At 59.2% G+C, this 110,978-nt stretch carries 121 protein-coding genes, 2 tRNA genes and 1 pseudogene (2 of these 124 running past the window's edge); 71 read left to right on the forward strand and 53 right to left on the reverse strand.

All coding sequences use genetic code 11. The features are described 5' to 3' along the window. The 4 genes from fdxA to HU718_RS06800 all read right to left on the reverse strand — a co-directional run. On the reverse strand, positions 1 to 87 hold the beginning of the coding sequence (gene fdxA / locus HU718_RS06785) for a ferredoxin FdxA (RefSeq protein WP_007908827.1). 237 nt of this gene lie to the left of the window's left edge; the window shows 87 of its 324 coding nt (coding positions 1-87); the start codon lies at positions 85 to 87; the stop codon falls past the left edge of the window. Positions 88 to 250: 163 nt separating this feature from the next. After that, positions 251 to 2,821 (reverse strand): DNA mismatch repair protein MutS, encoded by a 2,571-nt coding sequence (gene mutS, locus HU718_RS06790; protein WP_186612502.1) that lies wholly within the window; start codon positions 2,819 to 2,821, stop codon positions 251 to 253. 498 nt (positions 2,822 to 3,319) lie between these two features. After that, on the reverse strand, positions 3,320 to 3,832 hold the full coding sequence (locus HU718_RS06795) for a phytanoyl-CoA dioxygenase family protein (protein ID WP_186612504.1): 513 nt from the start codon (positions 3,830 to 3,832) through the stop codon (positions 3,320 to 3,322). A 295-nt stretch (positions 3,833 to 4,127) separates the two neighbouring features. After that, positions 4,128 to 5,249 (reverse strand): glycosyltransferase family 2 protein, encoded by a 1,122-nt coding sequence (locus tag HU718_RS06800; protein WP_224795084.1) that lies wholly within the window; start codon positions 5,247 to 5,249, stop codon positions 4,128 to 4,130. Between the two features lie 229 nt (positions 5,250 to 5,478). Between HU718_RS06800 and HU718_RS06805 the strand changes: the two genes are divergently transcribed. The 48 genes from HU718_RS06805 to recX all read left to right on the forward strand — a co-directional run bounded on the left by HU718_RS06805 (position 5,479) and on the right by recX (position 43,376). Beyond that, entirely contained in the window at positions 5,479 to 6,018 is a 540-nt protein-coding gene (locus HU718_RS06805; RefSeq protein ID WP_186612506.1) for a hypothetical protein, read from the forward strand. A 181-nt stretch (positions 6,019 to 6,199) separates the two neighbouring features. Further along, positions 6,200 to 6,934: an XRE family transcriptional regulator gene (locus HU718_RS06810; protein WP_064393160.1), complete on the forward strand. Its 735-nt coding sequence runs from the start codon at positions 6,200 to 6,202 to the stop codon at positions 6,932 to 6,934. Positions 6,935 to 7,446: 512 nt separating this feature from the next. Beyond that, positions 7,447 to 7,848 carry a tail fiber assembly protein gene (locus HU718_RS06815; RefSeq protein WP_150706090.1) on the forward strand — a complete coding sequence of 134 codons (402 nt, stop codon included), beginning with the start codon at positions 7,447 to 7,449 and terminating at the stop codon, positions 7,846 to 7,848. 102 nt (positions 7,849 to 7,950) lie between these two features. Next, complete coding sequence (locus HU718_RS06820) at positions 7,951 to 8,526, forward strand: DUF642 domain-containing protein (protein ID WP_102902623.1); 576 nt, start codon at positions 7,951 to 7,953, stop codon at positions 8,524 to 8,526. A gap of 110 nt (positions 8,527 to 8,636) precedes the next feature. Then, positions 8,637 to 8,975, forward strand: a complete 339-nt coding sequence (locus tag HU718_RS06825; RefSeq protein WP_102902624.1) for a phage holin family protein — start codon at positions 8,637 to 8,639, stop codon at positions 8,973 to 8,975. A 70-nt stretch (positions 8,976 to 9,045) separates the two neighbouring features. After that, positions 9,046 to 9,567 carry a hypothetical protein gene (locus tag HU718_RS06830; protein ID WP_150729649.1) on the forward strand — a complete coding sequence of 174 codons (522 nt, stop codon included), beginning with the start codon at positions 9,046 to 9,048 and terminating at the stop codon, positions 9,565 to 9,567. Positions 9,568 to 9,570: 3 nt separating this feature from the next. Next, positions 9,571 to 10,179 carry a phage baseplate assembly protein V gene (locus HU718_RS06835; RefSeq protein WP_095119273.1) on the forward strand — a complete coding sequence of 203 codons (609 nt, stop codon included), beginning with the start codon at positions 9,571 to 9,573 and terminating at the stop codon, positions 10,177 to 10,179. A 14-nt stretch (positions 10,180 to 10,193) separates the two neighbouring features. Continuing rightward, entirely contained in the window at positions 10,194 to 10,526 is a 333-nt protein-coding gene (locus tag HU718_RS06840) for a phage baseplate protein (protein WP_095188860.1), read from the forward strand. Then, the gene (locus HU718_RS06845; RefSeq protein ID WP_186612508.1) at positions 10,523 to 11,518 is read left to right on the forward strand and encodes a baseplate J/gp47 family protein; all 996 of its coding nucleotides are present in this window, start codon (positions 10,523 to 10,525) and stop codon (positions 11,516 to 11,518) included. The genes HU718_RS06840 and HU718_RS06845 overlap by 4 nt, the downstream gene beginning before the upstream one ends. Next, the gene (locus HU718_RS06850) at positions 11,515 to 12,150 is read left to right on the forward strand and encodes a phage tail protein I (protein ID WP_110720153.1); all 636 of its coding nucleotides are present in this window, start codon (positions 11,515 to 11,517) and stop codon (positions 12,148 to 12,150) included. Before HU718_RS06845 ends, HU718_RS06850 begins: the two co-directional genes overlap by 4 nt. Continuing rightward, complete coding sequence (locus HU718_RS06855; protein WP_186612511.1) at positions 12,151 to 14,601, forward strand: phage tail-collar fiber domain-containing protein; 2,451 nt, start codon at positions 12,151 to 12,153, stop codon at positions 14,599 to 14,601. Between the two features lie 26 nt (positions 14,602 to 14,627). Then, positions 14,628 to 15,167, forward strand: coding sequence for a DUF4376 domain-containing protein (locus HU718_RS06860; RefSeq protein WP_186612513.1), 540 nt, complete (start codon positions 14,628 to 14,630; stop codon positions 15,165 to 15,167). An 85-nt stretch (positions 15,168 to 15,252) separates the two neighbouring features. Then, the gene (locus HU718_RS06865; RefSeq protein WP_095119268.1) at positions 15,253 to 15,675 is read left to right on the forward strand and encodes a phage tail protein; all 423 of its coding nucleotides are present in this window, start codon (positions 15,253 to 15,255) and stop codon (positions 15,673 to 15,675) included. Between the two features lie 84 nt (positions 15,676 to 15,759). Beyond that, complete coding sequence (locus HU718_RS06870) at positions 15,760 to 15,945, forward strand: hypothetical protein (RefSeq protein ID WP_007908808.1); 186 nt, start codon at positions 15,760 to 15,762, stop codon at positions 15,943 to 15,945. Positions 15,946 to 15,947: 2 nt separating this feature from the next. Further along, a complete protein-coding gene (locus HU718_RS06875; protein ID WP_186612515.1) occupies positions 15,948 to 17,114 on the forward strand; it encodes a phage tail sheath protein in 1,167 nt (388 codons plus the stop codon). Then, positions 17,114 to 17,620 (forward strand): phage major tail tube protein, encoded by a 507-nt coding sequence (locus HU718_RS06880; RefSeq protein WP_186612517.1) that lies wholly within the window; start codon positions 17,114 to 17,116, stop codon positions 17,618 to 17,620. The genes HU718_RS06875 and HU718_RS06880 overlap by 1 nt, the downstream gene beginning before the upstream one ends. A 169-nt stretch (positions 17,621 to 17,789) precedes the next feature. After that, positions 17,790 to 18,371 (forward strand): phage tail assembly protein, encoded by a 582-nt coding sequence (locus HU718_RS06885; protein ID WP_186612519.1) that lies wholly within the window; start codon positions 17,790 to 17,792, stop codon positions 18,369 to 18,371. 129 nt (positions 18,372 to 18,500) lie between these two features. After that, complete coding sequence (locus tag HU718_RS06890) at positions 18,501 to 20,726, forward strand: phage tail tape measure protein (protein ID WP_186612521.1); 2,226 nt, start codon at positions 18,501 to 18,503, stop codon at positions 20,724 to 20,726. After that, positions 20,726 to 21,109, forward strand: coding sequence for a phage tail protein (locus HU718_RS06895; protein WP_102902635.1), 384 nt, complete (start codon positions 20,726 to 20,728; stop codon positions 21,107 to 21,109). Before HU718_RS06890 ends, HU718_RS06895 begins: the two co-directional genes overlap by 1 nt. After that, a complete protein-coding gene (locus tag HU718_RS06900) occupies positions 21,102 to 21,314 on the forward strand; it encodes a tail protein X (RefSeq protein WP_150706098.1) in 213 nt (70 codons plus the stop codon). The genes HU718_RS06895 and HU718_RS06900 overlap by 8 nt, the downstream gene beginning before the upstream one ends. 9 nt (positions 21,315 to 21,323) lie before the next feature. Beyond that, complete coding sequence (locus HU718_RS06905) at positions 21,324 to 22,355, forward strand: phage late control D family protein (RefSeq protein ID WP_186612523.1); 1,032 nt, start codon at positions 21,324 to 21,326, stop codon at positions 22,353 to 22,355. 142 nt (positions 22,356 to 22,497) lie between these two features. Then, positions 22,498 to 23,082 carry a phage tail terminator protein gene (locus tag HU718_RS06910; protein ID WP_186612525.1) on the forward strand — a complete coding sequence of 195 codons (585 nt, stop codon included), beginning with the start codon at positions 22,498 to 22,500 and terminating at the stop codon, positions 23,080 to 23,082. Beyond that, positions 23,079 to 23,258, forward strand: coding sequence for a DUF2635 domain-containing protein (locus HU718_RS06915; protein ID WP_007908782.1), 180 nt, complete (start codon positions 23,079 to 23,081; stop codon positions 23,256 to 23,258). The genes HU718_RS06910 and HU718_RS06915 overlap by 4 nt, the downstream gene beginning before the upstream one ends. Beyond that, positions 23,258 to 24,754 carry a phage tail sheath subtilisin-like domain-containing protein gene (locus HU718_RS06920; protein ID WP_150706101.1) on the forward strand — a complete coding sequence of 499 codons (1,497 nt, stop codon included), beginning with the start codon at positions 23,258 to 23,260 and terminating at the stop codon, positions 24,752 to 24,754. Before HU718_RS06915 ends, HU718_RS06920 begins: the two co-directional genes overlap by 1 nt. A gap of 67 nt (positions 24,755 to 24,821) precedes the next feature. Beyond that, entirely contained in the window at positions 24,822 to 25,169 is a 348-nt protein-coding gene (locus tag HU718_RS06925) for a phage tail tube protein (protein WP_186612527.1), read from the forward strand. Continuing rightward, positions 25,166 to 25,462, forward strand: a complete 297-nt coding sequence (locus HU718_RS06930) for a phage tail assembly protein (protein WP_007908778.1) — start codon at positions 25,166 to 25,168, stop codon at positions 25,460 to 25,462. Before HU718_RS06925 ends, HU718_RS06930 begins: the two co-directional genes overlap by 4 nt. A gap of 130 nt (positions 25,463 to 25,592) precedes the next feature. Next, positions 25,593 to 27,368 carry a phage tail tape measure protein gene (locus HU718_RS06935; protein WP_186612529.1) on the forward strand — a complete coding sequence of 592 codons (1,776 nt, stop codon included), beginning with the start codon at positions 25,593 to 25,595 and terminating at the stop codon, positions 27,366 to 27,368. Next, the gene (locus HU718_RS06940) at positions 27,355 to 28,590 is read left to right on the forward strand and encodes a DNA circularization protein (RefSeq protein WP_186612531.1); all 1,236 of its coding nucleotides are present in this window, start codon (positions 27,355 to 27,357) and stop codon (positions 28,588 to 28,590) included. Before HU718_RS06935 ends, HU718_RS06940 begins: the two co-directional genes overlap by 14 nt. Before the next feature lie 3 nt (positions 28,591 to 28,593). Continuing rightward, positions 28,594 to 29,637, forward strand: coding sequence for a phage baseplate assembly protein (locus HU718_RS06945; protein ID WP_150706104.1), 1,044 nt, complete (start codon positions 28,594 to 28,596; stop codon positions 29,635 to 29,637). 140 nt (positions 29,638 to 29,777) lie between these two features. Further along, entirely contained in the window at positions 29,778 to 30,287 is a 510-nt protein-coding gene (locus tag HU718_RS06950; RefSeq protein ID WP_110720163.1) for a phage baseplate assembly protein V, read from the forward strand. After that, positions 30,287 to 30,685 carry a phage GP46 family protein gene (locus HU718_RS06955; RefSeq protein WP_186612533.1) on the forward strand — a complete coding sequence of 133 codons (399 nt, stop codon included), beginning with the start codon at positions 30,287 to 30,289 and terminating at the stop codon, positions 30,683 to 30,685. The genes HU718_RS06950 and HU718_RS06955 overlap by 1 nt, the downstream gene beginning before the upstream one ends. Beyond that, on the forward strand, positions 30,675 to 31,721 hold the full coding sequence (locus HU718_RS06960; protein ID WP_186612535.1) for a baseplate J/gp47 family protein: 1,047 nt from the start codon (positions 30,675 to 30,677) through the stop codon (positions 31,719 to 31,721). The genes HU718_RS06955 and HU718_RS06960 overlap by 11 nt, the downstream gene beginning before the upstream one ends. Continuing rightward, a complete protein-coding gene (locus HU718_RS06965; RefSeq protein ID WP_110720166.1) occupies positions 31,709 to 32,308 on the forward strand; it encodes a YmfQ family protein in 600 nt (199 codons plus the stop codon). Before HU718_RS06960 ends, HU718_RS06965 begins: the two co-directional genes overlap by 13 nt. Before the next feature lie 13 nt (positions 32,309 to 32,321). Next, positions 32,322 to 33,473 (forward strand): phage tail protein, encoded by a 1,152-nt coding sequence (locus tag HU718_RS06970; RefSeq protein ID WP_186612537.1) that lies wholly within the window; start codon positions 32,322 to 32,324, stop codon positions 33,471 to 33,473. Next, positions 33,470 to 33,985, forward strand: coding sequence for a phage tail protein (locus tag HU718_RS06975; RefSeq protein ID WP_150706107.1), 516 nt, complete (start codon positions 33,470 to 33,472; stop codon positions 33,983 to 33,985). The genes HU718_RS06970 and HU718_RS06975 overlap by 4 nt, the downstream gene beginning before the upstream one ends. A 138-nt stretch (positions 33,986 to 34,123) precedes the next feature. Then, positions 34,124 to 35,161 (forward strand): phage tail protein, encoded by a 1,038-nt coding sequence (locus HU718_RS06980; protein WP_186612540.1) that lies wholly within the window; start codon positions 34,124 to 34,126, stop codon positions 35,159 to 35,161. 45 nt (positions 35,162 to 35,206) lie between these two features. Continuing rightward, the gene (locus HU718_RS06985; protein ID WP_150706109.1) at positions 35,207 to 35,791 is read left to right on the forward strand and encodes a tail fiber assembly protein; all 585 of its coding nucleotides are present in this window, start codon (positions 35,207 to 35,209) and stop codon (positions 35,789 to 35,791) included. A gap of 81 nt (positions 35,792 to 35,872) precedes the next feature. Continuing rightward, entirely contained in the window at positions 35,873 to 36,799 is a 927-nt protein-coding gene (locus tag HU718_RS06990) for a glycine-rich domain-containing protein (RefSeq protein WP_150811844.1), read from the forward strand. Continuing rightward, a complete protein-coding gene (locus HU718_RS06995) occupies positions 36,799 to 37,266 on the forward strand; it encodes a phage tail assembly chaperone (RefSeq protein WP_150706111.1) in 468 nt (155 codons plus the stop codon). Before HU718_RS06990 ends, HU718_RS06995 begins: the two co-directional genes overlap by 1 nt. Positions 37,267 to 37,296: 30 nt before the next feature. Further along, positions 37,297 to 38,223, forward strand: a complete 927-nt coding sequence (locus HU718_RS07000) for a gp53-like domain-containing protein (RefSeq protein WP_186612542.1) — start codon at positions 37,297 to 37,299, stop codon at positions 38,221 to 38,223. A gap of 2 nt (positions 38,224 to 38,225) precedes the next feature. Further along, positions 38,226 to 38,666: a phage tail assembly chaperone gene (locus HU718_RS07005; RefSeq protein ID WP_186612544.1), complete on the forward strand. Its 441-nt coding sequence runs from the start codon at positions 38,226 to 38,228 to the stop codon at positions 38,664 to 38,666. 9 nt (positions 38,667 to 38,675) lie between these two features. After that, the gene (locus tag HU718_RS07010) at positions 38,676 to 39,836 is read left to right on the forward strand and encodes a glycine-rich domain-containing protein (protein ID WP_150706113.1); all 1,161 of its coding nucleotides are present in this window, start codon (positions 38,676 to 38,678) and stop codon (positions 39,834 to 39,836) included. After that, positions 39,836 to 40,090, forward strand: coding sequence for a hypothetical protein (locus HU718_RS07015; protein ID WP_077571366.1), 255 nt, complete (start codon positions 39,836 to 39,838; stop codon positions 40,088 to 40,090). Before HU718_RS07010 ends, HU718_RS07015 begins: the two co-directional genes overlap by 1 nt. Positions 40,091 to 40,126: 36 nt before the next feature. Continuing rightward, complete coding sequence (locus tag HU718_RS07020; protein ID WP_095119243.1) at positions 40,127 to 40,693, forward strand: glycoside hydrolase family 19 protein; 567 nt, start codon at positions 40,127 to 40,129, stop codon at positions 40,691 to 40,693. Beyond that, a complete protein-coding gene (locus tag HU718_RS07025; RefSeq protein ID WP_186612545.1) occupies positions 40,672 to 41,190 on the forward strand; it encodes a lysis system i-spanin subunit Rz in 519 nt (172 codons plus the stop codon). The genes HU718_RS07020 and HU718_RS07025 overlap by 22 nt, the downstream gene beginning before the upstream one ends. 67 nt (positions 41,191 to 41,257) lie before the next feature. Continuing rightward, the gene (locus HU718_RS07030; RefSeq protein ID WP_150706116.1) at positions 41,258 to 41,758 is read left to right on the forward strand and encodes a CinA family protein; all 501 of its coding nucleotides are present in this window, start codon (positions 41,258 to 41,260) and stop codon (positions 41,756 to 41,758) included. An 83-nt stretch (positions 41,759 to 41,841) separates the two neighbouring features. Beyond that, on the forward strand, positions 41,842 to 42,897 hold the full coding sequence (recA, locus tag HU718_RS07035; RefSeq protein WP_007908746.1) for a recombinase RecA: 1,056 nt from the start codon (positions 41,842 to 41,844) through the stop codon (positions 42,895 to 42,897). A gap of 8 nt (positions 42,898 to 42,905) precedes the next feature. Further along, a complete protein-coding gene (recX, locus tag HU718_RS07040; protein WP_150706117.1) occupies positions 42,906 to 43,376 on the forward strand; it encodes a recombination regulator RecX in 471 nt (156 codons plus the stop codon). A gap of 55 nt (positions 43,377 to 43,431) precedes the next feature. Here recX and HU718_RS07045 read toward each other — a convergent pair whose 3' ends face one another. Continuing rightward, positions 43,432 to 44,550, reverse strand: a complete 1,119-nt coding sequence (locus tag HU718_RS07045) for an LOG family protein (RefSeq protein ID WP_150706118.1) — start codon at positions 44,548 to 44,550, stop codon at positions 43,432 to 43,434. Between the two features lie 338 nt (positions 44,551 to 44,888). Between HU718_RS07045 and HU718_RS07050 the strand changes: the two genes are divergently transcribed. Further along, positions 44,889 to 45,083: a hypothetical protein gene (locus tag HU718_RS07050; RefSeq protein WP_150706119.1), complete on the forward strand. Its 195-nt coding sequence runs from the start codon at positions 44,889 to 44,891 to the stop codon at positions 45,081 to 45,083. Here HU718_RS07050 and HU718_RS07055 read toward each other — a convergent pair whose 3' ends face one another. Further along, positions 45,084 to 45,509: a PA3611 family quorum-sensing-regulated virulence factor gene (locus HU718_RS07055; protein WP_016985722.1), complete on the reverse strand. Its 426-nt coding sequence runs from the start codon at positions 45,507 to 45,509 to the stop codon at positions 45,084 to 45,086. Between the two features lie 189 nt (positions 45,510 to 45,698). On the opposite strand from HU718_RS07055, the gene HU718_RS07060 reads away from it, so the two are divergent. Beyond that, entirely contained in the window at positions 45,699 to 46,445 is a 747-nt protein-coding gene (locus tag HU718_RS07060) for a tRNA-uridine aminocarboxypropyltransferase (RefSeq protein ID WP_186612548.1), read from the forward strand. A 72-nt stretch (positions 46,446 to 46,517) separates the two neighbouring features. Here the strand turns inward: HU718_RS07060 and HU718_RS07065 are convergent, their stop codons facing one another. Beyond that, a complete protein-coding gene (locus HU718_RS07065) occupies positions 46,518 to 46,676 on the reverse strand; it encodes a hypothetical protein (protein ID WP_176470048.1) in 159 nt (52 codons plus the stop codon). Here HU718_RS07065 and erdR point away from each other — a divergent pair. Both erdR and HU718_RS07075 read left to right on the forward strand, forming a co-directional pair. After that, positions 46,669 to 47,319 carry a response regulator transcription factor ErdR gene (gene erdR, locus HU718_RS07070; RefSeq protein WP_016985724.1) on the forward strand — a complete coding sequence of 217 codons (651 nt, stop codon included), beginning with the start codon at positions 46,669 to 46,671 and terminating at the stop codon, positions 47,317 to 47,319. The two genes, HU718_RS07065 and erdR, sit on opposite strands and share 8 nt — an antisense overlap. 74 nt (positions 47,320 to 47,393) lie before the next feature. Next, on the forward strand, positions 47,394 to 47,756 hold the full coding sequence (locus tag HU718_RS07075; RefSeq protein WP_042557932.1) for a diacylglycerol kinase: 363 nt from the start codon (positions 47,394 to 47,396) through the stop codon (positions 47,754 to 47,756). Here HU718_RS07075 and HU718_RS07080 read toward each other — a convergent pair. After that, entirely contained in the window at positions 47,753 to 48,679 is a 927-nt protein-coding gene (locus tag HU718_RS07080) for a LysR family transcriptional regulator (protein ID WP_186612550.1), read from the reverse strand. The two genes, HU718_RS07075 and HU718_RS07080, sit on opposite strands and share 4 nt — an antisense overlap. Before the next feature lie 133 nt (positions 48,680 to 48,812). On the opposite strand from HU718_RS07080, the gene fpr reads away from it, so the two are divergent. Continuing rightward, positions 48,813 to 49,592, forward strand: coding sequence for a ferredoxin-NADP reductase (fpr, locus tag HU718_RS07085; protein ID WP_007908723.1), 780 nt, complete (start codon positions 48,813 to 48,815; stop codon positions 49,590 to 49,592). A 171-nt stretch (positions 49,593 to 49,763) separates the two neighbouring features. Here the strand turns inward: fpr and tsaA are convergent, their stop codons facing one another. From tsaA to rimO, 6 genes are all read right to left on the reverse strand, one after another. After that, entirely contained in the window at positions 49,764 to 50,462 is a 699-nt protein-coding gene (gene tsaA / locus HU718_RS07090; protein ID WP_186612552.1) for a tRNA (N6-threonylcarbamoyladenosine(37)-N6)-methyltransferase TrmO, read from the reverse strand. Positions 50,463 to 50,631: 169 nt separating this feature from the next. Continuing rightward, positions 50,632 to 51,402 (reverse strand): SDR family oxidoreductase, encoded by a 771-nt coding sequence (locus HU718_RS07095; protein WP_186612554.1) that lies wholly within the window; start codon positions 51,400 to 51,402, stop codon positions 50,632 to 50,634. Between the two features lie 189 nt (positions 51,403 to 51,591). Continuing rightward, positions 51,592 to 52,059, reverse strand: coding sequence for a YehS family protein (locus HU718_RS07100; RefSeq protein ID WP_034154940.1), 468 nt, complete (start codon positions 52,057 to 52,059; stop codon positions 51,592 to 51,594). 72 nt (positions 52,060 to 52,131) lie between these two features. Next, positions 52,132 to 52,842, reverse strand: a complete 711-nt coding sequence (locus HU718_RS29970) for an rRNA pseudouridine synthase (RefSeq protein WP_095119232.1) — start codon at positions 52,840 to 52,842, stop codon at positions 52,132 to 52,134. A 191-nt stretch (positions 52,843 to 53,033) separates the two neighbouring features. Beyond that, positions 53,034 to 53,507 (reverse strand): GNAT family N-acetyltransferase, encoded by a 474-nt coding sequence (locus HU718_RS07110; RefSeq protein ID WP_186612556.1) that lies wholly within the window; start codon positions 53,505 to 53,507, stop codon positions 53,034 to 53,036. Between the two features lie 552 nt (positions 53,508 to 54,059). Beyond that, positions 54,060 to 55,397 (reverse strand): 30S ribosomal protein S12 methylthiotransferase RimO, encoded by a 1,338-nt coding sequence (gene rimO / locus HU718_RS07115; RefSeq protein ID WP_095112452.1) that lies wholly within the window; start codon positions 55,395 to 55,397, stop codon positions 54,060 to 54,062. 349 nt (positions 55,398 to 55,746) lie between these two features. On the opposite strand from rimO, the gene HU718_RS07120 reads away from it, so the two are divergent. Next, on the forward strand, positions 55,747 to 57,588 hold the full coding sequence (locus HU718_RS07120) for a potassium transporter Kup (RefSeq protein ID WP_437180877.1): 1,842 nt from the start codon (positions 55,747 to 55,749) through the stop codon (positions 57,586 to 57,588). 161 nt (positions 57,589 to 57,749) lie between these two features. On the opposite strand, the gene HU718_RS07125 is transcribed toward HU718_RS07120, so the two are convergent. The 5 genes from HU718_RS07125 to HU718_RS07145 all read right to left on the reverse strand — a co-directional run bounded on the left by HU718_RS07125 (position 57,750) and on the right by HU718_RS07145 (position 63,350). After that, entirely contained in the window at positions 57,750 to 58,076 is a 327-nt protein-coding gene (locus tag HU718_RS07125) for a DUF3077 domain-containing protein (protein WP_186612560.1), read from the reverse strand. A gap of 685 nt (positions 58,077 to 58,761) precedes the next feature. Next, positions 58,762 to 60,057, reverse strand: coding sequence for a virulence factor family protein (locus HU718_RS07130; RefSeq protein WP_095113867.1), 1,296 nt, complete (start codon positions 60,055 to 60,057; stop codon positions 58,762 to 58,764). Beyond that, positions 60,057 to 62,696 (reverse strand): bifunctional lysylphosphatidylglycerol flippase/synthetase MprF, encoded by a 2,640-nt coding sequence (gene mprF / locus HU718_RS07135; RefSeq protein ID WP_186612562.1) that lies wholly within the window; start codon positions 62,694 to 62,696, stop codon positions 60,057 to 60,059. Before mprF ends, HU718_RS07130 begins: the two co-directional genes overlap by 1 nt. Positions 62,697 to 62,975: 279 nt before the next feature. Further along, positions 62,976 to 63,052, reverse strand: a tRNA-Met gene (locus HU718_RS07140). Positions 63,053 to 63,273: 221 nt separating this feature from the next. Next, a tRNA-Met gene (locus HU718_RS07145) sits at positions 63,274 to 63,350 on the reverse strand. 279 nt (positions 63,351 to 63,629) lie between these two features. Between HU718_RS07145 and dinB the strand changes: the two genes are divergently transcribed. After that, positions 63,630 to 64,691 (forward strand): DNA polymerase IV, encoded by a 1,062-nt coding sequence (gene dinB / locus HU718_RS07150; protein ID WP_016985277.1) that lies wholly within the window; start codon positions 63,630 to 63,632, stop codon positions 64,689 to 64,691. A gap of 109 nt (positions 64,692 to 64,800) precedes the next feature. Here the strand turns inward: dinB and HU718_RS07155 are convergent, their stop codons facing one another. The 4 genes from HU718_RS07155 to HU718_RS07170 form a co-directional block, all read right to left on the reverse strand. Beyond that, on the reverse strand, positions 64,801 to 65,754 hold the full coding sequence (locus HU718_RS07155; RefSeq protein ID WP_077571384.1) for a hypothetical protein: 954 nt from the start codon (positions 65,752 to 65,754) through the stop codon (positions 64,801 to 64,803). A gap of 17 nt (positions 65,755 to 65,771) precedes the next feature. Beyond that, on the reverse strand, positions 65,772 to 67,487 hold the full coding sequence (locus HU718_RS07160; protein WP_007918631.1) for a proline--tRNA ligase: 1,716 nt from the start codon (positions 67,485 to 67,487) through the stop codon (positions 65,772 to 65,774). Positions 67,488 to 67,616: 129 nt separating this feature from the next. Then, positions 67,617 to 69,176 carry an AmpG family muropeptide MFS transporter gene (locus tag HU718_RS07165; protein ID WP_186612564.1) on the reverse strand — a complete coding sequence of 520 codons (1,560 nt, stop codon included), beginning with the start codon at positions 69,174 to 69,176 and terminating at the stop codon, positions 67,617 to 67,619. A 43-nt stretch (positions 69,177 to 69,219) separates the two neighbouring features. Continuing rightward, entirely contained in the window at positions 69,220 to 69,600 is a 381-nt protein-coding gene (locus HU718_RS07170; RefSeq protein WP_401045952.1) for an MGMT family protein, read from the reverse strand. A gap of 136 nt (positions 69,601 to 69,736) precedes the next feature. Here HU718_RS07170 and HU718_RS07175 point away from each other — a divergent pair, with 136 nt between their 5' ends. Beyond that, on the forward strand, positions 69,737 to 70,744 hold the full coding sequence (locus HU718_RS07175; protein WP_095119223.1) for a DUF481 domain-containing protein: 1,008 nt from the start codon (positions 69,737 to 69,739) through the stop codon (positions 70,742 to 70,744). A gap of 163 nt (positions 70,745 to 70,907) precedes the next feature. Here HU718_RS07175 and HU718_RS07180 read toward each other — a convergent pair whose 3' ends face one another. Beyond that, the gene (locus HU718_RS07180) at positions 70,908 to 71,117 is read right to left on the reverse strand and encodes a cold-shock protein (RefSeq protein ID WP_002554837.1); all 210 of its coding nucleotides are present in this window, start codon (positions 71,115 to 71,117) and stop codon (positions 70,908 to 70,910) included. Between the two features lie 355 nt (positions 71,118 to 71,472). Between HU718_RS07180 and dcd the strand changes: the two genes are divergently transcribed. Then, positions 71,473 to 72,039, forward strand: a complete 567-nt coding sequence (gene dcd / locus HU718_RS07185) for a dCTP deaminase (protein ID WP_007918616.1) — start codon at positions 71,473 to 71,475, stop codon at positions 72,037 to 72,039. Positions 72,040 to 72,145: 106 nt separating this feature from the next. After that, positions 72,146 to 72,355, forward strand: a complete 210-nt coding sequence (locus HU718_RS07190) for a hypothetical protein (RefSeq protein ID WP_095119221.1) — start codon at positions 72,146 to 72,148, stop codon at positions 72,353 to 72,355. Positions 72,356 to 72,401: 46 nt separating this feature from the next. Here HU718_RS07190 and pdeM read toward each other — a convergent pair whose 3' ends face one another. The 11 genes from pdeM to HU718_RS07245 all read right to left on the reverse strand — a co-directional run bounded on the left by pdeM (position 72,402) and on the right by HU718_RS07245 (position 86,691). Further along, positions 72,402 to 73,058, reverse strand: coding sequence for a ligase-associated DNA damage response endonuclease PdeM (gene pdeM / locus HU718_RS07195; protein ID WP_186612566.1), 657 nt, complete (start codon positions 73,056 to 73,058; stop codon positions 72,402 to 72,404). Continuing rightward, positions 73,055 to 75,544: a ligase-associated DNA damage response DEXH box helicase gene (locus tag HU718_RS07200; RefSeq protein ID WP_186612568.1), complete on the reverse strand. Its 2,490-nt coding sequence runs from the start codon at positions 75,542 to 75,544 to the stop codon at positions 73,055 to 73,057. Before HU718_RS07200 ends, pdeM begins: the two co-directional genes overlap by 4 nt. 193 nt (positions 75,545 to 75,737) lie before the next feature. Next, the gene (locus HU718_RS07205) at positions 75,738 to 76,502 is read right to left on the reverse strand and encodes an ABC transporter ATP-binding protein (RefSeq protein ID WP_150706131.1); all 765 of its coding nucleotides are present in this window, start codon (positions 76,500 to 76,502) and stop codon (positions 75,738 to 75,740) included. Between the two features lie 13 nt (positions 76,503 to 76,515). Next, a complete protein-coding gene (locus HU718_RS07210; protein WP_150729624.1) occupies positions 76,516 to 77,634 on the reverse strand; it encodes a succinylglutamate desuccinylase/aspartoacylase family protein in 1,119 nt (372 codons plus the stop codon). 13 nt (positions 77,635 to 77,647) lie between these two features. Continuing rightward, positions 77,648 to 78,358 (reverse strand): ABC transporter permease, encoded by a 711-nt coding sequence (locus HU718_RS07215; protein ID WP_016986412.1) that lies wholly within the window; start codon positions 78,356 to 78,358, stop codon positions 77,648 to 77,650. Further along, positions 78,355 to 79,083, reverse strand: coding sequence for an ABC transporter permease (locus HU718_RS07220; RefSeq protein ID WP_150729622.1), 729 nt, complete (start codon positions 79,081 to 79,083; stop codon positions 78,355 to 78,357). Before HU718_RS07220 ends, HU718_RS07215 begins: the two co-directional genes overlap by 4 nt. A 56-nt stretch (positions 79,084 to 79,139) precedes the next feature. After that, complete coding sequence (locus HU718_RS07225; protein ID WP_007918608.1) at positions 79,140 to 79,922, reverse strand: transporter substrate-binding domain-containing protein; 783 nt, start codon at positions 79,920 to 79,922, stop codon at positions 79,140 to 79,142. A 351-nt stretch (positions 79,923 to 80,273) separates the two neighbouring features. Then, positions 80,274 to 81,962 (reverse strand): ATP-dependent DNA ligase, encoded by a 1,689-nt coding sequence (locus HU718_RS07230; protein ID WP_186612570.1) that lies wholly within the window; start codon positions 81,960 to 81,962, stop codon positions 80,274 to 80,276. Beyond that, on the reverse strand, positions 81,959 to 82,993 hold the full coding sequence (locus HU718_RS07235; RefSeq protein WP_186612572.1) for a ligase-associated DNA damage response exonuclease: 1,035 nt from the start codon (positions 82,991 to 82,993) through the stop codon (positions 81,959 to 81,961). Before HU718_RS07235 ends, HU718_RS07230 begins: the two co-directional genes overlap by 4 nt. Positions 82,994 to 83,404: 411 nt before the next feature. After that, positions 83,405 to 85,855: a penicillin acylase family protein gene (locus HU718_RS07240; RefSeq protein WP_186612574.1), complete on the reverse strand. Its 2,451-nt coding sequence runs from the start codon at positions 85,853 to 85,855 to the stop codon at positions 83,405 to 83,407. A 191-nt stretch (positions 85,856 to 86,046) separates the two neighbouring features. Next, the gene (locus HU718_RS07245; protein ID WP_186612576.1) at positions 86,047 to 86,691 is read right to left on the reverse strand and encodes a glutathione binding-like protein; all 645 of its coding nucleotides are present in this window, start codon (positions 86,689 to 86,691) and stop codon (positions 86,047 to 86,049) included. 154 nt (positions 86,692 to 86,845) lie between these two features. Between HU718_RS07245 and HU718_RS07250 the strand changes: the two genes are divergently transcribed. Then, entirely contained in the window at positions 86,846 to 87,403 is a 558-nt protein-coding gene (locus HU718_RS07250) for a cysteine hydrolase family protein (protein WP_186612774.1), read from the forward strand. Between the two features lie 271 nt (positions 87,404 to 87,674). Here HU718_RS07250 and HU718_RS07255 read toward each other — a convergent pair whose 3' ends face one another. The 4 genes from HU718_RS07255 to HU718_RS07270 are packed head-to-tail and all read right to left on the reverse strand — an operon-like array spanning position 87,675 to position 89,390. Further along, a complete protein-coding gene (locus tag HU718_RS07255; protein WP_003198420.1) occupies positions 87,675 to 87,878 on the reverse strand; it encodes an SEC-C metal-binding domain-containing protein in 204 nt (67 codons plus the stop codon). Further along, a complete protein-coding gene (locus tag HU718_RS07260) occupies positions 87,875 to 88,369 on the reverse strand; it encodes an LEA/WHy family protein (RefSeq protein WP_186612578.1) in 495 nt (164 codons plus the stop codon). Before HU718_RS07260 ends, HU718_RS07255 begins: the two co-directional genes overlap by 4 nt. A gap of 42 nt (positions 88,370 to 88,411) precedes the next feature. Further along, a complete protein-coding gene (locus tag HU718_RS07265) occupies positions 88,412 to 88,888 on the reverse strand; it encodes a YchJ family protein (protein ID WP_186612580.1) in 477 nt (158 codons plus the stop codon). Positions 88,889 to 88,892: 4 nt separating this feature from the next. Further along, positions 88,893 to 89,390, reverse strand: coding sequence for a DUF6231 family protein (locus tag HU718_RS07270; protein WP_095119210.1), 498 nt, complete (start codon positions 89,388 to 89,390; stop codon positions 88,893 to 88,895). 199 nt (positions 89,391 to 89,589) lie between these two features. Here HU718_RS07270 and HU718_RS07275 point away from each other — a divergent pair, with 199 nt between their 5' ends. The 4 genes from HU718_RS07275 (at position 89,590) to HU718_RS07290 (ending at position 92,294) form a co-directional block, all read left to right on the forward strand. Then, complete coding sequence (locus HU718_RS07275; protein ID WP_102902677.1) at positions 89,590 to 90,285, forward strand: PA1041 family peptidoglycan-binding anchor lipoprotein; 696 nt, start codon at positions 89,590 to 89,592, stop codon at positions 90,283 to 90,285. Between the two features lie 91 nt (positions 90,286 to 90,376). Beyond that, complete coding sequence (locus tag HU718_RS07280; RefSeq protein WP_141129689.1) at positions 90,377 to 91,099, forward strand: PA1041 family peptidoglycan-binding anchor lipoprotein; 723 nt, start codon at positions 90,377 to 90,379, stop codon at positions 91,097 to 91,099. A 162-nt stretch (positions 91,100 to 91,261) separates the two neighbouring features. After that, a complete protein-coding gene (locus HU718_RS07285; protein ID WP_053117797.1) occupies positions 91,262 to 91,543 on the forward strand; it encodes a DUF1145 domain-containing protein in 282 nt (93 codons plus the stop codon). Then, positions 91,536 to 92,294, forward strand: coding sequence for a hypothetical protein (locus tag HU718_RS07290; protein WP_095119206.1), 759 nt, complete (start codon positions 91,536 to 91,538; stop codon positions 92,292 to 92,294). Before HU718_RS07285 ends, HU718_RS07290 begins: the two co-directional genes overlap by 8 nt. Before the next feature lie 193 nt (positions 92,295 to 92,487). On the opposite strand, the gene HU718_RS07295 is transcribed toward HU718_RS07290, so the two are convergent. Beyond that, positions 92,488 to 92,952 carry a CopD family protein gene (locus HU718_RS07295; protein ID WP_110720195.1) on the reverse strand — a complete coding sequence of 155 codons (465 nt, stop codon included), beginning with the start codon at positions 92,950 to 92,952 and terminating at the stop codon, positions 92,488 to 92,490. Positions 92,953 to 93,051: 99 nt separating this feature from the next. Here HU718_RS07295 and dinG point away from each other — a divergent pair, with 99 nt between their 5' ends. The 5 genes from dinG to pdxH all read left to right on the forward strand — a co-directional run bounded on the left by dinG (position 93,052) and on the right by pdxH (position 101,001). After that, positions 93,052 to 95,196: an ATP-dependent DNA helicase DinG gene (dinG, locus tag HU718_RS07300; protein ID WP_102902682.1), complete on the forward strand. Its 2,145-nt coding sequence runs from the start codon at positions 93,052 to 93,054 to the stop codon at positions 95,194 to 95,196. Positions 95,197 to 95,291: 95 nt separating this feature from the next. Beyond that, on the forward strand, positions 95,292 to 97,772 hold the full coding sequence (locus tag HU718_RS07305) for a beta-galactosidase (protein WP_186612582.1): 2,481 nt from the start codon (positions 95,292 to 95,294) through the stop codon (positions 97,770 to 97,772). Between the two features lie 191 nt (positions 97,773 to 97,963). Next, positions 97,964 to 99,109, forward strand: coding sequence for a serine hydrolase domain-containing protein (locus HU718_RS07310; RefSeq protein WP_186612584.1), 1,146 nt, complete (start codon positions 97,964 to 97,966; stop codon positions 99,107 to 99,109). A gap of 113 nt (positions 99,110 to 99,222) precedes the next feature. Further along, entirely contained in the window at positions 99,223 to 100,329 is a 1,107-nt protein-coding gene (locus HU718_RS07315) for an OmpA family protein (protein WP_150706142.1), read from the forward strand. A gap of 24 nt (positions 100,330 to 100,353) precedes the next feature. Beyond that, positions 100,354 to 101,001, forward strand: coding sequence for a pyridoxamine 5'-phosphate oxidase (gene pdxH / locus HU718_RS07320; protein ID WP_016986574.1), 648 nt, complete (start codon positions 100,354 to 100,356; stop codon positions 100,999 to 101,001). A 5-nt stretch (positions 101,002 to 101,006) separates the two neighbouring features. Here pdxH and HU718_RS07325 read toward each other — a convergent pair whose 3' ends face one another. Further along, entirely contained in the window at positions 101,007 to 101,243 is a 237-nt protein-coding gene (locus HU718_RS07325) for a hypothetical protein (protein ID WP_095119201.1), read from the reverse strand. A 182-nt stretch (positions 101,244 to 101,425) separates the two neighbouring features. Between HU718_RS07325 and HU718_RS07330 the strand changes: the two genes are divergently transcribed. Next, a complete protein-coding gene (locus HU718_RS07330; RefSeq protein ID WP_008086349.1) occupies positions 101,426 to 101,890 on the forward strand; it encodes an outer membrane lipoprotein in 465 nt (154 codons plus the stop codon). Positions 101,891 to 101,953: 63 nt separating this feature from the next. Here the strand turns inward: HU718_RS07330 and HU718_RS07335 are convergent, their stop codons facing one another. Genes HU718_RS07335 through HU718_RS07355 form a run of 5 tightly spaced genes read right to left on the reverse strand, consistent with a single transcriptional unit; the run spans position 101,954 to position 103,323 of the window. Next, positions 101,954 to 102,187, reverse strand: coding sequence for a DUF7683 domain-containing protein (locus tag HU718_RS07335; RefSeq protein ID WP_150706144.1), 234 nt, complete (start codon positions 102,185 to 102,187; stop codon positions 101,954 to 101,956). Positions 102,188 to 102,196: 9 nt separating this feature from the next. After that, positions 102,197 to 102,451, reverse strand: coding sequence for a colicin E3-like toxin immunity protein (locus tag HU718_RS07340; protein WP_102902731.1), 255 nt, complete (start codon positions 102,449 to 102,451; stop codon positions 102,197 to 102,199). Between the two features lie 8 nt (positions 102,452 to 102,459). Beyond that, positions 102,460 to 102,759 (reverse strand): colicin E3/pyocin S6 family cytotoxin, encoded by a 300-nt coding sequence (locus HU718_RS07345; protein WP_437180878.1) that lies wholly within the window; start codon positions 102,757 to 102,759, stop codon positions 102,460 to 102,462. Beyond that, positions 102,753 to 103,007, reverse strand: a complete 255-nt coding sequence (locus HU718_RS07350; RefSeq protein ID WP_150706145.1) for a colicin E3-like toxin immunity protein — start codon at positions 103,005 to 103,007, stop codon at positions 102,753 to 102,755. Before HU718_RS07350 ends, HU718_RS07345 begins: the two co-directional genes overlap by 7 nt. A gap of 7 nt (positions 103,008 to 103,014) precedes the next feature. Next, positions 103,015 to 103,323 (reverse strand): colicin E3/pyocin S6 family cytotoxin, encoded by a 309-nt coding sequence (locus HU718_RS07355; protein WP_437180873.1) that lies wholly within the window; start codon positions 103,321 to 103,323, stop codon positions 103,015 to 103,017. Between HU718_RS07355 and HU718_RS29795 the strand changes: the two are divergent. Beyond that, positions 103,285 to 103,404, forward strand: a pseudogene (locus HU718_RS29795) (hypothetical protein); the annotation flags it as partial. The gene HU718_RS07355 and the pseudogene HU718_RS29795 sit on opposite strands and share 39 nt — an antisense overlap. Positions 103,405 to 103,479: 75 nt before the next feature. Here the strand turns inward: HU718_RS29795 and HU718_RS07360 are convergent. From HU718_RS07360 to nhaA, 4 genes are all read right to left on the reverse strand, one after another. Beyond that, a complete protein-coding gene (locus HU718_RS07360) occupies positions 103,480 to 103,731 on the reverse strand; it encodes a pyocin S6 family toxin immunity protein (RefSeq protein ID WP_150706146.1) in 252 nt (83 codons plus the stop codon). 23 nt (positions 103,732 to 103,754) lie between these two features. Continuing rightward, positions 103,755 to 104,003 (reverse strand): colicin E3-like toxin immunity protein, encoded by a 249-nt coding sequence (locus HU718_RS07365; RefSeq protein WP_150706147.1) that lies wholly within the window; start codon positions 104,001 to 104,003, stop codon positions 103,755 to 103,757. A gap of 7 nt (positions 104,004 to 104,010) precedes the next feature. Further along, entirely contained in the window at positions 104,011 to 105,234 is a 1,224-nt protein-coding gene (locus tag HU718_RS07370; RefSeq protein WP_150706148.1) for a colicin E3/pyocin S6 family cytotoxin, read from the reverse strand. 172 nt (positions 105,235 to 105,406) lie between these two features. Further along, on the reverse strand, positions 105,407 to 106,591 hold the full coding sequence (gene nhaA / locus HU718_RS07375; protein WP_095049134.1) for a Na+/H+ antiporter NhaA: 1,185 nt from the start codon (positions 106,589 to 106,591) through the stop codon (positions 105,407 to 105,409). 250 nt (positions 106,592 to 106,841) lie between these two features. Here nhaA and HU718_RS07380 point away from each other — a divergent pair, with 250 nt between their 5' ends. Beyond that, positions 106,842 to 107,936 (forward strand): PLP-dependent cysteine synthase family protein, encoded by a 1,095-nt coding sequence (locus HU718_RS07380; RefSeq protein WP_150730959.1) that lies wholly within the window; start codon positions 106,842 to 106,844, stop codon positions 107,934 to 107,936. Between the two features lie 133 nt (positions 107,937 to 108,069). On the opposite strand, the gene HU718_RS07385 is transcribed toward HU718_RS07380, so the two are convergent. From HU718_RS07385 to HU718_RS07395, 3 genes are all read right to left on the reverse strand, one after another. Next, on the reverse strand, positions 108,070 to 109,683 hold the full coding sequence (locus HU718_RS07385) for an NAD(P)/FAD-dependent oxidoreductase (RefSeq protein ID WP_186612586.1): 1,614 nt from the start codon (positions 109,681 to 109,683) through the stop codon (positions 108,070 to 108,072). Between the two features lie 97 nt (positions 109,684 to 109,780). After that, on the reverse strand, positions 109,781 to 110,434 hold the full coding sequence (locus tag HU718_RS07390) for a COG3650 family protein (RefSeq protein WP_186612588.1): 654 nt from the start codon (positions 110,432 to 110,434) through the stop codon (positions 109,781 to 109,783). A gap of 59 nt (positions 110,435 to 110,493) precedes the next feature. Further along, positions 110,494 to 110,978: the 3' portion of a short chain dehydrogenase gene (locus tag HU718_RS07395; protein WP_122600752.1), read on the reverse strand. The gene runs 115 nt beyond the window's last position; only the last 485 of its 600 coding nucleotides appear in the window; its start codon lies beyond the right edge, outside the window; the stop codon is at positions 110,494 to 110,496.

Genomic DNA, 110,978 nt, shown 5'->3' on the forward strand with positions numbered 1-110,978 from the left:
GCCTTCGTAAAAGCAGTCCACCGGACAGACTTCTACGCAGTCGGTGTACTTGCACTTGATGCAGTTGTCGGTGACGACGAAGGTCATTTCTAATTTTCTCCTCAGGCGGCGGCAGCGTTGCCCCTTCACGGTTGGGGTCGCCAGGTTCGGGAGCGATACCTGCTGGCCAGGCTATTAGCCAGCAGCATCCCAAACCGCGCGAGATTCTAACAGCTTGAAGCCGTTTGCGTTATATCCGCTTCTTCAGTGCTTATATCCGGTTCTTCAGTGCATAGAGCATTTCGAGCGCACGACGCGGAGTCAGGTCATCCAGATCCAGTTTAGCCAGCTCATCGAGTACCGGATGCGGCAGGCTGGCGAACATGTCGCTTTGCTGTGGCGTCGCCGGTTTGCCCTTGGCCGCAGGTTTCGGCGCTTCATGCGGCAAAGCGGTTTCTTCCAGTCGGCTCAGGTGCTCGCGGGCACGCACGATCACTTCGCTCGGCACACCGGCCAATTGCGCCACTGCCAGGCCATAGCTCTGGCTGGCCGGGCCGGGCAGCACGTGGTGCAGGAACACGATGCGTTCGTTGTGCTCGGTGGCGTTCAAGTGGACGTTGGCCACCAATGGCTCGGCTTCGGGCAACACGGTCAGTTCGAAGTAGTGCGTAGCGAACAGCGTATAGGCGCGCAAATGAGCCAGACGCTCCGCCGCCGCCCATGCCAGCGACAGCCCGTCGAAGGTGCTGGTGCCACGGCCAACTTCGTCCATCAACACCAGGCTGCGCTCGGTGGCGTTGTGCAGGATGTTGGCGGTTTCGCTCATTTCGACCATGAAGGTCGAACGGCCGCCCGCGAGGTCATCGCTGGAGCCAATGCGGGTGAAGATACGGTCCACAAGCGACAGTTCGCAACTGGCCGCCGGTACGAAGCTGCCGATATGCGCCAGGAGCACGATCAGTGCGGTTTGGCGCATGTAGGTGGATTTACCACCCATGTTCGGGCCGGTGATCACCAGCATGCGCGTGTTGTCATCGAGGCTCAGGTCGTTGGCCACGAACGGCGTGGTCAGCACTTGCTCGACCACCGGGTGACGACCCTGGGTGATACGCATGCACGGCTCGCTGACGAAGCGCGGGCAGTTCAGGTCGAGGTTCAGCGCACGCTCGGCGAGGTTGCTCAACACGTCGAGTTCGGCCAGCGCACCGGCGGTGTCCTGCAGCGGTGGCAACTGGCTGATCAGGTCTTCCAGCAGCGCTTCGTAGAGCATCTTCTCGCGCGCCAGGGCGCGGCTCTTGGCAGAGAGGGCCTTGTCTTCGAACTCTTTCAGCTCAGGCGTGATGAAGCGCTCGGCGCCTTTCAGCGTCTGGCGGCGGATGTAATCCGCCGGCGCCGATTCGGCCTGCTTGCTTGGCAGCTCGATGAAGTAGCCGTGAATGCGGTTGTAGCCGACTTTCAGATGGCTAAGACCGGTACGGGCCTTCTCGCGGGCTTCGAGATCGATGAGGAACTGGCCGGCGTTCTCGCTCAGCGATTGCAGCTCGTCGAGTTCACTGTCGTAACCGGTTTTCAGCACGCCGCCGTCACGGATCACCGCTGGCGGGTTGTCGATGATGGCTTTTTCCAGCAGTGCCGCCAGATCCGGGTAGGTGCTGGTGATGGTCGCCAGACCTTGCAAGTGCGGCGCTTCCAGATCGGTCATTGCCACTTGCAGTTCAGGCAGTGCGCCAAGGGCGTCGCGCAGGCGGGCAAGGTCACGAGGACGCGCGTTGCGCAGGCCGATCCGCGCCAGAATCCGCTCGATGTCGCCGATTTCCTTGAGCTGCGGTTGCAGTTTTTCGAACCGGTAGCGATCGAGCAGGCAAGTGATCGAGGTCTGACGCGCCAGCAGCACGGTCAGATCGCGCAGCGGACGGTTCAGCCAACGGGTCAGCAAACGGCTGCCCATGGCGGTCTGGCAACGGTCGACCACCGATTGCAAGGTATTGTCGCGGCCACCGGCCAGATTGGTGTCCAGTTCAAGATTGCGGCGGCTGGCACCGTCCAGCACCACAGTGTCATCCAAGCGTTCGTGGCGCAGGCTGCGCAGGTGGGGCAGGGCAGTACGCTGGGTTTCCTTGGCATACGCCAACAGGCAACCGGCAGCGCCGATGGCCAGGGTCAGGTTCTCGCAACCAAAGCCCTTCAGGTCTTGGGTGGAGAACTGCTGGCAAAGGCTTTTCAGTGCTGAATCACGCTCGAAATCCCACGGCGCACGACGACTGACGCCACGGCGTTTTTCCGCTGGCAGATCCCTTGGCCAGTCATCCGGGATCAGCAATTCAACCGGATTGATCCGCTCCAGTTCCGCGAGCAGGTTCTCCCAACCTTTGATTTCCGACACGCTGAAGCTGCCGCTGGTGATGTCCAGCACGGCCAGACCGAACAGACGCTCATCACCCAGCAGCGCAGCGATCAAGTTGTCGCGGCGCTCGTCTAGCAGCGCCTCATCACTGACCGTACCCGGCGTGAGGATGCGCACGACCTGACGCTCAACCGGGCCTTTGCTGGTCGCCGGGTCACCAACCTGCTCGCAGATCACCACCGATTCGCCAAGCTTGACCAGTTTCGCCAGATAGCCTTCCGCCGCGTGGTAAGGAATGCCACACATCGGAATCGCCTGCCCAGCCGACTGTCCGCGCGCGGTCAGAGTGATGTCGAGCAACTTGGCCGCCTTCTTCGCGTCTTCGTAGAAGATCTCGTAGAAGTCGCCCATGCGGTAGAACATCAACTGGTCCGGGTGCTGATTCTTCAGGCGCCAGTACTGCTGCATCATTGGAGTGTGGTTTGAAAGATCGGTCATACGTGGGATTCAGCTCTGCCTGTATATTTGACAACTCACATCTGCCTAATACTACAGGGATTTTTTCGGCATTGTTGGCAGCAGGCCAATGCTGACTTTGGGCCGACGGAGTTTAGATCGTGTCATTGTGGCGTCAGGATGCTTGCAGAGCTTCTGCGCGTTGTAACCAGCGGCTCGTCTGTAGTCCTTGCTGTAAACGCACGATATCTACTTACGGGCAGAATACAGGGTGCAAGCATGTCGATGAGGCACACCAATACAGCATATGTCGCGTTGATACCTTCGAGTGGTAGGTTTTAAACTCACGCTTAGGTATTTCAGCCGCCTGCGAAAGAGGTGGTTTTCGTATTAATTGGTGGTGTTCAAATCGCCGGGATCCGGATGTTTCAAGGAAGCGTGAATGCATTTGCTGAAAGGCGTGGCACCTTTCAGCAGTAGAGTGATTTGCTGGATATATCAATGGTGCAATGCTCTGTCTTCAATTGGTTGAAGAGGGCGTTATATTTTTGGTCTTTTATTGAGAAAGTCAGATATCGTCTTAGGCTCGCTGTATCTGAAGCCAAGAAGTTTTTTTTCTTCTTCCGACAGTTGGTCTGGATCAACATTGTCAGGTAAGTTTATTTGCTGCTTGAAAAAAGGAATTGTGTATGCGTGGTTGACGCCTCGTCGTGCGACATTTGTTGAGTTGAAACCTCCGGCATGAAAAAGCATGCAGTCCAAAACAATCAAATCGCCAGCATTTGCTTCCACTTGTATCGCATTTTTCTTTATGTAGTCCAGTGAAGGGGATTTACTGGATTTGTGCGATGCCGGTAGAACAAATGTTGCGCCGTTAGCCTTTGTAAAGTTGTCAACACAAAATATTGCATTGATTGCAATCGGACTGCTTGATGTGAAGTGTTGATAAGGCAGATCTCTGTGCCATGCACCTTGGTTATAGTTTTTTTGTGGTGGATTTATAATGCTGTTTTGCTGGTTTAATATGACTTGGCCAAGTATTGGTTTTCCCACGAGAGATAGAAATTTCTAGTTTGTTGCAATCTGCATGAATGACTTTGGGCCGTGAGTTAACGGTGCGCGCACGGTGTTTAATTCATCGATAGATGCTAATGTGTCCAATCCATATTTTTCGATGCACTGAGTGTGATTGGAGTCAAAGTCCATTTGGAAACTGGTGAGTGCGTCAGCACTAATCCCTGAAGGGATAACGGCATACCCCAAAGAGCGCACTTGTTCCGCAGCCAAGTCAAGAAAGTTGTCTGCGGATTTTTTAAGCAGGATCCCATAGCTTTGCGTGGGTATGTGGCTATGCATCTTCGGTCCCTGATTTGTGAATGGACTTTATGATGGTATAAGGCCGCTGCTTTATTTCCGTGAATATTTTTGATATGTAGATTCCCTGAATGCCAAGAAAGAAGATAATAAAACCGGAAAAAAGCCAGATCGAGGCAACTATTGAAGTGTAACCACTGGGAACTGTCGAGTGTGTCAGGTACTGGAGTGTCAATAAAAGTATGAACGCCAGCGCTGTCATCGAGATGATGAGTCCTGAGTAAAAGGTGAATACCAGAGGGGCACTGCTGAATGCAGTCACCGCGTTAACCAAATGACTGATTTTTCTTCGAAGTGAATAAGTTGTGGGGCTTGTGGCGTGTTTTGTTATTTCAATCGGCGATTGTTTGAATCCGGTAATCACCCAGATTCCACCAATATTCAGTTCGCGTTCTTTATGCATAAGCAGCGCATCGACATATCGACGTGACATTAGGCGTGCTGTAACTATATTGTCTGGCTGATCTATGCCTGTGAGCGCTCTGAACAATCGATAGTATAGGTTGCCAGAAATTTTCTCAACTAGACCGCCTTTTCGCTTGCCTTGTGTTCCGTAAACGACGTCCAGGTCACTGTCGCTGTGAATGGCTTCAGCAAATGTGCTGAGCCATTCAGGCTCCTCTTCTAAGTCGCTGTCAACTAAAAATACATGTTCACCACTTGAGTGTGCTAGACCCGTCATCATTGCTTTGTGGTGTCCGAAGTTTCGCGATAAATCGATTACGGTGACGTGCTTGTCTATTTTTGCTATTTCTATAGCAATTTTTACGCTGTCATCAGGGGAGCCGTCATTTACAAAGATTATTTCGTAACTGGTTCCAGCGTACTTCTCCGCCGTTATCTTTGATCTTCGGTAAAACTCATCAATATATTCTTCTGATTGATACAAAGTTGATACTATTGAGAGCTTCATTTTGTGGAATACTCGAAATGGAAAAAATCTTGGGCGCGGAGCATTCTCGAAGTATACCGGCGTAGCTTGGTTGGGCCATAGCTTGATTAAGATTTTGCCCGATTGAGCCAATGACACCACCACTCCATTGGGGCGAGGTGTGCGAGTGGTGAGAAGCTTGTCATCCGCACTGGAGACCCTCATGGACGTTTTACCACCCGGCTCGATTCCGCAATTGATGTACCTCAAAGAACGGTTATCTGGGTTGAAGCCAGGAAAATTCATTGAGATTGGCGCAGGCGCAGGTCATGTCTCTCATCTACTTCTGTCACTTGGGTGGCACGGCAGAGCTTATGACTTGTCCACGACAACGGCAGAGACGTAGCGTAGACGTTTCGCTGACCAAATTGCCGATGGCAGTTACGATGTTGTCGTGGGTGATTGGTTGATGGCACCGATCGAGCCATGTGACCTCGTGATTTCATGCATGGTCATGGAGCACTTCGATGATGAGGGACAGCGTTCTTTTATATGCCACGGTCGTAATTGTCTCACTGCGGATGGGACACTGATTGCTATCGTTCCGGGTTCTCCTGCCCATTGGGGGATTGAGGACGAAATAGCTGGTCACTACCGCCGATACAGTCGGGAGGCGGCGATTAGCGTCTTCGGTAAAGAAGGCATGGATGTTGTTCACCTTGCCGGGCTAACGTATCCGGTCTCTAATATCTTGTTTCCCCTGTCAAACTTCATTGTGAAACGCAGTGAATCCAGAAAGCTCTCGCTGAGCATGGTTGATCGGACCAAACAGTCTGGTATCCGTGGTGTTCCCATGAAAACCACCTTTCCCAAGTTCCTCGGCTTGCTTTTGAATGAAAAGGTAATGTATCCGCTGCACATTATTCAAAAAGCCTTCGGGCAATCTGAAAGGGCAATGGTCTTGTATTGCGAGACTAAGCGCTCACAGGTCTAACACGAGTCTGCCCGTGTTTTCGTGCTTCGAGGTGGTGACGCACTGACCACAAGACTGCAGAGGCTCCGCGGGCCCCTGCATAGCGGTGGATAAACGCCATGTGCAATAAATATGTGATTTATGCACGATTTATGCAATTCAGCATTTGTCTTCGTTAAAAACTTCAAGCACTATGCGCGTTATGCAAAAACGCAACGTAGCCTCCGTCTTAAGAGCACTGCTCGACCAGCACGGGATCTCCCCCACGGAGCTCCACCGTCGCACCGGCGTGCCTCAATCCACTCTCTCGCGGATTCTCAGCGGGAAGATCGTCGATCCCTCGGATAAACATATCTCGAAGATCGCCGAGTACTTCGCCGTGAGCACCGATCAATTGCGCGGGCGCGCGGATGTCACGCCGTCGGCCGGTGCCGTGCGTGATGACGTGCACGCGGAACTCAAGGACATAATGCTGTGGGACGACGATACGCCTGTCGATGATGACGAAGTATCGGTGCCGTTCCTTCGCGAGGTTGAATTGGCTGCTGGATCAGGAAGATTCGTCATCGAAGAGAGCGAGCGCTCTAGCCTGCGCTTCGGCAAGCGCAGCCTGCGTCATAACGGTGTGCAGTTCGACCAGGCCAAATGCGTGACGGTGCGCGGCAACAGCATGTTGCCGGTGTTGCGTGATGGCGCCACCGTCGGCGTCAACGCCGGCAAGTGCGGCATCGGCGACATCATTGATGGCGACCTGTACGCAATCAATCACAATGGCCAGTTGCGTGTGAAGCAACTCTACCGCTTGCCTACCGGCATTCGTCTGCGCAGCTTCAATCGCGATGAACACCCGGACGAGGACTACAGCTTCCAGGAAATCCAGGAAGAGCAGATCGTCATTCTCGGTCACGTCTTCTGGTGGGGCATGTACGCCCGCTAACCCGACCCTTTTCAGATAAACCCGTCCATTGGCGGGTTTTTTTTCGCCTTGATGAAACCGCCAAACCCTTGCGTTGCGGGGCTTTCATGCATCTGCGCATTTCTCATGCATAAATAAATGCATTTACGCATTGACTGGATATGCATACATGCATATCCTTGCCACCAAGCCGCTCGACAAAGCGGCTGGCAAGAAAGCTCTTTAGTTCCACAAGAACAGGCAGCGATGAACCGGCCTCAACGGTTCAGAGGGTTGGCAACTGACCCGGGTGTGCAGCGTAAAGCACCAGAAGCAGTTATCCGGCGGGCAGGGACCGCGGTCGGAAAAACAATTTGAATGGACTCGTACCGCGCCAGTAGCGCCGAAAAGTCAGCTTCCTTCTTGAACACAGGATTGGAAGGAAGGCGAAGGAGCGCATTACTGAAAAGCCCGGGGTGCAAGCGCCGGGCTTTTTGGAATGCCTGCCTGATCAAACACGACATGCATTGAAAAACACACATCAAGGAATGCACATGAATCTTTATGCACTGGTTGAATACAACAGAGTGGTCCAACTGAAAGAGAGCGAAATCGCTCCTGAAGCACCGGCTTCGCCAGCCTCCGTCTGGGTTGATGTCACCGGCTCGGATGTTCGAGTGGGGTGGGGAGCCACATTCAACGGAATCTGGACCTTTTCTCCACCGACCGAGGAAGAGTTGCGAAATGAAGCCGAGCAGCAGAAATGGCAACTGCTGAATACGGCCGCCAACTGGCTGTTGATGAACTCGTTGCAGTTCAAGGTTGATCTGGCCATGGCCACGGCAGAAGAGCAGGCCCGGCTGCTGGCTCACAAACAGTACTGCATCGCTCTCAGCGACATCGATAAACAGTCGGGTTACCCGGCAAACATCATGTGGCCGGTCGCTCCTTACTGAGGCATCAAGTCTGCCGTGAAAGCAGACCCATCGTGCAGTCTGGTTCCTTGAGCCAGAAGACCCAAACCAATTCCGAAATTTATCAGGGATGAAAAACAAACCATGTTGAACAATAAAATCGCTGCGCTGTTCACGACTTTTGTACTGCTCGGCACAGGTACAAACGCACTGGCTGCCAATCTGTTGGTGAACGGCAGTTTCGAGCAATCAACCTGCGGCGCAGGCTGCATTCTGGACACTCCCGCAAAAGCCAACGCCATCACAGGCTGGACGACATTTCTGTCTGGTGCCGAATATTTCAACATGCCCAATGCGATTGGCGGCTCTGTTGCAGCAGATGGCGTGATGATCGTTGACTTGGCCAACTACGTGTACGGCAACGGCGGTGGAATACAGCAGAACTTCGCCACGACCGTGGGCGCCAAATACCGGGTGACCTTCAGTGCGGGCAATTCGCGGTTTGCCAGTCGCTCGGGCGACGGCATCATCCAGATGAAAGTGGCAGGACAAACCGCGACCTTCAACACGCCGACCGCCAAAGGCGTTGCAGTTGAATGGGCCACCCTGACCTACGATTTCACCGCAACCACGCCGCAGACAACGCTGGCGTTTTCCAACGAGCAGAACCCGTACGCCAACTTTGCCTTCATTGATGACGTCATTGTCGAGCGTTTGTAACGCCTGTAGACGGGGAGCGTTGGTTTTACTCAAACGTGAGAGAGATGACCTCGATGCATCGGGTCTGCTCACAATTTCTTGGTTCCTCAACGCTACCCCGGAGGCGTGACATGACAAATGAGCAACAAGCCCTGGCCGACATGCCGATCTGGCTGGTCATCCTCCTTGCCGTCGTTGGCGGGGTGTCCGGCGAAATGTGGCGCGCCGACAAGGAGGGCGCTCGCGGCTGGTCATTGCTGCGGCGCCTGGCCCTGCGCTCGGGCGCCTGCATGATCTGCGGCGTGTCGGCGATCATGCTGCTGTATGCCGCTGGCATGTCGATCTGGGCGGCTGGCGCATTCGGTTGCCTGACCGCGATGGCCGGCGCCGACGTCGCCATCGGGTTGTACGAACGCTGGGCCGCCAAGCGCATCGGCGTCTGCGACATCCCGCCTCGCGACCACCCTTAACCTCAGTACTTCTCCGTGCCGCCATTTTGGCGGCAGGGCTGCGCGTGGACGATTGAAAAGGAGGTCATGTATGCCCACACCGATCCAGCAGCCGTCGCAACTGTTTACAGCCATCGCGACGACACTGCGCAACACTACCGGACTCAACCTCAGCGTCGGCAATCATGATGATTTCACTGCACCGGGCGATCAGGCCTGGGTGCTGATCGACTTCGACCGCAATGGACCGGGAGTGCGTGCCGCTGACGGGCGAATTGCTCATGTCATGACGGTTTCCCTGCAAGTCATCCCGGCTCTTGCCGCCAGCGCATTTTCAGCATGCGATCTGATCGCGGTGCTGAAAAACCTGATTACTGACAACTGCTGGAACCTGCCCGGCGATCAATGCGATCTGCCGATGAATATTGATGGTCTGCCGTCGCTGCTGGTCCGCGCTGACCAGCCATACAAGACCTGGACCCTGACGTTCGATCAGACCCTCTACCTCGGCCCGACCTTGTTCGACGACCCGCTGGGTACGCCGAAATTCGCTCGCACCTGGGAAGTCAGCAATATCGACGACCCCGACCAATACACCGCGCTGGAGGCCTGACCGATGTTCGACGCATTACTGCGTATGCAGCTGGGTCCGATCATCGAACGCCTGGCCGAAATGGAAGCGGAAATCGACGATCTGCACCGCCGTGCCGAAAGCTTCTGCCGTATCGGCATTTGCCAGACAGTCGACGCTGCGAGCAACACCTGTCAGGTCAGTCACGGTGGCTTGCTCACGCCGGCCATCAAGTTTTTCAACCCCAGCGCCGGCGCACAAAGTGAATCGCGGATTCCGACGGTGGGCGAGCAGTGTCTGCTGTTCAACTACGGCAGCGGCGAAAGTGGTGCGCAATCCGTGGCGCTGTTCGGTCTGAACAGCGATCGTTTTCCACCAGCCTCTACGATCCCGACGCTGACCCGTCGCGTGCATAAGGACGGCAGCGAAAGCGGCTATGACGACGCCACCCACATCCTGCACTGGCAAAACGGCCCGGCAGCTTTCAGCGGTTCACGCGAATCGCTGGAGCTGAGCATCGGCCCGGCCCGGTTAGCGATGACACCACAAATCATCACCCTGCAACTCGGTGCCGTCGGCCTGACTATCGACGCTTCCGGCGTGCATTTCAGCGGCCCGTTGGTCGATCACCAGGGCCGCGTCATCAGCCCCTGATTCAAGAGCCTCCCATGATCGGAATCGATAGAGACAGCGGGGCCACGGTCGACGACTGGCTGCAGTTTGTGCAGCGCGCGACCCGGGCCCTGACCACTCCGCTGGGCACCCGGCAAAAAAGGCCCCTGTATGGCTCGCTGATCCCGTCGCTGCTGGGGCAGAACCTTGGTGACGACGTTCTGCTTCTGGCCCAGAGCCACGCCGCGCAAGCGTTCTACAACAAGCAAAACGGCATCGACGATTTTCAGCCACAAGTGATCGTCGCCAGCCGTCAGGGCGCCGGTCTGCTGTTGCGCTTCGCCGGCACCTGGAAAAACCGTCAACAAACCTTCGAGGTCGTGACATGAGCATGTTGATCCCCGGCCAGAACCAATTGGCCGAACCCGCGCTGATCACCGTTGAAGCCTTCGAAGACTTGCTCGCTGAGTTCAAGACTTTCGTCGTCGAATACGTCGGGGCGCGTTCGCCGGACAGTGCTGCGAAACTCAGGACCAGTCTCGAGAACGAAAGCGAACTGCTGACCCTGGCGCTTGAAGCTTTCTGCGTGCGGCTGCAAACCCACGAGCGCAAATACAACGCTCGCATCAAACAGATGCTGGCGTGGTGGGCGACGGGCAGCAACCTCGATGCGCGGCTGGCGGACATGGGCCTGGAACGGCAGTTGCTCGATCCGGGCGATCCGGCGGCATTCCCGCCGGTGCCGGCGATTTATGAAAGCGACGATGACGCCCGTTTGCGTTATTACCTGGCGCCCCATGCGCCGGCAGCCGGTTCGCGGATGCAGTATCGCCGCGAAGTCTTCACCCTCGGCGAGCGTCCCACGGTGCAAGTCGAATCCACCGAGGCAGGTGTGGTGAATTTCACTTACACCTTCAACCCGGATGGCCTTGCTGCACAGGTCAAAGATGGTAACGGTCGACGCACCGCGTCGGGCGAAGTGCAGGTTACTGTGCTGTCCCGCGACGGCGATGGCACGCCTTCCGCAGCATTGCTTGAGGGCGTTCGTCAGCACTTCGCGCGGCCTGATGTACGACCGGAAACGGACCTTGTTACGGTCAAGGCTGCTGACATTCAGCGCTACAAGATTCGCGTTGTCGCCAAAATCAATTCCGGCCCCGATTCGGGCCTGACCAAAGTCGCCGCGCAGCAACAATTGCAGGCCTACGCCGACAGTTGCCATCGCCTCGAAGGCCGGGTCGATCCGAGCTGGATCGACTACACGCTGCACAGCGCCGGTGCCGTGCAACTGCAGATTCTCGAACCGCTGGCGCCGATCGTGACCACGGCGTTTCAAGCGCCGTATTGCACGGCGGTCGAGGTTGAGGTGCTGACGCTATGAGTGAAAAAACTCAGCGCCCAACGCTGCTGCCGGCCAACAGTTCGGCACTGGAACGAGGTCTGGATCTGGGCTTTGGCGCTTTGCTTGATCGCATCGCACCGCCGTTCCCGGAACTGATGAACCCCGCAGAAACCCCGGTCGCCTTTCTGCCTTATCTGGCAGCGGATCGTGGCGTTGCCGAATGGAGCACCGCCGCACCGGAAGCGGAAAAACGCCTGACCGTCGAACTGGCCTGGCCCACCGCGCGCCAGGCTGGCACTCGCAAGGCGCTGGAAAACGCCGCCAAGGGTTTGCAACTACGCCCGGAAATCCGCGCCTGGTACGAACAGACGCCGCCAGGTGCGCCGTACAGTTTTTCCGTTCGCGCCTTCAGCGACCAACCCTACAGCGAAGAAATCGACGCCCGTCTCGACCGACGCCTGGCGGATGCCAAGAGCGAACGCGATGTGCTGACGGTCTCGGTCGGCTTGAGCGCTTTCGGCAATCACGTCATCGCCGCCGCGACGTTCTGCGGCGAACTGACCACGGTTTATCCGGTGTTCATCGAAGGGCTGGAAACCTCGGGAGAGGCGTTCATGGCTGCCGGCATGTACACCGTCGAAACATCCACTATTTATCCTCAGGGGGCCTGAATGGCTGACTATTACACCCTGCTCACCAACGCAGGGATTGCCTACGAAACGGCGTGCAAGGCCGCGGGCACGCCGATCAAGTTGACGCAGATTTCCGTCGGTGACGGCGGCGAGGGCGGGGTCTACAACCCGGCCGCGACCGCCACTGCGCTGAAACGCGAAGTCTGGCGCGGGCCGCTCAATGCGTTGTTCCAGGACGAGAAAAATCCGAGCTGGCTGCTCGCCGAAGTGACCATTCCGCCGGATGTCGGCGGCTGGTATGTGCGAGAGGCGGGGCTTTGGACTGATACCGGGATTCTTTACGCCATCGTCAAATATCCGGAGTCGTTCAAACCGGTTCTGGCCACGTCGGGTTCGGGGAAAGAGTTCTACATTCGCTCGATTTTCGAGACGAGTAATGCGTCGCTGGTGACGTTGTTGATTGATGACACCGTTGTTAAAGCCACCCGTGCCTGGGTCATGAGTTATCTCGCCGAAGAACTCGGCAAGCTCGATGGCAAGCAGTCGGTGCGTGTTGCTGCGACTGGCAATGTCGTGTTGAACGGTGCGCAGCAGATTGATGGTGTGGCAGTGATTGCCGGTGACCGTGTGCTGCTGGCGAATCAGACCCTGGCCAAGGATAACGGCCTGTGGATTGTCGCGAACGGCGACTGGGTGCGGGCAACCGATGCCAACAGCAGCGCCAAGGTCACGCCGGGCCTGACGGTCATGGTCGAGGAGGGCACAGCAAATGGAGATTCGTTGTGGCACCTGACCACCAATGCGCCGATCACCCTCGGCACCACGACGCTGACGTTCAAGATGCTCGCGGGGCGCACCGGGATTGCTGCCGGGACATACAAAAGTCTCACGGTGGATGAATATGGCCGGGCGACGGCGGGTGCGAATCCTGAGACGCTGGCCGGATTTGGCATCAAGGATTCGTACACCAAGGCTGAAGTTGAAGCGCTGATTGCCAAGGCGTCGGCGTTGCCGGTGGGTTCGATTGTCGCGTTCCCGGTTGATGCACCACCACCGGGCTTTCTGGAGCTGGATAACAGCGTCAAGAGCAGCGCGACTTACCCGGACTTGAGCGCTTATCTGGGTAGCAGGTTCAACAAGGGGGATGAGGGGGTTGGTAATTTCCGTTTGCCGGAGGCGCGCGGGGAGTTTTTGCGCGGCTGGGATCATGGGCGCGGAGTGGATGTCGAGCGAACTATTGGCAGCCAACAGGCCGCTACGGCGGTTTGCGCGGGGGATGCCACGAAAACATCGCAAGTAGTGGGCAGTTTTTATAACACGCAGGATGACAATGCAGCAGCCTTCAAAGCCCGATTGAATTCAGATGGTGATGCCTCCCTTGCAGGTATTTCGCTGTCCTACGCCGCAGCTACCGGCAGCAACGACATTGCGAATACGGCAATCACTGTCCGTCCGCGCAACATCGCCGTCATGTGGTGCATCAAAGCCTGGAACGCCCCGGTCAATCAGGGAACCATCGATGTCGCCGCACTGGCCAAGGAAGTAGAACGGCTCAAATCCTCCGTTCCGGTTGGTGCTGTTCTGGCATTCCCGACAGGCATCGTCGCACCCGGTTATCTGGAGCTGGACGGCAGTGTGCAGAGCATTGCGACTTATCCGGATCTGGCCGCCTATCTCGGCACTGTCTATAACAAAGGCAATGAAGGCGCGGGTAACTTCCGATTGCCGGAATCGCGCGGTGAGTTCCTGCGCGGCTGGGATCATGGGCGTGGAATAGACGTCGGACGAAACGTCGGCAGCTATCAGGCCGGTACCAAGACTCAGGGCGACAACGGGGATGCACCAGCTGTTCAAGGCATTGGCAACTCCAATGCTATCGACGCAGATCCGGCACCTGACTTCACAGGCGATATCTACTACACAACCACGGGTGCAATCGCCCAAAGCTTCAGCGGTTCTTACTGGAAAACCGTGCGCCCACGCAACCTCGCCGTCATGTGGTGTATCAAAGCCTGGAACGCTCCGATCAATCAGGGAAACATCGATATCACTGCGCTGGCGACTCTGGCGCAACAAGCTTCCGAAAGCAATCAAGGCACAGCAAAAATCGCCACCCAAGCCCAGACAGACGCGGGCACTGATGACAAAGCTGTAGTCACCCCCAAAAAAATGCGTTGGGGGTTTTCAATTGGCATTTCTGAGAACCTGGGCAGTAGCTACGTTGTATTTCCGACGTGGCTCGGAGGATTGATCATTCAGTGGGGAATGACGAACGCAATCGCATCCGGCGCAAATTACCTCCAGGCCTTTCCGGTAGCGTTCCCGTTGTTCGTGCCAGCAGTGTTTACGACTTATCCCAATGCTGCAGTGGATGCGCCGACAGGCTCGACCTATATCGGGCAGGTTCGAGCTCAGAGTAGGGCGAACGTGACCATTCGCAACATTGGCCCCACCCCGGCACAATTTTATTTTCTGGCTATCGGCCGTTGAGGCCGAGAACCAGTCGAGGGTTAGCTATGAAGTTCGCAACATTTAGTGAAACCGGTGAGTTGACCGGACGTTATGACTCGGCCCTTCACTCAGTCATTCCTGAACAAGCGGTCGAACTGAGCGATGAAGTTTTTCTCGCCACCAGAACCGATCAAACGGGTGAGTGGAGGCTGGTCGATGGCGAGGTCGTAAAAGTACCCTTTGCAATAGCTGAGCCGAATTACCCCGAACTGTTCGCGAAAACGCGGTTCTTGCATGAAACACACGGTATCGCTATAGAGGGATTGAATATAGAAACATCTCGCGACAGCCAGGCGCTGATCGCCAGCACAGGTCTGTCTGCCATTCTCGACCCCGAGTATCGCTGCAACTTCAAAACCCTCAATGGTTTTGTCGAGATCGGCGCCGAGCAGATTCTCGCCATTGCCAAGGCTGTGCGCAGCCATGTCCAGGCCTGCTTTGATCGCGAACTGGATTTGCTCCGGGCCCTCGAGGCGCGAACTTATAAAGATGAAATGCTCGCTGAAGGTTGGCCGCTCTCGCCACCGATCACAGCGCATCAGTAAACGCCCCATTCTCTGGGGCGTTTTCATATCTGGCCACTCACGAGGGTGGTTTTAGAGTCGTCGTTAATCACACAAGGAAGAACCTATGTTTTACGCACCCTCCACCGGCGGTTTTTACGATCCAGCCATCCATGCAGAAATTCCAGGCGATGCAGTTGAAATCTCGCGTGAGTACTGGCTTGAGTTAGTGAACGGGCTGTCTACCGGCAAGATGATTGTCATGAATGAAAATAACTATCCGGTGCTGATTGATCGGCCGGGGCCAACACCTGCGGAACTTGAGAGCATTGAGCGCTACTGGCGCAAACAGCAGATCGCACTCACTGATCCCGTGGTCAACCGTCATCGTGACGAGGTGGACCGTTGGCCAACCCAGCTGACCCCGGCGCAATACATCGAGTTGCAGAACTATCGCCACGTGCTGCGCATCTGGCCGGTCGGCGGTGAGTTGCCCTTGAGCGAACACCGCCCGGCTGCGCCGGAGTGGCTCGCTAGCCTGCCCGAATAAAAACGCCCCGCATTGTCGGGGCGTTTTCTTGTCCCCCCAAGCCCCTCCCGTAGAGGGGCTTGGCCGTTTATGGAGAAACGAAAAATGGCAACCCGCCAAACCTACACCGTGCTCGTCCCATTCCCCACCGGCGGTGGGCACTGGTCGAGCATCGGTCAAGACCTTGATCTGCTCGACGTCGAGGCCAGTGCCTTGCACTTCGCCGGTCGACTGGAACTGAAAACCCCAACCACCCAGGCCAAAAAGGCCGCTGCCAAGAAGGCTGACTGAACATGGCTGAGGTTCTGAACTTCGAGCACAACGGCATTACCGTCAATGCCACCGAATCCCCCGAGGCCATGGGTGGCCTGGGTGATAACGTCATCGGTCTGGTCGGCACTGCGCCGAAAGCCGATCCGCTGATTCCGCGCAACGCACCGTTCCGCATCAACAGCTTCACCACCCACGCGCTGCTCGATCCGACCGGTTCCGAAGAAGGCACCCTGTATCACGCGGTTTACCAGATCCTCAAAGTGGTCAAGGTGCCGGTCTACGTGGTGATCGTCGAAGCGGGCGCGACCCCGGCCGACACCGTTAACGCAGTGATCGGCGGCGTCGATCCAACCACCGGCCGCAAGCTCGGTCTGGCGGCGCTGGGCAGCGTTCCGGAAGACCTGACCATCATCGGCGCACCGGGCTTCACCGGCACCAAAGCGGTGGCCAGCGAGTTCGCCTCGTTCGGCAAGCGCATCAAGGCCCGGGTGGTGCTGGACGGCAAGGACGCTTCGGTTGCCGATCAAGTGCTGTACAGCCAGGAACTGGGCGCCGCCGATCTCGGTTTCGACCGCTGCCTGGTAGTGCACAACTTGCCAGCGGTGTACTCGAAAGCAGCGAAGAAAAACGTTTTCCTGTCGCCTTCCAGTCTGGCGATTGCCGCACTGGCCAAGGTCAAGCAGTGGGAGAGCCCGGGCAATCAGGTGACCTACGCCGAAGACGTGTCGCGGGTCGTTGAATACAACATTCTCGACACCTCCACCGAAGGCGATCTGCTTAACCGCTACGGCGTCAGCTACTACGCCCGCACCGTGCTTGGCGGCTTCTCGCTGCTGGGTAACCGCTCGATCACCGGCAAGTTCATCAGCTACGTCGGCCTCGAAGATGCGATCAGCCGCAAGCTGGTCAAGGCGGGCCAGAAAGCCATGGCCAAGAACCTCACCAAGTCCTTCATGGATCAAGAGGTCAAGCGCATCAACGACTGGCTGCAAACCCTGGTCGCCGACGAAACCATCCCTGGCGGCAGCGTGTATCTGCACCCGGAACTGAACAGCGTCGAGAAGTACAAGAACGGCACCTGGTACGTGGTTATCGACTACGGCCGCTACGCGCCGAACGAACACATGGTTTATCAACTCAACGCCCGCGACGAAATCATCGAGCAGTTCCTGGAGGACGTTCTCTAATGTTTACCAACCGCGTAAGACAGGCCATCGCGGCCACCCTGCAAGGCCTGCCGTTGTCGGCGACTGTTGAAGAATTCACCCCGCCGAAAATTGAATTCGATGTGGAAGAGATGCGTGGCGGGCGCTTTATCGTTGAAGAAATGGCCAAGGGCGGCAAAGCGCTCAACGCCAAGCTGACCCTGCAAGGCCTCGGCGCCGAAGTCATGCTCGCACTGGGTGTGAAGCTGGGCGACGACATCCTGCTGAACGTGCGTGAAGCCGGTCAGGGTCAGGATGGCAACACCTGGTTCACCTACCACACCGTCGGCGGCAAGTTGAAGTCCCTCGAAGAAACTGCAGTGAAAATGGGTGAAAAACCCAAGACCAATCTGGAGCTGTCCTGCCGCACCTACAACCGCCTGGAAAACGGCGTACCGGTGATCGACATCGACGTGCGCACCCAGAAGTTTGTGCTCAACGGCGTCGACATCCTTGGTGATGCGCGTCGTGCGGTGCTGATGCCGTAACCCGTTACACCGCAAAACCTGTGGGAGCGAGCCTGCTCGCGAAGCCTTTGGCACATTCAACATCAATGTGACTGAACCACCGCTTTCGCGAGCAGGCTCGCTCCCACAGTGGGCCAGTGTGACTGGCAGAAATTGAGTAACCCCTCAAGAATCACCAAGGAATTCATACATGTCGTGGATGCCACCCCAGCATGACCTGTTGTCGCCGATCACCGGCGACGACGGTTCGCAGATCGAATCGATCCAGCTCAAACCACTGTTCTACGCCGCGCAAAAAGAAGCGCTGGAGCGCGCCGGCGATGATGAAGACGATCAGTTCTTCGAACTGGCGCTGCTCGCCACCGGCCTGTCGGTCAAGGAACTCGACCAGCTCAAGCGCCCGGATTACGTCAGCATCGCCCAGTACGTGCACGAGATGTCGACACGTCCTGCGTCGTACTTTCTGGAGCAGGTCGAAGATGCGGAAAAATCCGCTGATCCCGATCAGGTGCAACTGCTGCAACCGCTCGCCGTGACCGGCCGCACCGTGACTTCGCTGAGCCTGGAAATGCCCGTGCTGCGCGCGACCAAAGTGATGAAGAAACTGAAAACGGCCAAGGAACGCGCCGAGTTCATCACCGCCCATTGCACCGGCCTGATGATCCCCGATCTGGCCCTGATGACCGTCCCGGACTGGACGCAATTGCAGGTGCGCATCGACGATTTTTTAAACCAGCCGGCGGCCTACTTTCGGAACGCGACATCGAAGTAATCCTCGATATCGTCCCGCTCATTTACCCGGTAAGTGAAGCGGAGATTCTGGAATGGGACGCCGAAAAGGCGTTGCGCCGCTACGACATAGCGATCACTCGCCTTGGCGTGAAACAGGAGTAGAGCGGCAATGGCAGAGAACAGATATGCGCTCACATACGCCGGTGAGAGCGGCAATACAACGGGCGGATTAACACTGCCCGACAACCTCGGAAAACCGCTGCAGGATTTGAACCTGACACTGGCCTTGGCAAGCGTGGATATTCGTTTGCTGACCCAAGAGCAGATCAAGCTGCGCGAACTGTTGGTCAGCCAGCGATCGCTATTCAAGGTTGTGGCAGCAGCCCCTGCTGCCAATAGTGAGCCGAAGTCAAAGCTCAAGGCGGAGGTCGAGCAGCGCTCACCCCCCAAAGCCATGCAAGCGACGATGGCACAGCAGACCTCTTTGTCTGAACTCAACAGAGTTCTGAAACTGGATAAAGATCAGCTTGAGGCGCTTTCACAAGAAACCCTGAGGATGGCCAGCGAGAAACAGGTTGCTCCCAGTGGCGCCACCGGCGTCGATCTGCTGCAGGTGCAACTGGCTGCGGCCAAGTCGGGGGTGGGTGAAGGCCTTCAACCCGAGCTTAAAGTTGCCGCCTTGACCGACTTCGCTCGTGACGCGGCGATCAACGCTTCGGCGTTCGGCGTTGATGTGAAAACAGCCAGCGAGATGATGCTGGCCTGGCAATCCGCGATGAACCTTGATCGTGGCAAGAGCCAAACCCTGGCAGATGCGACCAACTATCTGGGGCACAGCACGCTGGACGCGACATCGGCGGACATCGGCTCGGTCGTACAGAATGTTGGTGAAAAAGCCGTCGCTGGCGGACTCACGCCGGAGCAGGTCGCGGCACTGGCCGCAGCGTTTTTGAACAGCGGTGTCGACAAGTCCGCAGCGGGAGCCGGGCTCAACAGTCTGATGACGGTGCTAGCCAAGGCCGATACGGCCACGGATGAGCAGCGCACTGCCTGGGCTTCGCTGGGCAATGGACTGGGGCCGGAGGCAGTCGCCACTGGCATGAAGACCGATGCGTCGGCGACCATCATCAAGGTCATGGAAGCCCTCAAGGACAAGAAGCCCGAAGAGAAGGACGCTTTGACCAAGACCCTCTTCAGTGGCAACGACGCCATTCTCAAGTTGCTGAAAAAACCTGAGGACGTGACCAAGGCGTTCAGTCTGCTGACTGTGCCGAATCCCGAAGCCCCGTCGAAGCTCGATTACGCCGGGTCAGTTGCCAAAGACGCTGAGCAATTGGGGGGCACCTCGCAAGGACGCGTCAATGCGCTGGACGCCAGTGTCACGCGGTTGTCTACGGCCGCTGGCGGCGCACTTACCAATGCGTTCGATGTTGTGGTGGTCTCTCTGGATGCTGTCGCCAGTGGCATGGCCCGTTTTGCCGAGGAGCAACCCAGGGCGACGGCGGCGCTGCTAATGTTGGGCGGCGTTATTGCCTTGTCCCGGGGCGCGCAAATCAAAGCCGCCACGACCTCGATCATTCGCGGTGCGGCGACAAAATTGCTGACGACGGCAGGCGCCGGTCCTCTTATTGATGTTCTGGATCAGCCTGCCAGCGCTGGCGACACCGGCAAGCCCGACAAGTCCGCCAAACCCGACAAACCCGACAAGCCTGAAAAAACTGACAAACCCGAAAAAAACGGCAAGCCCAAAAAGCGCCGAAACCCGGCCAAACCCAAAGCCTCCGTCAACCTCCCATCTGTCGAGCCGCTAGCACCAGAGCAACCACGCCCGACATTGCGCAGCCGTTTCACCGACGCCAAATCCCTGGCCAAGGGATTCAGCAAAACCAATGCACTGCTGACCGTGGCCGCTGCGGCTCCCGATGTGTTGAAGGGGCTGGAGGAAGGCGATAACAAACTGGTCGGCGGTGCGCTGGGTTCAGCCGGCGGCAGTCTGGCCGGTGGTTATGCCGGTGCGGTTGCCGGCGCGATGATCGGCAGTTTCATTCCCGTCATCGGCACGGCCATCGGTGGTGTGGTGGGCGGCATCGTCGGCAGTACGATGGGCAGCATGGGCGGTTCTTGGCTCGGTGAAAAACTGGCACCGGCCTCCGACAAACTCGCCCCGCCGGCAGACGTCGCCAAAGAACTGCCGAGCGCGCAGACGCAAAACCAGCAGGTGAGCTTTTCACCGTTGATCCAGGTCACCTGTCCGGCTCCGGACACGGCTGAACAAATCCGCACAATCATCGGGCAGCAACTGAGTGGACAATTCCACGGCCAGTTCCTGCCGCTGTTGACCAACAACCCACTCGCCACCCGCCGTGATGCAGCCCTGACCGATGGAGCCGCCTGATGAAACAACAAATGGCATTAGGCAGTTTCATCTTCGGCCTCTCGCGCCAATTTGCGTACCACACGTTGTTGCGCAAGTCCGATGGCGGCTGGACGGAAATACAGATCCTCACCAGCAAACCGAAATCCAGCCAGACCGGCCAGAAGCCGGAAACCCTGACCATCACCGGCAAATCGATGTACGCCGTGGCCATGGATCGGCTCGATGAGTTGCGCGCCTTGCAGGCGCTGCGTATTCCGCTGCCGCTGATCGATGGCATTGGTCGCAACTGGGGTCTGTGGCGGATCAACAACGTTCAGGAAACCCAGACCCAGATCATCGATGACGGCACGGCGATGGTCGTCGATTGGGTCATCGAATTGGCGGAGTTCAACAATGCGTAAGGTTCGAAGCGTGGCCGGTGATTCGGTGAATCTGCTGCTCTACCGCGAAACCGGGCGCAGCGACGATGCCGCTGAAGAAGCCCTGTGGAAGCTCAACCCGACCCTGGCCGAGCACGGCCCGGTTCTGCCCGCTGGCATCTGGGTCGTGCTGCCTGAACTCGACAGCAAACCTGCTGTGATCAAAGCGCTCACGGCCTGGGATTAAGGAGGTTGTATGGCATTGGGTTTTACCCCGGTCGTGCAGATTTATGGCGCAAACGCGGATCTGCTCAACCAGCGTCTGATCAGTTGGGAGCACATTGATGCCGCCGGTATCGAGTCGGATCAACTGACCCTGACCATTGATCTGGAAGGTCTCGAAGGGCTGCCAAATCTGGGCGGGAAAATCGGCCTGCTGGTGGGTTACCTGGAAATGGAAGAGATGGTCGACAAGGGCCAGTTCAAAGTCACTCGCCTGACACCGACGCTGTTTCCGTTTCGCCTGACCCTGGTGGCCACTGCCGCGCCGTTCAGCAAGGATGACGAGACCGGCTTCAAGCAGCGCCGCACTGCCAGTCATGGACCGACGACGCTCGGTCAATTGTTTAGCCAACTGGTGTCGCAGCACGGTTTTTCATCGCGTGTCGCTGCGGACGTGTCGATGATCAAGATCGCCCACGTCGACCAGTCCAATGAAACTGACATGGGCTTTCTGACGCGGCTGGCAAAGAAGTACAACCTGGTCGCCAAACCTTATGGCGATGCGTATGTGCTGGCGCGGCCCGGTCAGATCAAATCAATCTCGGGGCAGAAACTGCAGGATGTGACGTTGTCGGTCACCCACGACAATCGTCCCGGCGATCACGCCTTCATCAGCGCCACGCTGGAAGAAGCCGCCCGCGAACAGGCCAAGGGCTGCAAGACCTGTTTTGTCGATGCGGTTACAGGCGTTTTGCACTGGGTCGAAACGGGACTTGCGCCGTTCAAGACCATCCGCCAGAAGCAACCCAACGAAGCGGATGCCATCGCCGTCGGCGAGGGCGAAGTGCGCAAAATGCTCCGGCAAAAGTACAAGGTGAAGATCACCTGCCCGGGCGATCCGCGGCTGGCGGCTGAAGGCCTGGTACTGCTCGATGACAGCTGGCCGGACTTCATGCGCGGGCGCTGGTCGATCGACAAGGTCACCGCCAGCGGCAATCGCGAGAACAGCTATCGCTGCCTGATCGATGCCAGCGGCCTCGATCCAAAGGCTGAATCCAAAGACTGACGACACAACTCCCTGTGGGAGCGAGCCTGTTCGCGAAGAGGCCGGAACATCCAGCATTGAAGGCTACTGAGACACCGCTTTCGCGAGCAGGCTCGCTCCCACATTGGGGCCTGCGCAATTCTCATCATTCTGGAACACCCCCATGAAGATCACCCCGATCCTCACGCAATTGCGTGGGCAATGCCCTGGCCTTGCCAGTCACATTTCGGTGGGTGTCGATCTGGCGCTGCTACAAGGCAACCCGGATCTGCCGACACCCTCGGCCCACGTGCTGCCACTGGCCGACTTGGCGAGTGAAAGCACCACCCAAAACCTCACCACCCAACCGATCCGCGACCGCTTCGAAATCGTCCTGGCGCTTGACGCCACCGACGCTACAAAAGCGCTGGATCTGTTGCACGACCTGCGCGCCGAACTGTGGCGTGCGCTGGTGGGGTTCAAGCCCGACAAAGACTACAGCGCCATCGTTTACGACGGCGGCGAAATGGTCTCGATCAACAGCAGCCGCGTGTTCTACCGGCTGCGCTTTTTTGCCGAGTTCCAGCTTGGCCGCAATCTGCCAAGTCAGCCTGCGGAGAGTTGGCACGAACGTGAACTGGACGGTTTGTCGTCCTTTACCGGGGCCACCGTGCGGGTCGATGCGATCGACCCAGCCGACCCCAACCTGAAACGCCCGGGCCCCGATGGGCGCGTGGAAATGACTTTCTCTGGAGACGTAACCCCATGAGCAATCGCATCACCGTACTGCCGGCCGAAGGCCGTGTCGTACCTGACCCAGAGGCGGGCGATCTGCTGCCGCTGGAAGGCCGTGAAGTGCTGGACAGCGCCTGGTGGCGCCGACGTCTGGCCGACGGCGACATCACCCTCAAAACCGCACCAGCCAAACAAAAGGGAGCCAAATAATGGCGATCGGATTCAGCAACATCCCCGCGGACATTCGTGTACCGCTGTTCTATGCCGAAATGGACAACTCGGCCGCCAATAGCGCGAGTTCGACCCTGCGTCGCTTGATCGTCGCTCAGGTCAACGACAACATCGCGCCGACCGAAGTCGGCAAACTGGTGTTGGTCTCCAGCGTTGCGCTGGCCAAGAGCATCGGTGGTCAGGGCTCGATGCTCGCCTCGATGTACGAGACCTTCCGCAAGGCCGACCCGATCGGTGAGATCTGGTGCCTGCCGCTGCACAACACCGAAGGCGCGATCGCCAAAGGCGTGCTGACCCTGACCGGTACCGCGACCCAGGCTGGCGTGCTCAACCTGTATGTCGGCGGCGTGCGTGTGCAAGCCACCGTGGTCAACGGTGCCACCGCTGCCCAGGCAGCCACTGCACTGGCGCAGAAAATCAACGCCACGGCCGACCTGCCGGTCAGCGCCGCCGCTGCCGAAGGTGTGGTCACCCTGAACGCCAAATGGACTGGCGACAGCGGTAACGACATCAGCCTGCAATTCAATCGCCTGGGCAAGAGCAACGGCGAAGACACCCCGGCCGGCCTGACCACTGCGATCACTGCCATGACTGGCGGCGCCGGTGTGCCGGATCAAGTGGAAGCCATCGCCGCACTGGGTGACGAGCCGTTCGAATTCATCGCACTGCCATGGTCCGATCTGTCGACGCTCAACACCTGGCAAGCGGTCATGGATGACAGCACCGGTCGCTGGTCGTGGGCCAAGCAACTGTTTGGTCACGTCTACAGTGCCAAGCGCGGCACTGTCGGCACGCTGGTTGCTGCCGGCCAGGCACGCAACGACCAGCACATGACCATTCAGGCGCTGGAGCCGGGCGTTCCACAACCGTTCTGGGTGCAAGCCGCCGCACTGGCTGCACGCACCGCGGTGTTCATCTCTGCCGACGCTAGCCGTCCGACCCAAAGCGGCAGTCTGCCGGGTGTTGATCCGGCACCGGCCAGCGAACGCTTCACCCTGACCGAGCGTCAGTCGCTGCTCAACTACGGCATCGCCACCGCGTATTACGAAGGCGGTTACGTGCGCATCCAGCGCTCGATCACCACCTACCAGAAAAACGCTTACGGTCAGGCCGACAACTCCTACCTGGACAGCGAAACCATGCACCAGTCGGCGTTCATCGTGCGCCGTCTGCAAAGCGTGATCACCAGCAAGTACGGCCGGCACAAACTGGCTTCCGACGGCACCCGTTTCGGCGCCGGCCAGCCGATCGTGACGCCAGCGACCATTCGCGGTGAACTGATCGCGCAGTACGCCAAGCTCGAACTGGAAGGCCACGTCGAGAACGCCGAGCTGTTCGCCGAGCACCTGATCGTCGAACGCGACGTGCAGGACCCGAGCCGCGTGAACGTGCTGTTCCCGCCGGATTACATCAACGGTCTGCGCGTGTTCGCACTGCTCAACCAATTCCGTCTGCAGTACGACGACGCGGCCTGATAAGCGCGTTTGACGGCAAGTTTTCAGCCCACCGCGTGTGGGCTTTTTTATTCAAGGGAGTAACACCATGGGTCAACTGATTGCAGGCACCTGCTACGTCAAAGTCGACGGCGCACAACTGACCATCAATGGCGGCTGCGAAGCCCCGCTGATGGCGGTCAAACGCGAAACCGTCGTACCCGGTTTCTACAAGGAAACCGATATTGCGCCGTCGTTCAAAGTGACCGCGCTGCACACCGCCGACTTCCCGCTGAAGAAGCTGATCGAAGGCACCGACATCACCGTCACCTGCGAATTCAGCAACGGCAAAGTCTACGTACTGGCCGGCGCCTATCTGGTCGAAGAACCAATCTCCAAAGGCGATGACGCCACCATCGAACTGAAATTCGAAGGCATCAAGGGGACCTGGCAATGAGCGGCGCCGTGAAGCTTCAGGTTGCGATCGAAGCTCACGGCGAGCCCCTGACCGAACTCGTCCTGCGCCGTCCGACGGTGCAGGAAGTGCGAGCAATCAAGGCGCTGCCGTACAAGATCGACAAGAGCGAAGAAGTCAGCCTCGACATGGACGTGGCGGCCAAATACATCGCCGTGTGCGCCGGCATTCCGCCGTCGTCGGTCAACCAGTTGGATCTGGCTGACCTCAATGCGCTGAGCTGGGCCGTTGCGAGTTTTTTCATGAGTGCGGCGTCGGCGCCATCACCGACCTGATCGCCGTCGCCTATGACCTGGCCTGGTTCTGGAAGGTTGACCCCGAACAGATGATGGCCAGGCCACTGGATGTGCTCCGCGAATCGCTGGAGCACGCGCAACGGATCAATGCGATGCAGCAGGTGCAGTGATGGCAGACGAAGAAACGAAAGTAAAAACTCCGGTGCTGATCACGGGCATCGATGAGCTATCGCCCAAGCTCGGCGCCCTTCAGGCCAAGGTCGGGAGTTTCAAGAAAAATCTCGAGCAGGTCGGCCTCGACAAACTGGACATCAGCGGACTGTTCAAGGGCGGCAGCGTGATCACGCCGTTCGTGGACGGGATCAAATCGGCGGCGGCGTTTCAGGGCAAATTGACTGAAGTCAGCGACATGGCAAAAACCGTCGACCTGCCCGCCACACCGAAAGTCGCTGCGCAAAACATGAACGTGTTCAGTGCGTCGATGGAAAAGGTTTCCGCAGCCGTGGATGCGGCACTGGTGCCGGCGGTGGGGGCGTTGGTGGTCGGCCTGGAACCGATGCTGACCCAGGTCGGCAGCCTGCTCGCCGACAACCCGAAACTGGTCGAAGGCCTGGCGGCGGGGGCGATTGCTTTCTCCGCCATGCAAACCGCCGTCACGGGTATGACTCAGGTGATGGACGTGATGAGCATGGTGCTCAAGACCAACCCGATCATGCTGATCGCGATGGGCATCGCGCTGGCGGCCGGTTTGATTTATGCCAACTGGACGCCGATCAGCGCTTTCTTCAAGGGCATGTGGGAGGGCGTGAAAAACATCGGTGTGAGTGCGATGGCGACGTTGCGCTCGATCCTTGACTGGCGACCGCTGGATGCACTGGCGGCGCTGTGGTCACCGATCGCGGGATTCTTCTCCGGGATCTGGGACAAGGTCAAAGCGGTCACCGCGCCAGTGATCGACTTCTTCAAATCGGTGTTCTCCTGGACGCCCGCCGGCATGATCCTGGAAAACTGGGCGCCGCTGACCGGTCTGTTTTCGGCGATCTGGGACTTGCTCAAGGCCTTGAGTGTGCCGGTGATGGCGTTCCTCAAAGGTCTGTTCGACTGGACGCCGTTGGGGATGATCATCAACAACTGGGGGGCGATCACCGGGTTCTTTGCCTCGATCTGGACGGCGCTGCAACCGGCGGCACAAGCCATCAAGGACTTCTTCGGCACGTTGTTCGATTACTCCCCGCTGGGCATGATCGTCAACAACTGGGGCAGCATCGTGACCTTCTTCGAACCGATCTGGGCCGCGCTGCAAGCTTCGGCGCAGCAGATCAAAGGCTTTTTCCAGAGCCTGTTCGAATGGTCGCCGCTGGAGCAGATCGCGATGTACTGGCAACCGATCAGCGAAGTGTTTTCGGCGCTGTGGGGCGTGGTGCAAGCGTTGGCCGCACCGGTACTCGAGTTTTTGCACAACATGTTCGAATGGACGCCGTTGGGGCAGATCATCAAGAACTGGGGGCCGATCACCGAGTGGTTCGGCGAGTTGTGGCAAAAGCTTCAAACCGTGATTGCGCCGATCAAGGAGCTGTTCGACGGTGGCTTTGCCGGACTCATCGCCAAGGTCACCGGCAAGGTTGAAACGTTCACCGAAGCGCAACGCCAGACCAATGCCGAAGGCAAAGGTGAGTTGGCGCCGGCGTTCTTCGGAGCAACGCCGCAAGCAGCGGGCAACGGTGCACTGCAAAGTGGTTCGTTGCCACAGAGTTCTGGCGCGCTGATTCAACAAAGTGCAATCAACAACCGCACACAACTCGAAGGCGGCCTGACCGTGCGCTTCGAAAATGCGCCGGCCGGATTGCGCACCGATCAACCGCAAAGCAATCAACCGGGCCTGGCGCTGTCTTCGCGCATCGGCTATCGCTCGTTGTCGGCAGGAGGTTCCAATGAACTGGCGTGACCGTTTGTTGCCGGCATCCTTTCGCGGTGTCGGCTTCTGGATCGATCAGGCGAAAACCCCGGTCGGTCGCAAAGGTCAGTTGCATGAGTATCCGCAACGCGACCTGCCGTATTTCGAAGATCTCGGCCAGCAGGCCAGGATTCACGACGTCACCGCATTCATCATCGGCGCCGATTGCCTGGAGCAGCGCGACAAGCTGCTCAAGGCATTGGAGGCGGGCAGTGGTGAACTGGTGCATCCGTGGCTCGGACGCCTGCAAGTCAAGGTCGGCGAATGCGACATGACCCACACCCGCCAGGACGGCGGGTTGGTGACCTTTACCCTGAAGTTTTATCCCGATCAGCCGTTGCCGTTTCCGACTGCCAGCGTCAGCACGCAGAAAGTGCTGCTGGCCAAAGCCGACACACTGCTGGGTTCGGCGGTGGCGCGCTTCGAGCAGGCGATGACGCTGATCAAGGCTGCGCGGATCGGCATCGCCAATCTGCGCAACAGCCTGACCGGGGTTTATGAGGTGATCAAGGAGCAGCTCAAACCGCTGATCGAGCAATATCGGCAGATCACCGAACTGGTCAAGGCAGTGAAGGAGTTGCCCAAGGAAGTGGCGGCGGAGTTCAAAGGCCTGCTCGGCGATATCAAGGAGCTCAAGGAGTTTGCGAAGGAGGGCTACCGTGGCGTGATTGCCGACGTGTCGCAACAACTCGAAGCCATCCGCAAGGCTGATGCGCCGAAGATCACCACTGGCAAGGACACCAACGCTGCGGCGCAAGCCATGGCCGATCTGGTGCAGGACACGATGCTGGTCAAAGTCGCGCAATGGGTAGCGTCGATGCCAGTGGCGAGCCCCGCCGTGAAGCTGTCGTCGACACCTTCGGTGGCGCAGCAGGCGGATCAACCGGTGACCCGTCAGGAAGTACCGGTGACAGATGAAATGAAAGCGCTGCAGAAAGCGGTCGGGGTGGCCATTGACCCGATGCTGGACAAGGCCGATCCCAAACACCACCAGGCCATCAACGATGTCAAGGAAGCGTTGCTGGCGCATCTCAAGGCAGTGGCGTCATCCGGTGTGCGCCAGGTCACCAAATCGTTCCAGGAAAGCCTGCCGGCGCTGGTTGTGGCCTACAAGCAATTTGCCGATGCGACACGGGTGACTCAAGTGACTCAGAGTAACGCGATGAACCATCCGGGTTTTTCACCCAATGACGTGAAAGTGTCCAGGGAGTGAGCCATGAGCGAGATGGATAACCGCGTCACATTGACCGTCAACAATATGGAATACGGCGGCTGGAAAAGCGTGGAAATCACCGCTGATCTGGAGCGCCAGTTCCGTACCTTCAAACTTGACATCACCTGGCAGTGGCCGGGGCAGACGGTGGACCAGCGGATCAAGCCGGGTGACCCCTGCGAAGTGAAAATCGGCCAGGACCTGGTGCTCACCGGCTACGTGTTCAAGGCGCCGATCAGCTATGACGGACGCCAGATCAGCCTGAGCATCGAGGGCAGTTCCAAGACCCAGGATCTGGTCGATTGCGCCGCCAGAAACCAGCCGAACCAGTGGCAGGAGCAACCGCTGCTGAGCATCGTGCAGGCGCTGGCGATGGAGTACGGGCTGATGGTGGTCAATGAAATTCCCGAGACTGCGCGGTTGACCAAGCACACGATTGTGCCGGGTGAAACCGTGTTCCAGTCGATCGACCGTTTGCTCTCGTTGCTGCGGGTGTTTTCCACCGATGACGAGCAGGGCCGGCTGGTGCTGGCCAAGCCTGGCAGCGGTGGGCGGGCCAGTGATGCGCTGGAGCTGGGCAAGAATATCCTGTCGGCCAACGCCCCCATGGATCAGAGCCAGGTGTTCTCCGAATACCGGGTGATCGGCCAGCAGAAAGGTTCGGACAAGAAGAGCGGGGCGGCGGTCAGCGAGGTTGAATCCAGCGCGACCGATCTGAGCTTCAAACGTCGACGCACCACCATCATCAACGAGGGCACCGCGCTGACGTTCGAACTGGCCCAGCAACGCGCCCAGTGGGAGTGCGCCACCCGTATGGGGCGGGCGCAGACCACCACGTATCGGGTGCAAGGCTGGCGCCAGGCCAACGGTGATCTTTGGCGGCACAACACGCTGGTCAAAGTCACGGATCCGGTGCTTGGGTTCGATGGCGACATGCTGATCTCCAAGGTCACTTATTCGCTGTCGGCACAAGGCTCGGTGACCACGCTGCAAGTGGCGCCGCCGCATACCTTCGATCCTGATCCAACACCCCCGAAAAAAACCTGAGCCTGACTCCGAACCCTGTGGGAGCGAGCCTGCTCGCGAAAGCGCTGGCAGCTTCAACATCACATTGCCTGACTCAGCGCATTCGCGAGCAGGCTCGCTCCCACAGTGGATCGCGTGATGCCTACCTTTGAGGACAATTCATGAGCCTACTGACACGCCTGCTGGCGCGCGGCACTGTCGTGCTCGCCAACTCGGCATCCAAGCTGCAATCGCTGCAAATGCGCCTCACCGCCGGCGAAGTGAACGACGACATGGAGCACTTTGAACCTTACGGTTTCACCAGCCACCCGCTGGCCGGTGCCGAAGGAGTCGTCACCTTCATCGGCGGCGACCGTTCCCACGCCATCGCTCTGGTCATCGCTGACCGCCGCTATCGCCTGCAAGCGCTGGCCGCTGGTGAAGTGGCGATCTACACCGACGAGGGCGACAAGATTCATTTCAAGCGCGGGCGGATCATCGACATTGAAACCGCCACGCTGAACATCCGCGCCAGCAGCGCGGTGAACTTCGATACGCCGGTGATCAACCAGACCGGCAAGATCGTCTCCACCGGCGATCAACTCGCCGGTGGCATCAGCCAGATCAAACATGTGCACGTCGGCGTACAGGCCGGCAGCGGCCAGACCGGCGCGCCGGCGGGAGGCAAATGATGTTCATCAGTCAGAACCTCCACGCCGCACTGACCCGCTCCGTACTGATCAGCCTGTTCACTTGGCGCCGCGCCGCCGATGACGACGCCCTCGATGACGACGAACGTTTCGGCTGGTGGGGCGATACCTTTCCCACCGTCGCCGACGATCGCATCGGCTCGCGGCTATGGCTGCTGCGCCGGGTGAAACTGACCCGACAAACGCAGATGGACGCCGAGTTCTATGCCCGTGAAGCCTTGCAGTGGCTGATCGACGACGGCCACTGCAGCGCCATCGACATCATCAGCGAACGCCTCGACGCCCAGCGTCTGAACCTGCGCACGGTCCTGACCCTGGCCGACGGCGAACGTCTGGACATCAACCCCGATAACAGTTGGCAGGTGATCTATGCCGTTTGAAACCCCTTCGCTGCCGGTGCTGATCAAGCGCACCCAAAGCGACCTGGCCGGCGATTCGCTGCGCCAGTCCGATGCGCAAGTGCTGGCCCGTACCCTCGGTGGCGCGGCTTATGGTCTGTACGGTTATCTCGACTGGATTGCCGAGCAGATCCTGCCGGACAAGGCCGATGAATCGACCCTGGAGCGGATTGCCGCACTGCGCTTGAACCAGCCACGTAAACCCGCGCAAGTCGCCACCGGCAGCGTCAGTTTTACCGCGACTGCCGGCGCGGTGCTCGACGCCGATACGCTGCTGCAAACCAATGACGGTCGCACTTATAAAGTGACGGCCGCACGCACCACGACTAATGGCAGCAACACCACCACGATTGCCGCGCTGGATGCCGGCAGTCTCGGTAATGCCGACGCCGGACTGGCACTGACACCGGTGCAGCCGATTGCCGGTGTGGTCGGCAACAGTTTTGTGGTGCTGGCGCCGGGACTCAGTGGCGGTGTTGCGCGGGAAAGTCTGGAGTCGCTGCGCTCGCGGGTGATTCGTTCTTACCGCGTTATTCCCCATGGCGGCTCGGCCAGTGACTACGAGACCTGGGCGCTGGAAGTGCCCGGCGTGACCCGCGCCTGGTGTCGTGGCGGTTTGCTCGGACCGGGCACGGTGACGGTATTCATCATGCGTGACGAAGACCCGCAACCGGTGCCGAACGATGAGCAATTGGCGGAAGTTCAGGACTACATCGAACCGCTGCGTCCAGTGACGGCGGAAGTGCGCGTGCAACGGCCGATTCAGGTGCCGGTGGTGTATCGCTTCAAGAGCGTTAATCCGGACACCACCGCTGTGCGCGCCGCCGTTGAGGCGCAGTTGCGCGACCTGCACAACCGCGAAGCCGATCTGGGCGTGCCGTTGCTGATCAGCCATATCCGCGAAGCCATCAGCAGCGCCGGCGGTGAGTACGATCACACGCTGACCGCGCCAGCCGCTCACGTGCCCGCCGGGCAAAGCGAACTGCTGACCTTCGGAGGTTGCGTATGGGGGGCATAAGAACCGCCGCGCAATATCAGGCGCAATTGCGCGCCTTGCTGCCCAGCGGCCCGGCGTGGGACCCGGAGCGCGTACCGGAACTGGAAGAGGTGCTGCAAGGCGTCGCCGTCGAACTGGCGCGCCTCGATGCCCGCGCCGCCGACCTGCTCAACGAGATGGACCCGGCCGGCGTCAGCGAACTGGTGCCGGACTGGGAACAGGTGATGAACCTGCCCGATCCGTGCCTGGGCGCCACACCGCTGTTCGATGACCGTCGTCTTGCCGTACGCCGACGCTTGCTGGCGGTCGGCAGCCAGGCCGTCGGTTACTACCTAGAAATCGCCAAAAGCCAGGGCTACCCCAACGCCACCATCACCGAACTCGAAGCCCCGCGCATGGGCCGTTCGCGTTTCGGCTCGGCGCACTGGGGCACCTGGGAAGCGCAGTTCATGTGGACGCTCAACACCGGCGGCCGGTTGTTGCTGGGTCGGCGATTCGGTGCGAGCTACTGGGGCGAGCGTTTCGGCGTCAACCCGGGCTCGGCGCTGGAATGCCTGATTCACCGCAGTGCGCCGGCGCATACCAAGGTGCACATCAATTATGACTAGGGAGGGATGAGCCATGGATTATCCGAACAGTGTGCCCAGCGCCGGCTTGGTGAATGGGAAGTTTGTCGATGAGAACCCAATGACCGGAACCCCGGGATCGCTGATCCCGGCGGATTGGGGTAACGGAGTTACCCAGGAAATCATCAACGTGATCAATGCCGGGGGGTTGACCCCGGACGAGAAAAAATACGATCAGTTGTTGCAGGCGATTCAGAGCGTGTCGGCCAAGGGCTGGAGCCTGGATTCGGCGTTGCCGATCAGCTCTTTGCCGACCGCGACGGTGGCGACGCCGGACGGTCGTCTGGCGATCACTCCAGCAGCGGTTTCCACGGGTGGCGGGCGGGTATCGATACCGGCCGGTGTGCTGATCAGTCTTGGTCAGGAGGTGGTGACCGGGCAGTTGGGGCGTACGCGTACGTTCACCACTCAGGTGTGGAGCAGCCCCGATCTGCTGCCAAGCTCCGGTTACTTTTTGCGGGCCCAAGTCATGGGTGGCGTGCTGACTTTTTACATGCAGCGCGGCACGGTCTATGACGCTACCCCGGAAGGATTGAAGGGCTCGGTCAATGGTGCGGCGGGTGGCGGGTTCCAGTCGACGCCACTGGATCTCTGCCTGGCTTGGGTCGTCACGGCCGGGCCGGGTTCGATACCCACTGTCAGAGCCATCTACAACCGCAGCCGGTTGTCGTGGACGCAAACGGTCAATGGCAATGGCGTGGTTTATCTGCCACTTGATCCGCATGCCCGTGCGGCGCGGCTGGTGGTGGGTAACCCGACGCCACACCCGACCGGGATTACCAGTGTGAACTTTGCGCCGACCGGATGGCTGGGGGGTAACTATTGCTACCTGAACCCGACCGTCGGTACGTCCAACAACTGGGATGGCTGGGCAACCCCCGGCGGCGCGGCGCTGATTTTTTCCAGCAACGTGGTTAGCGATACGACGGTTTCGACATTGACCGCCAGCTTCGATCACAACGAATTGCGCTCGTTGTGGCAGGCCTATCAGGCCGAACACACATGGGGCGCAGGCACTGCCGCCAGTGACGAATTGCTGTTCAGTATGGGGCTCAAGAATGTCGGCCCGGCCGATTACGCCAATGGCATCGCGGTCAACTTCGCTGCTGCGGTAAACGTGAACTTTTCCTGGGAGTTGATCAGATGATCATCATTCAAGAGCTGCATCAGTTCGAGGAAGGCCTACGTCCGGCCCTGCCGTCCAGTGCCCATGATTGGGATGGAGAAAAATGGCAGTTGAATGCTTCCAGAGTTGCCGAGCTGGAACTGCAGGAGGCCGAGCAGCTGTGTTCCAAAGTCGACGCCGCTGCCGACAGCACTCGCATCGCATTGGCCGGCGACCCGCTCAAAGCCATGGAATACGCCCAGGCCGCCGCCGACGCACAGGCCTATCAGGACGCCGGTTACCCAAAAAAGGAAGTGCCACTGTCGGTCGCTGCGTGGGTTGCCAAAGGGCGCAGCGCCAAACAAGCCGCCGAGCAGATTCTGAGCAAGGCCGATCAACTGACCGACCATCTGCTGGCGCTGCGTACGCTGCGCCTGAAGGCCAAAGCGCAGATTCGCGCACAGGCTGCCAAGGGCAACATGGATCTGGCGCGCAGCGCTGGTGACGAAGCTTTGGTCGCCATTCGCGAATTGGCCAGCGGCCTTTCCAACTAAGCCGAAAGCCTTCGTTCAGCGTCACCCAAGCCCACTTCGTTGTGGGCTTTTTATTTTCAGAAAACAGACCGTGGACAGGCACGCAGAAGACGCTGTGTCGACGCCGGTCATTTGTCATTTCAAAGGAACGAACAACCTATGGATTATCCAAAAAGCGTCCCCAGCGTCGGCCTGGTCGATGGCCGCTTCGTCGATGAAAACCCGGTGGCGGGTACGCCGGGGTCTTTGATTCCGGCGGTGTGGGGAAATGCCGTCACCGAGGAAATACTCAACGTTGTCACCGGAGCGGGACTGGCGCCTGCTGAAGGTGATAACCGACAACTGCTCAAAGCCTTGCAGGCGCTGTTGGCGTTGGCCAGCCCGATGGCAACTTTAGTGACCAATGTATCGACCTCCAAAGCGTTGGCGGCAAATGAACTCGGGCTGGTGCTCGTCAATGCGAGCAGTGGTGCGACCACCATCAGCCTGCCGCCGGCGGACCTTGCGTTAGGGGTTCGCGACGTCATAGTCCGTCGGGTCGACAACTCGACATCGCGCCTGGCAGTGCGCGCGTCGGGCACCGACAAAATCAGATTTCATACCCATCTTGTCGCAGCCGGTTATCCCTTTTTTGTACTGATGGGCTCGGGGGACTGGTGGCATCTACGCAGTGATGGCGCAGGCAACTGGTGGCCGATCGGACGCTTCGATGGCACACCGTTGGGCCGGGCTGTCTTCGAGACCACGGCACTGCTTAACCCCGGAGGATACGGTCAGCTTAACGGCGCGGTATTCAGCCGCAGCGACTGGCCGTGGTTGTGGGATCACGCGCAGCAGTCCGGCGCCCTGACCACCGAAGCCGCGAGGGTCGGCGCAGAGGGGGGCTGGACCAGCGGAGACGGCACGTTGACCTTTCGCGGGCCGGAGGGTCGAGGTGAATTCATCAGAGTGTTCGATGAGGGGCGCGGGGCTGATGCCGGTCGCTCCATTGGAAGTTGGCAGGTCGACATGTTCCGCGCTCATCGACACGAACTCAAAAGCGACATGCTGGGCGTTCCGCTGGTGTCGGCACCGAACGCGGCGCCTGACGCCTTGTTTAATCAGGCCAACATCAGTCTTGGGTTTACCGAAAACACCGGTGGTGTCGAAACCCGCCCGCGCAACATGGCCTATCCCGGCAGGATCAAACTCATCTGACGCCGCTGCTCTGCGGCATTTCTCAGCCACAAAAGGAAGTGAACAATGACTTATTACTATGTTGTAAACGAAGCGAACAAAGAAATGACCGGGCCTATCGAGTTGCCGATTACTCCCGGAATAGGTATTCAGGTTCCCGGCAATGTGATCGAGTTGGCGGAACAATTGCCACCTGCTGAACCTGGCTATGCCTGGGTATGGCGCAACGGAATCGCCTCCCAACTGATCGACTTGCGCAACACGATTGTCTATTACAAAGACACCGGCATGGCTTCCTATTGGTCGGAGTTAGGTCCATTGCCTGACTATCTGACCTCCAAGGCACGTCCCGGCGAGTACTACGTCTGGAAGAACAATGACTGGGAACTGGATCTGGAGGCGCAGCGCGCTGCCTTCGTTGCACAGGCGGAGATCGAGCGCGACAAGCGCCTGCAAGAAGTAGTCATTCGTGTAGCTCCTCTGCAATACGCTTATGAGTTGGGTGAGGCATCCAGTGATCAATTGACTGTACTGCAGGTTTGGAAACGCTATGCACTGAAGTTGGCAAATATTGAACTGCAACCTGACTATCCATTGTCCATTGACTGGCCGGTTGCCCCTGCAAAGCTGGTTGTATCCCCCTCCGTCTGACTGAACCTGCCCACTAACTGCGTTACAGGTGGCCTCGTGCTGCCGGCTCTCGGCTGCCTGTAAAAAACTGGAGACTCTGAAGTGGACTATCCAAAAACCGTTGCTGGTGTTGGCTTGGTCAACGGCGGCTTCGTCGATGAAAACCCCCTCGTCGGAACACCGGGATCGTTGATTCCCGCTGCGTGGGGTAACAGCGTCACGCAAGAAATTCTCAACGCGATCAAGGCCGCCGGATTGACACCGGATGAAGCCAAAACCGATCAACTGGCCACAGCTATTGGCGCACTGGTCGACTTCAAGAAACTGAAAAATACCCCGACGACTTTGAGTGGCTACGGCATCACCGATGCGGTGGGACGACTATTGGCAGTCCGGCAGATCGAGACGGTCGGGATCACGGTTTACAAGCCTAACCCTCAGGCCAAACGTATTCGTGTTCGGCTGGTGGGGGCCGGTGGATCTGGCGGCGGTTGTTCATCTGTCGCCTCCGGGAATCTACGTCTCGGTGGCGGCGGCGGATCGGGGGCCTATGCGGAGAGCCTGTTTGACGTGACGCCCCAGATGCTTGCCGGCGTGCCCGTTTCTTTGGGGGCCGGTGGAGCTGCCAGCACTACGATGGGCCTGGCAGGCGGTGGGGCGTCCTTCGGCTCCTACATGAGCGTTGCAGGAGGCAGCGGCGCACAGGTCCTGAACATCGATACGACAACCTCATCCTCGGGGTACGTTCAGGGTGGCACTGGAGGTCAAGACGCCGTGGGCGGCAACCTGGCCAATGCTCGGGGTCACACCGGTGGCTACGCAATGTTCAACGGCAATTGGGGAATGCTCTCCGGAGGCGGAGCAGCGAGTCCGTTTGACGGTGGCGGCCCCTACAGGGGCGTAAACAATCCGGGTTTCGCAGGCGTCCGAGGCTCGGGTGGCAGTGGTTCTTGTTCAACCAATGCATCCGCCTCTGTCCTTAGCGGTGTCGGCGGCAACGCCTTCTGTGAAATCTGGGAGTACGAGTAATGGCCGTTTATGCACGGATCGAGAACGGCGTAGTCGTCGAACGGATCGACACCGGTGACTACGCAATCAGCCAACTGTTCGCGCCGTCTTTTGTCGAGTCGATGGTGCGAGTGCCGGATGGTCAGGCGGTCGAAATCGGCGCGCCGATCAGTGAATTGCCGACAGCTGCCGACCCACTGCCCGCGCAGCAAAGTCCGGTGATCCTCGAGGCGCCGGTTGTTGCAGATCAAGCGTCTGCGGCAGCGGAACGTAACTGGCGTCAGGCATCCCTTTCAGCGACCGAATGGCTGGTCACTCGCCATCGCGATGAGCAGGAACTGGGGCGCGGAACCTTGCTCAAGGCTGCGCAATATCTGGAACTGCTCGAGTACCGACAAGCGCTGCGCGACTGGCCTGATTCGGCGCTTTTTCCCGCAGCGGATTCCCGGCCGTCAGTGCCGCTTTGGTTAGCCAGCGTGTCTGGCTGAACGTGTATTTTTCAATCAAGGAGATGAACATTGGACTATCCCAAAAGTGTGCCCAGTGTCGGGCTGGTCAACGGCCAGTTTGTCGATGAGGACCCGATTGCCGGAAAACCCGGTTCGCTGATCCCGGCGACATGGGGCAACAGCGTCACGCAAGAAATTCTCAACGTCGTTCAGGCGGCCGGGATGGCGCCGAACGAGGCATCGAACAATCAATTGGTGGCTGCGCTACGCAGTCCGGCGTTGTTCATGACCGCTCCGCAGTTCGATGGCGGACGCTCGGCGGCAACAGCCGAGTTTGTGCAGCGGGCTCTGGGCAGTCACGCCAGTGCTCGGGGGATAACCGCTGCCACACAGTTGACCCTGGCCGATGTCGGTTGCTCGATCGGTCTGGGCGGTAATACGACTTATACAGTGACGCTTCCGGATGCGGCCGCGCCCACGGTGCCGAGCGGCGCCACGATCAGCTTGCATTGCCGTAATAACGCACCCGTCACGGTGGCCAGTAAAACCGGTGCACAGATCAGCCCCCAAGGGGGTTATCTGGCGTCGATCGTGATGAACAATGGTGAGAGTGCAAACTTCGTCAAAGAGGCTGGAATGTGGGTGGTGTACGGCACCGCTGCGCTGAAGTACTCGGCCAGTTACGCCGCACAGTTCGGCACCACCGGCTATCAGAAATTTCCCGGCGGTTTGATCATGCAGTGGGTGATGGGGGGATCCGATGTCAATGGCAACATGTCGGTGTCGTTGCCGATCAGGTTTCCCAATGCGGTTTTAGCGGGTGTTGCCGATGAAGGGAACCCCCCCGGTTGGGGGGGCGGCAACGTAACCGTTTGGTCATTTGATGGCAATAACTCTACAACGACGACAGCGGCCGCTCGGGTTCGAAACGTAATGGCTTCCAGTGTAAGGGCGGAGCCAGGACTTTCCGGTCGCATACTGGTTTGGGGGTACTGACCATGGTTATTCACTTTTACGCACAGACACTCGGATTCGATCGGGTCGAAAACCCCGGTCCGGAGTTACCCGAAGGCGCCGTAGAAATCACCCAGGCGCAATACACCGAACTGTTTGCCGGGCAGGCGAGCGGCAAAGTCATCAGCGCCAGTGCCAGTGGTCAGCCCCTTTTGACCGACCCCGTCGTTTCTCCTGCAACGCTTGCCAGCCACGAGCGCGCATGGCGCAACCATGTTCTGCAAAACACCCAGTGGTTGGTGTTTCGTGATGCCGAAGAACTGGAAGTGGGCGAGGGCACGACTTTGCGCTCCGAGGAATTCAAACAACTATTGGCGTATCGGCAGGCACTGCGCGATTGGCCGAATGACCCGGACTTCCCGAATTTGCTTTCCCGACCCGTTGAGCCTGACTGGCTGGAAGGCTTGCTTCGGACAGACAGTTGAGGAACTAACGTGGACTATCCAAAAAGCGTTCCCAGCGTCGGGCTGGTGAATGGCAAATTCGTCAATGAAGACGTCGTTGCGGGATTGCCCGGATCCCTGATCCCGGCGACCTGGGGCAACAGCGTCACCGATGAGTTGTTGAACGTCGTCAAATCCGCCGGCCTTGAGCCGAGCGAAGCCGATGCAACCCAGTTGTTGCAAGCGGTGAAAAAACTCAGTCAGGCAGGTGAAGATAAATATGCCACTGACATCGGTGCGGCCAATCTGTACATGGCCAATTATGTGCCTGCCGTCAACGTATTGAAGGACGGCTTGGCGCTGCGCTTTACTGCCGGTAATGCCAATACCGGGGCGAGTACGTTTGCGCCGAACGGGTTGATGCCCAAGCCACTATTGAGCCTTGGGCTGAGTGCGTTGCGGTCTGCGGAGATTGTCGGCGGTAGTGTGTGTTCGGTGGTGTACAGCGCAGCACTGGATAGTTGGGTGCTGGTGTATGCGAGTGGTGGCAATGCTGCAAGTGGCCGGCTCTTGGGGATCAGGACATTTACCGCGTCCGGCATCTATGTGCCAGCAGTGGGAATGAAGAACGTATGGGTCACCATCGTCGGCGGAGGTGGTGGCAGCTCGGGAATCGGTGCGACCAACTCTACCCAGGTTTCCCTTACAGGCGGTGGCGCTTCCGGTAGCTACGCACAAGCCTGGTTATCCTCTGCCGCGATCGGGCAGAGCCAAATGATTACCGTGGGGGCTGGGGGCGCGGCGGGTGTTGTCGGCACAGGCGGGGGAAGTGGCGGTACCAGTTCGCTGGGCTCATTGGTTTCGGCCACCGGAGGTGGCGGGTCCCCTTGGAATACTCCACTCACGCTTCCTGGATTCGGCTTGTATGTGGGTGGTTTTCCCAGCCAAACCTCAAGTGGCGGCAACATTGTCAATTCGGCAGGTGCGGCCGGCAACCCAGGGATGTGCCTCACCGGATCAACACTTGCCGGGCATGGCGCAAACTCACCGCTTGGCAGTGGTGGTTATGCGAGTAGCGTCGCATTGAGTGTGGCTGCCCCCGGTTCCGGTTATGGTTCAGGCGCGGGCGGGATCGCTAACACAACCAATCAGCCGGGTAGACCGGGCGCAGCAGGCGCTCCCGGTGCCGTGATCATCTACGAGTACGCCTGATGAAAACCTACGCACGCATCACCCAGAACACCGTGGTCGAACTCTTCTCCACCGACGGAAATATGGCCGAGATGTTTCATCCGGATCTGCTCTGGATCGACATCACTGAAATCACTCCAGCACCGCAAATCGACTGGACCGCCAACTTCGGCACCCTCGGTTGGGTGTTCGCAACCCCCGAAGAACTGACGCCGGACAGCACCCTGAAAACTCTGGCAAAAAAGTGGCTGAGCGGCATTGGCCGTCAACCGTGATTCAATCGGGGCAATATCCAGGGAGGATCAAGCATTATGCAAATAACTGAAAACAACCTTATCGACATCATGCCCAACGCCCGCTCCCAAGCGGGCGTTTTTGTTTCGCCGCTCAACAGCGCCATGGCGCGCCGCCATATTGACTCGCCTAAACGCGTCGCGGCGTTCCTTGCCCAGGTCGGCCATGAGTCGGGGCAACTGCGCTATGTGCGGGAACTGGGCAACAACCAATACCTGAGCAAGTACGACACGGGTACGTTGGCCTTGCGTCTGGGCAACACTCCTGAGGCCGACGGCGACGGGCAAAAATACCGAGGGCGCGGGTTGATCCAGATTACCGGCCGCTCGAATTACCGCCAGTGCAGCCTCGGCCTGTTCGGCGATGAGCGCCTGCTGTCGCTGCCCGAGCTGCTCGAACAACCGCAATGGGCCGCTGAGTCTGCCGCTTGGTTCTGGGAGCAGAACGGCTTGAACGAACTGGCCGATCGCGATCAGTTCAACACCATCACCCGACGCATCAACGGCGGGTTGAACGGCTTGCAGGATCGCCTGGACATCTGGGCGCGGGCGAGGGCGGTGCTATGCCAATCCCCTGGCGAGTGATTGGCGTCCTGTTGCTGGCTGCGGGTGCGTTTGCAGCGGCCTGGCAGTTGCAGGAGTGGCGCTACGGCCGGCAATTGGCCGAGCAGGCGCGGTTAAACGGCGAAACCCTCAATCAACTGACCCAGACTGCCGCCGCCGTGCAACAGGCCGAGCAGGATAAACGCCTGGCGCTGGAGCAACGGCTCGCGGCCAGTGAACAAACCCACTATCGAGCACTGAGCGATGCCCAACGTGATCAGGATCGCCTGCGCGATCGTCTTGCCACTGCTGATGTGCGCCTGTCAGTCCTTCTCGACGCCAGCGACGCTGCCCCAGGCTGCAACGTGCCAGCCGCCGCCAGCGCCGGCAGCGTGGATCATGCAACCGTACGCGCCCGACTTGACCCGGCGCATGCTCAACGAATTGTCGCCATCACCGACACCGGCGACCGTGGACTGATTGCCTTGCAGGCTTGTCAGGCGTATGTCAGAGCGCTGGCGCCCGAACATTTTGAATGAGTCTGTGTATTGAAAGCGCAACCGGGTCGTGTACGGTGGAGGCATTCCACACGATCCGGAGCACGCCGTGAAAGAGATCACTCAACTGGCCGCCGACCTTGGCCGACGTCTGCAACTGCTCAATGCCCACGTCACCACCGCCGAGTCCTGTACCGGTGGCGGCATCGCAGAAGCGATCACCCGGATCCCGGGCAGTTCGGCGTGGTTCGAGGCGGGTTATGTGACCTACTCCAACCGTCAGAAAACCCAGCAACTGAATGTACCGACCGAGTTGTTCGAAACGGTGGGCGCAGTCAGTCGCGAGGTCGTTGAGGCGATGGTGCGTGGCGCCCAGGACAAAAGCCTGGCGCGATTTGCCGTAGCCGTCAGTGGTGTGGCCGGGCCGGACGGCGGATCGCCGAACAAACCGGTCGGCACGGTGTGGCTGGCGTGGGGCGTTGGCGAGACGGTGAGCAGTGAGGTTCAACACTTCCCCGGCAACCGCGATGATGTCCGCCGACAAACGGTGAAGGCCGCGCTAGAGGGGCTCCTGCGACTAGCGGCACGAGAAATCGAAAATCAGGGGTAGGCGATCCGCGAACGCTGTGGAATAATACTGGCTACTTATACAGGTGTTGGCCGTCAGGCCTTATTGATTACGTGAGGACTTTAATGGACGACAACAAGAAGAAAGCCTTGGCTGCGGCCCTGGGTCAGATCGAACGTCAATTCGGCAAGGGTGCCGTGATGCGTATGGGCGATCAGGACCGTCAGGCGATCCCGGCTATCTCCACTGGCTCTCTGGGTCTGGACATCGCGCTCGGCATTGGCGGCCTGCCAAAAGGCCGTATCGTTGAAATCTACGGTCCGGAATCTTCCGGTAAAACCACGCTGACCTTGTCCGTGATCGCCCAGGCGCAAAAAGCCGGCGCGACCTGCGCATTCGTCGACGCCGAACACGCCCTCGATCCTGAGTACGCCGGCAAACTGGGCGTCAACGTCGACGACCTGCTGGTGTCCCAGCCGGACACCGGCGAACAGGCGCTGGAAATCACCGACATGCTGGTGCGCTCCAACGCTGTTGACGTGATCATCGTCGACTCCGTGGCAGCACTGGTACCGAAAGCTGAAATCGAAGGCGAAATGGGTGACATGCACGTGGGCCTGCAAGCCCGTCTGATGTCCCAGGCGCTGCGTAAAATCACCGGTAACATCAAGAACGCCAACTGCCTGGTAATCTTCATCAACCAGATCCGTATGAAGATCGGCGTGATGTTCGGTAGCCCGGAAACCACCACCGGTGGTAACGCGCTGAAGTTCTACGCCTCGGTTCGTCTCGACATCCGCCGTACCGGCGCGGTGAAGGAAGGCGACGAAGTGGTCGGCAGCGAAACCCGCGTCAAGGTTGTGAAGAACAAGGTGGCTTCGCCGTTCCGTCAGGCCGAGTTCCAGATTCTTTACGGCAAAGGCATCTACCTCAATGGTGAGATGATCGACTTGGGCGTGCTGCACGGTTTTGTTGAAAAATCCGGCGCCTGGTATGCCTACGAAGGCACCAAGATCGGTCAGGGCAAGGCCAACTCGGCCAAGTTCCTGGCAGACAACCCGGAAATCGCCGCGAAGCTCGAGAAACAACTGCGTGACAAGCTGCTGACGCCGGCAGTGATCGACTCCAAGGCCTCTGCAGTCAAAGAGACTGAAGACGACCTGGCCGACGCTGATATCTGAATGCAGCGATGACCACCGCCGTACTCGATACCCTCGTCGCTGTGCGGCGAACCGCCATGGACCTGCTCGCACGCCGCGAGCACGGTCGAGTCGAGCTGACGCGCAAACTGCGTCAGCGCGGCGCCGAGGCGGATATGATCGAAACAGCCCTCGACCGTTTGACGGAAGAAGGGCTGCTTTCCGAAGCCCGTTACCTTGAAAGCTTTGTTTCCTACCGCGCCCGCTCCGGTTATGGCCCTCTGCGGATTCGCGAGGAACTTAGCCAGCGAGGGTTGCAACGCGCCGATATCGAACTCGCGCTGCGCGAAAGCGGTATCAGTTGGCAGGAACAACTTCAGGACACCTGGCGGCGTAAGTTCTCCGGGCATTTACCGATTGATGCGAAAGAACGGGCCAAGCAAGGTCGGTTTCTGGCGTATCGAGGGTTCTCGATGGAGATGATCAACCGCTTGTTCAGCGGTCGAGGGATGGACGATTAAGCTGCTTCAATAAAAACGGCCCGCTATGAAAATAGCGGGCCGTTTTTTTTTGCCCTCAAATTACCTTGGAGGGTTCGCGCGAACGTTGCGCTGTTTGCGGTTTTGAATGAGCCCAGTTTTCCGGCAGGTTGATGTAGTCGATCAACTCCCTCAGACGCCCATGAGTGCGGGCATTGAAGGCAAAGGCCAGTCGCACCAGATGGCTGTACTGCGCTTCATCCTGCTCCTCACCGCTGTAGGCGTGTTGATGAAACTGGTCGCTCAGGCACAGATCGGCAAAGGCCTCCTGCATATGTTCCAGCGCTTGATCGCTGAGCTTGTGATGCATACGAATCACGAATTGACGCTTGAGCCAACGGCTGGAGTGGAAGTTGCTGTAGAACTGGTTGATCTGTTCCACCGCTTCCTCAACGGTGTAAACCAGACGCATCAGCTTCATGTCAGTCGGCAGGATGTAGCGATTGCTCTCCAATTGCTGGCGGATGAAGTCCATCGCGCCTTGCCAGAACGTTCCGCCGGGTGCATCCAGCAGCACCACCGGCACCAATGGACTTTTACCGGTCTGGATCAACGTCAGTACTTCCAGAGCTTCATCCAGCGTGCCGAAACCGCCCGGGCACAAGACCAGCGCGTCGGCTTCTTTGACGAAAAACAGTTTTCGCGTGAAGAAGAAGTGGAATGGCAGCAGATTACCGGTGCCATCGACGGTGGGGTTGGCATGCTGCTCGAAGGGCAGGGTAATGTTGAAACCGAGGCTGTGATCGCGGCCGGCACCTTCATGTGCGGCAGCCATGATGCCGCCCCCGGCGCCAGTGATGACCATCATCCCCGAGCGGGTCAACGCCGCGCCGAGTTCACGGGCCATCGCATACAGCGGATGTTCGACGGGTGTGCGCGCCGAGCCGAACACAGTAACTTTGCGTCGGCCCTTGAATTGTTCCAGCACCCGGAACGCCTGCTCCAGTTCGCGCAGGGCCTGCAGGGTGATCTTGGCGTTCCAGCGGTTGTGGTCTTCCTGAGCCATGCGCAGCACGGTCAGGATCATGTCGCGGTAGATGGGGATATTCGGGCTGTTGGGGGAAACACGGTTGAGTTGTTCTTCGACCTGGCTGATGAGGTCGGGACCGCTTTCCTGAAAATGACGGCTCAAGAGGTCATTCGGTTGGTAAGGCATTCAACGTCTCCTTCTGCACAGAGCGGGTGGCCCTGACGAGCGGCGTCAGTGCCGCGCTGCAAAAAACACACGATCGGCAGTTCCTTTCCTGCCGTTGAAAAATGATCGGGAATACTCTGAATCTAGACCCTTGCGCGCATTTGCGCTGACTTGATCATTGCGCCGCAACGTTTTGCCTGGCAACCGTTTATTGATTGTTCGCCGGTTCCTTCACCGCTCGTCCGAACCTGCGCCGAGCGGCAATCCCTCTGATTAACTAACTTACAGGCGTCGTACGACAGCTTTGCGTTACGGTGCACGCGATTCAAGGATTTGTGGGTGGCAAGGAGGCGGGACACATGGCCAGAGTGATTCTGGAGATCGATACGCAGCTGTATCGAATGTTGAAGGCAGCAGCCGAGACCAATCATCTCAGTCTCGAAGAGGAGTGCTGCCGGCGGTTGGCGGGCGGCGAGCGCCGCTCACACTATTTACAGGCCTTGCTGGCCGAACTGCGCGCCGAGGATGAACAGCGGCGCGCCAATTCGCGATAATTACTTCTTCTTCGCCGGGGCGGCTTTCGGGCAATCCGATTCCTGGTAACTGGCGGAGCCGATCGCTTTGTTGGTTTTCACTTCGGTGAAGTCGTAACGCATGATCGCGCCCTTGGCCATCAGCTTGCGGAACGATGGGTTGTTGCACACTGAGGCGCCCAACTGGAAATACACGGCTTTAGGGTCAGCGCGCATCTTGTCGGCGTGGCTCTTTTGCACGCTCAGGTGGTTGATCAACTGCGTGCCTTCAACGGTGAAGCCCTGATCAAGAATGTCTTCACTGATGGCGCGGGGCGTGCCGACGCTGCTCTGGGCGGCGACGTTGCGCAGCTCGCGGTTCAGATTCTGCTCACTCAGGGAGGCAGCCTGAGCGGTGAAGGACGACGCCAGCAGAATGGCAGCGGTGGGAACGATAAGGCGCAGCATGAAACTCTCCTGGTTCAGTGACTGGTGGTTCGACCAGCCACGTGACTGTGCGTTCAGTGGCGGCGAATTATAGGGGAGCCGGTCGGGAGGGTACAGGCTTGTGCCCGTCGCTCTGGTAAACTGCCGGCCTTTATTGCCCTGCCGAGTGTTGTTCGTGTCGAGTTTTCCTGCTTTTCGGCGTTATCCGCGATGAACCATGCCCCCAACGCCGTCGCTCGTCTGCGTGACCAGCGTGAAGATGAAGGCATCAAGCCGATTCAGGCCCGTGGCTTTCGCTCCGAGCGTTGCCGCGACTGTCGGGTGATCATCAGCCATTGCCTGTGCGCCTGGCGGCCGAGTGTCGAAACGCGTTCGGGCGTGTGCTTGATCATGACCGGCAAGGAAGTGTTCAAACCGAGCAACACGGGATGGCTGATTGCCGATGTGGTGCGCGATAACCACGCATTCATCTGGTCGCGCACCGAGCCCGATCCACAGATGCTGGCGCTGCTCAACGACCCGCAATGGCAACCGTATCTGGTGTTTCCCGGCGAATACGTCGAGCCGTCACGGGTGACCAATACGGTCGCTCCCGATAACAGCAAGCGCCCGCTGTTCATTCTGCTCGATGCCACCTGGACCGAGGCGCGGAAGATTTTCCGCAAGAGCCCGTATTTCGACCGCTTGCCGATCTTGAGCCTGCTGCCCGACAAACTTTCGCGCTACCGCTTGCGCCGCTCGACCCGCAGCGAGCACCTGTGCACCGCCGAAGTCGTGGCGTTGTGCCTGGAACTGGCCGGTGACAGCGACGCCGCTTCTGCGCTGGACGCCTATTTCGACGTGTTCAGCCAGCATTACCTCGGCGCCAAACAACAGTTGGACATGAATGAATCGACGCCAGCCCACGCTGAGTTGCTGCCCTATATACGAAAGCCGCAGCCAGAGTTGGCGCAATAGTGGCCCATACTGTACAAGCCAGCGGCCGCGCTGCTTGACCACCCCGTCTTCGCTGGGCATGCTTGGCGCCGTTTAGGGGGCGGCCAAGGTTTGAAACGCCGTGTTTGCTGTTGATTGGCGTTGAACGTGCCCCTGTGGATATCGCTTGAAAGCGGCATCTTGAGTTGCTTTGGCCAGACCGGAATGCGCCGCGTCTGCCATCAAAAACAGGATCATTTGAAAAATGGCCACATACGACATCCTGATTGCCGATGATCACCCTCTGTTTCGAAGTGCCCTGCATCAAGCGGTGACGCTGGGCCTTGGCCCGGATGTGCGGCTGGTGGAAGTGGCGAGCATCGCCGAGCTGGAAGCGCGCCTGACCGAAAAGGCCGACTGGGATCTGGTCCTGCTGGACCTGAACATGCCCGGCGCTTTCGGGTTTTCCGGGTTGGTCATGCTGCGCGGCCAGTACCCACAGATTCCGGTGGTGATGGTTTCGGCCCAGGAAGAAGCTTCGGTGATGGTCAAATCCCGTGAGTTCGGCGCCAGCGGCTTTATTCCCAAGTCCAGCGATCTCAGCGTGATTCAGCAAGCCGTGCGCAAAGTACTCGATGGCGATGTGTTCTGGCCGCCGCAAGCGTTCGAGGCAGTCGCCGTTTCCGACGAAGCCAAAGCCGCCAGCGATGGTCTTGCCAGCCTCACTCCGCAGCAGTTCCGTGTGTTGACCATGGTCTGCGAAGGTTTGCTGAACAAGCAGATTGCCTATGAGTTGAGTGTGTCGGAAGCGACCATCAAGGCCCACGTCACGGCGATCTTTCGCAAGCTGAATGTGCGCACCCGCACGCAAGCGGCTTTACTGCTGCAACAACTTGAGTCAATTCCGAGCCAATAATGGCTGGCGTCTTCACGCTTTTTTGACTTTTGTTGATCTAGCTTTCCCACTCCTTTTTGGTTGGTTTCTACTTTATGTCACCTTTCAAGGGCCAGACCGGCCTGAAACGCATCCTCAATGCCTCCGGTTACTCGCTGGACGGCCTGCGCGCAGCCTTCACGGGCGAAGCGGCGTTCCGCCAATTGGTACTGCTCAATGTGGTGCTGGTTCCGCTGACGTTCTTCCTCAATGTCAGCCGTGTGGAACAGGCCTTGCTGATTGCCGTGTGCCTGTTGGCGCTGATCGTCGAGCTGCTGAACTCGGCGGTGGAAGCGGCCATTGATCGTATCTCGCTGGAGCTGCACCCGCTGTCGAAGAACGCCAAGGACATGGGCAGCGCCGCGCAATTCGTGGCACTGAGCATGATCGCGCTGGTGTGGGCGGTGATTCTGCTTTAAGCGATCGTCGGCAAAACGATCTCGTCGCTGCGCTGCACCCCGGCGGTGAAAGCGCGGCACAGGTCGAGAAATTCGCGCATCGCCGAGGTCTGGTACTTCTGCTTGTGCCAGATGAAGTAGAACTGTCGCGCTAGATCCAGATCCGGCGTTTCCACCGGCACCAGACTGCCGCGACGGAACGCGTCGCGCAGCGCCAGCCGCGAGATGCAGCCAATCCCCAGCCCCGATTCCACCGCGCGTTTGATCGCTTCGGTGTGCTCAAGCTCCAGACGGATATTCAGCGAGCTGCGATGGTGCCGCATGGCCTGATCGAAGGTCAGCCGCGTGCCGGAACCCTGTTCACGCAGAATCCACGCTTCGTGAGTCAGCTCTTCCATGCTTGCACTGCCGCGTCGGGCCAACGGATGCTGCGGCGCGCAGAACACCACCAGCTCATCCTCGACCCAGCTCTGCACTTCGATGTCCGGGTGGCTGCAATCGCCTTCGATTAGACCCAGATCAATTTCGTAGTGGGCGACTTGTTGCACGATATTGGCAGTGTTCTGCACGTGCAGTTTCACCTGACTTTCCGGGTGGCGCTGCATGAAACTGCCGATCAGCAAGGTCGCCAGGTAATTGCCGATGGTCAGCGTCGCGCCCACCGACAGTGAGCCGAAACCGGATTTGCCGTTGAGCAGGTCTTCGATTTCCTTGGCCTGATCAAGCAGCGCCACCGCCTGCGGCAACAGCTGTTTGCCGAGGGCGTTGAGGCTCAGCCGTTTGCCGGCGCGATCGAACAGCTGGCAGCTGGATTGGCGCTCGAGCTCGGTGATCGAGGTGCTGGCGGCCGACTGCGAGAGGTTGAGCAGACCCGCAGCACGGGATACGCTTTCCTGCTGGGCGACGGCGACGAAGACTTGCAGTTGACGGAGAGTAAATCGCATATCGATATAACCGATAACCCTTATCTTAATAATCCAGTTAACAGATATTGTCGTCGCTATTAGAATGCGATGCAATTGCGCACCGTCGCCTTCAAAAGCCAGCGCAGACCCAATCTCCAGGAGTCAAACGTACATGAGCAACATGAACCACGAGCGTGTCCTCAGTGTTCATCACTGGAACGACACTCTGTTCAGCTTCAAGTGCACCCGCGATCCGGGCCTGCGCTTCGAGAACGGTCAGTTCGTGATGATCGGCCTGCAACAGCCCAACGGCCGCCCGCTTATGCGCGCTTACTCGATCGCCAGCCCGAACTGGGAAGAGCATCTGGAATTCTTCAGCATCAAGGTGCAGGACGGCCCGCTGACCTCGCAGTTGCAGCACTTGAAGGAAGGCGACGAGATCATCATCTCGAAGAAGCCTACCGGCACCCTGGTTCTCGACGACCTGAACCCGGGCAAGCACTTGTACCTGCTGAGCACCGGTACTGGCCTGGCGCCGTTCATGAGCGTGATCCAGGACCCGGAAACCTACGAGCGCTTTGAAAAAGTGATCCTGGTTCACGGTGTGCGTTACGTCAACGAAGTCGCCTACCGCGAATTCATCACCGAGCACCTGCCGCAGAACGAGTTCTTCGGCGAAGCGCTGCGTGACAAGCTGATCTACTACCCGACCGTGACTCGCGAGCCTTTCGAGAATCAGGGCCGTCTGACCGACCTGATGCGCAGCGGCAAGCTGTTCAGCGACATCGGCCTGCCGCCGATCAACCCGCAGGACGACCGCGCGATGATCTGCGGCAGCCCGAGCATGCTCGACGAGACCAGCGAAGTGCTTGATAGCTTCGGTCTGAAGATCTCGGCGCGGATGCGCGAGCCGGGTGATTACCTGATCGAGCGTGCATTCGTCGAGAAGTAACTGCAATACCTGTGGGAGCGAGCCTGCTCGCGAAAGCGGAGAATCAGGCACATGTTAGGTGACTGATATGACGCCTTCGCGAGCAGGCTCGCTCCCACAATTGGTTTTGTGGTGTGACAGTAAAAGCCCGCGTTGCCTGTGAAGGCAGCGCGGGCTTTTTCGTTTTCGGGGTCAGGCCTCGGCAGGGATGACTTCGAGCACGCGGATCTGCTCAGGCGTCGGGTAATGCCAGCGCACATCCAGATCCCAGAATTGCGCGCCATATTCACGCTCAGGCACCGGGGTTTGATAGGCCGGACGCGGATCCTGAGCCAGACACTGTTCAATCAGCTCAACCAGCGGCTCGTCGAGGCGCTGAGCGTGTGTATGCGCTTGTTTCAACGCCGAGTCCGTCCACTGCACGTCGATCAACTGCGGCGCAGCGCTGGCGATGCTGTTGGCGGCGTCGGCGATGATGTCGGCGTAAGGCACGTAGGGTTTGATGTCGAGGATCGGCGTGCCGTCCAGCAGATCAATGCCGGAGATGAACAGACGATTGGCCTTGACCTTGTCCAGTTTCACCACCGATTGGCCGATGCCGTTGGGACGGTGAGTCGCGCGGGTTGCGAACACACCCATGGACTTGTTGCCGCCTAAACGTGGCGGGCGCACTTTCAAGCGAGGTTTGTCTTCCAGTGCCTGATGAAACAGAAACAGCAGCCAGACATGACTGACCTGTTCCAGACCCTGCACCGCGTCGCCCTGATCAAACGGCGCCACCAGTTCCAGCACACCACGGGCGGCGGGGGCCAGTTGTGGCTGGCGGGGGATGGCGAATTTCTCCTTGAAGCAGGAGCGCACGAAGCCGATGGGGGAGACGCTGTAAGTCATGGTTTGCATTCGAAGCGGGGCAGGGGTGGGCATGATAACCCGTCCCGTCTCAAGTCTGGTGGTGGCAGGGCTGGCCTCTTCGCGAGCAGGCTCGCTCCCACAGGGGTTATATGCATGACACAGATCCAATGTGGGAGCGAGCCTGCTCGCGAAGGCCGCACCGCCGATCTCAGAGGCTAAACCCACCATCCAACGGAATAATATTCCCCGTCATATAAGCCCCAGCCGTACTCGCCAGACTGATCGCCAACGCCGCCATCTCATCCTCGCGTCCCCAGCGCTTCATCGGAATCAACGCCGTATCCTCAGCCAGCGCCTTCTCATCACTGCCAATATGCTGCGTCATCTTGCTCGGAAACCGCCCCGGCGCGATCACGTTGACGTTGATGTGCTGGCTCACCAGCTCCCGCGCGAGAATCCGCGACAACTGATGCAGGGCCGCCTTGCTTGGCCCATAGGCATACGCCTGCTCACCAAACGAAGAAATCCCCGCCACCGAACCAATGTTGATAATCCGCGCCGGATTCGCCGCCGACCCGGCCTTGCGCAACAACGGCAGAAACTGCTGGATGCAGGTGAACACCGAGGTCACGTTGAGCTGCATGACCTTCTCCCAGCCTTTGACCGGGTAACTCTCCAGCGGCGCGCCCCAGGTGGTGCCGGCGTTGTTCACCAGAATATCCAGATGCGTGATCTGCTCGCCCAGGCGCGCGGCCAGTTCCTGCACGCCTTCTTCCGTCGCCAGATTCGCCGCCACGCCGTGGCACTTGCCCAAGGCGCTGAGCTCTTCGGCCGTTTGATGGCAGGCCTCGGCATCGCGCGAGCAGACATAGACGCGCGCGCCAGCCTCGACAAAGGCTTTGGCTATCATTTTGCCGATACCACGGGTGCCGCCGGTCACCAGAGCGGTGCGGCCTTGCAGGGAGAAATACGGGTGCATGGCGAATCCTGAGTGCTAGGGATCAGTACACCCTAGTCGTCAGCCGCGAAAAGCGGAGCCACTATTTTCGAAAGGAATGGTGGGCCATGCGGCCAGCTTCGAGTGGCAAGCTGCAAGCTACAAGTTAACGCGGTGTGGCAACTTGTAGCTTGTAGCTTGTAGCTTGTAGCTTGTAGCTTGAGGCTGCTTTTAAGCTCTCACGCGCAGCGTGAGCCCCTTGAGGAAGTTGCGCAGCAACTGGTCGCCGCACGGGCGGTAGTTGGTGTGGCCGACCTTGCGGAACAGCGCGCTCAGCTCAGGCTTGGACACCGGGAACTCGGCCGCCTTGAGGATTGCGTGCATATCGTCTTCTTTCAGTTCGAAAGCGACGCGCAGCTTTTTCAGGATGATGTTGTTGGTCACTGGCACTTCGATCGGCTGCGGCGGACGGCTTTCGTCCTTGCCACGTTTGAAGATCACCAGACCGTCGAGGAAGTGCGCGATGACTTCGTCCGGGCAGCGCACGAAACCTTCTTCGTCTTCTTCTTTCTTGTCGAGCCAGGTCACTACGTCGGCGAGCGCTACTTCCATGCCGCCGAGTTTGATGATCTCGACAACCTTCTTGTCGCTGATGTCGAGCATGTAGCGCACGCTGCGCAATACGTCGTTATGAATCATGTGAGTAATCCTGATAAGCGTTGTGGGCAGCACGCAGGCGCGCTGCCGAAATGTGTGGCGGCAGTGGAAGCCTTAGAACTTCTCTTTGCCGGACAGGTAGCGCCATTGGCCGACCGGAACCTTGCCGATCGAGACGCCGCCGATGCGGATGCGGCGGATGCCGATGACCTTCAGGCCCACCGCTTCGCAGAACTGGGCGATGATCCCCGGCTGCGGGTTTTTCATGGCGAAGCGCAGACGGTTTTCGTTCTGCCAGCTGGCTTTGACCGGCGGCAGCTCCTTGCCCTTGTGGGTCAGGCCGTGCTGCAAGCGATTAAGGCCGTGGGCGACCATGTCCCCTTCGACTTCAACCACATATTCCTGCTCGATCTTCGCGGCGTCGGCGGTGAGTTTGCGCAGGATTTTCCAGTCCTGAGTGAACACCAGCAGGCCGCTAGCCTTGGCTTGCAGGTCGGCGCTGGCGGTCAGGCGCAGGAAGTGCCCGCGCAACGGGCGCTTGCTGAAGCGGTGTTCTTCGCTGAGGGTTTCGGCGCTGAGCGACTGCATGGCAGTTTCGACGTCCATGCCGGCAGGGGCGTTGAGCAGGATGGTCACCGGCTCCGGCGCGGTGGCCTTGGCGTCCTTGTCGAGCTCGACTTTCTGCTCGCCGACCTTGAATTGCGGCTCGTCAATCACTTCGCCGTCCACGGTGACCCAGCCGCCCTCGATGAACAGCTCGGCCTCCCGGCGGGAGCAACCGACCAGTTCGATGAGGCGTTTGGAGAGGCGAATCGGGTCAGTCATGACAGGGCCGTAACAAAAAAGGGGTGGGCATTGTACCTGTGTGGCGCCGGTTAAGCCCGGTTCCATTTACAGGCTGTTCGCAATTCCCTGTGGGAGCCAGCCTGCTGGCGATTGCATCACCGCGGTGTATCTGACTGACCGCGTCGCCTGCATCGCTAGCAGGCTAGCTCCCACAGTTGTTTTGGGTTGTGTCAGCCGTTGCTTGAGCGTTGCTGATTCTGTCGCAAACGCATATGTAGCAACGGATACGGCTGGCCCATGCCATCGACTTCCGAACGGCCGATCACTTCAAAACCTTGTTTGAAGTAGAAGCCCAAGGCCTGGGGGTTCTGCTCGTTGACGTCGAGTTCATCGGCATTCAGATGCTGCATGGCGTAGTTGAGCAGTTTCTTGCCCAAACCCTGGCCACGAAAATCCGGGTCGATGAACAGCATCTCGATCTTGCCCGCCGCGACACCGGCAAACCCGGTGATGCGCTGATTGGCATTCTTGGTGCAGATCAGCATCACCGCATCGAGATAGCGGTTGAGCACCAGATTGCGCAGCAGCTCGATATAGCTGTCCGGCAGGAAATCATGGGTGGCGCGAACCGAGGCCTCCCAGACCTGGGTCAGTTCCTGGTAATCGCTGAGTTTCGGCGTGTGGATGACCGAATGGTGACGCATGCCCGTCTGCCTCTTGTCCGTTTCAAGGGAGTCCGTCCCCCGCTAAACGATAGCCGTAAAAAAGCCCCGCATCTCGTAAAAAGAGCGGGGCTTTCTGTATTTATTGCGGTGTCTGGCTGGATACTTCTGTCGCCAGCAAGATCTCTCCCCCTCACCCCAACCCTCTCCCCCAGAGGGGGCGAGGGGGAAGGGAGCAGATCTTCATGCTGTTCAAAACCTGAGCCCGACTGGATATTTCTAGTCGCCGCAATTCGAAAGAACACCTCGATCAGTCCCCTCTCCCCCAAGGGGGCGAGGGGGGAAGGGCGCAGATCTTTGTGCTGTTCAAAACCTGAGTTCGACTCGAACGTTCAGGACGGTGCAGCTCGGAAGAACACATAGATCAGTCCCCGCGCCCTCCGGGAGAGGGCGAGGGGGAAGGGAGCAGATCTTCATGCTGTTCAAACCTGAGTTCAACCGGATAGCTCAGGTCGATGTACCTCGAAAGAACAACACGGTCAGCTCCCTCTCCCTCCGGGAGAGGGCTGGGGTGAGGGGCTTTTGATCTTCAGATCAGATCTGCTCAGCCCACAGATCATATTCGTCAGCATCAGTAACCTTGCACCAGACCTTGTCACCCGGCTTCAGATTGCTGCCGTTATCAATAAACACGTTGCCATCGATTTCCGGGGCATCGAAGAAGCAGCGGCCGACCGCGCCTTGCTCGTCGACTTCGTCCACCAGCACTTCGATTTCACGGCCGATACGCATTTGCAGGCGTGCCGAGCTGATCGCTTGCTGGTGCGCCATGAAGCGATCCCAACGATCCTGCTTGACCTCGTCCGGGACGATCTCCAGATCCAGATCATTCGCCGGAGCGCCATCCACCGGCGAGTACTGGAAGCAACCGACGCGGTCGAGCTGGGCTTCGGTCAGCCAGTTCAGCAGGTACTGGAAGTCTTCTTCGGTCTCGCCCGGGAAGCCGACGATGAAGGTCGAACGGATGATCAGGTCCGGGCAGATTTCGCGCCAGTTCTTGATGCGCGCCAGGGTCTTGTCTTCAAACGCCGGGCGTTTCATCGACTTCAACACTTTCGGGCTGGCGTGCTGGAACGGGATGTCCAGGTACGGCAGGATCTTGCCGGCGGCCATCAGCGGAATCAGCTCGTCGACGTGCGGGTACGGGTAAACGTAGTGCAGACGGACCCAGACGCCCAGCGTGCTCAGCGCTTCACACAGTTCGGTCATGCGGGTTTTCACCGGCGCGCCGTTCCAGAAACCGGTGCGGTATTTCACGTCGACGCCGTAAGCGCTGGTGTCTTGCGAAATGACCAGCAACTCTTTAACGCCGGATTTGACCAGACGCTGAGCTTCGTCCAACACGTCACCGACCGGACGGCTGACCAGTTTGCCGCGCATCGACGGGATGATGCAGAACGAGCAGCTGTGGTTGCAGCCTTCGGAAATCTTCAGATACGCGTAGTGACGCGGGGTCAGCTTGATGCCTTGCGGCGGCACCAGGTCGATCAGCGGGTTGTGATCCTTACGCGGTGGCACCACTTCGTGCACGGCGTTGACCACTTGCTCGTACTGCTGCGGACCGGTCACGGCCAGCACGCTCGGGTGGACGTTGCGGATGTTGCCTTCTTCCACGCCCATGCAACCGGTAACGATGACCTTGCCGTTTTCCTTGATCGCCTCGCCGATCACTTCCAGCGACTCAGCCTTGGCCGAATCGATGAAACCGCAGGTGTTGACCACGACCACGTCGGCGTCCTGATAGGTGGACACCACGTCATAGCCTTCCATGCGCAGCTGGGTCAGGATGCGCTCGGAGTCGACCAGTGCTTTCGGGCAACCCAGAGATACAAAGCCAACCTTTGGATTGGCCGGCGCAGGAGTGGTGGACATGTCTAACCTCGGTATTTTGTGACATCGCTTTCTTGGTGCGAAAGCCGACGGACGGGCGCTTAGGGCGCGCCTCTGATCAAAAAGTGCGCAATTCTAGCGGCGGGCAACGCACTTGACCAGCTTTATGCAGGGAAATACGACGAGTGCTGCGCTATGCTTCGCGCCGTTGAGCTTTACCAATTTTTTACAGTCAACAAAACGTCTGTAACAACAGGTAAAACAGCGCATGCTGCACCACAAAGCATAGTGCTTCATTCAAGAAGCCGGTTCTGAGAAGTAGGAGTGTTGGATGGGTCAGGCAAGTAGTCATGCGGCAGGCGCCGAGGGTTCGGCCTCCAAGCCGCTGAGCATGCTGGTCGCGGCGGTCGGGGTAGTTTACGGCGACATCGGCACGAGCCCGTTGTACACCCTCAAAGAAGTGTTTTCCGGCGCTTATGGCGTATCGGTCAATCACGACGGCGTGCTGGGCATTCTGTCGTTGATCTTCTGGTCGCTGATCTGGGTCGTGTCGATCAAATACATGATGTTCGTGCTGCGCGCCGACAACCAGGGCGAGGGCGGCATCATGGCGCTCACCGCGCTGGCGCGACGGGCGGCAGGGCATCGCAAGAAGCTGCGTTCGTTGCTGGTAGTTTGCGGGCTGATCGGCGCGGCACTGTTTTATGGCGACAGCATGATCACCCCGGCGATCTCGGTGTTGTCGGCTATTGAAGGTCTGGGGTTGGCATTTGAGGGTATCGACCACTGGGTTGTGCCGTTGTCGTTGGTGGTGCTGGTCGCTCTGTTTTTGATCCAGAGCCACGGTACGGCGCGGATCGGCATCTTGTTCGGGCCGATCATGGTCACCTGGTTTCTCGTCCTCGGCGCCCTCGGTGTCTATGGCATCAGCCACACCCCGGAAGTGCTGCATGCGCTGAACCCGGTCTGGGCCGTGCGTTTCTTCATGGTCCACACAGGCATGGGCGTGGCGATCCTCGGCGCCGTGGTGCTGGCGCTGACCGGTGCCGAAGCGCTGTACGCCGACATGGGCCACTTTGGTCGCAAGCCGATTGCCCGGGCGTGGTTCATCCTGGTGTTGCCGGCGCTGGTGCTCAATTACTTCGGTCAGGGCGCCTTGCTGCTGGAAAACCCGGAAGCAGCGCGTAACCCGTTCTATCTGCTGGCACCGAGCTGGGCGCTGATTCCGCTGGTCGGTCTGTCGACGCTGGCCACGGTGATTGCCTCGCAAGCGGTGATTTCCGGTGCATTCTCCCTGACCCGTCAGGCGATTCAGCTCGGTTACATCCCGCGCATGTACATCCAGCACACCTCCAGCGACGAGCAGGGCCAGATCTATATCGGCGCGGTGAACTGGGCGTTGATGGTTGGCGTGGTGCTGCTGGTGCTGGGCTTCGAATCCTCCGGCGCACTGGCTTCGGCCTACGGCGTGGCGGTGACCGGCACCATGCTGATGACCACCATTCTGGTGTCGGCAGTGATGCTCCTGCTGTGGAAATGGCCGCCGATCCTCGCGGTGCCGGTGCTGATCGGCTTCCTGCTGGTGGACGGCCTGTACTTCGCCGCCAACGTGCCGAAGATCGTTCAGGGCGGCGCATTCCCGGTGATCGCCGGTATCGCGCTGTTCGTGCTGATGACCACCTGGAAGCGCGGCAAGCAGTTGCTCGTCGATCGCCTCGACGAAGGCGCACTGCCGTTGCCGATCTTTATCAGCAGCATCCGCGTGCAGCCACCGCATCGAGTGCAGGGCACCGCCGTGTTCCTCACCGCGCGCTCCGACGCCGTACCGCATGCGTTGTTGCACAACCTGCTGCATAACCAGGTGCTGCATGAGCAAGTGGTGTTGCTGACCGTGGTCTACGAAGACATCCCTCGTGTACCGCCATCGCGGCGTTTCGAAGTCGAGGCACACGGGGAAGGCTTCTTCCGGGTGATCCTGCATTTCGGCTTCACCGACGAGCCGGATGTGCCGCAGGCGCTGAAGCTGTGTCATCTGGATGATCTGGACTTCAGCCCGATGCGCACCACGTACTTCCTCAGCCGCGAAACGGTGATTGCCTCGAAACTTGAGGGCATGGCGCGTTGGCGTGAAGCGCTGTTTGCGTTCATGTTGAAGAATGCCAATGGGAATTTGCGGTTCTTCAATCTGCCGCTGAACCGGGTGATTGAGTTGGGGACGCAGGTCGAGATGTAACTTCGCGTTATAGAAAGAGCCCCCGTCAGCCTTGTGGTTGGCGGGGGCTTTTTTGTCGGCGGCAACTTCAGATCAAAAGATCGCAGCCTTCGGCAGCTCCTACAGGTTTCGCATTCCATGTAGGAGCTGCCGAAGGCTGCGATCTTTTGATCTTCAAACCTCTACAAGCTTTCAGGCATCTCTGCTTCAGACTCGGTCTTCGTCCGCGCAGGTCGTGGCATCAGCGCTTGGATCACATCATCAATCAAGGCCTTGCCCATCACCGTCAGGTAATGCGCAGCCCAGGCATGGCGGTCGGTGTCTCTGATGAAGGCAGCGTCTTCTGCGAAGGATTTGGCGAGGGATAGCAGGTCGGAGGATTGGGACAAGGCATTGATGATCGGGATGCCGGAGCGGACGCTGAAGAACGCTTGATCCGAGTTGTAGAGGAAAGGGGTGAAGCCGATGGTTTTAACGGTTGCGAGTCCGTGCAGATCAGTTTCGGTCATCGTGTTACTCCTTAGTTCGAAGTGCCGCGACTTTCGTTACCACGCGAAAGGGAGGCAACTGTACGCAGGGTGGTAAACCGGGAACCAAGGAAACCGGCACGCCCAAAAGCGTCCCACGCACAGCCGCCATAACTTGAGGAGCGCGCTGTTGCGATGGTTTCTCCGGGTTACCACACCCGATCGCTGAATGGGTCAGCGACGTCCGGAGAGTATCCCGTCGAAAAACAGCGCAATAGAGCGGCACAGCGCCCCAACAAGAGTTTCGGAGTTTGCCTACAAGGTCTGTGGGCGTCATCTGATATTGCGAGACCAGACGTAAACGAAACTAAACGTTGCTGGCGGTTTTGCGGGTATTTGTTCAGCAGATGAATGAGTGTGGAATTGACGATTCGATAATGCCAATCAAGCAGGTGTCCACGTTTTATGGAATGTGGACACTTGGCGTTTTTAGCTTCCTGAAGAGTCAAGAAATTTACGAGCTTCGGCGCAAAACCGCTGATCCAGCGCAATTCCCTTGTGGGAGCGAGCCTGCTCGCGAAGGCGTAGTGTCAGTCGACGAATCTGTAAACTGACCCACCGCTTTCGCGAGCAGGCTCGCTCCCACAGGGGATTTTCGTGGCTGCTGGAATGTAAAAAGCCCCCGTAACTGCGAAGTTGCGGGGGCTTTTTGTGGGCGTGGCTCAGATCACTCTTCGGCGACCGAGTCCTTGCTCTGCCGCTTCTCGATCAAGTCCACCAAGCGCTTGGCCAGCGCCGGGTAGTTCTCGTCGAAGTGGTGGCCGCCTGGCAGTTTCACCGCCTCGCCGACTGCCGTCTTGTCGGTGCAGCCACTTTCATCGGTCTCTTCTTCACCGTAGATGCACACGACCTTGGCCGGTGGCAGCTTGGCCATTTCCGGGCCGGTCGCGGCTTCTTTGCCGGCGTTGCCGAGCCAGCCTTCGACTTCGATTTCGAAGCTGCCGGTGCGGGCGAAGGCGAGCAGGATGATTGCGTCTACGCGTTGCTGCTCGGTGTCCGGCAGGCGGTTGTAGATCGCTGGCAATACGTCAGCACCGAACGAGTAACCGGTCAGGATGAAGCGTTTGGTGCCCCATTTCTGCCGGTAGTGCTGCATCAGTTCGGTCAGGTCCAGCGCGCTCTGCTCCGGGCTCTTGTGCTGCCAGTAGTAGCGCAGGGTGTCGATGCCGACGACCGGGTAGCCGATCTTGGCCATTTCCCCGGCGACGTCGCGGTCGAGGTCGCGCCAGCCGCCGTCACCGGAGAGGAACAGGGTCACGGTGTCCTTGGCTTGACCGGCCGGCACTTCAACCACCGGGATCGCCAGACCGCCGTTGGCCTTGTCGCCACCAACGAGGATTTTGCGCAGTTCGTTGTTCAGCACTTGCGGCAGGTTGATGTCGTAGTCGCTGATGCTGGTTTCGGCGTTCGGTTGGTCGCGTACGAAACCTGCGCTGGCGTCGTCCGGGTTATCGTTCCACGCCACCAGCCAGTGGCCGTGGGCGGCGGATTTCGGCAACAGGTGAGTGCAGCCGGGTTTTTCCAGCGCCAGGTCCACGGAAATCGCTTGGGCCTTGTCGTCCTTTTGCTCGGACAACCAACGCCAGGCCAGTACCGCGCCGGGGCCGATACCGCTGACCAGCGTAGCCGGGCCGTTCAGTTCGCGCAGACCGGTTTGCAGGGCGCGGCTTTGCAGCAGGCAGTCCTTGGGCAGAATCACCTGAACGATTTGCGCCGAGGCGCTGCGGCTCAGGGTGGTCAGTTGTTTTTCAGAGAGTTTCTGGTCGTCGTTGACCGCGACCAGCACCTGCGCCTTGGGTTTGGTGCCGGGGATGACGCGGGTCAAAACGGTGCCGTCTGCCGCCGTAACAGGTTCGAGCGTCGGTTCCGGTGCCGGGCGTTTGAGGTACCAGAAACCGCCGCCGGCAATCACGGCCAGCACGATCAGTGCGGCCAGGATGTACTTCAGGGAGCGTTGAATCATCAGCGTTTCACCAATCCAGTCAAGCCGCCCGCGATCAGGGCAGCAGTGTCGGCCAGCGCCACCAGCGGATCGAGTCCGGCGGGCACGGCCATATAACGGGGTTCCCAGTCAGGCTGGAACTTGTCTTTGAAGCGGCGCAAGCCTTGGAAGTTGTACAGCTGCTCACCACGGCGGAAAACCATCGAGCCCAGACGCTGGGTCAGCGGTGCACCACGCCGGGGTTGCAACCCCGACAACGGCACCATGCCCAGGCTGAAGCGCGCGTATCCGTGACTCTTATAGTGTTGAATCAGGCCGACCATCATGAATTCCATGGTCAGCTTGGGGGCGTCCGGGTGCGCGCGCATCAGGTCGAGACTGGCCAGGTCATGGCTATAAGTTTCGAGCAGGTTGGCGAACGCCACCGGGCGACCTTCGAAGCGAATCACCGCGATGCGGAAATGCTTCAGGTAATCGTCGCTGAAGCGGCCGAGGGAGAAGCCTTTCTCACGCACGTTCTTGCCGGTCAGCCACGCATCGGAAATCACTTTCAGCTCGTCCATCGGCGCCTGACCCGGCTCGTGAATCTCCAGCGACAACCCGTCGCGGGTGCCACGGTTCCAGGTGTAGCGCAGGTCCTTCATCTCTTTGCCCTTGGCTTCCAGGTCAAAGCGATGCAGATCGACCCGGGCTTCTTCGCCGAGTTTGATCGCGGTCAGGCCGATGTCCATGTAGTACGGCAGGTTCTCCGCGCGCACCTGGTAGAACACCGGGCGGGCGTGGTGGATGTCGCAGAGGTCGCGGAACTGCCAGATCATCTCGGCGCGTTGCTGGCCGGGGCCGATCGGGTCGTACAGCGCCACCAGACTGCGGCCACGCCGCGCGTACATCAGGAACGCTTCGTCGTTCTGGTGAAACAGCAGCGCCTTGTCACCGGTCAGCGCGAGGCCGCCGTCGGGTTGCGACGAGGCCATCAGAATCTTCGCCGCGCGATCGAGTTCGTCAGGCGTCGGCAGGTGAATGACCGGGCGCGCGGTACGCAGCAGCCAGGTCAGCGCGATCACCAGCAGCAGGACGGCGGCGCCGAGCAGCGAACGCAGGCCACGTGGCGCGTCAGCGTCGAGGGTGAACTGCCACCACAGTTGATGGCTGTAAGGCACGTCCTGATAGGCGAACAGCAGCAGCCACGTCGAGGCACCGAGCACGCACAGGCTGGCTACCAGGTACAGCGGCGAGAAGGGCAGTTCGGTCAGGCGGCTCGGGCGATAGAACGAGCGACGGAACACACCGAGCAGCGCAGCCGTCAGGGTCATCAGCGTCGCTTCCTCCCAGTCGAAGCCTTTAAGCAGCGAGAGCAGGGCGCCGACCAACAACAGAATAGTGGTGAGCATCCACGCGGCGGACAGGCGACGACGCAGGCCCTGGGCGAGCATCAGGCAGAGCACGCCGATCAGGCTGGCGCCAAAGTGCGAAGCGTCGACCAGTCGATGAGGAATCAGAAAACCGATGTGTTCCAGACGTGTATCGATTTCCGGGGTAGCGCCGGAAAACAGCAGCACCACACCGGACAGGAACACCAGCACCGCCAGAATCGGCGCGGCCAGACCAGACGCGGCGCGCATGGTTTGGGTCTGAAACAGGCGCTGACCTTCGTTGATCAGCAGGAATACGCAGGCCACCAGCAGCGGCAACACCACGTAGATCAGGCGATACAGCAGCAGCGCCGCGGCCAGTGGTGCGGCACCGAGCTTGTCGGCGAAAGCGGCCAGCAGAATCGCTTCGAACACACCGACGCCGCCGGGTACGTGGCTGAGCACGCCGGCAGCCAATGCCAGCAGGTACACCAACAGGAACGCACCAAACGGTGGCGCTTCCGGCAGCAACAGATAAAGGACCGTGGCGGCAGCCGCAACGTCGAGGGCGGTAATGATCAGTTGCAGGAAGGTCAGGCGACGCCCCGGCAAGCGCAGCGTGCGGCGGCCAACCCTGACCAGCAGGTTGTCGCGCAACGGTTGTTCCGGCAGGCGCCGACGGTAGATACCGATAGCCAGTACGGCGCCAAGCGCCAGCACGACAGCGGCGACCGTGCCGAGCAGGCCTTCGGAAAGCCCCAAGGCCTGGGAGGCAGCAGGCAGGTCGCTCAGCGTTGCCAATGCAGCCAGCGGCGGCAAGGCGCAGCCCAGCGACAAACTGGCGAACAAGGTCATGTGCGCGACTTCCGACGCGCCCAGACCCAGTCGTGCATATAAACGGTAGCGAACCGAGCCGCCGGACAGCAGCGACAGACCGATCGCATTGCCAATCGCAAACGCGGTGAAGCCGCCCAAGGCCAATGTGCGCGGCGGCAATTTCACGCCGGCATAGCGGCTGGCTGACCATTCATAGCCAAGCAGAATAATGAAGCCGACCACGGTCGCACCGAAGGCGCCGATCAGCGCGGGTTTCGGCACGTCGAGAATCGAGTCGTGCAGTGCATCGAGATCGAGTTCGGCAAGCAGATGGCGACAGGCAATCAGCGCAATGGCAAACAGCAGCAAAGTCACCGCCAGACCAATCGGTTGTCGGTATTTGCTCAACCGATCCAGCAAGCGCAAACGCTCGGGTTTGATCGGATGTTCCGCTGTGACGGTGTCTTGTGGATCAGACGAGTTGGCGCGCATCAATCACCTCTTGGATTGTGCGCGACAGGATGGAGGTATCCAGCCAAGTTACCAATCCCTGTAGAAAAAAATAATCACAAAATACTACGCCTCTCACCGGGTATCGGCGAGGGCAGTTCCTGGATTGCAGAGGCCTTGCCTGCGACTCAAGCATAGTCGCAAGTGAGTACTTCTGAAGATCCCAAGCGGTTCACTGCACAGTGACAGATCATTGTTGCGAAAGGACTTTTTCAACAGATACAAAAAAGGCCACTCTTTCGAGTAGCCTTTTTTGATGTTTGGTTGCGGGAGCCGGATTTGAACCGACGACCTTCGGGTTATGAGCCCGACGAGCTACCAGACTGCTCCATCCCGCGTCTGTGTGGCGGCATTCTACAGACGAACGACGGAGTGTCAACCGCTAATCCCGCAAAGGGTCAAATAAGTGTGAAATCGCGTCAAACGGTCGCAGGTGGCGCGTTAAGCTTCGGAAATGCAAAGAATTCCTGTTTGGCGATCCTTCTCTATAAGAGGAGGAAGTCGACAAAACAGACGCGCACAAAAAAGGCCACTCTTTCGAGTAGCCTTTTTTGATGTTTGGTTGCGGGAGCCGGATTTGAACCGACGACCTTCGGGTTATGAGCCCGACGAGCTACCAGACTGCTCCATCCCGCGTCTGTGTGTCGGCATTCTACAGAGGAACGCTGAGGTGTCAACCCGCAATCTGGATAAAATCCGTTGAGGTTCAATCGGTTAGCGTTTTTTTCGGGTGTTTTTCACGCTAGAGGGCAGGCGGGGCAAGGCTTTCAGCTCTATTGGAGGTCGTTTGTCGATTGAGAAAATAAATTCAAAGGATATTTCCTACCGCCTGGAAAGAACATTCATACCACTGGTGCTATATACAGGTGTCAGTGAGATACTGCCGATCCGGTTCGCCACGTTTCCTTTTCTGACATGACTCAGCGAAAAATCATCCACATTGACTGCGACTGTTTCTACGCCGCCATCGAGATGCGCGATGACCCGCGCCTGGCCGGCAAGCCGTTGGCAGTGGGCGGTTCGGCGGACCGGCGCGGGGTGATCGCCACCTGCAACTATGAAGCGCGCGCGTATGGCGTGCGTTCGGCGATGGCGTCGGGGCATGCCTTGAAACTGTGCCCGGACCTGACCATCGTCAAGCCGCGTATGGATGCGTATCGCGAGGCTTCGAAAGAGATTCATACGATCTTTGCCGATTACACCGACCTGATCGAGCCGCTGTCGCTGGATGAGGCCTATCTGGATGTCTCCGACAGCGCGCATTTTGGCGGCAGCGCTACACGCATTGCCCAAGATATCCGTCGCCGGGTATCCAATCAGTTGCACATCACCGTTTCCGCTGGCGTGGCACCGAACAAGTTTCTAGCGAAGATCGCCAGTGACTGGAAGAAGCCCAACGGGCTGTTCGTTATTACCCCGGATCAGGTCGAGGACTTCGTCAGCGGTTTGCCGGTGAGCAAGTTGCACGGCGTCGGCAAGGTCACCGCCGACAAGCTCGGCAAACTCGGCATCGTCGACTGCCAACACCTGCGCGAGTGGGACAAGCTGGCGCTGGTGCGCGAATTCGGCAGTTTTGGCGAGCGACTGTGGAGTCTGGCCCGTGGGATCGATGACCGGTTGGTGCACAACGACAGCCGGCGTCAGTCAATCAGCGTGGAAAATACCTACGACGTTGATCTGCCGGACCTACGCAGTTGCCTCGACAAACTGCCGGAGCTGCTGGAAACCCTGAAAACCCGCATGGCACGGATCGACAGCAGTTATCGGCCGGGCAAGCCGTTCGTCAAAGTGAAGTTTCATGATTTTACCCAGACCACGCTGGAGCAGGCCGGGGCAGGGCGGGATCTGGGCAGTTATCAGTTGATGCTGACGCAGGCGTTCAATCGCGGCGGGAAACCGGTGCGGTTGTTGGGGGTTGGGGTGAGGCTGGAGGATTTGCGCGGCGGGTTTGAGCAGATGGAGTTGTTTGAACGGTAGATTTGCGGTGTTTGTCAGGGCCTCTTCGCGAGCAGGCTCGCTCCCACATTTGGAATTTATTCCACCCTGTGGGAGCGAGCCTGCTCGCGAAGCTTTTAGCTTTTAGCTTTTAGTTCGGTCCCGGATCAGCCACCAGTCGCCCGGCATCCTTGGTCAGCGACTTGAGAAACTCGGTCTGCAGCTCAGGATCGTTGCGCGTCAGTTCGATCAGGCTTTGTTCCAGCTCGCTGGCTTCTTCTTCCAGACCCAGTTCCGACAGACGTTTGACCCGGTGTACCCACTGGCTCACTTCGTCGTCTTCCAGATCGTCGTAAATCAGCCCGTGCGCTTCCAGCAACTTGCCACGCAGATGACTGCTGATCATCAGCGACGAATCAGAGTGCACGTCATCCTTGGCATCTTCGACGCTGATCTGCAGTTTGCCGACATGATTGAGGTCATTTTCGGCAAACGGACTGTCGAGCAGGTTCAAGCGCAGAACACCGTTGCGATCGGTGGTCATGTCGAAGGTCTGCTTGCCAGCCTTGACCTGCACCGGGCGCTCGCTCCATGGCAGGCTCGAATACTCCGTGCGCTTGTCGCGCTGGACTTCATCGATGCCGGCCAGATTCTGCTGCGCACGACCGTTGGACTGCACGTTCATGAACGGGTTGAGCCCGGCAAAACCGTAGCTCAGCCAGTCTTTGGTCACGCTGTCCGGCAGATTGCCGAGGGCGAACACGTTGACTACGTTGGCGCCGACGCCACCGACTACGGCGACCGCACCCAGCGGGATCTCGTAGACCTCCCGCCAAGGCTGGTAGGGCGTATAGCGATCGTAGCGACGTGTCACTTCGAACTCGGTGACTTCAAAAGTCTTCTGTTCGTTGATCTTCACGCGTCGCTGCGGCAGCTCAAGTTCCTTGGGCTCGCCGACATCGATCTGCAGGCTATGGTCGAGCAACTTTCGCTCGACCCGCTCTTCGTGCTCGCTGCGTTGTGACATGTGATTGGCACAGCCGCTGACCAGCAGGGCACCGCACAGGGCGGTGCCTCCGAGGCCTAAGGTGTTTCGCTTGAACATGACGTCTCTATCTGGTTTCAGCGGCGGATACGGGCCTGCAGGAAGGACAATACGTCGGCCACCGGCAATGCTTGCGCTTCGCCTTCGGTACGGCTCTTGTATTCCAGGTTGCCTTCGGCGAGGCCGCGGTCGCTGACCACGATCCGGTGAGGAATGCCGATCAGCTCCATGTCCGCGAATTTGATGCCCGGGCTGGTTTTCTTGTCGCGATCGTCAAGCAGCACTTCGAAGCCGGCCGCCGTCAGTTCGGCGTACAGCTTGTCGGTGGCTTCGCGCACCTGCTCGGTTTCATAACGCAGCGGTACCAGAGCGATCTGGAACGGCGCCAGGGTGTCGCTCCAGATGATGCCGTTTTCGTCGTTGTTCTGTTCGATGGCCGCAGCCACCACGCGGGACACACCGATGCCGTAGCAGCCCATTTCCAGGGTGACCGGCTTGCCGTTCTCGCCCAGCACTTCGCACTTCATCGCCTTGCTGTACTTGTTGCCCAGCTGGAAGATGTGCCCGACTTCGATGCCGCGTTTGATTTCCAGGGTGCCTTTGCCGTCCGGGCTTGGGTCACCGGCGACTACGTTACGCAGGTCAGCCACGGTTGGAACCGGCAGATCACGCTCCCAGTTCACGCCGAAGTAGTGCTTGTCGTCGATGTTTGCGCCGATACCGAAGTCGCTCATCAGTTCGACCGAACGGTCGATGATGATTGGCAGCGGCAGGTTCAGCGGGCCGAGCGAACCGGCGCCGGCGCCAATCGCGTCACGCAGTTCGGCATCGGTGGCCATGACCAGCGGGCTGGCAACGCCCGGTTGCTGGGCAGCCTTGATTTCGTTGAGTTCGTGGTCGCCTCGAATCACCAGCGCGATCAGCTTGCCTTCTTCTTCGGCACGCACGATCAGGGTCTTGATGGTCTTTTCAATCGGCAGATTGAATTTTTCCACCAGCGCCGCGATGGTTTTGGTGTCCGGGGTATCGACCAGACGCAGTTCTTCGGTCGCAGCAGCGCGCGAAGTTTCGCGTGGCACCGCTTCGGCTTTTTCGATGTTCGCCGCGTAATCGGAGCCGTTGCTGAAGACAATATCGTCTTCGCCGGACTCGGCCAGTACGTGGAATTCGTGCGAGCCGGCGCCACCGATCGAACCGTTGTCGGCTTCAACCGGACGGAATTTCAAGCCAAGACGGCTGAACACGTTGCAGTAGGCCTGGTGCATACGGTCATAAGTGACCTGCAGCGAGGCTTGATCAGCGTGGAACGAGTACGCGTCCTTCATGATGAATTCACGGCCACGCATCAAACCGAAGCGTGGGCGGATTTCGTCACGGAATTTGGTCTGGATCTGGTACAGGTTGATTGGCAGCTGTTTGTAGCTGCTCAACTCGTTGCGCATCAGATCGGTGATCACTTCTTCGTGGGTCGGGCCCGCGCAGAAGTCGCGACCGTGGCGGTCTTTGATGCGCAGCAGCTCAGGGCCGTATTCTTCCCAGCGTCCCGATTCCTGCCACAGCTCGGCCGGTTGGGTGCTCGGCATCAACACTTCGAGAGAGCCGGCAGCGTTCATCTCTTCGCGAACGATGGCTTCAACCTTGCGCATTACCCGCAAGCCCATCGGCAGCCAGGTGTACAGGCCGGAGGCGAGCTTGCGGATCATGCCGGCGCGCAGCATCAGCTGATGGCTGATCACGACCGCGTCGGAAGGCGTTTCTTTCTGTGTGGCGAGCAAAAATTGACTGGTGCGCATGGTTGGCCGTTGTCGGTTGCTATGACTGGAAATGACTCCGCAGTGTACCGGCGAGTTTTGCCGACGTACAGGCGTGAGGTCAGTGGGGAGGCACGACGGCGGGATTCCTCCCGCCGTTGGCGAAACGTCTTACGATTCTTCTGTGGCCGGCGTCGGCACAGGCTCGGGCGTTGGTGTCGGGCCTTCGCGGCGGCTCTCCTGGAACCAGTGCAGGGCGATCAACACCAGCGTCGGCACGCCGAGCAGGGCGGTGATCAGGAAGAAGCTGTGATAGCCGAACTTTTCCACCAAAACCCCGGAATACCCGCCCATCAGGCGCGGCAGCAGCAGCATGATCGAGCTGAGCAGGGCGTATTGCGTGGCGGAGAACTTCAGGTTGGTCAGGCTCGACAGATAGGCAACAAACGCCGACGTCGCCAGGCCCGAGCTGAAGTTGTCGAGGGAAATGGTCACCATCAGCATCTGCAGGTTCGGGCCCATGTCCGCGAGCATGACGAACAGCAGGTTGGTGGCTGCCGAGGCCGCGCCGCCGATGAACAGGATCGGCAGAATGCCGAAGCGCACGATCAGCAGGCCACCCATGCCGGCGCCAACCAGCGTCATGATCAGGCCGAAGATCTTGCTGACGCTGGCAATCTGATCCTTGGTGAAACCCTGATCGATATAGAACACGTTGGCCATGACGCCCATCACCGTGTCCGACATCCGATAGGTGGCGATCAGACCGAGCAGCAGCAGCGCCTGCCAGCGATAGCGCAGAATGAAGTCGTTGACCGGTGTCAGCACCGGTGCGAGGCCGCGACGGCCCATGGTCGACAGACACAGACCGGTGAGCAGTGTGTAGAGAATCGCGCGCAGGAAAGCGCGGTCTTCCAGCAGCAGGTCAAGCGGACTCATGTCACCGAACAGCACGCTGGCGAAATCAGTGTTGTAGAGCTGGGTGAACATTGCCGGCACGGAGACCAACAGAACGATCAGCACAAAAACGGACATCAACTGATGCATGAAGGTGTAGCGCCCGGCCTGCAACTGCGTGCGTAGCGGAACCGGTGGCTCGCGCATCAACAGCGTGGTCAGCAGCGCGGGAATCATCAGTGCGCCGAACAGCGCGTAAGTGCCGGCCCAGGCTGAATGCTGATAATTGAAGCCGGTAGAGCCGAAGCCTTCCGCGAAGAACAAGGCGCCGGCCGTCGCCAGCAGTGCAGCGACACGATAGCCGGACATATAACTGGCGGCGAGGGCGGCCTGACGGTTGTCTTCGGCGATTTCCAGGCGATAGGCATCCACCGCGATATCTTGAGTGGCGGAGGCGAAAGCGACGACGACTGCAATGGCGATCAGCCAGGACAGATGCTTCTGCGGATCGCAGAAACCCATGCCGATCAGGCCGAGAATCACCAGGGCTTGTGAGAGCACCAGCCACGAACGGCGACGGCCAAGCTTGCCCAGTAACGGCAGACGCCATTGGTCGAGCAAAGGTGACCAGACCCATTTGAACGCATAGGCCAGACCGATCAGGCTGGCATAGCCGATGGTTTCACGGGCCACACCGGCCTCACGAAGCCAGACGGAAAGCGTTGAAAACACCAGCATGTACGGCAGGCCGGCGGCGAAACCGAGCAACAACAGCACGAGCGTCGAAGGACTGGCATAAGCGGCTAGCGCGGCGCGCCAGGTTTTACGGGGCATGGGCTGAAGTCTGCCTCAAGATTGCGAAAACAAAGCGCGCACTCTAACCGCTGTGCTCTACCGGACGCCAGCCATGGCGCTGAATATCCACACGATTGTTCAGGACGGTGATGCCTTCCATGCGCAATCGGGCCCGTTGTTCATCGCCCGATGGGCTGCCCACCGGCAGGCTGATCCGACCGCCGGCGCCCAGTACACGGTGCCAGGGCAGTTTTGTATCGCCGGGCAACTGACTCAAGGTGCGGCCGACCCAGCGGGCGGCGCGCCCCAACCCGGCAAGTTCAGCTAACTGACCATAGCTGACGACTTTGCCTTCGGGCACTTGAGCAAGGGTGGAGTAGAGCGCCGTGCGTCGGATTTGCGCTTCACTGTCACGGTCGTGGGGCTGCTCTGTCACGGGCGCGGTTCCTGAACATTGGCGGATTTGAAGCTTCAAGGGTAATCCGTCGGTGCGTAGTTGAGAAATGAACTCATTGGAAATCGTCCGGTCAGTCCTTGTCAGGGTCTTATTCCTACGGATAATGCCGACCTTTTCGCAAACTTGAGCCATAGATTCGCTTATGTTTTCCAGATCCTTGCTGTGCCTTGCTGTTTTCAGCGCGTCCACGCCCCTGCTTGCCGACACCGTCTGGTTGAAGAACGGTGACAAGTTGAGCGGCACTATTACCGTGTTCGATGGCGGCAAGCTGTTGATCCAGACCAAATATGCCGGTGCGGTCACGATTGACTGGAAAGAGGTCAAAACCCTGGACAGTGATCAGCACTTGCTGGTCAAGCAGGATGCCTACACCGGTGAAGTATCCAAGTCGCTGACCGCCGCCGAAGATGGCAAGGTCACCTTGGCCAACGGTGAGGCGCCGAAAACCGTCGAACTGGCGAGCATTCAGCAGATTCTCAAGCCGAAACCGGTGGTCGAGGATCTGGTGTGGAAGGGCAATGTCGACCTGGCGCTGGACTATCAGCGCGCCGAGAAGGATACCGACGACTACGATGTCGGCTTCAAGACCACGGCGCGCCATGGTCGCTGGCGTCATACCGCCGAAGGTGAGTACAACCGCGAAGTACAGGACGACGAAACCACTACCAACAACTGGCGCGCCGAATATGCACTGGACCGCTTTCTCACCGATCAATGGTTCTGGCAGGGTCGCCTGAACTACAAGCGCGATCACATCGAAGAGCTGGCGCGCCAGCGCGTGGTCGGTACCGGTCCCGGCTACCAGTTCTGGGATGATGAGTTGGGTGCATTCTCGCTGGGCTCGCTGCTCAACCGCACCGATTACGAGTATCGCGATGGCAGCAAGGACAATTTCTATTCCGTCGCGATGAAGTGGGATTACAACCGCTACCTGATTGGCAAGAAGGTCGAATTCTTCACCAACGGTGAAGTAGGCAAGCCGCTGTCGGGTGTTGCCGATTACGCACTGGATGCTGAGTTGGGGCTGCGTTACAAGGTCACCGACTGGGCGTCGCTCAACCTCAAGGCCGAGCGCGACATCATCAGCGGCACCAATGATGCGGACTTGAACAAGACCCGTTACACCGCCGGGTTTGGCGTGGCCTGGTAGGGCACAAGCAAAAGATCGCAGCCTTCGGCAGCTCCTACAGAGGATTGATGTACATCCTGTAGGAACTGTCGAAGGCTGCGATCTTTTTTTGCGCCCGGAAAACAGACGCCCACAAAAAAGCCCCGCTTTTAAGGGCGGGGCTCTTTTCTAAAGAAGCTACAAGTTAGATAACTTGTACTTCTTCAGCTTGCATGCCTTTCTGACCGCGGGTAGCGATGAAAGAAACCTGTTGGCCTTCTTTCAGGCTTTTGAAGCCGTCGGATTGGATAGCTTTGAAGTGAACGAACAGGTCGTCACCGGATTGTGGAGTGATGAAGCCGAAGCCTTTTTCATCGTTGAACCACTTAACGGTACCGGTTTGGCGATTAGACATGGTGTAACTCCTTGAACAAAGATAACTGCGACTCAGGAAGAACCCTGGCCGAGACTGAGTGCAAAGAGCAGGAAAAATTCTTGTAGATGGTTGGATCGAAATTCAACATATCGTGTAGAGATTCTCAGTGACACAAGCAACACAGTGACGCCACCTTAACCCAGTTTCCGAGAAGTGCCAATGCTTCTTGCGAAGGTTTCTCTGTTTTCGGGATCGGCGGTGTGACGGTTCGTCGCCAAAGCCCGTATTTCATGGGTGTTCGGCGAGAATTGCAGCCCGCACTTTGAACCGGGCGGCGCGCCCGGTAAGATGCCGGACAGAATTTTTCCACCTCGCTATTCAGGACACCCCCGCCATGAGCATCAAATCGGACAAGTGGATTCGCCGCATGGCGCAGGAACACGGCATGATCGAACCGTTCGTCGAGCGCCAGATGCGCGGCAGCGATGACAGCCGAGTGATCTCCTACGGTGTGTCGAGCTACGGCTACGACGTGCGCTGCACCAACCACTTCAAGGTGTTCACCAACATCAACTCGTCCATCGTCGACCCGAAAAACTTCGACCCGGGCAGCTTCGTCGACGTCCACAGCGACGTCTGCATCATTCCGCCGAACTCCTTTGCACTGGCCAGCACCGTCGAATACTTCCGTATTCCACGCAATGTGCTGACCATCTGCCTGGGTAAAAGCACCTACGCGCGTTGCGGCATCATCGTCAACGTAACGCCGCTCGAGCCAGAGTGGGAAGGCCACGTGACGCTGGAGTTCTCCAACACCACCAACCTGCCGGCGAAAATCTACGCCAACGAAGGCGTGGCACAGATGCTCTTCCTTGAATCCGACGAGGAATGCGAAGTGTCCTACAAGGATCGCGGCGGCAAGTACCAGGGTCAGCGCGGCGTCACTCTGCCGCGTACCTGATCGGTCCATCCGACAGATCGCGGGAATTCTTTGGCGGGCAGACACTCTATGGGGTGTACTGCCCGTTTTGCTTTCGGCGAAACGGGCCTTCGCCGAGGAGTGCCCTATGAAGATCGATCCGCAAATCACTGCCGAACTGGCAAGGCTCGAGCCCAATCAGATTGGCGTATTGGCCTGGTCATTGCTGGCGCATCCGGCGCTGAGCATGGCCGGCGGAATTCCCGGACAGCCCGATCCCGATACCCCTAACGAACAACCCACTGAACCTGGCGAACCGACTCTTCCGGACGAGCCGCCACCGGCTCCGGTTGCCTGATCTGCATTGAAAATGAATGGCCAGTCAGATGAGGTCTGCAGAGACTTCAACTGACTGGCCATATTTCGTTGTCACCGATGACGAAAATCCTGCAGCTTTCATCCCTCTCGACTGGATATCCCCCAGTAAAGGCGCCAAATGCCGGCAGCAGACTGATGCGTTCGCCGAGCCTGAAACACGCCAGGCGCAAGCTTTGTCGACCCTTGCCGTGCAGCCCATAGACCGGGTGTACGTGACCCGCCAGCACGTGCCTTTCAGGATGTGGGTCAGGTTCATGCTGCAAGGCGAATGGCCCGAGCAGCAGTGGTTCCGGCACTACACGGATGTTCAGCGATTCAGGCGGATCACCCGCGCGTTTGTCGTGGTTGCCGCGAATCAGCGTCATCGGCAGCTCCGCGTGGCGCGCACGCCATTGCGCCAGCGCACTCAGCGTCCCTGGGGCATGAGAGCCGGGCCCGTGCAGGAAATCCCCGAGAAAGATCAATAAACGGCAGGGCAGCTTTGCCAGCAGCCGATCAATCACGGCGATATTGCTCGCCGTGGTGCCGTGCGGGACCGGTTGCCCAAGACTGCGGTAAGCGGCGGCTTTGCCGAAATGCACATCGGCAATCAGTAATGCCTGCTGCGCGGGCCAGTACATGGCTTTTTCCGGCAAAAGCCAAAGTTCTTCGCCGGCCAGACGTACCGGGTAGCCTGAACTCATGGGGATTTATCCTTGTCGGCGCTGTTCTCCAGATCACCGACCATCCGTCGGATCCGGTCAGCGAGTTTTTCCGAACTCATGCTTTCGCGCATGCGCTCCACCAGCAACGGAAACCCTAGCGGTGTAGGACGTTTGAGCTGATGCACATCCAGTTTCATCCCGTTGATCCGCTCCAATGTCTGTTCCAGGCGACGAATATCCAGTTCTTCCCGTAGGACTTCTTCCCCGGCCTGCGCCAGTAACAGATTGTCGGCGTCGTATTGTTTGAACACTTCGAAGAACAGGCCGCTGGACGCCTGCACCTGTCGGGTGCTTTTCGGCGCGCCGGGGTAGCCGGCGAAGACCAGCCCGGCAATCCGCGCGATCTCGCGAAAACGCCGCAATGCCAGTTCACCGGCGTTCAGGCTGGCCAGAACGTCCGCTAATAAATCATCGGCATTGAAGAGATCGGCTTTCAAATACTCGGCCCAATCGATCGGCGTAGCGCTGAGCAATTCCAGGCCGTAATCGTTCACCGCAATGGAAAACGTCACGGGCTGCCGTTGACTGACGCGCCATGCCAACAGGCTCGCCAGGCCCAGATGCACCTGGCGCCCGGCAAACGGGTAGAGAAAAAGGTGCCAGCCTTCGCGGGATTTCAGCACTTCGGCCAACAGATTGTCTGTGGTGGGCAACCCCGACCAGCGCATCTGGGTTTCCAGCAACGGTCGCAACGCCTGCATTTCCGGGCCGACGAATTCACCCTGTGCCGCCGTACTGAAACGCCTGACCACGGCTTCGGCCAGCTCGTTGGAAAGTGGCATCCGCCCACCATTCCAGCGTGGTACGGCGGCTTTTTTCGCGGTGCTGCGTTTGACGTAAGCGGTCATGTTTTCCACCCGCACCAGCTCCAGCAAACGCCCGGCGAACAGAAAACCATCACCGGGTTTGAGCCGCGCAATAAAGCCTTCCTCGACACTGCCCAACTGTTTGCCACCGCCGCCCTTGCTCCAGAATTTCAGATGGATGCTCGCGTCGCTGACAATGGTGCCGATGCTCATGCGATGGCGCCGCGCCAATCGCGCATCCGGTACGCGCCAGACGCCGTGCTCGTCCGGTTCGACCCGGCGATAGTCCGGATAGGCTGTCAGAGACATCCCGCCATGGCGTACGAAAGCCAGCGCCCAAGCCCAATCGGCGGCTGTCAGGTCACGATAAGCCCAGGCGCCGCGGACTTCTTCGTACAACTCTTCAGGAATAAACCCACCACCGAGGGCCATGCTGACCAAATGTTGCACCAGCACATCCAGCGGTTTGTACGGTGACAGGCGCGGCTCGATGCGTCGTTGCTCGACGGCATCGCGGGCGGCGGCGGCTTCGATCAACTCAAGGCTGTGGGTCGGCACCAATGTCACTCGCGACGTGCGTCCTGGTGCGTGGCCTGAGCGACCGGCGCGTTGCATCAGGCGCGCGACACCTTTGGCCGAGCCAATTTGCAGCACGCGCTCGACCGGCAGGAAATCCACCCCCAGGTCCAGGCTTGAGGTGCAGACCACGGCTTTCAACTGCCCGTTCTTCAATGCCTGCTCCACCCAGTCGCGGGTATCTCTGGACAGTGAGCTGTGATGCAGGGCAATCAATCCGGCCCAGTCCGGCCGTGCTTCAAGCAGCGCCTGATACCAGATTTCCGATTGCGCCCGCGTATTGGTGAAGACCAAGGTGCTGGCGCAGGCATCCAGTTCGGCAACGACCTGCGGCAACATTTTCAGACCGATGTGCCCGGCCCAAGGGAAACGCTCAATGGCCGGTGGGAGGAGGGTGTCGACTTTCAGTGTTTTTTCGCTTTGTCCCTGAATGCTGATGCCGCCGCCCTGTGGGATCAGCACTTGTTCGGCGTGGGATTGATTACCGAGGGTGGCGGACACGCCCCAGACGATCAGCTCAGGTTGCCAATGCCGCAGGCGGGCGAGGGCCAGTTGCAGTTGCACGCCGCGTTTGTTGCCCAGCAGTTCGTGCCATTCATCGACGACGATCATGCGCAGACTCGCCAGCGCGACTTGTGCATCGGCACGAGCGAGCAGCAGGGTCAGGCTTTCCGGGGTGGTGATCAGCGTGGTTGGCAGGCGCCGGCTCTGGCGGGCGCGTTCGCTGCTGCTGGTGTCACCGGTGCGCAGGCCGATGCTCCACGGGATCTGCAAATCATCGACCGGCGCCTGCAAGGCGCGCGCGGTGTCGGCGGCGAGGGCGCGCATGGGCGTGATCCACAGGACGGTCAGCGGTTCGGCTGGCGGTTTGCGTTTGCGCGCAGATTCAACAGCCGCTGCGGGTTTAGCGAAGCGATTGAGTGCCGCGAACCACACAGCATAGGTTTTACCGGCACCGGTGCTGGCGTGGAGCAGACCGGATTCGCCGTTTTTCACCGCCGCCCACACCTGTTTCTGAAAGGCGAACGGCTTCCAGTCGCGGGCGCTGAACCAGATTTTTGCCAGGTCGGGGGATTTCGCCATGCGGGCTGCGCGCGCTCTGGAGGTGTTCTTCCAGTGACCGCGCGGCAGGTCGACAAGTTTGATTTTTGTCGGCGATGAAAAACGAATGTGGGAGCGAGCCTGCTCGCGAATGCGGTGTGTCAGCCTACAATTTCTTAACTGACACACCGCATTCGCGAGCAGGCTCGCTCCCACAGGGGGATTGTGTACGGCGTTATTTGAGATTGCCGCTGAGGAATTGCTTGAGGCGTTCGCTTTTCGGGTTGCCCAGCACTTCTTCGGGGGCGCCTTCTTCTTCCACCAAGCCTTGATGCAGAAACAACACCTGGCTGGAAACCTTACGAGCGAAGCTCATCTCATGGGTCACCATGATCATGGTCCGGCCTTCTTCGGCGAGTCCCTGAATCACCTTCAACACTTCCCCCACCAACTCCGGGTCGAGCGCCGAAGTCGGTTCATCGAACAACATCACCTCCGGCTCCATCGCCAACGCCCGTGCAATCGCCACGCGCTGCTGCTGGCCGCCCGACAAAAACGCCGGGTACTGATCCGCCACCCGCGCCGGCAAGCCGACCTTGTCCAGATAACGCCGCGCACGATCGTCGGCCTCCTGTTTGCTGCAACCCAGCACCCGGCGCGGGGCCATGGTGATGTTTTCCAGCACGGTCATGTGGCTCCACAGGTTGAAATGCTGGAACACCATCGCCAGACGTGTGCGCAGGCGTTGCAGTTCATCAGCGTCAGCGACGTGCATGCCGTGGCGGTCGGTGATCATGCGGATCGCCTGGCCATCGAGGCTCATGGCGCCGTCGTTGGGTTGTTCGAGAAAGTTGATGCAGCGCAAAAAAGTACTTTTGCCCGAGCCACTGGCGCCGATCAGGCTGATCACGTCGCCGGTCTTGGCCTTGAGCGACACGCCTTTGAGCACCTGATGGTCGCCATAGCTTTTGTGCAGGCCTTCAACGGTCAGTTTGTACATGGGACAGACATCCTCAAGGCGAAAGTAGGTAGCCGCTGCGATAGGCTTCAGCACCCGCAACATGGGCGATGACCATGCCGGCAGTGGCCATGCGGCGCAGCGAGCGGGCGTACATCACGCCGGCGCTGGTGCAATGAATAGGGGTGATGCGGTCGTTGATCGGGTCGATGATTTCGGCGATCTGTTGCCCGGCCTCCAGCACTTGCCCGGCCGTGGCGGTGTACACCAGCAGGCCGCCGACTGGGGTGGTCACCGGCTCGACTCCCGCGAGAGGCGTGGCCGGGAACGGCAATGGCGGCTGCGGTTTGGTCTCACCGACGATCGCATCGGACTGGATCAGGTAGTCGATCAGCGCCTGGCAGTCGCGACTGGCCAGCGGATGGCTGACATCACCCTGGCCGCGCAACTCAACGGTCACCGAGAAACTGCCGAGCGGAATTTCAAAGTGTTCGCCGAAGCGTTCCTTCAGTTGCCACCACAGCAGGGTGAAGCATTCATCGAACGACTGGCCGCCGGAATCGGTGGCCAGCAGGCTCGCCTGAGCTTCGATGTAGCGCGCCAGCGGTTCGACCTGCGGCCACGCTTCGGGCGTGGTGTAGAGGTGCACCACTGATTCGAAGTCGCAATGCAGGTCGAGCACCATGTCCGCATCACAGGCCAGCCGTTGCAGGGTCAGACGCTGGGATTGCAGTTGCGTGCTGGCGGTCTGGCGGGCGAGAGCGTTGCGCAGATGCGTGCGGATCAGTTCGAGGTTGTGCTGTGGATCGTCATTCAGCTTGCCCTCGATGGCGTTGCCGATCTCTTCGCTGAGATCGACGAACCAGCGGTTGAAGTTCTGCCCGCTCTCCAGTTCGTAGCGGCCCAGTGGCACGTCCATCAGCACTTGTTCGAGGCCGACCGGGTTGGCCACTGGCACCAGCACGATTTGGCTGCGCAGGCGGCCGGCGGCTTCCAGCTCGGCCAGCCGCTGTTTGAGATGCCAGGCGACGAGCATGCCCGGCAGTTCGTCGGCATGCAGCGAAGACTGAATGTAAACCTTGCCCTTGGCCTGCTCCGGGCCGAAGTGGAAGCTGTGGATCTGTCGTGCGGTCCCCGGCAGCGGGGCCAGCAAGTCATGGATCAGGTGGCGCATTTGCGAAGTTGTCCTAGTGAGTCGGGCCGAGGAAGGCCAGCCATCGGCGTTCGGCAAGGCGGAACAGGCCGACCAGCGCAAAGGTAATGGTCAGGTAGATCAGCGCGGCGATGCCGAACGACTGAAAGGTCAGGAAGGTCGCCGAGTTGGCGTCCCGCGCGACTTTCAGGATATCGGGGATGGTCGCGGTGAAGGCCACGGTGGTCGAGTGCAGCATCAGGATCACTTCGTTGCTGTAATACGGCAACGAACGGCGCAGCGCCGACGGCATGATCACGTAGGCATACAGCTTCCAGCCGGTCAGCCCGTAAGCCTTGGCCGCTTCGACTTCGCCGTGGTTCATGCTGCGAATCGCCCCGGCGAAAATCTCCGTGGTGTAGGCGCAGGTGTTGAGGGCGAAGGCGAGGATCGTGCAGTTCATCGCATCGCGGAAGAAGCTGTCGAGCAGCGGCTGCGCACGCACGGCGGCGAGGCTGTAAATGCCGGTGTAGCAAATCAGCAACTGGATATACAGCGGCGTGCCACGGAACAGGTAGGTGTAAAACTGCACCGGCCAGCGAATGTAGAAGTGCGGCGAAACCCGCGCGATCGACAGCGGAATCGACACCAGGAAACCGATGAAGATCGAGGCGCTGAGCAGCCACAGCGTCATCGCCAGCCCGGTGATGTTCTGGCCGTCGGTATAAAGGAAGGCGCGCCAATATTCCTGCAAGAGTTCGATCATCGTACGGCCTCCCGGGCACCGGCGGCGTAGCGGCGTTCGAGCCAGCGCAGGATGAAATTCGAGGCACTGGTGATCAGCAGATAGATCAACGCGGCGAGAACCAGGAAGTAGAACAGTTGATAAGTGCTTTTACCGGCGTCCTGCGCGGCTTTGACCAGGTCGGCGAGGCCGATGATCGACACCAGCGCGGTGGCCTTGAGCATCACCATCCAGTTGTTGCCGATACCCGGCAGGGCGAAGCGCATCATTTGCGGAAACACCACGTAGCGAAAGCGCTGGCCGCGTTTGAGGCCATAGGCAGTCGCGGCTTCAACCTGACCGCGCGGCACTGCGAGAATCGCGCCACGAAAGGTTTCGGTGAAATACGCGCCATAGATGAAGCCCAGGGTCAGCACCCCGGCGCTGAACGGGTCGATCTCGATGTATTCCCATTCCAGGTAATCGGTCAGCGTCGTCAGCCAGGTTTGCAGGCTGTAGAAAATCAGCAGCATCAGCACCAGATCCGGCACCCCGCGAATCAGCGTGGTGTAGAGCTGGGCGGGCAGGCGCACCAGTTTGACTTTTGACAGCTTGGCACTGGCGCCGAGCAGGCCGAGCAACACGGCCACCAGCAGCGACAACGCCGATAATTTGATGGTCATCCAGGTGCCTTCCAACAGCAAAGGGCCAAAACCCTTGAGGCTGAAGGCTGCGAGCCCCAGATTTTGTAAGAGGTTTTCAAACATAAATCAGCAACCTGAGCGGATGGAAAAGGCGCCCATCGAGGATGGGCGCCGGGGCATTATTTGCCGCTGTACAGATTCAGATCGCCAAAGTGTTTCTTTTGAATCTCGGCGTATTTGCCATCATCGTGTAACGCTTTGATACCTTTATCTAAAAGCGCTTTCAGCTCAGTGTTACCTTTCTTAATACCGACAGCGGTTTTGGCTGGCAGCAATTCGCTGTCGACTGGCTTGCTGACGTCATAGTCGGCGCCCTGTGGCGACTTCAAAAAGCCCAGTTCGGCTTGCAGCATGTCCTGAATGCCCGCGTCGAGACGGCCGGAGGTCAGGTCGGAATACACCTGATCCTGGTTCTGATAGGCCTGGGTTTTCACGCCGGCCTTGTCCAGCACGGCTTTGGCGTAGGCTTCTTGAATGGTGCCCTGCTCGTAGCCGACGGTTTTGCCCTTGAGGGACGCTACGTCTGCGGTGATGCCGGAACCTTTCTTGAACACGTAAGCGGTCGGGCCGGAGAACAGCTCGCTGGAGAAGTCGATGACTTTTTCGCGGGCCGGGGTCACGGTCATCGACGAGATCACACCGTCGAATTTGTTGGCCTTGAGGCCCGGAATCATGCCGTCGAAGTCACTTTCGACCCACTTGCACTTGACCTTCAGTTCGGCGCAGATCGCGTTGCCCAGGTCGATGTCGAAGCCCACCAGGCTGCCGTCGGCCGCTTTCGACTCGAACGGTGCGTACGAAGGGTCAACGCCAAAGCGCAGCTCTTTGTATTCCTTGGCCAGCGCGGAGCCAGCGGCCATGCACAACGCCAGTGCAGAAAGGGTCAGCAATGCTTTTTTCATTATTCAATCCCTAAGAACCAATATGAGCGCTTGTGGCGCAGAATTATTGTTACTGGAACGCGTACGACCTATAGAAAGTAGCAATTTCCGAACCAGAGTCCCGAACAAGTGTTTTAAAAGGTGAGGAGAGCTACAAGATCAATGGATGAGTGCACGAAAAGGGGCGCGGCAGAAAGCGTGCACTGATTTGTGGCTTATCGGGGACAGGCAAGCAGATCGCTGATCGTTCCCACGCTCTGCGTGGTAATGCAGCCCGGGACGCTCCGCTTCCCCTCCAAGGCCGAACGCGGAGCGTCCGTTGAGGCATTCCCACGCGCAGCGTGCGAACGATCAATGTCCCGGGAAACGGGGTCAGGCCAGCAGATCTTGCAGTGTGGCGAGGCTATCGGCTTCATCCACGGTCTTGTCCTGACGCCAACGCAACATCCGTGGAAAACGCACGGCAATTCCGCTCTTGTGCCGCCGTGACAGGGCGATGCCTTCGAAACCCAGCTCAAACACCAGACTCGGCTTCACACTGCTCACCGGGCCGAATTTTTCCACGGTGGTCTTGCGCACAATGCTGTCGACCTGGCGCATCTCTTCATCTGTCAGCCCCGAATACGCCTTGGCGAACGGCACCAGCGCGCGCTGACTCGAATCGGGCGGGCCGTCCCACACGGCAAAGGTGTAATCGCTATACAGACTGGCCCGGCGACCATGACCGCGCTGCGCATAAATCAACACGGCATCGACACTGAACGGATCGACTTTCCACTTCCACCACACGCCCATGTCCTTGGTGCGGCCGACGCCGTACAGCGAATCGCGCGCCTTGAGCATCATGCCTTCAACGCCCAAGCGTCGTGAGGCTTCGCGCTGGCGGGCGAGGTCGAACCAGTCGCTGCCGGTCAGCACCGGTGAGGGCAGCAGCACCGGGCTGTTACAGCGGGCGATGACCTCTTCCAGTTGCGCGCGGCGCTTGGCTTGCGGCTGGTTACGCCAGTCATCGCCTTGCCATTCGAGCAAGTCGTAGGCGAGCACCACCACTGGCACGTCTTCGAGGATTTTTTTGTCGAGGGTTTTGCGACCGATACGTTGCTGCAGCAAGGCGAAGGGTTGCACCGCCGGTGGTTCGGTCGATTGCGGATCAAAGGCGTCTTCAGTGCGCGGATGCGTGCTTTTCCACACGACGATTTCGCCGTCGATCACCGTGCCGTCGGGCAAGCCGTGTACCAGCACATCCAGTTCGGGAAAACGCTCGGTCACCAGTTCTTCGCCACGCGACCAGATCCACAGCCGGCCTTCACGCTTGACCACTTGCGCGCGGATGCCATCCCATTTCCATTCAATCTGCCAGTTACTGGCAGGGCCGATCAGCGTTTCAAACTCTTCGACCGGTTGCGACAACGCGTGGGCGAGGAAAAACGGGTAGGGCTGACCGCCACGCTGGGCATGTTCATCGCTGGACTCAGGGGCAATCAGTTTCAAGTAACTGGCCGCGCTCGGCCGGTTCGACAGGTCGGTGTAACCGACCAAGCGCTGCGCCACACGTTTGCTGTCCAGTCCGGCCATCGAGGCCAGGGCCCGGGTGACCAGCAATTTCGAGACGCCGACGCGGAAACTGCCGGTGATCAATTTGATGCACAGCATCAGGCTCGATCGATCCAGTTGCGCCCACAGTGCGGGCAGTTGTCGGCTGAGGTATTCCGGAGTTTCACCGCGTAGCGGCAGGAGTTTGTCTTCGATCCACTCGGCGAGGCCGGCGTCGGAACTGTGCGGGTTTTCCGCGAGCACCAGCGAAATGGTTTCCGCCAGGTCACCGACCGCTTGATAGCTTTCTTCGAACAGCCACGGTTCCAGGCCGGAAATCTCGACAGCCAGTTCGCGCAGGATTCTCACTGGGACCAGTTGCCGGGGCCGGCCACCGGAGAGAAAGTACACCGCCCACGCGGCGTCATGCGGTTCGGCCTGAGCGAAGTAAGCCTGCATCGCCGCCAGTTTGGCGTTGCTTGACGTGGTTGCGTCGAGTTCAGCATACAACTCGGCGAATGCTTTCATGCTGGCATCTCGGCGATGGTCGGTTCGGCAGCGATGTTTTCTTCTTCGTCATCGCCGTATTCGGTGTTGAAACCCTGGGCATCCAGACCCTGTTCGCGCAGATGCCGTACGAGCACACCGATCGAACCGTGGGTGACCATCACCCGTTCCGCACCGGTTTGCTCGATCGCCCAGAGCAGGCCGGGCCAGTCGGCGTGATCGGAGAGCACGAAACCGCGATCCACACCGCGCCGCCGTCGGGTGCCGCGCAATCGCATCCAGCCACTGGCAAACGCGTCGCTGAACTCGCCGAAGCGACGCATCCAGGTGCTGCCTCCCGCTGAGGGCGGGGCGATGACCAGGGCCTGGCGCATGATCGGATCGCTTTTTTTCACGTCGCCGGCGTAGATCGTCGGCGGCAGGTACACGCCCGCCTCGCGATAGACCCGGTTCAGCGGTTCGACCGCACCGTGGCTGAGGATCGGGCCGAGGCTTTCGTCGATGCCGTGGAGAATTCGCTGGGCCTTGCCGAACGAGTAGCAGAACAACACGCTGGCCTTGCCGGCGGCGATGTTCGCCGCCCACCACTGATTGATCTCGCTGAACACCTGCACCTGTGGCTGCCAGCGATAGATCGGCAGGCCGAAGGTCGATTCGGTGATGAAGGTGTGGCAACGCACCGGTTCGAACGGGGCGCAGGTGCCATCCGGTTCGATCTTGTAATCGCCGGACGCCACCCAGACTTCGCCACCGTATTCCAAGCGTACTTGCGCCGAACCGAGCACGTGGCCGGCGGGGTGAAAACTCAGGGTGACACCGTGGTGCGTCAGGCGCTGGCCGTAGGCGAGGGTTTGCAGATTGATGTCCTGCCCCAGCCGCGCGCGCAGAATCCCTTCGCTGGCGCTGCTGGCGAGGTAATGCTGGTTGCCGGTGCGGGCGTGATCGCCGTGGGCATGGGTAATGACCGAGCGCTCGACGGGGCGCCACGGGTCAATGTAGAAATCTCCCGCAGGGCAATAAAGGCCTTCGGGGCGGGCGATAACAAGGTCCATGTCATTACCAGAATGGAGGGCTTGTTAGCTATGAGGTTGGTGCGTGTTCAGAAGTTCTATCGACTTTGAAGAGCAACCCTCACCCCAGCCCTCTCCCGGAGGGAGAGGGGGCTGACCGAGGTGTCTGGGAGAGCTACGCCGACGTGAAATACCGAGTCGAGCACAGATTCTGGACCAGATCAAAAGCCCCTCACCCCAGCCCTCTCCCCGAGGGAGAGGGGGCCGACCGAGGTGTCTGGCGCGCTACATCGACCTGAAAAACCGGGTCGATTATGGATTCGGCAAGGCACGAACCGAGTTGATTCTGGATTCGGCAGTGCACGTTAAGGTCGGCGTATGTCCCAAGCATCCCCCAATCAGTCCCCTCTCCCTTTGGGAGAGGGTTAGGGTGAGGGGCTTTTGACGTTCAGCTTATTTGCCAGGAGTAAGAGTCAGGCGAGTCTTGCCATACACCCGATCAAAGTTCTGCGGCTGCATCGGCAAACCGATGTATTGGCCTTTGAGCCACGCATCGATGCCATTGAGGTAATTCGGGCTGACCGGATTCCCCGATTGCCCCGTACCGTTCTGCCCCATCAGCGGTTCGGTCTGACCGAAGTCGACGATGAAGCGCATCGACGGCGCGCGGGTGGTGGTGAAGTCCTGACCCCAAGCGAACGCCGAAGTGTTCAACGTCGTGTGATCGCCACCGGCCGCCAGCGGCCCACGCACGATCTGACCATTGCTGTTCTTCCACGCATAGCTGTGCAATTTGCCCCACTGCCAGGTTCTGTGATCGCCACCCAACTGACTCTCGCCAGCGCTGATCGCTGCGGCAAAGCTGCGGGCGAGAATCACGGCTTTGTCCTCTTTCTGCGGCGTGCGAATGTCATCCCAGAACGGACTGTCTTCACGCCCCAACAGATGATCGGCCTGCGCCGCATAAGACAAATCACCATTGGCAATAAACGCTTTCCACGCCGGGCTCGATTCCGGGCCGAGTTCGTCAAGGAAGATCTGCTTCATGCTTTCCTGCAGGAACAACTCATAGATCGCCGCATCCGCCGAGGTCGGGCTGAGCTTGCCGTCGAATGCCATCAATCGCGTGAACGCCTCGCGTGCCTTGCTGCGATCCGCTTCCGGCAGGGTATCGATCGCCTGTTTCAGCGGTTGCTTCATGCCCGGCGCTTCGAAGACTTTCTTCAGCTTGGCGGCGAAGGTGGTGGTCTGGTCGTACTGCATGGCGATCACGCTGCGGCTGTCGTGCTTGCCGCTGCCGGCCAGTTCGGCCAGACGTTCGCCGCGCTCCGGCGCTGCCCAGGAGTTGGACAGTTGCATGCCGTAGCCGTGAGGAATCACCCGCTGGTTGGCGGTGCCGAGCCAGCCTTGCGCCGGGTCCTGATCGTACGGGTGCAGCATCGGGTCGGCGTAACCGTCCCAGTCGTAACGACCTTCCCAGCCCGGCGACGGCAGCAGGCCTTCGCCTTCACGGCGGTTGGGGAAACGCCCGGTGACCTGCCAACCAATATTGCTCGCATCGGCGAACACCAGATTCAAGGCGATGGCGCGGATCTCGCGGCTGGCATCCGAGGCGCGCTCGACGGTTTGCGCACGGGTCAGATCAAAAAACGCATCCAGCGACTTGTCGTCGGTGAAGCTCGGCGTCTGCAAGGCCAGACCGAAACCATTGCCCTGCGCCGCTGCCTGAGCACTGTTGAGCAGCGCGCCGTGACGGGTTTCGTACACCGCTTCGCGAATCGGCCGCTGGCCTTTGACGAAGTAGGTTTCGTTACGCACGCCCAGCGGTTGCCATTTGCCGTTGACCTCGTAGGTCAGGCTGCTGCCCTGGCGGCGGATTTTTTCCAGGAACAGATCCTGGTTGTCGCCGAGCACGCTGGTCATGCTCCACGCCACTTTGCCGTTGAAGCCACCGAGGACCAGCGGCAAACCGGCCACGGTAACGCCGGCGGCTTGATATTTCGGTGCGCGGATCTGCACGAAGCTCCACAACGATGGCGCGGCGAGCGGCCCATGGGCGTCGCTGGCCAGCAGGCTCTTGCCGCTGCGGCTGCGTTGCGGAGCGATCGCCCAGTTGTTCGAAGACGTGGTGCCGAGCAGGTTCAGCGCCGACAGTTGCTGGCTGGCGCTGCTCAGCTCGGTCAGTCCCGGGATCTGCCCGTTGAGCTTGAGGCCTTGCAGCTTGTCAGCCTCGGCCAGTGGCAGGTTTTCGTCGGGTGCGGACGGCGTCAGCCAGGCGAGCTTGTCGCTGGTCACGGTTTGCGCGAGCACCAAGGATTCAATTTCTTCCGGCAGGTTGGCCGACTGGCTGAAATTCAGCAGGGCGAAAATCAGCGCCGAATCTTCCGGTTTCCAGTATTCAGGCTTGTAGCCGCTGGAGGCGAGGTCGCCCGGCAACTTGTCGGCGTAGCGGAACAGGTAGGCGTTGACACCCCGCGCATAGACTTCGAAGAAACGCTTGAGGCGTGGTGACGAAGCCTTGTACAGCTCGCCGGCGCTTTTCTTCAGATTGACCGCGCGCATGTAGCGGTCGGCATCGAGCATCGATGCGCCGGACATTTCCGCCAGACGGCCCTGAGCGAGCAAACGCAGGGTAACCATCTGGTTGATGCGGTCGCTGGCATGGACGTAGCCGAGGCTGAACAGTGCGTCATGGAACGTGTTGCTTTCGATCAGCGGCATGCCCATGGCATTGCGGCGTACCGATACGTTCTGCGCCAGGCCCTTGAGCGGCTGCACGCCGGAGGTCGGCGGGAGGGTGTCCTGAGCGTTCCAGGTCTGGCAACCGGACAGGCCCAAAACACCGGCCACTGCTGCGGCAACGCCGAACCGGGGAAGAAAATGTGTGAGGGCTGGCGAGGCCATGGCAAAGCTCCTGCGGGGGGTAGCGTCAGTAAAGGCGCTACGTTAGTGAGCAGGAGGTGGCCGCGCAAGCGGGGGCGGGGGTTATTTGCGTATTTCTGTCGAATGGAAAAGATCGCAGCCTGCGACAGCTCCTACATAAGCATGCATTCCCTTGTAGGAGTTGCCGAAGGCTGCGATCTTTTGCCGTTCAATCAAACCTTCGGTGGATTGATTTTCTGCACCAGCGCGTAGGCCTTAACGGTGGCCGGGCGATCCTTGATGTGGTTGAACCAGCGCTGCACATGCGGGAAGTCTTCAAGGTTCTGGCTTTGCCATTTGTGCGAGACGATCCACGGATAGATCGCCATGTCGGCAATGCTGTACTCGCTGCCGGCGACGAATTCGTTATCAGCCAATTGCTTGTTCAACACGCCATACAAACGTGCGGTCTCGTCGATGTAGCGCTTGATCGCGTAGGGGATTCTCTCCGGGGCGAACTGGCTGAAGTGGTGATTCTGCCCGGCCATCGGCCCCAGTCCGCCCATTTGCCAGAACAGCCATTGCAGCGCCGTTTGCCGACCGCGCAGGTCTTGGGGCAGAAACTTCCCGGTCTTCTCCGCCAGATACAAAAGAATCGCCCCGGACTCGAACAGCGACAACGGTTCGCCGCCATCGGCCGGTTCATGATCGACGATGGCCGGGATGCGGTTGTTCGGGGCGATCTTCAGAAAGTGTGGCTGAAACTGCTCACCCTGACTGATGTTGATCGGGTGCACGTTGTACGGCAGGCCGGCTTCTTCGAGGAACAGGGAGATCTTGTGGCCGTTGGGGGTGGTCCAGTAATACAGGTCGATCATGGAGAACTCCAAAGCAGAAATGCAGAAATGGACTTGCGTGCGGACAGCAAACGCCGGCGTCAGGTCGTCCCGTGTGCGTTCGATAGCTTGCCTGTTAGGAAGAGGTGATGCTGAACTGCGCAGAATTCAATGACCCCGCATGAGAAAAATCGCCATGGAGCTTCAGGCCAACGCTGCACTGATCATCATCGACCAGCAAAAAGGCATCCTGCAGCCGCGTTTGGGACGAAGGAATAATCCTCAGGCGGAAGAGCGAATCCTTGATCTGCTGGGGCTGTGGCGGCGTAGCGCAAGGCCGGTGATTCATGTGCAACATCTGTCGCGTGAACCAAATTCGGTGTTTTGGCCAGAGCAGGAAGGGGTGGAGTTTCAAGAGAGGTTTTTGCCGCAGGACGGTGAATGGCTGATTCAGAAACAGGTGCCGGATGCGTTTTGTGCCACTGGATTAGAGGCGCGGTTGCGCGAGGCGGGCATCTCGCAATTGATCATTGTCGGTGTGGCGACGAACAACTCAGTGGAGTCAACGGCACGTACGGCGGGCAATCTTGGGTTTGATGCATGGGTGGTTGAGGATGCGTGCTTCACCTTCGACAAGGCCGATTATTTCGGCACGTTGCGTACGGCTGAAGAGGTGCACGGGATGTCGCTGGGGAATCTGGATGGGGAGTATGCGACGGTGTTCAGTGCGAAGCAGATTCTTGCGGCGGGCTGAATAACTTCGCCGTATGTGCCGGCCCCTTCGCGAGCAAGCTCGCTCCCACAGGGGATTGCATTGCAACTGAAGAAACCCGCTCACCTGTAGGAGTGAGCCTGCTCGCGAAAGCGGTCTGTCAGGCGACAACGATGTTGAATGTGGCGGCCTCATGGCGAGCAGGCTCACTCCTACAGGAAATGCATTCCAACTGGAGGAACTCGATTGACTGTGGGAGCGAGCCTGCTCGCGAAAGTGGTCTGTCAGGCGAAACGACTGTCCGCCCCGGGTATCAAGCGCCGTGGCACTTCTTGAATTTCTTGCCGTTGCCGCATGGGCAAGGGTCGTTGCGGCCGACGTCTTTCAGGGCGTTGCGCACCGGTTCCTGGTGGGCGTGGCCGCAGTTCGGGCCGTGCACATGGCCGTGGTCGTGGTCGTGATGATGGTCATGATCGTGGTTGCAGTCAGGGCCATGGACATGAGGTTGCTGAGTCATCGGTGTTGCTCCGGAATTAAATCGGCGGGGATTATCACGCCATTGCGCTCAAGGTGCACGTAGTGGGCGATGAATAAACCGGTTTCCATCTCGCCCTGCAAACGATAGGGAATCTGCTGATTCGGATTTTTCAGCATTTTCACCACGTCTTTTACCTTCGGCCACAGGTTGGTGCGGATCGGCACTTTGAAGTACGCACTGCGTTTCGGCCCGACGGTGAACCAGTGTTCATGCTCGCCTTCAGCCAGCAACATGTCCGCCAGATGAATACGGTATTCGAGGCCGCGTACGGTCAGGTCGCTGTCGTTGGGATTGTCGATGCGAAAGTGCAGGATGAACTTCTGTTCGAGCAGTTTGGCGCGCACCACTTCGACTTTCACCAGGTGCACGGTGGGGTCGACGCTGTCATCGCTGAACCACGACGCACAACCGCCGAGGTTCAGGATCAGCATCAGGGTGAAAACCTGGAATGTGCGCCATTGACTGAGCATCGAGTAAAACTCCCTTTGGTCCCAGTCTAGTCGCCGACGAATCTAAGCGCCGAAATACCCCGCACAGCACTTCTTGAACTTCTGCCCGCTGGCGCACGGGCAACTGTCGTTGCGCCCCAGCTTCAATTGCACCGTCGGATCAATGAAGTACCAGCGGCCAGTGTTCTGCACAAATGAGGAGCGCTCGCGATGGCTGTGTTCACCCTGATCATCGTGCCAGCGCGCGGTGAAGGTGACGAAGGCGTGTTCCGGCTGACCGCCGAAGACTTCCGAACTCTCCACCTCAAGGCCAAGCCAGGTGCTCTGCGCACTCCAGTCGCTGATCGACTGACGATTCAGTCCCGTTTGCTGAGCAGGCAGGGTCGTCGTCACCAGATAATCGATCAACCCCAGCACATAGGCGCTGTAGCGCGAACGCATCAACGCTTCAGCGCAAGGCGCCGGGTGGCCGTCGTGATAATGGCCGCAGCAGGCTTCCAGCAGATTGCCGCTGCCGCAAGGGCAAATGGCTGTACTCATTGCATTACCACCAGTATTTCCCGAAGTTTTCCGGATTGGCCCAGAAACGTGAGTTGAGCCAGTCGGGGACTTGTTTGTAGTCAAGCAGATCATAGGTGAACAGGGTCAGCACTTGATCGTCGCGTTGAAAACGTTCACTGGCTTGCAGTGCCAACGAATAGAAATCGGTTTCCTGCCAGCCGCTGGCCGCCAGGTCTGACAGCACAGCGATGCGGCTGGCGTTGAGATTGCGAATTCCGCCCAACAGGTTCAGGCCGTCGCGCTTGGGCAAATGTTCCAGACAATCGACCACCAGCGCCAGATCGAAACGCTGTGCAGCGAGTTCAGCAGGCAGTGCGCCCGGTGCTGCATGCGCGACGGCGGTGTCCGGATGCGCCTCTTTAAAGGCACTCAATGCCGGAAACTCGCTGGCGCCGATCAGCAGTAAGCGTGCTGGGGCATAACGATCCAGTAAAGCGGCCAACGCCTGTTGCGGCGTGCGGGAAGAAATGGCGACGTTCATCAAAGCTCCTCAATCAGACCGCCAAGACTAGCCTGCCTGAAGGTGGCGGCAAAGAGACCTGTTTCGCCCGTTTGCGGCAAAAGCGCCAAAGTCCTGTGAACACGGTCGCAAACAGCAGTGGCCTATTGCTGGCGGAGATTAAAACTCCGGTCTTTACTCCCTGAATCGGTTTTAAGCCGATCCCTCAGGAGAAAACTAGATGAGCATAGTTCGGACAGCATTACCCTTGGTTCTGCTAACCAGTGTGTTGACTGGTTGCGCAGGTTTGCAGAAAACCGACTGGCCGACCTGTGCGGCGGTCGGCGGTGTCGTTGGTGCCGGTCTCGGCGCCACCGAGAGTTCGGCGTGGGCGGGCTACGGCGCGCTGATCGTCGGTGGTACGGCAGCGGCGTATTGCTGGGTCCACGGTGATGGCGACGAAGATGGCGATGGTGTGCCGGACAGTCGTGACAAGTGCCCGGGCACGCCTAAAGGCGTACAGGTCGACGCTGACGGTTGCCCTCCACCCGCTCCTGCACCAGTGGTGGAAGAGGCTGTCGTGGTCAAGGAAGAAACCATCGTCATTCGCGATGTTCACTTCCAGTTCGACAAAGCCACACTGACCGGCCCTGACAAGCAAGTGCTCGACAAGGTCGCCACACGCCTGAAGCAGGAGTCCTCGACCGCGCAACTGACCGTGAGCGGTCATACCGACAGTGTGGGTAGCGATGCCTACAACAAAAAACTGTCGGATCGTCGCGCGCACTCGGTGGTGGATTACCTGATCCAGCAAGGTGTGCCGCGCGCCAGCTTCGTTTCGGTGTCCGGTCTGGGTGAAAGCCAGCCTGTTGCCGATAACAAAACCGCTGACGGTCGCGCGCAAAACCGTCGTACCGAAATCAAAATCCAGCGTTAAGCCCCTCTCGCATCCGCGGCTTGTGCAGTCGCGGATGCGGGTCTTTACTCCTGTGTAACCGGTATGGGCCGGTGACACAGGAGCTTTCACAATGACTGTTTTCTCAAGGTCCGTCTTGCCGGTGCTGCTGCTAGGCAGCTTGCTCACCGGTTGCGCCACGCACAGCGATGGCACTGCACCCCTCAATCAACGTACGTGGCCGATCTGCAGCCTTATCGGCGGGCTGGTCGGTGGCGGTCTCGGCGCCATTGAAAGTGGCGGCTGGGCCGGCGGCGGCGCAGCGCTGGGGATTCTTACCGGCGGACTGATCTGTTATGCCCAGGACGGCGATGAAGACGGCGACGGCGTGTTCGACCGCCGCGACCGTTGCCCGGACACCCCGGAAAACACCCCGGTCGATCACCGTGGTTGCCCGCTGCCGCAGTATCCGGTCACGGAAAAAGTGCCGGAGCCTGTACCGCAAACCGAGGTCATCACCCTCAGCGATGCCGGCAACGTGCTGTTCGACTTCGACAAGTCCGATCTCACGCCGGCGGCGAAAGCCCAGCTCGATACGCTGATGGACAAACTGCGCAATGCTGACGTGGTGAGCATCAAAGTCATCGGTCACACCGACAGCAAAGGGTCGGATGCCTACAACCAGGCATTGTCGGAACGGCGTGCGAGCAGTGTCGCCGCTTATCTGTTGAGTCAAGGGCTGGCGCCGAACAAACTCACCAGTGAAGGGCGCGGTGAAAGTGAGCCGGTTGCCGATAACGCCACCGATGAGGGGCGCGCGCAGAACCGTCGTGTGGAGTTGCACATCAACCGATAGGACGCGTCTGTAGGGCGCAGGCTAGAGCTGCCGGGCGATAATCACCGTCGTCCCGGCAGCCATTTGGCAGACGATGGAAGTTTTTTCATTTACCCCTCTGGCTTATCCCCCGCAGAAGCCGTTACTGTGCGCCCAAAGAATAATTCGCAACACGGGGGGCGTATGAAAGTGTTCTGGGGGCTGGGGCGGTTGTTGACCCTGCTGTTCTGCTGCGTGGTGCTGGCCAATCAGTTGGTGCCGTTCGTACATCCGCTGCATCTGCTGGTCAATCTGGCTGGCGGTCTGTTGTTGCTGATCCATGTGCTCGAAGTGCTGCTGTGCAATCGCAGCCTCAAAGGTCGTCCGCACCCTTGGCGTGACCGTGGCCGCATCCTGTTGTTTGGCGTTTTCCACCTGCAAACCATCCCGGCCCCGGCCGCTCCGGAGGCTTCTTCCCATGCGTAAACTTTGCTTGCTCGCTGCATTTATCAGTCCGTTGGCCTGTGCCCAGGTGGTCAGTGTCGAAACCAATTCGCTGATGCGTTTGCCCAATACCACCAGCACGTTGCAGCTCGAGCGTCTGGATGTCGCGGATTACGGCACCTTGCTGATTCCGGCCAACGTGACCGAATTGACCGTGGGCGAATTGCGTCTTGGCCATGAAGCGCGCATTGCGATCGTTCCGGCTGAACAGGCGCTGGAATTGAAAGTGGCCCGCGCCGAACTGAGCGAAGGCAGCCAGATCACCGCGCGCGGTGCGCCGGGCACTTATGAAAAAGCCGCCCGTGCCGGGCGCAATCTGAATCTGCAATTCAAGGCGTTGAATGCGCCGCAACTGTTGGTCGATGCCCGAGGCGGCACCGGCGCGCCGGGTTTTGTCGGCCTCGATGGTGGTAATGGTGAAGATCCGGGCTGCACCTATGGCGCGGCTGGGCACGGTTTTGATGGCAGTAACGGCAGCGACGGCCAACCGGGCGCACCGGGTGCGCTGGTGCGTCTTGAAGTGCCTCGCGAGTTTCCGGCTGAGCTGATCAAGGTCAACGTGGCGGGTGGCAACGGTGGCCCGGCGGGTGTTGGCGGCAAAGCAGGGAAGGGCGGCAAGTCCAAGGGCTGCCTGGTGTATCGCGCCGATGGCGGCAAGAACGGTAAGGCCGGGGCTGATGGACAGCCTGGGCCGGTGGGGGCGGCGGGGGCTGTGACTGTGCAGCGCCTCTGAACGTTTTACCCTCACCCCAGCCCTCTCCCGGAGGGAGAGGGAGCCGACCGAGATGTCTGGCGTTATACATCGACCTGAAAGATCGGGTCGATTATGGATTCAAAGCCGGTCTCTCAAGTCGGCGTATCCCTCAAATATCCCCCATTCAGTCCCCTCTCCCCCGGGAGAGGGCTAGGGTGAGGGGCTTTTGATTTCAGAACATCGGTCTTGCCGCGGCAATTGCCACCAGCACCACGCCGACTATCAAGTTAATCCCCACCACCCGGCGAATCCGCCCCAGCACCGCCGCACCCGCCGGCCAGTCCTTCGCTTCCACCGCTTTACGCAGCTCCGGCAGCATCAAGCCCTGAATGCGGATAAACAGCGCGGTCATCACCACATACAAGCCCATCATCACCTGCACATACTTCGGCGCGGTCTCAAAGCCGACCTGCTGCAAATGCAACATGCCCACGCCGCTGATCGGCAACAGGATCACCGCGACCCAGACCCAACGGAAAAAACCCTGAAACACTTCCACCCACAAGGTCAGTCGGGCAGGGCCGTCGAGGGCCTTCACAGCCGCGGGGCGCAGGACCATCCAGGCGAAAAACATGCCGCCGACCCAGACCAGGGCGGACAGCACATGCAGGGGATAAACGAGGCTAAAAAGTGTCATTGGGTTACTCCGTTCTGCGCAGGATCGATTCGCGGGGTATGATAGCCGCCGATCCAAACCACTGAAAATTTATCCAGCGTTTTTTGCGCCCGACACTCAATGATCAGCACTGAACTCAAAACCACGATCCAGGGCGCCTACTCGCGTTTTCTAGAGGCCAAGAGCCTCAAGCCGCGTTACGGCCAGCGCCTGATGATCGCTGAAATCGCCAAAGTCCTCGGGGATATCGACACCGACGACGAAGGCCGGCGCAGTGGCGACCCCGCGATTGTCGCGGTGGAAGCTGGCACCGGTACTGGCAAGACAGTGGCCTACAGCATGGCGGCGATCCCCACGGCCAAAGCCGCCGGCAAACGTCTGGTCATCGCCACCGCGACCGTGGCCCTGCAAGAACAGATCGTCTACAAGGATTTGCCCGACCTGATGCGCAACAGCGGGCTGAATTTCAGCTTCGCCCTGGCCAAGGGCCGTGGCCGCTACATGTGCCTGTCCAAGCTCGACATGCTGTTACAGGAAGGCCACGCGCAAACCGCCACTGCTCAGCTTTTCGAAGAAGAAGGCTTCAAGATCGAGGTCGATGAGGCCAGTCAGAAGCTGTTCACCAGCATGATCGAGAAGCTCGCCGGCAATAAGTGGGACGGCGACCGCGACAGTTGGCCCAATGCGCTCGAAGACGCCGACTGGGCGCGCCTGACCACCGATCACAGCCAGTGCACCAATCGTCATTGCCCGAACTTCGGCCAGTGCGCCTTCTACAAGGCCCGCGAAGGCATGGGCAAGGTCGACGTCATCGTCACCAACCACGACATGGTCCTGGCTGACCTGGCATTGGGCGGCGGTGCGGTGCTTCCCGATCCGCGCGACACCATTTACGTGTTCGACGAAGGTCACCACCTGCCAGATAAGGCGATCGGCCACTTCGCTCACTACACGCGCCTGCGCTCCACCGCCGACTGGCTGGAAACCACCGCGAAGAACCTGACCAAATTACTGGCCCAGCATCCGCTGCCGGGCGATCTCGGCAAGCTGATCGAACAAGTGCCGGAGCTGGCGCGGGAGATCAAGGCCCAGCAACAGTTCATGTTCAGTGCCTGCGAACAGGTCGCCGATTTCAAACCCGGCGAAGACGTCGAGGGCCGTGAGCGCCCGCGCCATCGTTTCGTCGCCGGGGTGATTCCCGAGCACATGCGCGAAATGGGCATCGAGCTGAAGAAGGGCTTTTCGCGCCTTAACGATCTGTTCACGCGCCTGACCGACCTGCTCAAGGAAGGCATGGACGGTGAGGTCAACATCGGTATCGCCAGCAATCAGGCCGAAGAGTGGTATCCGCTGTTCGGCAGCCTGTTGTCCCGCGCTTCGGGCAACTGGGAACTGTGGACGGCGTTTACCGCAGAAGACCCGGAAGACAGTCCGCCGATGGCCCGTTGGCTGACCCTGGCCGAGAGCGGCTCGCTGTTCGACATCGAGGTCAACGCCAGCCCGATCCTCGCCGCCGAAACCCTGCGCCGCAGCCTGTGGAACGTGGCTTACGGCTGTCTGGTGACCTCGGCGACTCTGACCGCGCTGGGCACTTTCGACCGTTTCCGCATGCGCGCCGGTTTGCCGAAAAAAGCCGTCACTGCTGTAGTGCCGAGCCCGTTTCACCACGCGGATGCCGGTGTGCTGCGCGTGCCGGATCTGAAGGCGGATCCACGCGATGCCGCTGCTCATACGGCAGCGATCATCCGTGAGTTGCCCGATCTGGTTGAAGGCTCGCGCGGCACGCTGGTGCTGTTTTCTTCGCGCAAACAGATGCAGGACGTGTTCGACGGCCTCGACCGCGACTGGCGCAAGCAGGTGTTCATTCAAGGCAACCTGTCGAAACAGGAAACCCTGAACAAGCACAAGGCGCGAGTCGATGGCGGTGATTCCAGTGTGCTGTTCGGTCTCGCCAGTTTTGCCGAAGGGGTGGACTTGCCGGGTGCCTACTGCGAGCACGTGGTGATTGCCAAGATCCCGTTCTCGGTGCCGGACGATCCGGTCGAAGCGGCGTTGTCGGAGTGGATCGAAGCCCGTGGCGGCAATCCGTTCATGGAAATCTCTGTCCCCGATGCTTCGCTCAAGCTGGTTCAGGCTTGCGGGCGTCTGCTGCGTACCGAAGAAGACCGCGGCACCATCACCTTGCTGGATCGGCGGCTGGTCACCCAGCGCTACGGCAAGGCGATCCTCAATGCGTTGCCTCCTTTCCGTCGTGAAATATCCTGAGACAACGGTGGGCAGTTTTGCCCACCGTGTTGTCTATCTCTCTGCCATCGCTTTTCCATTGGCCATTGTTGGTCGTTAGGGAGAACTCCGTTCTTATGATCCGCCGTTCGTTGCCCGCCGTATTTGCCTTGATCTTCGCCACGCCGCTGTTCGCGGCGCCTGCGGGTCAGCAGACCCTGTTCAATTTTGTCCGTCCGGCCGACGTGGTGAAGATCGCCACCGAAAACGCGGATCTGCCGCAAGCCAACGCCGAGCAAACGCCTGAAGGCGAAGTGCTGCGCCGGGTGACGTTCAATCCGGTGGCTCGCCCGACCTTGCGTCTGACGCCACAAACCGGCGCGTGGGACTGGTCGCAGTCGGGCATGATGACCCTGCGCTTGCAGAGCGCAATGAACTGGGCTGTGACGGTCTACGTGCAAATCCAGAGCAACGACGGTCGCACACTGCTCAGCCGCGTCGACCTGCCGGCCGGCCCTGCGCAGACGTTGCTGGTGCCGCTGGTGGCGTCCACACCTTTGAGCCTGGGCATGAAAGCCGGGCCACCAATGCCGATGACAGTCGATGGTCAGCGGATCCTATTGGCCAGCAGCAGCGGCGAAATCGATCGCAGCCAAGTGGTCTCGGTGAGCCTGTCCATGGATCAGCCGAAAGTTGCCCAGAGTTTGCTGCTCGAACGCTTTGGCGTGCAGGACGGCGATTCTGTCACTCAAGCGGTGTACGGCAATCTGGTCGACGCTTACGGGCAATCGACCCGCAGCAAATGGCCGGAAAAGATCAGCAATGACGAACAACTGAAATCCGCCGCCGCCAAGGAACAGCAACAGCTGAAAACCTGGTTGGCCGAGCGTGAGAAGTCCTCGCTGGACAAATTCGGTGGCTGGAACAAAGGCCCGGCGTTCAAGGCCAGCGGTTTCTTCCGCACCGAAAAACGTGATGGCCGCTGGTATCTGGTCACGCCTGAAGGGCATCCGTTTTACTCGCTGGGCGTGAACACCGTCAGCCCCCAGGTCAACCAGACCTACGTAGCCGGTCGTGAGTACATGTTCGAGTCGCTGCCCAAGCCGGAAGAACCACTGGCCAAGCATTTTGGCGAGGGTGACAACCGTGGCGGCAATGGTGTTGATCAGGGCCGGGGTTATGGCAACGGGCGCTGGTACGACTTCTACGGCGCCAACCTGCAGCGCGTGTACGGTGAACCGTGCAAAGCCGACAGTGAAAGCAAGTCCGGGGTAGCGGAAGCGGCCAAGTCTGCAGCCGCTGAAACGGCCGCCGTCCAAGCCACCGAGCCTGCCCCTGTACCTGCCGAGCCGAAATCCGGCGTCGCTGAGGCAGCCAAGACTGAAACCGTACAAGCAACGACAGAAAAAGCTGCCGAACCGTGCAAGGCCACTATCGATGAGCAGCAGTGGGCCAGCCACACGCTTGATCGCCTGCAAGCCTGGGGCTTCAACACGGTCGGCAACTGGAGTGCCGATTCGCTGACTGAAGCCGAGCGCGTGCCGTACACCTTGCCGCTGTCGATCGTCGGCGACTACACCAGCATCAGCACCGGCAGCGACTGGTGGGGCGGCATGCCAGATCCGTTCGATCCGCGTTTCGCCATGGCCACCGAGCGCGCCGTCGCCATCGCTGCCCGCGATCATCGCGATGATCCGTGGTTGATCGGCTACTACGCCGACAATGAACTGGCGTGGGCCGGTCCTGGCGATGATCCGAAATCCCGCTACGCGCTGGCCTACGGCACGCTGAAAATGACCACCGACGTGCCGGCCAAGCGTGCGTTCCTCAAGCAATTGCGCGACAAGTACCGCAATCAGGCAGGGCTGTCGAAGGCATGGGGCATCGATCTGCCGGCGTGGGAATTGATGGAAGACCCGGGTTTTGTGCCTCCGCTGCCGAGCCCGGAACATCCGGAAATCGAAGCGGACTTCAAATATTTCCAGAAAGTCTTCGCTGACACCTACTTCAAAACCATTTCCGACTCGCTGAAATGGCACGCGCCGAACCAGTTGCTGCTCGGCGGCCGGTTTGCCATCAGCACGCCGGAAGCCGTGGCCTCCTGCGCGCAGTACTGCGATGTGCTGAGCTTCAACATGTACACGCTCAAACCACAGGAAGGCTATGACTTTGCCGCGCTGGGCGCTTTGGACAAACCGGTAATGATCACCGAATTCAACTTTGGCTCTACCGATCGTGGCCCGTTCTGGGGCGGCGTCACGCAAGTGGCCAGAGAAGAAGATCGCGGACCGGCGTACGCCAACTTCCTCAAGCAGGCCTTGAGCGAACCGTCGATTGTCGGCGTGCATTGGTTCCAGTATCTGGATCAACCGGTGACCGGACGTTTGCTCGATGGCGAGAATGGTCACTTTGGTCTGGTGGGCGTGACGGATCTGCCGTATCAGGGTTTTGTCGAAACAGTGCGCAAGAGCAACTTGCAGGCGATTGATCAGCTTGGCAAAGAGGCTCAGAAAGCGGCCGCCGCAGCGGGACATGAGGCTGAGGGCGGGCGCAAAGGCGAGGCCGGTAAAGGGCCGGGGGCAGGGCATGCCGGTGGTCATTCCGGCAATGGTCACTAACCTGTGATGCTCTAAAAAGATCGCAGCCTGCGGCAGCTCCTACATGGGAACGCGTTTCTCTGTAGGAGCTGCCGCAGGCTGCGATCTTTTGACTTGGCTTTTAACCGTCTGGCCCGCAGCTGTTCCCAAATCCCTCAAGGGCTGGAACAATGCGGGCCACTTTGTAGAGCGTTTTCGCGGGGGAGTTGCGGGTGCAGATTCAGGGACATTACGAGCTTCAATTCGAAGCGGTGCGCGAAGCTTTCGCCGCACTGTTCGACGATCCCCAGGAACGCGGCGCAGCCCTGTGCATCAAGGTCGGTGGAGAAACCGTCCTCGACCTCTGGTCCGGTACCGCCGACAAGGACGGCGCCGAAGCCTGGCACAGCGACACCATCGCCAACCTGTTCTCCTGCACCAAAACCTTTACCGCTGTCACCGCGCTGCAACTGGTGGGTGAAGGCAAGCTGCAACTGGATGTTCCGGTCGCCCGCTACTGGCCGGAATTCGCCGCCGCCGGCAAAGAATCCGTGACCCTGCGCCAATTGCTCTGCCACCAGGCCGGTTTGCCGGCGCTGCGTGAATTGCTGGCGCCGGAAGCGTTGTATGACTGGCAAACCATGGTCGACGCCCTCGCCGACGAAGCTCCGTGGTGGACGCCGGGCACTGGCCATGGTTATGCCGCGATCACTTATGGCTGGCTGATCGGCGAGTTACTGCGCCGCGCTGACGGTCGCGGGCCGGGCGAATCCATCGTTGCTCGTGTCGCTAAACCTTTGGGTCTGGATTTTCACGTCGGTCTGGCTGACGAAGAGTTCCACCGCGTGGCGCACATTGCCCGCGGCAAGGGCAACGCTGGCGATGCCGCCGCCCAACGTCTGCTGCAAGTGACCATGCGCGAGCCCACCGCGATGACCACCCGCGCTTTTACCAACCCACCTTCAGTGCTCACCAGCACCAACAAACCGGAATGGCGACGAATGCAGCAACCGGCGGCCAACGGCCACGGCAATGCGCGCAGTCTGGCCGGTTTCTACGCGGGTCTGCTCGACGGCAGCCTGCTCGAAAGCGACATGCTCGAAGAGCTGACCCGCGAACACAGCCTCGGCGAAGACAAGACACTGTTGACCCGGACCCGTTTCGGTCTGGGCTGCATGCTCGATCAACCGGACGTGCCCAACGCCACCTATGGCCTCGGTTCCAAGGCGTTTGGCCATCCCGGCGCAGGCGGCTCGATCGGTTTTGCTGACCCTGAGCATGATGTCGCCTTCGGTTTCGTGACAAATACCCTTGGGCCGTATGTCTTGATGGATCCGCGCGCGCAGAAGCTCGCGCGGGTGCTTGCCACTTGTCTGTAAAGCGTCAATAGAAGTTCCAGGGCCGGAACCTCGGCGTGATTTTCGATTCAAAACGGCTGTTTATCCGGGCGAAAGTGCTCTGATTTTTCATTACTTCATTTTGTGGATTTTCAATGTCATCTAAAAAGACTCTCGCCCTGGCCCTGTGTGTAGCGATCACCGGTTGTGCACAGACCCCGAAAAACGATGCGGACGGTGGTAGTTGGTGGCCGTTCGGCTCTTCCGACAAAGTCGCAGCCAAGGAACCGGCTCCGGCCCCAGCCCCGCTGAAACCTGCGGCCACTGCACCCGTGGCCAAGACTGAAAGCAGCAGCCCGTGGTACTGGCCGTTCGGTTCCGATGATGAAGCGGTCAAAGCGGACATGAAGGCTGAAGTCGCCCCGGAAGCGAAAAAACCGGCAACCGTGGCCAAAGCTGAAGCCGACGCGGGTGGCAAATGGTGGTGGCCGTTTGGCGGCAAGGATCAGCCAACCACCAAAGCCGTGCCGATGCCGGATCCGAAAGTCACCCAGGCCTGGCTCGACGACTATGAGCCGCGTCTGCGTGAAGCGGTCAAGGACAGCAATCTGCAACTCGAACGCCGTGAAAACGTGCTGGTCGTGACGGCGCCGGTCGAAGGCTCGTTCAACCCTGATCGTCCAGCCATGCTGCTGCCGGTCACCCTCGGCCCGTTCACCCGAGTGGCGAAAATCCTTGAAGCCGACCCGAAAACTGCCGTGCTGGTTCTTGGCCACAGCGATTCCAGTGGTGCCGCGCCTGCCAACATCAAACTGAGCCAGGAACGTGCTCAGTCCATTGCGGCGATCTTCCGTCTCAGCGGTCTGCAGCGTGATCGCCTGATGCTGCGCGGCATGGGTTCCGAAGCGCCGCGTGCGGCCAACGACAGCGTTGAAGGTCGTGCCCTGAACCGTCGTGTCGAACTGCTGGTGACCCCGCAGAACACCATGGTTGCGCTGCTGAGCAAGTACAACATGCCCGCGCCGAAGCCAGTGACCATGGTTGCTGCGCAGGACGCCAAGCCAGTCGCCAAACCGGTGACCCCGGCGCCAGCGGCGAAAAAAGCGGCTGTCCCTGCAACCAAAAAGGCTCCGGCCAAGAAAGCCGCTGCCAAGGCTCCAGCGAAAAAAGCTCCAGCCAAGGCCCCAGCGAAGAAAACTGCACCAGCCAAAGCCGCCGCGACCGACAAGAAAGTCGCCGCGACCGATGCCACCAAGAAGTGATCCGCTAACGAAAAGGAATGCGCCATGACCCAGGCTCTGGCAGATATGCGTCGTGATTACACCCGGGATGGTCTGACCGAGGCGCAAGCCCCGGCCGAGCCGTTTGCGTTGTTCCACCAGTGGTTCGCCGACGCGGTGAAAACCGAACAGGCACCGGTGGAAGCCAACGCCATGACCTTGGCCACGGTCGACCAGGATGGGCGACCGCATTGCCGCATTCTGCTGCTCAAGGGCCTGGACGAGCAGGGCTTCACCTTCTTCACCAATTACGACAGCGCCAAGGGCCAGCACCTGGCGGCCAACCCGTTCGCCGCCATGACCTTCTTCTGGCCGACCCTGGAACGTCAGGTGCGCATCGAAGGGCGGGTGGTGAAGGTCACGCCCGCGGAGTCGGATGCGTATTATCAGGTGCGGCCACTGGGCAGCCGCCTCGGTGCCTGGGCATCACCGCAGAGCCGGGTGATCAACGGGCGCGGTGAACTGGAAGATTTGCTCAAGGCCACCGAGCAGCGCTTCTCCGATACTCAGCCCGACTGCCCGGAACACTGGGGCGGTTATCGCTTGCTGCCTGAGCGCATCGAATTCTGGCAGGGCCGTCCGAGCCGTCTGCACGATCGCCTCAACTACCGTGTGCAGGGCGCCGACTGGATTCTTGAACGTCTGGCACCCTGAGCAGTCTACCGAGCGGGATAGCCTGCCGCAGCGGCCTCCAGCCACTTCGGCAGATCCCGGCGCTTGATCTTCTGCGCCTGAGCGTTCGCCAACTGTTCGAGCATGAAGGCGCGTTTGCCTTCATCCTTGCCCGCCAGCGACAACGCCAGATCGCGATCCATCCAGCGCTTGATCCGCACGTACAACCACCAATGGAAGTACAAACCGGCGGCAGTGGTGACGACGATGATGAAGTAATCCATGAAAATCCTTGGTCTCCGTGGCGCAGATTTGGCAATTTGGCGCTACTGTAGGGGCTACATCAGGGAGAGAGTGTGCAGGTGTCTGTACCGCGCCTGAATGAAAGCCAATTTATCCGGGCGGTGTCGTGACAGGCGTCAAGCCACGGAGTTTAATGACTATATGTTTTTTTGGAGTTGATGCTATGCGTAAGTCTGTTCTGCTGGTTGCTTCCTTTTCCACGATGGCGATGTTGCTTACCGGCTGCCAATCGAGCCTGACCGGTGACTCCTACTCCCGTGACGAAGCGCGTCGCGTGCAGACGATTCGCATGGGCACCATCGAATCCCTGCGCCCGGTGAAAATCGAAGGCACCAAGACCCCGATCGGCGGCATCGCCGGTGCAGCGGTCGGCGGCGTCGGCGGCAGCGCCATCGGCGGCGGCAAGGGCAGCATCGTTGCCGCGGTTATCGGTGCGGTGGCGGGCGGTCTGATCGGTTCGGCAACCGAAGAAGGTCTGACCCGTACCCAGGGTGTGGAAATCACCGTGCGTGAAGACGACGGCAGCATGCGCGCCTATGTGCAGCAGGTTCAGGAGAATGAAGTGTTCCGCGTTGGCGAGCGCGTGCGCATCTCCACCGTTGGCGGGACCAGCCGCGTTTCGCACTAAGCGGAATTCAGGGTAAAGAAAACCCCGATCAGGTGACTGGTCGGGGTTTTTCTTTATCGTGTTTCAACGTCCATTACACGTCAGTTGGAAGGTGTACTTCGGATCGAAGACATTCTTCCCGATCAGCTTCTCCAATGAGGCAAGCTGATCATTTGAGAGCTCGTAACCCTCCCAGCCCTGCTGCTTGGAAGACCAGTTCATGATGGCTGCCAGATTCTCGTCACATCCTGGAGGTAATTCCTCTTCAAAAACGAGAAACTCTGTTTTCCTATCGAATGCTTCAATCCTATAGATCATAAGAGACCGTCACCAGACATCGCTGTAGTCAAAAGAGATCTGATAATCGTAAGTTTTGAAGACGATGCTATGTTGAAAATACGGTTGAATGACTGGAATCCATTCTTCGAGAACATTGAAACCGCCATTGTTTATGTTGTTTTCCACCGGTATTCCCAAGGCATTCAAAACGGTTTCATCATCGCCTAAATCCTTGGAATACTCTTCGCCTTCGCATAGATCAGTTTGCTTGTCGTACCACTCCAGCCTCAGTTTTAATCCCATCATCAACCTCACAAGTATTTTTTTCTGATGCTTCTTTCATCTTTTGGGTCCTCGCGTCGCTCTCCTGTAAAAGGGTCAAACGCGCCTAGGTGAGTTCCGTCACTTGCTCGGTAAACCTCCAACTCTCCGTGCATCGAGTCCCACTCGTAAATTCTCCTGCCTTTTGCATTCTTCCAGCGCTCCCGAAGTCCGCCGCCTTCTTGTATGGGATTTAATTTCTGTGCTTTTTTCAGACCTGGAAACGCAGAAACTACCTCATAGTTTCCCCGTCCGGTGACGGGGTGGGGTATAGAGCGGATACCTACCAGTTATTTCGGTAAACGAAAGATACTTGGTAGTCGTAGGACGAATATTGGATGAGATGCTGGAAGTTGGGTTGGAGAATCTCTACCCAATCGGATGTAACATCAAACCCGCCTTTGTTTATGTTCTTGGCAGGCACTAGGCCTAACGCTTCAATTATTGAGAAGTCCTCACCAAAATCCTTCGACAGTTCCTCTCCTTCACCCAGTTCGGTTTGCTGGTCATACCATTCAAGCCTTGCCCTCATTCCCATGTAATCCTCATGAATATTTTTTGATACTTCGTTTCTTTTTTGGCGGATCTATCTGTTCGCCGGTCCTATGCTCGAAATAGCCTAAATGACTGCCATCGCTTGCACGGTAGACTTCAATTTCGCCGTGTAGATAGTCCCATTCATAGATTACTCGGCCTTTCGCGTTGATCCAGCGATCCCGAAGCCCTCCGTTGTATGGTGTTTTCTTTTTTGCTCTTCTCAAATCAGGAAAGGCTGAGATATCTAACGTTTCAGAAGCTGAATGATAAATAAGTCCCGTGAAGCCGACGGCGGCATGCGTGCCTACGTGCAGCAAGTTCAGGGGAATGAAGTTTTCCGCGTTGGCGAACGCGTGCGCATCTCCACCGTTGGCGGGACCAACCGCGTTTCGTACTAAGCGGAATGTAGGGTAAAGAAAACCCCGATCAGGTGATTGGTCGGGGTTTTTCTTTATTGTTTTCAGCTCGCTGAGTTAGTAATCGAAACAGGTTCCCATGAAGTACTCCAAACCTCTCGGGAAGCTCTCCTTGAGAAGAGCTTCCAGCGCAGCTACTTGATTCGTGCTCAATAATAACTCGCCGGGCTCCAGTTCACTCACCGGCTTGGACTCTATGAGTTGTGCGACTTTCTCATTCATCTCGATATCGGTGATGTACCGCTCGAATTGCAAGGAGTCGTCCGGAACTTCATCAGGGAAAAATCCGATGATCGAAAGGTAGCGCATTACTGTCAATTAGCCTGTTTTCGCTATTCACTGTAGTCAAACGAAATTTGATAGTCGTTAGTGCTCATGGTGATTTGATGTTGAAAGTGCGGCTGAATAGTCGCAACCCACTTTTCTACAATGTTGAAGCTGCCATTATTGATGTTGCCCTCCACCGGAATGCCTAAGGCATTCAATACTGATTCATCATCCCCTAAATCTGTTGACGATTCTTCGCCTTGGAATTCCAGGGTTGCTGTGTCGTACCATTCCATTCTCAGTTTCAGTCCCATCTCTTCCTCACAGATATCTTTTTTTGATACTTCTTTCTTTTAAAGGCCCTTCGCGTTGCTCACCTGTATAGGGATCGAAGGCTCCCAGGTGCGTTCCATCGCTTCGGTACATTTCTAACTCTCCATGCCTTGAATCCCATTCGTAAATTCTCTTTCCTTTGGCATCTGTCCAGCGCTTACGAAGTCCACCTCCGCCCTGGACCGGATTCTTGTCTTTACCTTTTTTCAAATCTGGAAATGCGGTGATTTGTTCTGTACTCGGTGGTTGATGGTAGCTGTGACCCGCAGGTGCCAAGCCTTTGCGTATTGTGTTCAGTACAACGTATAACGGTTTTACCCCCGACCCCACCGGAAAAACCAGAATAAAATCCCGGTACTCCGGCGGATACACCGGATTCACCAGAATTCCATCCGCCGCTTTTGTCGGCGGGTACACCCAGATGTGCGGTGTCTGCGGTGCAGCCTCCAGCGCGGGAATACCAAGGATGTCCGAGCCATCTACAGCAGGCGTCCAGATCAGTTCTACACCTTCGCCCAAGTCAGCAATGAACTGGCTGCCACGCAACTTGAACTGCACGACATCAACCATTTCCCAGTCGCGATTCTTGCCGGTGTAGAAACCGTAACCTTTCAGGCTGCCGTCGGCCTGCTGTTCGACCCTCAACCGAACACGCGTTCGTGCCTGTTCAAGTCCACGCAACTGCTCGTCGGTATAGAGCGCACTGTCGCCAAGACTCGATGGTATGAACAGCGCAACCAAACCAACTATAGGCGCAACTGCCGCACTAGATACAGCAGCGGGCAGTGCTTCAAACACCGATCCCGCCAAAGCCAGACTGCCAAATCCGGCCGGAATAGCGGTTGCGCCGATTTTCTTGAGCGGAACTGCGCCGCTTTCATCGGCCTCACGCGCACCCAACAGAATCAGCTCGCCGTAATCCTTCAGGCTGTCCGTCGGCACCATCCCCGAAGGACTGGCGTAATCGATAATCGCATCCGGCAATTTGCAGGACTTGGCGAATACGCAGCCAGCCCGAACGGGCTCTGTCTTCCTAACCGCCACCTCACGGCTGCGCTCGAAAGCCTCCTGCCGCGCCAGCATGGCGTCGTAAGCGTTTTGTCTGGCCTCGCGCTCGGCCAATTCCGTGGCCGTCATGTAGCGGTAGGTGACATGATGCCCGTCGCCTTGCGGTGGGTTTTGAACCCGGGGAATGTCCTTGTTGCCAGCCACTGATCGTCCTTTCGTTCATCCATCGACAGTCCTTCGCAAAGGGCTGCGCAACGTTAACGAAGCAGGAAAATGGTGGCTGTAGGACGCGTCGCTAAAGACGTGGGGATTGTTCGCTGTGTAACAGGAACGCAGGAAATTTGTGGCGAGGGAGCAAGCTCCCTCGCCACAGAGGTTATATCGGTTGGGAGTTCTTGCGACTCGCCGCCGCCGTCACCGCATAACCAATCAACGCCGCCAGAATCGACCCGGTCAAAATCCCCATCCGGTCCATGCCAGCGTAATCACTCACACCTGGTTCAAAGGCCAGCGAGCCGACAAACAGGCTCATGGTGAAGCCGATCCCGCACAAGATCGCCACGCCCAGCACCTGACCCCAGTTGGCGCCTTGGGGCAGGGCGGCGATGCCGGTTTTCACCGCGAGCCAGGTCAGGCCGAACACGCCGACGGTCTTACCCAGCAATAGGCCGACGGCGATGCCCATCGGTACGTGATGGGTGAAGCTTTCGACAGTGACACCGCTCAGCGACAGGCCGGCGTTGGCGAAGGCGAACAGCGGCAGAATGCCGTAGGCCACCCACGGGTGCAGCGCATGTTCGAGGGTCAGCAGTGGCGACGGCTCGGCGTTTTTCGTGCGCAATGGAATGCAGAAGGCCAGGGTTACGCCCGCCAGCGTGGCGTGGACACCGCTCTTGAGGACGCAGACCCAGAGGATCAAACCGATGATCATGTACGGCCCGAGTTTGACCACGCCCAAGCGATTCATCGCCACCAGCGCCGCGATGCACGCTGCCGCCAGACCCAGCGACAGGGTCGACAGTTCGCCGGAGTAGAAGATCGCAATGATCACGATGGCGCCGAGGTCATCGATAATTGCCAGGGTCATCAGGAACAGCTTCAGCGATACCGGCACGCGCTTGCCGAGCAGGGCCAGCACACCGAGGGCGAAGGCGATGTCGGTGGCGGTCGGGATCGCCCAGCCGTCGAGGGCTGCCGGATTGTCGCGGTTGAGGAACCAGTAAATCAGCGCTGGCACCAGCATGCCGCCGATCGCGGCGGCACCGGGCAGGACGATCTGTGACGGCTTGGACAACTGGCCGTCGAGGACTTCGCGCTTAACTTCCAGGCCGATGAGCAGGAAGAACATCGCCATCAGACCGTCGTTGATCCACAGCAGCAGCGGTTTTGCGATTTTCAACGCACCGATCTGCGCCACCACCGGCGTGTCGAGCAGGCCGGTGTACAGCCACGACAATGGCGAGTTGTTGATAATCAGGGCTAGGATGGCTGCGGCGATCAATAACAGACCGCTGGCAGCTTCCAACTGAAAGAAACGCGTGAAAGTGCTACGCAGAGGCAAGGTCGCTCTCCATCGAATCGTCAAAAAAGGTGGGACACCCTAACCCGTACTGTTAGTTGTTAAAACAAAAGTTATATTCTTTTTTGTTATATGGCGTTACAAGGTGTCTGGCTCAAGCCACGCTGAGCCTAGCAGTTGCCTGACATATTGAGACTCAGCTGTATCTGTGCGCGCTATAGGATTTTTCCTAAGCTGATGAGTGAGCCTTTCTAACAGCTTCATCTCCTGCCGATTCAACGAGACCATTACCATGAGCGACAACCGACAGTGGGCCCGCGAAGCGATCCGCATCATCGAAGCGGATTTTCAGCGCAGCGCCGACACCCACCTGATCCCTTTGCCGCTGCCGGGTTTTGCGGGCATCGAGTTGTATTTCAAGGATGAGTCCAGCCACCCGACTGGCAGTCTCAAGCATCGCTTGGCCCGTTCGTTGTTTCTCTATGCGCTGTGTAACGGCTGGCTCAAGCCCGGCGCGCCGGTGATCGAGGCGTCCAGTGGTTCGACGGCGATTTCAGAAGCGTATTTCGCGCGGATGCTGGGCTTGCCGTTTATTGCGGTAATGCCGGCGACCACGTCCAAAGAGAAGATCGCCCAGATCGCTTTCTACGGTGGCCAGAGCCATCTGGTGAAAGATCCGACGCAGATTTACGCCGAATCCGAGCGCCTGGCCCGCGAACATGGTGGACACTTCATCGACCAGTTCACCTACGCCGAGCGCGCGACCGACTGGCGGGCTAACAACAACATTGCCGAATCGATCTTCCAGCAGATGCGCTACGAGAAACACCCGGAACCGAGCTGGCTGATTTCCAGCCCCGGCACTGGCGGCACCACCGCGACGCTCGGCCGTTACGTGCGCTATCGCCAGCACTGCACCCGTGTGTTGTGCGCCGATGCCGAGCGTTCGGTGTTCTTCGATTACTACCAGACCGGCGATGCGAGTTTGCGTCTGGATTGCGGTTCGCGCATTGAAGGCATTGGCCGGCCGCGCGTTGAAGCGTCGTTTCTGCCCAAGGTGATCGATGCGATGGTCAAGGTTCCGGACGCCTTGTCACTGGCGGCGATGCATTATCTGGCGCAGCGTCTGGGGCGGCATGTCGGCGGGTCGAGCGGGACCAATCTGATCGGCGCCTTGATGGCGGCGCAGCAGATGAAAGCGGCGGGGGAATCGGGGTCGATCGTGGCGATTCTGTGCGATGGCGGCGAGCGGTATGCCGACACTTATTACGATCAGGATTGGTTGCAGGCGCAGGGGTATGAGTTGAGCGGGTTGATTGAGGCGGTGGCGGCGAGTGCCGAGCGTGGGGAGCCACTGCCTGAGTCAGTCCTGCGCGCCAATATCTAAAGCCGAATGCAAAAACCAATGTGGGAGCGAGCCTGCTCGCGAAGGCAGTATGTCAGGCAACGTGTCTGTTGAATGACACTCCGCTTTCGCGAGCAGGCTCGCTCCCACAGGGTATTTGTGTTGCTTCGGATGATTAGTCATTCAGGCCGAGAATGTCGCGCGCCACAGCCTCGGCAATCCGAATCCCGTCAACACCCGCAGACAGAATCCCGCCCGCATAACCCGCGCCTTCACCGGCCGGGAACAAGCCCTTCACGTTCATGCTCTGCAGCGTCTCGTTACGGGTAATACGCAGCGGCGACGAAGTGCGCGTCTCGATGCCAGTCAACACCGCATCGTGCAGCGAATACCCGCGAATCTGCTTCTCGAACGCCGGCAAGGCTTCACGGATCGCCTCAATGGCAAAATCCGGCAAGGCCAGGGCCAGATCACCCAACGCCACACCCGGTTTGTACGACGGCTCGACTTCGCCCAGCTCGGTTGAAGGAATGTCGTTGATGAAGTCGCCAACCAACTGCGCCGGGGCTTTGTAGTCGCTGCCGCCAAGAATGAACGCATGAGATTCCAGACGTTCCTGCAACTCGATGCCAGCGAGCGGGCCGCCCGGGTAATCGACTTCCGGGGTGATGCCGACGACGATGCCGGAGTTGGCATTGCGCTCGTTACGCGAGTACTGGCTCATGCCGTTGGTGACCACGCGGTTCGGCTCGGACGTCGCCGCGACCACGGTGCCGCCCGGGCACATGCAGAAGCTGTAGACCGAGCGGCCGTTCTTGGCGTGGTGCACCAGTTTGTAGTCGGCGGCACCGAGTTTCGGGTGGCCGGCGTATTTGCCCAGACGCGCGCGGTCGATCAGCGATTGCGGGTGTTCGATGCGGAAACCCACCGAAAACGGCTTGGCTTCCATGAACACGCCACGGCTGTGGAGCATGCGGAAAGTGTCGCGCGCGCTGTGGCCGAGGGCCAGAACCACGTGTTTCGAATGCAGGGTTTCGCCGCTGGCCAGCTCGACGCCGACCAGTTGGCCGTCTTCGATCAGCACGTCGGTGACGCGTTCCTGGAAGCGCACTTCGCCGCCCAGTTCGCGGATCTGCTCGCGCATGTTTTCAACCATGCCGGTCAGACGGAACGTACCGATGTGCGGCTTGCTGACGTAGAGGATTTCTTCCGGCGCGCCGGCCTTGACGAACTCGTGCAGGACTTTGCGGCCAAGGAATTTCGGATCCTTGATCTGGCTGTACAGCTTGCCGTCGGAGAACGTGCCCGCGCCGCCTTCGCCGAACTGTACGTTGGATTCCGGGTTGAGCACGCTTTTACGCCACAGGCCCCAGGTGTCTTTGGTGCGCTGGCGGACTTCGGTGCCGCGTTCGAGGACGATCGGCTTGAAGCCCATTTGCGCCAGCAGCAGGCCGGCGAAGATCCCGCACGGGCCGAAACCGACAACGATCGGACGCTGGCTCAGGTCTCTCGGCGCCTGACCGACGAATTTGTAGCTGACATCCGGCGCCACGTTGACGTTACGGTCGTCGGAGAACTTGCCCAACACTTTGGCCTCGTCGCGCACTTCGAGGTCGATGGTGTAGATGAAGCACAGTTCGGAGGACTTTTTGCGCGCGTCGTAGCTGCGCTTGAACAAGGTGAAATCGAGCAAGTCATCGCTGGCGATGCCCAGGCGCTGCACGATGGCAGGGCGCAGGTCTTCTTCTGGATGGTCGATTGGCAGCTTGAGTTCAGTGATTCGTAACATGGCGAGGATCCGGGTTCGCGGGGCGCACAACTGCGCCAGGGCGTTTGAAGACCGCGATTATAAGCCGCAAAGGCCGGATCCGGTGAGGCTAAAACGCTCAGTCGTTGCGCGATCCGCCGAAATACCCGCAACCGCGCTGCACTTGGCCGTCGATGCGCAACTCGGCGCTCATGTGCTGCACGCTGCCGGTGTTGCTGTCGACGCAACGCTGCGGCGCGACCCACAATTCGATGCGCTGGTTGTTGGCTTCACTGCTCAGATTGAAGCGGCCATCGCCCAATTGATCTTCGATATATGGCACGGCAAGTGGCGGCTGACCTTCGCGGTCGATGACCATGCCTTTGCCGCTGACTTTGACGTTCCATTCCGGGCCATGGCCGGTGGTGCGCAGGATCAGCAGTTTGAAGTTGGGGTCATCGCAGGCAGTGCCGGAGCGTTCGACGCGGTACAACTGAGTCAGGTCGAGTCGATCGCCGGCCACCTTGCCGCGCACATCGGCGAACAGCTTGCCCTGTTCATCGGCGAGGGTGGCAGCCTCTTGCAGGATGCTGGTGCCGCCGACGTCATTGACCACCAGTTGGCGCTGCTCCTGGCACGGCTGAAACACCAGTTTGCCGTCAGCGGCGGTCAGTTGCCCCTGCATCCGTGTCTGCCCGACGTGCGAGGCACTTTCTCGCTGGCCATCGAGCAACTGGCAAGCGGCAAACAACGGCAGCAGGGCAACAACGACCAACGAACGGGCAACACGCATTTTCGGCTCTCCAGACAAGTGCCGCCACGTTACGCAGCCTGACCGTTCATCACAAGGGTTTAGCCCACGTGAAACGTCTGACCTGTCTGCAGGCCTTCGACACTTTTCGCGTAGGCCAATGCCACATCCGCCGCAGGAACCGGCTTGTAGCCACGGAAATACGGGGCGTAGCTGCCCATGGCTTCGAGCAGCACGGTCGGGCTGATCGAGTTCACTCGCAGACCGCGTGGCAGTTCGATGGCGGCGGCGCGGACGAAGCTGTCCAGAGCACCGTTGACCAGCGCTGCCGATGCGCCGCTGCGGATTGGATCGTGGCTGAGCACGCCGGTGGTGAAGGTGAACGAGGCGCCGTCGTTGGCGAATTCGCGGCCGATCAGCAGCAGATTGACCTGGCCCATCAGCTTGTCTTTGAGGCCGAGAGCGAAGCTGTCTTCCGTCATCTCGCCCAGCGGTGCGAAGGTGACGTTGCCGGCAGCGCAGACCAGTGCATCGAACTTGCCGGTCTTTTCGAACAGTTTGCGGATCGACGCGCTGTCGCTGATAT

Origin of the sequence: Pseudomonas tensinigenes (genome assembly GCF_014268445.2) — a bacterium.
GTDB lineage: Bacteria > Pseudomonadota > Gammaproteobacteria > Pseudomonadales > Pseudomonadaceae > Aquipseudomonas > Aquipseudomonas tensinigenes.

Coding starts and splice junctions, on each gene's coding strand:
- mutS (WP_186612502.1), bottom strand. CDS start 2,821: ATGACCGATCTTTCAAACCACACTCCAATGATGCAGCAGTACTGGCGC.
- HU718_RS06800 (WP_224795084.1), bottom strand. CDS start 5,249: ATGAGGGTCTCCAGTGCGGATGACAAGCTTCTCACCACTCGCACACCT.
- HU718_RS06810 (WP_064393160.1), top strand. CDS start 6,200: ATGCAAAAACGCAACGTAGCCTCCGTCTTAAGAGCACTGCTCGACCAG.
- HU718_RS06815 (WP_150706090.1), top strand. CDS start 7,447: ATGAATCTTTATGCACTGGTTGAATACAACAGAGTGGTCCAACTGAAA.
- HU718_RS06820 (WP_102902623.1), top strand. CDS start 7,951: ATGTTGAACAATAAAATCGCTGCGCTGTTCACGACTTTTGTACTGCTC.
- HU718_RS06825 (WP_102902624.1), top strand. CDS start 8,637: ATGACAAATGAGCAACAAGCCCTGGCCGACATGCCGATCTGGCTGGTC.
- HU718_RS06830 (WP_150729649.1), top strand. CDS start 9,046: ATGCCCACACCGATCCAGCAGCCGTCGCAACTGTTTACAGCCATCGCG.
- HU718_RS06835 (WP_095119273.1), top strand. CDS start 9,571: ATGTTCGACGCATTACTGCGTATGCAGCTGGGTCCGATCATCGAACGC.
- HU718_RS06840 (WP_095188860.1), top strand. CDS start 10,194: ATGATCGGAATCGATAGAGACAGCGGGGCCACGGTCGACGACTGGCTG.
- HU718_RS06845 (WP_186612508.1), top strand. CDS start 10,523: ATGAGCATGTTGATCCCCGGCCAGAACCAATTGGCCGAACCCGCGCTG.
- HU718_RS06850 (WP_110720153.1), top strand. CDS start 11,515: ATGAGTGAAAAAACTCAGCGCCCAACGCTGCTGCCGGCCAACAGTTCG.
- HU718_RS06855 (WP_186612511.1), top strand. CDS start 12,151: ATGGCTGACTATTACACCCTGCTCACCAACGCAGGGATTGCCTACGAA.
- HU718_RS06860 (WP_186612513.1), top strand. CDS start 14,628: ATGAAGTTCGCAACATTTAGTGAAACCGGTGAGTTGACCGGACGTTAT.
- HU718_RS06865 (WP_095119268.1), top strand. CDS start 15,253: ATGTTTTACGCACCCTCCACCGGCGGTTTTTACGATCCAGCCATCCAT.
- HU718_RS06870 (WP_007908808.1), top strand. CDS start 15,760: ATGGCAACCCGCCAAACCTACACCGTGCTCGTCCCATTCCCCACCGGC.
- HU718_RS06875 (WP_186612515.1), top strand. CDS start 15,948: ATGGCTGAGGTTCTGAACTTCGAGCACAACGGCATTACCGTCAATGCC.
- HU718_RS06880 (WP_186612517.1), top strand. CDS start 17,114: ATGTTTACCAACCGCGTAAGACAGGCCATCGCGGCCACCCTGCAAGGC.
- HU718_RS06885 (WP_186612519.1), top strand. CDS start 17,790: ATGTCGTGGATGCCACCCCAGCATGACCTGTTGTCGCCGATCACCGGC.
- HU718_RS06890 (WP_186612521.1), top strand. CDS start 18,501: ATGGCAGAGAACAGATATGCGCTCACATACGCCGGTGAGAGCGGCAAT.
- HU718_RS06895 (WP_102902635.1), top strand. CDS start 20,726: ATGAAACAACAAATGGCATTAGGCAGTTTCATCTTCGGCCTCTCGCGC.
- HU718_RS06900 (WP_150706098.1), top strand. CDS start 21,102: ATGCGTAAGGTTCGAAGCGTGGCCGGTGATTCGGTGAATCTGCTGCTC.
- HU718_RS06905 (WP_186612523.1), top strand. CDS start 21,324: ATGGCATTGGGTTTTACCCCGGTCGTGCAGATTTATGGCGCAAACGCG.
- HU718_RS06910 (WP_186612525.1), top strand. CDS start 22,498: ATGAAGATCACCCCGATCCTCACGCAATTGCGTGGGCAATGCCCTGGC.
- HU718_RS06915 (WP_007908782.1), top strand. CDS start 23,079: ATGAGCAATCGCATCACCGTACTGCCGGCCGAAGGCCGTGTCGTACCT.
- HU718_RS06920 (WP_150706101.1), top strand. CDS start 23,258: ATGGCGATCGGATTCAGCAACATCCCCGCGGACATTCGTGTACCGCTG.
- HU718_RS06925 (WP_186612527.1), top strand. CDS start 24,822: ATGGGTCAACTGATTGCAGGCACCTGCTACGTCAAAGTCGACGGCGCA.
- HU718_RS06930 (WP_007908778.1), top strand. CDS start 25,166: ATGAGCGGCGCCGTGAAGCTTCAGGTTGCGATCGAAGCTCACGGCGAG.
- HU718_RS06935 (WP_186612529.1), top strand. CDS start 25,593: ATGGCAGACGAAGAAACGAAAGTAAAAACTCCGGTGCTGATCACGGGC.
- HU718_RS06940 (WP_186612531.1), top strand. CDS start 27,355: ATGAACTGGCGTGACCGTTTGTTGCCGGCATCCTTTCGCGGTGTCGGC.
- HU718_RS06945 (WP_150706104.1), top strand. CDS start 28,594: ATGAGCGAGATGGATAACCGCGTCACATTGACCGTCAACAATATGGAA.
- HU718_RS06950 (WP_110720163.1), top strand. CDS start 29,778: ATGAGCCTACTGACACGCCTGCTGGCGCGCGGCACTGTCGTGCTCGCC.
- HU718_RS06955 (WP_186612533.1), top strand. CDS start 30,287: ATGTTCATCAGTCAGAACCTCCACGCCGCACTGACCCGCTCCGTACTG.
- HU718_RS06960 (WP_186612535.1), top strand. CDS start 30,675: ATGCCGTTTGAAACCCCTTCGCTGCCGGTGCTGATCAAGCGCACCCAA.
- HU718_RS06965 (WP_110720166.1), top strand. CDS start 31,709: ATGGGGGGCATAAGAACCGCCGCGCAATATCAGGCGCAATTGCGCGCC.
- HU718_RS06970 (WP_186612537.1), top strand. CDS start 32,322: ATGGATTATCCGAACAGTGTGCCCAGCGCCGGCTTGGTGAATGGGAAG.
- HU718_RS06975 (WP_150706107.1), top strand. CDS start 33,470: ATGATCATCATTCAAGAGCTGCATCAGTTCGAGGAAGGCCTACGTCCG.
- HU718_RS06980 (WP_186612540.1), top strand. CDS start 34,124: ATGGATTATCCAAAAAGCGTCCCCAGCGTCGGCCTGGTCGATGGCCGC.
- HU718_RS06985 (WP_150706109.1), top strand. CDS start 35,207: ATGACTTATTACTATGTTGTAAACGAAGCGAACAAAGAAATGACCGGG.
- HU718_RS06995 (WP_150706111.1), top strand. CDS start 36,799: ATGGCCGTTTATGCACGGATCGAGAACGGCGTAGTCGTCGAACGGATC.
- HU718_RS07005 (WP_186612544.1), top strand. CDS start 38,226: ATGGTTATTCACTTTTACGCACAGACACTCGGATTCGATCGGGTCGAA.
- HU718_RS07015 (WP_077571366.1), top strand. CDS start 39,836: ATGAAAACCTACGCACGCATCACCCAGAACACCGTGGTCGAACTCTTC.
- HU718_RS07020 (WP_095119243.1), top strand. CDS start 40,127: ATGCAAATAACTGAAAACAACCTTATCGACATCATGCCCAACGCCCGC.
- HU718_RS07025 (WP_186612545.1), top strand. CDS start 40,672: ATGCCAATCCCCTGGCGAGTGATTGGCGTCCTGTTGCTGGCTGCGGGT.
- recA (WP_007908746.1), top strand. CDS start 41,842: ATGGACGACAACAAGAAGAAAGCCTTGGCTGCGGCCCTGGGTCAGATC.
- recX (WP_150706117.1), top strand. CDS start 42,906: ATGACCACCGCCGTACTCGATACCCTCGTCGCTGTGCGGCGAACCGCC.
- HU718_RS07045 (WP_150706118.1), bottom strand. CDS start 44,550: ATGCCTTACCAACCGAATGACCTCTTGAGCCGTCATTTTCAGGAAAGC.
- HU718_RS07050 (WP_150706119.1), top strand. CDS start 44,889: ATGGCCAGAGTGATTCTGGAGATCGATACGCAGCTGTATCGAATGTTG.
- HU718_RS07055 (WP_016985722.1), bottom strand. CDS start 45,509: ATGCTGCGCCTTATCGTTCCCACCGCTGCCATTCTGCTGGCGTCGTCC.
- HU718_RS07060 (WP_186612548.1), top strand. CDS start 45,699: ATGAACCATGCCCCCAACGCCGTCGCTCGTCTGCGTGACCAGCGTGAA.
- erdR (WP_016985724.1), top strand. CDS start 46,669: ATGGCCACATACGACATCCTGATTGCCGATGATCACCCTCTGTTTCGA.
- HU718_RS07075 (WP_042557932.1), top strand. CDS start 47,394: ATGTCACCTTTCAAGGGCCAGACCGGCCTGAAACGCATCCTCAATGCC.
- HU718_RS07080 (WP_186612550.1), bottom strand. CDS start 48,679: ATGCGATTTACTCTCCGTCAACTGCAAGTCTTCGTCGCCGTCGCCCAG.
- fpr (WP_007908723.1), top strand. CDS start 48,813: ATGAGCAACATGAACCACGAGCGTGTCCTCAGTGTTCATCACTGGAAC.
- tsaA (WP_186612552.1), bottom strand. CDS start 50,462: ATGACTTACAGCGTCTCCCCCATCGGCTTCGTGCGCTCCTGCTTCAAG.
- HU718_RS07095 (WP_186612554.1), bottom strand. CDS start 51,402: ATGCACCCGTATTTCTCCCTGCAAGGCCGCACCGCTCTGGTGACCGGC.
- HU718_RS07100 (WP_034154940.1), bottom strand. CDS start 52,059: ATGATTCATAACGACGTATTGCGCAGCGTGCGCTACATGCTCGACATC.
- HU718_RS29970 (WP_095119232.1), bottom strand. CDS start 52,842: ATGACTGACCCGATTCGCCTCTCCAAACGCCTCATCGAACTGGTCGGT.
- HU718_RS07110 (WP_186612556.1), bottom strand. CDS start 53,507: ATGCGTCACCATTCGGTCATCCACACGCCGAAACTCAGCGATTACCAG.
- rimO (WP_095112452.1), bottom strand. CDS start 55,397: ATGTCCACCACTCCTGCGCCGGCCAATCCAAAGGTTGGCTTTGTATCT.
- HU718_RS07120 (WP_437180877.1), top strand. CDS start 55,747: ATGCTGGTCGCGGCGGTCGGGGTAGTTTACGGCGACATCGGCACGAGC.
- HU718_RS07125 (WP_186612560.1), bottom strand. CDS start 58,076: ATGACCGAAACTGATCTGCACGGACTCGCAACCGTTAAAACCATCGGC.
- HU718_RS07130 (WP_095113867.1), bottom strand. CDS start 60,057: ATGATTCAACGCTCCCTGAAGTACATCCTGGCCGCACTGATCGTGCTG.
- mprF (WP_186612562.1), bottom strand. CDS start 62,696: ATGCGCGCCAACTCGTCTGATCCACAAGACACCGTCACAGCGGAACAT.
- dinB (WP_016985277.1), top strand. CDS start 63,630: ATGACTCAGCGAAAAATCATCCACATTGACTGCGACTGTTTCTACGCC.
- HU718_RS07155 (WP_077571384.1), bottom strand. CDS start 65,754: ATGTTCAAGCGAAACACCTTAGGCCTCGGAGGCACCGCCCTGTGCGGT.
- HU718_RS07160 (WP_007918631.1), bottom strand. CDS start 67,487: ATGCGCACCAGTCAATTTTTGCTCGCCACACAGAAAGAAACGCCTTCC.
- HU718_RS07165 (WP_186612564.1), bottom strand. CDS start 69,176: ATGCCCCGTAAAACCTGGCGCGCCGCGCTAGCCGCTTATGCCAGTCCT.
- HU718_RS07175 (WP_095119223.1), top strand. CDS start 69,737: ATGTTTTCCAGATCCTTGCTGTGCCTTGCTGTTTTCAGCGCGTCCACG.
- HU718_RS07180 (WP_002554837.1), bottom strand. CDS start 71,117: ATGTCTAATCGCCAAACCGGTACCGTTAAGTGGTTCAACGATGAAAAA.
- dcd (WP_007918616.1), top strand. CDS start 71,473: ATGAGCATCAAATCGGACAAGTGGATTCGCCGCATGGCGCAGGAACAC.
- HU718_RS07190 (WP_095119221.1), top strand. CDS start 72,146: ATGAAGATCGATCCGCAAATCACTGCCGAACTGGCAAGGCTCGAGCCC.
- pdeM (WP_186612566.1), bottom strand. CDS start 73,058: ATGAGTTCAGGCTACCCGGTACGTCTGGCCGGCGAAGAACTTTGGCTT.
- HU718_RS07200 (WP_186612568.1), bottom strand. CDS start 75,544: ATGGCGAAATCCCCCGACCTGGCAAAAATCTGGTTCAGCGCCCGCGAC.
- HU718_RS07205 (WP_150706131.1), bottom strand. CDS start 76,502: ATGTACAAACTGACCGTTGAAGGCCTGCACAAAAGCTATGGCGACCAT.
- HU718_RS07210 (WP_150729624.1), bottom strand. CDS start 77,634: ATGCGCCACCTGATCCATGACTTGCTGGCCCCGCTGCCGGGGACCGCA.
- HU718_RS07215 (WP_016986412.1), bottom strand. CDS start 78,358: ATGATCGAACTCTTGCAGGAATATTGGCGCGCCTTCCTTTATACCGAC.
- HU718_RS07220 (WP_150729622.1), bottom strand. CDS start 79,083: ATGTTTGAAAACCTCTTACAAAATCTGGGGCTCGCAGCCTTCAGCCTC.
- HU718_RS07225 (WP_007918608.1), bottom strand. CDS start 79,922: ATGAAAAAAGCATTGCTGACCCTTTCTGCACTGGCGTTGTGCATGGCC.
- HU718_RS07230 (WP_186612570.1), bottom strand. CDS start 81,962: ATGAAAGCATTCGCCGAGTTGTATGCTGAACTCGACGCAACCACGTCA.
- HU718_RS07235 (WP_186612572.1), bottom strand. CDS start 82,993: ATGGACCTTGTTATCGCCCGCCCCGAAGGCCTTTATTGCCCTGCGGGA.
- HU718_RS07240 (WP_186612574.1), bottom strand. CDS start 85,855: ATGGCCTCGCCAGCCCTCACACATTTTCTTCCCCGGTTCGGCGTTGCC.
- HU718_RS07245 (WP_186612576.1), bottom strand. CDS start 86,691: ATGATCGACCTGTATTACTGGACCACCCCCAACGGCCACAAGATCTCC.
- HU718_RS07250 (WP_186612774.1), top strand. CDS start 86,846: ATGGAGCTTCAGGCCAACGCTGCACTGATCATCATCGACCAGCAAAAA.
- HU718_RS07255 (WP_003198420.1), bottom strand. CDS start 87,878: ATGACTCAGCAACCTCATGTCCATGGCCCTGACTGCAACCACGATCAT.
- HU718_RS07260 (WP_186612578.1), bottom strand. CDS start 88,369: ATGCTCAGTCAATGGCGCACATTCCAGGTTTTCACCCTGATGCTGATC.
- HU718_RS07265 (WP_186612580.1), bottom strand. CDS start 88,888: ATGAGTACAGCCATTTGCCCTTGCGGCAGCGGCAATCTGCTGGAAGCC.
- HU718_RS07270 (WP_095119210.1), bottom strand. CDS start 89,390: ATGAACGTCGCCATTTCTTCCCGCACGCCGCAACAGGCGTTGGCCGCT.
- HU718_RS07275 (WP_102902677.1), top strand. CDS start 89,590: ATGAGCATAGTTCGGACAGCATTACCCTTGGTTCTGCTAACCAGTGTG.
- HU718_RS07280 (WP_141129689.1), top strand. CDS start 90,377: ATGACTGTTTTCTCAAGGTCCGTCTTGCCGGTGCTGCTGCTAGGCAGC.
- HU718_RS07285 (WP_053117797.1), top strand. CDS start 91,262: ATGAAAGTGTTCTGGGGGCTGGGGCGGTTGTTGACCCTGCTGTTCTGC.
- HU718_RS07290 (WP_095119206.1), top strand. CDS start 91,536: ATGCGTAAACTTTGCTTGCTCGCTGCATTTATCAGTCCGTTGGCCTGT.
- HU718_RS07295 (WP_110720195.1), bottom strand. CDS start 92,952: ATGACACTTTTTAGCCTCGTTTATCCCCTGCATGTGCTGTCCGCCCTG.
- dinG (WP_102902682.1), top strand. CDS start 93,052: ATGATCAGCACTGAACTCAAAACCACGATCCAGGGCGCCTACTCGCGT.
- HU718_RS07305 (WP_186612582.1), top strand. CDS start 95,292: ATGATCCGCCGTTCGTTGCCCGCCGTATTTGCCTTGATCTTCGCCACG.
- HU718_RS07315 (WP_150706142.1), top strand. CDS start 99,223: ATGTCATCTAAAAAGACTCTCGCCCTGGCCCTGTGTGTAGCGATCACC.
- pdxH (WP_016986574.1), top strand. CDS start 100,354: ATGACCCAGGCTCTGGCAGATATGCGTCGTGATTACACCCGGGATGGT.
- HU718_RS07325 (WP_095119201.1), bottom strand. CDS start 101,243: ATGGATTACTTCATCATCGTCGTCACCACTGCCGCCGGTTTGTACTTC.
- HU718_RS07330 (WP_008086349.1), top strand. CDS start 101,426: ATGCGTAAGTCTGTTCTGCTGGTTGCTTCCTTTTCCACGATGGCGATG.
- HU718_RS07335 (WP_150706144.1), bottom strand. CDS start 102,187: ATGATCTATAGGATTGAAGCATTCGATAGGAAAACAGAGTTTCTCGTT.
- HU718_RS07340 (WP_102902731.1), bottom strand. CDS start 102,451: ATGGGATTAAAACTGAGGCTGGAGTGGTACGACAAGCAAACTGATCTA.
- HU718_RS07350 (WP_150706145.1), bottom strand. CDS start 103,007: ATGGGAATGAGGGCAAGGCTTGAATGGTATGACCAGCAAACCGAACTG.
- HU718_RS07360 (WP_150706146.1), bottom strand. CDS start 103,731: ATGCGCTACCTTTCGATCATCGGATTTTTCCCTGATGAAGTTCCGGAC.
- HU718_RS07365 (WP_150706147.1), bottom strand. CDS start 104,003: ATGGGACTGAAACTGAGAATGGAATGGTACGACACAGCAACCCTGGAA.
- HU718_RS07380 (WP_150730959.1), top strand. CDS start 106,842: ATGAGCGACAACCGACAGTGGGCCCGCGAAGCGATCCGCATCATCGAA.
- HU718_RS07385 (WP_186612586.1), bottom strand. CDS start 109,683: ATGTTACGAATCACTGAACTCAAGCTGCCAATCGACCATCCAGAAGAA.
- HU718_RS07390 (WP_186612588.1), bottom strand. CDS start 110,434: ATGCGTGTTGCCCGTTCGTTGGTCGTTGTTGCCCTGCTGCCGTTGTTT.